Source organism: Marinobacterium alkalitolerans (assembly GCF_017776525.1).
GTDB lineage: Bacteria > Pseudomonadota > Gammaproteobacteria > Pseudomonadales > Balneatricaceae > Marinobacterium > Marinobacterium alkalitolerans.
This window is the reverse complement of sequence record NZ_JACVEW010000003.1, coordinates 1-115,343: the sequence shown is the minus strand read 5'-3', so window position 1 is coordinate 115,343 and position 115,343 is coordinate 1. Positions and strand designations below refer to the sequence as shown.

Here is a 115,343-nt window from a genome sequence, read left to right as displayed (position 1 = left end):
CTGGACCAATGACGGAACTATTCCAACACAGGTGCTGGCGAGCTGGGAGCCTGAAATCGGGCCAGAGCATGAGCAGGCCTACCAACCGCTGCAGCTGGGTGAGGATCTGATTACATGAGCGCCTGGGGCCTATCCGAAGTAGAGCGACGTTTAGCCAACATGGTGAAGATTGGTGTGATCAGCGCCGTTGACCATGACGCCAAGAAAATCCGCGTCGAGGCTGGCGGCATGAACAGCGCCTGGCTACCCTGGCCGGTTGAAATGGGGCGCAACTTCAAGCGTTGGCGCCCACTGCGGCAGGGGCAGCAGGTGGTCATGGTTGCACCGTCTGGCGAGCTGGCACAGGCCACCGTCATCGGTATGCTGTATTCCAGCAGTTTGGATGCGCCCGACACTAATCCAGACTTGGACTTGGTGCTGTTTGAAGATGGTACCCGCTGCCAGTATAACAGTGCAGCACATCAGCTTGACGTTGACCTGGGTACCAGTAGCCTGACCATGAACCGTGGCAGCATCACGCTGGAATCCAACGGCAGCACCATTGAAATGGATGCGGCCGGGATCCGTTTGAATGGTGCAAGGATCGATTTGAATTGATGGCGTTTGACTGGGGCACTGGCCGATACCAGTACATTACGGATGGTGAGCTGCACAGCTGCAGCCACTGGAATGACCTGCCTGACCAGATTCAGGAATTGATCGAGTGGGTGCCAGAGATACCACCAGGCCCACACACACAACAGCAGCATGATGACATTGAGCGCCTTCCTGAAATCTTCATGGAGTTTCTTGCACGATGCCAGCGGTGACTCGGATTGGTGATGCAGATGTGCCGCACTGTTCAGGGATGACCCGCGCCCAAGGATCCAGTGACGTCTTCTGCAATGGTATCGGCATATCCAGACAGGGCGACTTGAACACGGGTCATCTAATGCCAGGCAGTCCTTGTCCTGGCCATAGTGCACCCATCTCATCCGGATCCAGCACTGTCTACGTGAACGGCAAGCAATGCGGTCGTGTAGGTGACCCGACTTGTACCGCCGTTGCGGCTGGATCTCCCGACGTTTTCGCTGGCGGTTAACGGGAAAACTCGCCAGAGGCAGCTACCTGCTGCAGCGTCCATTATCCGGTTATGAACGGAACCAGTGCGACCACCGGAAAACGCCTGATCGGCATCGACCACCTGCGGCAGAGTATCACCGATATTCTGACAACGCCGCTGGGCAGCCGCGTCATGCGCCGCGAGTATGGCAGCCGGTTGTTTCAGTTGATTGATGCACCGATGAATCGCAGCACTTTGCTGCAACTTTACGCAGCCACTGCTGAAGCACTGCGCCGCTGGGAGCCCCGTTTCAGACTCACGCAAGTTCGCGCCGAATCGGCTGAACCTGGCCGTGTAGTGCTAATGATTACCGGGACTTACCTGCCGGACGGCAAGGAAATATCCCTTGATGGCATAGTGGTGACTTGATGGCCGGAGCATTTACCGCAGTTGACCTGTCCAAACTGCCTGCACCTGATGTTGTCGAACAGCTCGACTACGAAGCAATTCTGGCTGCAATGGTTGCAGACTTGCAGGCGCGTGACCCGGCGTTCAGCGCCATGATTGAGTCCGATCCAGCGTACAAGATTCTGGAGATATGCGCCTACCGGGAGCTGATAGTCCGTCAGCGAGTGAATGACGGTGCTCGCGCAGTCATGCTCGCCTACGCCGGCGGCACCGATCTCGACCAGATCGCCGCCAACTACAACGTGGTGCGCCTGCTGCTCGATGCTGGCGACCCTGACGTAGTGCCGCCGGTACCGCCCACCTACGAAGACGACACCAGTCTGCGCCGCCGTGTGCAGCTCAGTTTCGAAGGGTTCAGCACAGCAGGCCCCGAGGGCGCCTACATCTTCCACGCCCTGGGCGCGGATGCCGACGTGCTCGATGCCAGCGTGGCCAGCCCAGCCCCGGGCGAATTAGTCGTGACCGTGTTGAGTCGTACCGGAGATGGCACCGCCGATGCCGCCCTGCTGACTGCCGTGGATAGCACACTCAACGCCGACGATGTGCGCCCGCTGACCGATCAGGTCACCGTGCAGAGCGCCGAGATCGTCAACTATTCCGTCACGGCGAGTCTCACCCTTTACCCCGGCCCCGATAGCGCCGTGGTACTCGCCGCTGCGCAGTCTGCGCTGGATGCCTACATCGAGAGCAACCACCGGCTGGGCCGCGATGTGACCCTCTCCGGCCTGTATGCAGCCCTGCACCGCGAAGGCGTGCAGAACGTGACGCTGAGCGCACCGGGCGCCGATATCGTCATCGCCAGTCATCAGGCTGCCTATTGCACCGGCACTACCGTGACGACCGGGGGCACAGATGAGTGACGTTGTGAGCCTGCTGCCGCCCAATAGCACCGACACTGAGCGCGCCATCGAATTCAGCATGGCACGGATCGGCGAGGTGGAAGTGCCGGTACGGGATCTCTGGAACCCGCAGACCTGCCCCGAGCATGTCCTGCCCTGGTTGGCCTGGGCCTACAGCGTGGACCGCTGGGACAGCCAGTGGACCACCCAGCAGAAGCGCGACATCATCGCCGCCTCGCTATACCTGCACCGCCGCAAGGGCACACCCGCTGCCGTCAAGGAGGTGGTGGAGCTGATTCTGGGCGGTGGCGACGTGGTCGAGCCCTGGCAGGCGTATGACCTGGACGCGCATGAATTCAAGATTGTCACCACCGGCCTGCTCGCCAGCGCTGAAGATTACGACCGACTGATCGAGCTGGTGGACGCTGCCAAGCCAGTCCGCAGCTGGCTGGTCGCGGTGCAGGTCAAGCGCAGCGCTACCCTGTCATTCACGCTGGGCGGCTATACCCACACCGGCACCCTGATGGGCGTAAACCACACGCTGGATCCAACACCAGAGCCCGCGGCGCTGACGTTCGCCGGCATCACCCACACCGGCAAAACCATGACACTCGACCCGGCTGGCGTGTCTATCACGCTGCCTGACGCCGTGCTGCTCAGTGGCAGCGCGTACCACATCGCAACCACAACCACGATTAACCCGAGGGCATAACCATGGCGAATTTTCCCGGCCTGATACTGACCAACGCCGGCCGGCAGCTGCAGGCCAAGGCGCAGATCGGCCAGCAACTGCAGTTCACCCGCGTCGCGCTCGGCTCCGGATATGAGCCGGCCGAGCCAGAAAGCCTGACGGCGCTGGTGGATGAAAAACAGAGCCTGTCGATCCAGTCGTTTGAGGTCATCGGCGACGGTACCAGCAAGATCCGTGCGATCCTCACCAACGAGGGCGTGAGCACAGGTTTTTTCGTCCGCGAGATCGGCGTGTTTGCCCGCGACCCGGACACGTTGGAAGAGCAGCTGTACGCCTACAGCAACAGCGGCACTCAGAGCGACTTCCTGCCGGCCGAGGGCGGCGCCACAGTGGTGGAGCAGATATTCGATCTGGTGACCGTGATCGGCAACGCCGCCAACGTCACCGCCGTGATCGACGACTACATCACCCTGGCGACCAAGGCTGACATTGAGGAGATCCGCCCCTACATCCTGCCGGAAGGCGGTCTGACCGGTCAGTTGCTCCGCAAGGCCACCAACGCAGAGGGCGACACCGAGTGGTTCGACCCGGCCGAGACGCTTAACGTGCATGTCCACTCGATCACTGAAGAGCGTATTGCGGTGGAGGGGCAGCAGGTGTTCAACCTCGCCGAGACCCGCACGCAGGGGCTGGCCGTCTACAAGAACGGCGATCGTCTCCCGCCATCGCAATGGAGCGCACTCAATGCCACTCAGGTGCGTCTAGATCAGGCCTGTGCTGCCGGCGATCAGCTGCAGTTCGTGAACAATGAGGAGGTGGGCGTAAACAGCCTGGCCCGGGTATCGCTGACCGGTCCCGATCTGGTCTACCCCGGCAGCAGCAACACTTACACCATCACCGATTATGACGATTTCAGCACCTACACCGTGGTGACAGACGTGGGCACCGCAAGCATCACAGGCGATACCATTACGCTGGACATTGACGCCGGTGAGGCCGCGGGCAACCTGACATTGACCGTGACCCGCAACAACGGCAATAGCGCATTCAGCATCGCTGTGGGTTCACAGACTATCGCCGCGCCGGAGGTACTCAACCCCGCGAACGGCGCCACTGACGTGGGCGAAACCCCGACGTTGACCACCAGCGCGTTCGCCACCTACCCCAGCGGTGCCGACACCCACGCAAGCACCGACTGGCAAGTGGCGACGGATGCCGCGTTCACTGCTGTGGTTTGGGAATCGCTGGGGGATGTCAGCAATCTGGAAAGCATCGCGGTGCCGCCCGGCACGCTGTCCACCAGCACCACCTATTACGTGCGCGCACGTCATAGCGGTAGCAGCCTGGGGGCATCGGGGTGGTCTAATGCGGTATCGTTCATTACAAAAGACAGATTCTACCCATCCGATGAGGTAGCAACACTTTTGGCATCAGATGGAAATGCATATGATGAGTTCGGCTTTTCCGTCGATATATCAGCTGATGGAGCAGTCGCTGTAGTCGGTGCTCGTTATGATAGTGACATACAAGATAAAGGCGGTTCAGCTTACATATTTACCAGCACCGGTGGTAGTTGGCAGCAGGTTATAAAACTGACCGCTCCAACCGTGAGATATTATGGATTATTTGGAGATAGTGTTTCAATTAGCGATGACGCTACTGTCATCGCAATATCTGAATCCAACGTAGAAAACGGGGTGCATGTATTTCGTTTCGACGGAAGCAGTTATATTCACTCTGCGACCCTACCTGAAAAGGCGTATTCAATTGCTGTATCAGGCGATGGTGCAACTATAGTTATTGGTAATGCGGTTGATAGTACAGAGGCATCTAACGCAGGAATTCTAAAGGTTTATACCTTTGATGGCTCAAACTGGGTATTTGTGCAATCGCTAACCGCACCAGATGCAGCACAGAACGATTATCTAGGCATGGCCGTCGCGATCAATGGCGATGGCAGCACGGTGGTCGGTGGCGCCCCCTCGAAGAACCTGGATAACGGCGCGGCCTATATATTCTCGAATTCCGGTAGTGGCTATACCAGCGCTGCGATCCTCACGTCAGATATGCCTGGTACTACCCGATTTGGTATCGACGTAGCATTGGATGCGTCTGGGGCTGTTTGCGCAATAGGTTCTGACTACGATGGCTCTGTTGTAAGCAACGGAGGTGCAGCATTCATCTACCGCGATAGTGATGGTTATTCTTTAGAGGCGAAAGTATCACCAAGCGATGTCGCCTCAAATGATAATTTCGCGCGAGCTATTTCACTATCGAATGATGGGTCACTTTTACTCTGCGGTGCTCCCTTGAATGATCAACATGGTTCAACCAACGGCATGGCGTACGTTTTTTCGGGACAGAATGGGTCTTGGTCGGAACTGGGGAAAATATATGGTGCTGGGGCAAATATGCAATCCGCGAACTTCGGTCAGTCGGTCTCAATAAGCGGAGATAAAACCAGAGCCATTGTTGGAGCTTTTTACAGCGACAGCTCTGGTACAAACTCAGGATCAGCACACATCTTTGAATGAGGTAACATCGTTATGGAAGAGTATGCCGCCACCGACAAAACGGGCCATGTAATTGAATACCCGATTAGAAAACACCACATTCAAAATCGTGGTCATCGAATCGATATGTATGAACGGGTGCATCCTGCATCCCGGCCAAACCACAATCAACTAACGCATACCATCGCAACGCGCTTACCTGAGCGCGGCGATGACGGCCGCTTGGTACAGTCCTGGGAAGTCAGCGCTAAGCCTCTGACCATGCTGCGCACCGATATGCTCTCCGCACTGGCCGATTACCGCTACCAGGTAGAAACCGGCGGTATCACCCTGCCCGACGGCACCGAGATCAAAACCGAACGTGACGATCAGGCGATGACCAACTCCGCGTACAACTCCCTGAAGAACGGGTTGGTCAGCAGCACGGAATGGAAATCCGGCAACGGTTGGATCACCGTCACCCTGACCGAGCTGGAGCCCGTCGCCACCGCCGTGGCCCGCCACGTTGCAGCCGCATTCGGCGCCGAGCGGGATGTCGCCGAGCAGATCGCACAGGCGGATCAGACCGCTCTGCTCGCGCTGGATCTGCGTGGGGAGTTCAATGCGGCCTACGCCGCCCGCCTGCAGGCGCTCAGCGCCTGATCGGACCCAGTTACCGCCACTCACATCCGCCCTTCGGGGCGGTTTTGGTTTCAGGAAATCACGCCAGAGGCCACCGCCGCCACCCACTGCCACTATTACCCTGACCTGATTTTTGAACGTCTGGCCAGACGAGGAATAGTGGCATGGCAGAAACCTTTTTGCATGGCGTGGAAGTCGCGGAGATTGATGCAGGACCGCGCCCCATCCGTACAGTACGATCGTCCATCATCGGCGTTGTCGGCACAGCTCCTGGCGCTGACGTTGACGCGTTCCCCCTTAACACCCCGGTCCTGATTGCAGGCAGTCGCGCTGAAGCGGCCAAGCTGGATGCAACCGTTGATGGCACCGGTGGCGGCACCCTGAAAGCTGCGCTTGACGGCATCATGGACCAGATAGGCGCTGTGGTTATCGTCGTGCGTGTCGATGAAGGCGCTGACGATACCGAAACCATGGCCAATGTCATCGGCGGCGTGAATAGCACCACTGGTGAATTTGAAGGCGTCCAGGCCCTGCTGGGTGCTGAGTCGGTTGTTGGCTTTGCCCCGCGTATTCTGTGCGCCCCCGGATTTACCCATCAGCGTCCAGAGGATCCGGTCAACGCCGGCACATACCTGGCTAACCCGGTCGTCTCTGAGCTCATCGGTATCGCTGAACGCCTGCGCGCTGTGATCATCGCAGATGGTCCCAACACCGTTGACGCGGATGCTATAGCTTACTCAGGCGACTTTGGTAGCCCGCGCGTGTTCGTGGTCGATCCTTGGGTCAAAGTGCTGGATGCCAATGGCGACATCGTTACCGAGCCGGCGTCTGCCCGTGTAGCGGGCATGCTGGCCAAGACTGACAACGACAAGGGCTTCTGGTGGTCACCGTCCAACCAGAACATCATTGGTATCATCGGTGCCGGGCGTCCGGTTGACTTCAAGTTGGGTGACGCGAACAGCCGCGCCAACCTGCTGAACGAACAGAACGTGGCCACCATCATCCGTCAGGATGGTTATCGACTCTGGGGTAACCGCACCCTGTCCAGTGATCCCAAGTGGGCCTTCCTGTCGGTGCGCCGCACGGCTGACATTATCAATGAGTCGCTGCAGCGTGCACACCTGTGGGCGGTTGACCGCAACATCACCAAAACCTATGTCGAAGACGTGGTGGAAGGCGTCAACGCCTATCTGCGTACCCTGAAAAGTCTGGGTGCGATCTTGGGCGGTGAGTGCTGGGCTGATCCGGATCTGAACACGCCGGCTAACATCACCCAGGGCAAGGTGTACTTCAACTTTGACTTCACGCCGCCGTACCCGGCTGAGCACATCACGTTCCGTTCACACTTGGTGAATGACTACATCGAGGAGGTATTCAGCTAATGGCCGCTCGTGACGTATTGAAGAACATCAACCTGTTTGTCGACGGTCGCGGTTATGCCGGCCAGCTCGATGAGTACAACCCGCCAGATCTGACGCTGACCACTGAAGACTACCGAGCTGGCGGCATGGATGCGCCAGTGGCGCTGGACATGGGCATGGAAGGGCTGGAAACCAGCTTCACCCTGATCGCCTATGACCGCGATGTGCTGGCGCTGTATGGCATGGCCGAGGGCAACAAGGTTCCCCTGACCGCCCGTGGTGCGCTGGAGTCCTATGACGGCACTGTGACCCCAGTGGTGCACAAGATGCGCGGCAAGGTCACCAGTGTGGCACGTGGCACTTGGGCGGCAGGGCAGAAGCCATCCCTGCAGATCACCATGCGCCTGGATTACTACAAGGAAGAACATGGCGGGCAGGTCGTGCATGAGATCGATGTGGAAAACATGATCCGCATCGTCAATGGCGTCGATCGCTTGGCCGAAATCCGCGCGGCTCTCGGCATTTGATTCAACCGGCCGGTAATCGCCGGCCGATCACCACAGGAAACACAGCATGAAGAACCAGGATTACACCGATATTGAACTGAGCAAACCGGTGAACGTGGATGGCGTGGAGGTCACCAAGCTGCGCATGCGTGAGCCGACCGTGCAGGATCAGTTGGACGCCGACGCCATGAAAGGCGGCGCGGCCGAGCAAGAAGTGGCCCTTATCGCCAACCTGTGCGAAGTCGCTCCGGACGCGATCAAGCGTTTGCCGCTGCGTGACTATAAGCAGCTTCAGGTCGCCTTCATGGGTTTTACCGAATAAGAGGCACCGACCTCAGGGCCATGGTGATCGCCTTGGCCTCTCATACCGGCTGGTCACTGGCCGAAATCAGCAGCATGACCACCAGCAAGTTCCTGTGGTGGTGGGACGGGTTACCAAAGCGTGGCTAAACGGCAAAGACTTGATGCAACCATAACCATCGGGGCTGCCCTGCAGTCATCGGTTAAAAACCGCATTGGTTTTCTGCAGGCTGGCCTTCGTGGTGTGGGTAGCGAGATCAAGCAGGTCACCGATCGTCAGCGTGAGCTCTCCAAGCAGCGCAAGGTGCTGGAGAAGGAGGGCAAGGCGGTTGATCACCTGGACCGCGAATACGAAGAGCTGAACCAGACGCTTGAGCGCCTACAGCGCAGCCAGAAGGACTGGCAGCGTGCGGCGGGTGCCGGTAACAAAGTGGGTCAGCGTTTCGGACAGATGACCGGAGAGATCGGCAAGCTGGCGCGCAATACCAGTATTGCCGTTGCGGGCACGGGTGCCGTGATCTTCGGCCTGGCCAGTAGCACCGCTGAACTGGGTGACCAAACCGCCAAAACAGCCGACAAGCTCGGCATCCAGATCGGGGCTTTGCAGGAACTGCGTTATGCCGCCGAGCGTTCCGGCGTATCCAGTAAAACGCTGGATACCGCCATGCAGCGATTCACGCGCCGTATGTCGGACGCCGCCAAAGGGTCAGGCCCAGCGGTGAAAGCGCTGGATGAGCTGGGGCTGTCGGCTGAAGCCTTGGCCAGCATGACGCCGGATGAGGCGCTGGCTGTAACGGCTGATGCCATGAAAGGTGTAGAAAACCAGTCTGATCGTGTGCGTCTGGCGTTTGCCCTGTTCGACTCTGAAGGTGTCGGCATGGTGAACATGCTCAAGGATGGCAGCGCCGGGCTTCAACAGCTGCGAAAAGACGCCCGTGCAACCGGCAACGTGATGAGCGACCAAGCATTCCGAGATGCTGAAGCGTTTCAGGATGCGGCACTTGATGTTCAGTCCGTTATGGCTGGTTTTAAGAACACCATTGGCAGCGCCTTGATGCCAGTGGTGACCGAGATGATGGGTAAGTTCACCACTTGGATGAGAAGTAATCGTGATCTGGTGGTCCAGTTCTCCGAAAAGCTGGCCGCAGGTCTGAGGGATGCGCTCCCTGTGATTGGCCAGACTGTTACACGCCTTACTAGCACAGCCGCTACGATCGGCAGCGTGACCGCAAAGATCGCTGATTTGGTCGGGGGCTTTGATAACTTGGGTATCATCATCGGCACGGTGTTCGCAGGCAAAGCCATTTTCTCTGTGGGCATGTTCGCCAAATCGATCTGGGATTTTGGCGCTGCGCTGGTAGCACTGGCAGGTGGCTTCCCGGCTGTTATTGGCGGCATTAAAGCAATAGGGCTGGCGCTGATGGCCAACCCGATCGGCCTGATCATTGGCGGAATAGCTCTTGTTGCAGGCGTCCTTATTGCTAAATGGGATGTGGTGGGGCCTTGGTTCTCCAAGCTATGGGGGTATGTGACCAACGTATTCAGCACGGCGTGGGAAGGCATCAAGACCCTGCTTAGCTGGACGCCGCTTGGTCTGATCATTAATAACTGGGGCAGCATTACCAGTTTCTTTTCTGGCCTACTAGGCTCAGTCAACAAGGTCGTCAGTACCGCCTGGACAGGTATCAAGGCCCTGTTCAATTGGACCCCGCTTGGCATCATTATCAACAACTGGGGTGGTATCACTGAATGGTTCGGCGGCTTGTGGAACACGGTCACCGGTGTGGTCAGCTCGGCATTCGACCTGTTCAAGCAGTGGTTCAACTGGTCACCAATGGGGCAGCTTATTGGAGGCTGGGGTGGTGTTACTGGTTTTTTCTCAAATCTTTGGCGCTCAACAACCGGCGTGATTGATACTGCCTGGACAGGCATCAAGGGCTTGCTGTCTTGGACTCCGCTGGGCGTCATCGTAAACCATTGGGGTGGCATTACAGCGTGGTTTGGTCGCCTGTTCGATGGGGTGACGGGGGTTATAGGTACTGCCTTTGATTCATTTAAGCAGTGGTTTAACTGGTCACCTATGGGCCAGCTTATTGGAGGATGGGGCGGACTAACTGGTTTCTTCTCAAGCATATTTGCAGGTGCTTCTAACGCGGTCAGCGCAGCATGGGAAGGGATTAAAGGCATACTGTCTTGGACGCCCCTCGGCATGATCGTGAGCAACTGGGGCGGGATTACCGATTGGTTTGGCGGTCTGTGGGACGGCATTGTAGAGAACGCCCGTGCTGCTTTTGACTGGATCGCCGGCAAGCTGGAGTGGGTTGGCAATGCGGCAGCCAAGGTCAAGGGATGGTTCAGCTTTGGTGACGATGACGAGGAGAAACAAGAGGCAGCCACTTCGGTGCGTGCAGAGCGCCCTGTATCAATTGGTGACGCCGCCGCCCTTCGCGATGCGGAAGAGCGTTTTGCAGCCAATACAGTACAGGTAGGAGCCTCTGCACAACACGCACCTCCTGATTATGAAGAACGCATGGCAAAGGCAACGATGGGCCGGTCACGGTCTGAATATATGAGCCAAAGCCAGCCGGTTACCAACAACGTAACTCAGTCGAATACGTTCAACATCTACCAGCAACCCGGCCAAGATGTACGCGCACTGGCTGAAGAGATCGCACGTATCCAAGCCGAGCAGGAGCGTGGTGCTCTGTATGACGCCGCCCCAGCATGAGGTGATCAATGTCTGACATTATGATGCAGCTGGGTGACTACCAGTTCAGCGTGAATACCGCCGCGTATCAAAGCCTTTCGCGGGCAACCGAATACAGCTGGAAGGGCCAGGAGCGGATAGGGCAGTATGAGGCCCTGCAGTATACCGGTCCGGGTAAAGACGGGGTTACCTTGAGCGGCGTGGTGTTTCCATCATACAAAGGCGGCACCGCCCAGCTGGATGATATGAGAGCCGAAGCCGGCAAAGGCCTGCCGCTGATTCTGGTGGATGGCCGAGGCTTCATTCATGGCCGTTGGGTCATTGAAAAGATAGATGAACAGCAGGGCGTGTTTGCCCAGGCTGGCGCACCGCGCAAACAGGAATTCACCCTTCAAATCAGGAAGTATGACGATGGCCCAGACGTATCGGACACGTGACGGTGACACCGCCGATCTGATTGCCTGGAGGCACTACGGTCGTCAGGATGGTCAGGTGGTGGAGATGCTGATTGATGCCAACCCCGGCCTTGCCGATCGGGGCCCTATATTGCCCGAGGGTATCAAAGTGACGCTTCCGGACTTTGCCGAGCCTGAGCAGGTGAAAGGGGTGAGGTTGTGGGACTGAATATCAAACCTGCCTTTCGTCTGGTCGCCAACAGTGAGGACATCACCGCAACGATCATGGAGCGCTTTGTCAGCCTGACTTATACCGATGATGCAGGCGTAAAGTCAGACTCTCTGCAGTTTACCCTGAGCGACCATGACTCGAATAACCGCATCATCCTGCCGGCGGCTGGCGCTGAACTCGAGCTGTGGCTGGGGTATGACAATCAGGCGCAGCGGATGGGCCTGTTTGTGGTGGATGAGATCGAGCTTGCAGGCCCTCCGGATACTGTGACGGTGAAGGCAAAAGCAGCGCCCCAGGCAACCAGCAGCAGCGGATCGGGCAGCACCCGTCTGATGGTCACAACGCAGAAAACACGGTCATGGGATGCTGGCCTTACGCTGGGTGGTATGGTCGAAACCATCGCGCAGGAGCACGGCCTTGCCCCTGCAGTTGCCGTCAGCCTTGCCCCGATCGTGTTGCCCCATGTGGATCAGGTGAACGAATCAGACATCAACCTGCTGACCCGTCTGGCGCGGGACTATGACGCCATTGCCAAACCGGCAGGCGGCAAGCTGGTGCTGGCCAAGCGTGGTGAGTCGAAGACGGTTAGTGGTAAGCCGCTACCCACTATCACCTTGGTGCCCGGGCAGGTCACCAGCTGGCGCGTGACCATCGCCAAGCGTGCAAAGGCAGGGAAGGTGGTGGCAGTATGGCGCGATCTGAACAGCGCATCGGATAAAGAGGTTGCCGTGGGGGATGGTGAGCCAGTGCGCCGCATGCGGCACCAGTTCACTGACCAAGCCAGCGCAGAGAAGGCTGCCCGCAGCGAATACGATGGCGGTCAGCGATCAGAAGGTACATTGTCGATCAGTATGCCAGGGGATCCGTCTATTATCGCAGAAGCGCGGCTGCAGCTGAGTGGATTCCGTTCAGGTGTAAATGGTGAATGGCTAGTTGCGAACGCCACCCACTCGGTCGATAAATCAGGCTATAGGTGCAGCATCAGGGGTGAAACCATCTGATCCATCATCGGGTTCAATCTCTAGGACTCCATCCAGCTCTTCTCGAATAACGTCAACATCGTCTGGCGCCATGATAGTAACCTTTGCCTCTCCGTTCCGGGCTTTCCTGATGATAACTTTGATATCGTGATCGATGATCAGGACTTCCCCTTCGCGGCGCGAGAGTGTCAGTGATGTGATCCGTGGCATGTGCACCTCCATGTGCGTGTGGTTTTGTGCCACCATAGCGCCCGGATCCACCAATGCAAGGAGATAGCATGCGCCTTTCCATGGCAATAGCCCTGCTGCTGACCTCTACTTTCACCATAGCTGAACACCCGTCATCATTCAGTTCTGCCAAGAAGATCCTCGATCGCCAGATATATACAGACGCTGATCGAGTGACGTTCTACTGCGGTTGTGATTACGCCCCGGCACCAAATCCTGATAACCCAAACCGCACCCGGCTAACTCCAAATGCTGATAGTTGTGGCTTGAAACCGCGGAAAAACGCCAACCGGTCGGGCCGGATCGAGTGGGAACATGTAGTTCCTGCTTGGGAGTTTGGTCACCAGCTGCAGTGTTGGCAGGAAGGAGGGCGCAAAGGTTGCCGCAAGGATCCTCAGTTCAAACGGATGGAATCCGACATGCATAACCTGGTACCGGCAGTGGGCGAACTGAACGGCGATCGCAGTAACTTCCGCTTTGGCATGATTCCCGGTGAGCCCAGGGTGTATGGCGCCTGTGATTTTGAAGTGGATTTCAAGCAGAGAGTAGCGGAGCCGCCGGAGCAGGTTCGCGGTGATATCGCTCGCACCTACTTCTATATGGAAGATCAGTACGGTCTACGAATCAGTCGCAAGCAGCGTCAGCTTTTCAAGGCTTGGTCAAACCTAGACCCTGTTGATGGTGCTGAACGAGCACGCTCAAGGAGAGTATCAGAGGTACAAGGTAACGAAAACCCGTTCGTGCAGTGAGTATTCAGCTGTGTTTAAACACTCTGAAACGATACAAAACGACCATGTAAGCTGTTGTTTTCTATAGAGGCAGAATACACCGAAATGACCGTGGCTGAATGGGGCTGTTTTGCTTTTATATCAGTAGGTTGTCTGCGGCTGCATGGTTACATGGGGTGCAAGGGGTCGCAGGTTCAAATCCTGCCGTCCCGACCATTTAAATGAAGCTGTTATATGAATCGCCTTCTGGCGATTTTTTTGTTTCTGGGCTTGGTAACCGTTCTGTTTAGTCGTCATCCCTTCTGGTGTATCGAATCTCCATATATCGTCCAGTTTCCGGGTTGTAGGTATCCAACACCGGCTGTGTGACTGATTTCGGCTCTGACTCCTGGTATCTAGGCTTAAACTTTGCCTTGATTCTTTGCCACGCACCGTCCTGGGGTGGTTGATCAGTGTTGGCCATGTATTCTCCTCCTGTTCTTTTCTCTGTAGCAACAGAGCTGTCATTTGGCGTTTTTCTAGTGACAATCTGCGATGTCTGAAAGGCAGCCTGCCCAATAACGAGCGTGATAATTCCCTTTAATGTGTTGATCTGTTTGAACGACTGGCAGAAGAGAACCTTATCAGGACAGTCCGTCACTCCGCCGGCCAGTACACCTTTACCAGCGGCAGCAAACGCTGGCCTTCAATATCGAACCTTTCATAGTTGGCCACCACCAGATCGGCCAACAGGTCGATGTCGATCAGCGTTACAGGGATGGTAGCCCGTTCGGCTTCATAGCGTGCTTCGCGGGTAAAACCGCCGGTGCTGATAAACAATCCTTGGTCACCTTCACGCAGGGCACCGATAAAGCTGCGGATCGGGTTTGAGCCCATACTGCCACTGCGGTGTTTCACTTCTGCTTTGATGCGTGGCTGCGTCAATCCAAGCCCGTCCGGTGATGCCAACACATCCACGCCACGATCCGGGCCTCTGGCTGATACACGGGCCTGGTAGCCCATCGCTCGCAGCAGGGCGGCGGTGAGTTCTTCCATTTCATCGGGTGCCAGGCTTTGGATCTTGTCCTTGATCAGCTCATGGCCGCGAGACACCACATCTTCACGCAACAGTTCGAGTTCAGCTTCGGCTGCTGGCACATCGTCGGCAGAGGAGGACGGCTCAACCGGCTTTCCGGCCAGGCGGTCCTGTACCTCGCTGATGACCGCACCTGACAGTGAAAATACGGTCAAGACAGATCCCAGGCTGTTGCGGGTCGATTGCGTGAACAGGTCGCGTGAGATGCGCCCAAGCCACTTCACCTTGCGAATGTGCTGGAATTCGCCCACCGGCTCGGACTCATGACGAAACTCATACTGGCCAATCGCTTCGCCCACCAGATACTCACGGTGTTCCTGGCTGTAGGTGATGATCAGGTCGCCGGGCTGAATGTCGTCACGAAACTTGCGGATCATGGCGATGGCATTCGCGGTGCGGCCCGGTTTGGCGTTGCCGAAATGGTGTATGTAGGCGCTTCGAAGCGCGTCCTGGTTGGTGTACTGGTTCAGGTCGCCCAGGTTGCCCCAGCCGATACCGACACACTCGGCATCCTTGAAGTCGTCGAAGTAGCAACCGCCGTTACCGGCACGAATCATCCAACCGTTCATCAGGCTTACTCCATCTTACTCATGCTTGCTTGACATCAGCAGGCTTAATCCCTAATCTTCCCGGTAACACGACCCCGGCCTCTTGGTTGCTTGCAACTTACGCTGGGGTTTTTATTTTCTGGTTACCACCACTCCTTCCAGTCGTCCGTAACTCCCATGCCGCTCAAGTTCAGCTTCTTGGATGAGTGCTGCTCTGGGAACTGTTCCAGATGCTCGGCCAGCCGGTTGTGCCACTCGGTATTAGGGCATATCGACTTCACCAGCATGCGAGTAATGGCAAACAGCAGGAAGGGCTTGAAGTGGGAGTCTTCGTCACTGATAAACGCATCACACCAGGCAATCTCCCCCTGTTTCGGCAACATTGGTTTGGAGGTGATGTTCCGGTTCCACAAACGGCTATGGTGCGCCACCAGATTACGCAGGTAACTCAGGCTAAATAGCCAGCTTTTGAACACTTTCCAATTGCTCACGCCGTACCGGTTGGCGATGGTAGCCTGGTCTTTCACGTTCAGCATGCTGAACAGCTGGGATATGGCACCGAAGTCCAATACCTCTACTGCAACCCATATCGGCAGCTCATCACCGTGATTGGCGTGATAGTGCCGGACAAAATCCTCTTTCGACCGTTTGACCAATCCACGATATTTGTCCGCCCAGGCGTCAAAGCAGGTTTGAACCATACCTTTGCGGAAAGGCCTGTTGGCAAAGCCCGGGTGGAAGTGTGCTTTGGTATTTTCTATATGGGCGAAAGGGCTGCGTTCGCCCAGCAAGTGGGACAGGTCTACCCGCAAGGAGATTTCGATACGTTCCAGCGCATCGGTAAGGTACAAGCGAAGCTGCTTGTCGAACAGGTACAGGTGCACCGCGTCCACGAATTGAGTATCCGGGTGAAACTCGTCCTTTGCTTTGGTGGAGAGTTTTCCGGTTTCGCTATCCTGTACCACTTCGAACGTGCGAAACGGATACCAGTAGGCGCTGAGGCGGTAGTAGCCCACACGCTGAAGGTAATCCAGAGCGGCGGCCTCGTCGGTGACCACCATGCCCCAGGATTTGAGCAGCTCCAATTGCTCGGGAAAGGACTTCCATGGCCTGCTGTAAGGCATCAGATTGATACTCCTGATACGATTAACCCCTCATCTATGAGGTAGACGGTTATGAGCTCAAATTCCTGCGGGGGCAGATTTCTGTTTGAGGCCCGATTGCATACTTGCCCCAACACCATCGCGTCGGAAATCAAACATATTCATTCTGAATGTGTTGATTGTTACTTGATTGTTACCGCTTGAGTGGGCGATTAGGCGTTCGTGCCGCTTGGCATATGGAGCCATTGCATAGGAGCCTCCGTATTCGCCTGTATTGACCAGCACCACATGTTGGTACATGTGGTAGTGAAGTGCCTCCACCATGGAGTCGAAAGTGTTAACGTCGCGGTTTAGGGCAGGTATTAAGAGCGCATTGGACTTGTCACGAAGGTCTGCGCTCAGTGCTATGTCTGTAGAATCAAAACAAATAGCAGCGCTTAGGCAGAACCCTTTTTCATTTGGAAAAGCTGGGTGGGCAAGCTCCAACATTAACTGGTACGGACGCCAAGGCTGGATTCCCAACTTAACCTCCGGGGCTGTCATGTGGTACTTCCCCTGAAAGCGTTGGATCTCGTTGTTATTGCCATTGTGCTTTCGAGGAACAATCCAAACGGCGCAGTTTTTAGGTTTTGTAGAGCCAGGCTGCTTTATGAATCCAAGCCCTGCTACGATGATGGCATGAGTCTTTCTGGATAAGTGAATCAGGATATCCATATCATCTTGGTGAACCGCCAACTCTGGTAGCATGATCAGGTCAATGGTTTGCTCCCGCTCGCCATTTGTTAGCTTATCGATGTGCTGAGCTTCGATATGCTTGGTCACCAGTTTTGCGACACGCGCTATGTGGCGTCGGTGCTTGGTCCGGTATTCGGGATCATCAAGGAATTGACCGTGCTCAGCAAAGTCCTTTTGCCTAGGCATCTTGGCTTGGACCATGGCTACCACTAGATCTTTTTTGGACTTTTCCCAACTGGGTGAAACCAATTCAGGGAGGCCTGGCATATTGGATTGTTTGCAATAAGCGGCTTTAAGTTTAGCGAGCCGTTCATCAACCAGTTTGCTAACACTTTCCACGGAAAGCTCTGTCGGCCAAGAGTAACCTTGATCATTGACGCGGATGCCTGGCCATTTGAGAAGCTTGGAGAGGAGAGTCGTGAGCCAGCCTGAGAACTGAGCAGCCTCACCCGCCAATGCTTCAGGTGTTGTTAGTAAGCCGATCTGTCTTTTGAACTGAGTTGTCTTTAGTCCGCGGTAGCCGGTCTTGGGAGCGAAGTTTGTCCCAAAACCTGTCGGGTCACCTAAGCCTGAAAGCACTGCTCGCAGACACAGAGCGATACGTTGAAGAATGAAGGTGTCGTCTTGCTGGGAGCGTAGGTGGCCAGCAGCCTCTGAAAGAACTTTGTTGAACTCAAGTTTTATTGAAACTTCATAATCGAACACAGCGAAAGAGGGAGTTGCTGATAATTTATCAAACTTTACTTTAGTCTTTGCCAAATCGATGATTTCGTCTGTTTTACTCTTATCAAAAGAGGCACTTTTTCCTAGCAGAGACCGCATTAGCTTTAATGCCATTATTTCATTGCTGAATGGATTATCTGGTCTCGCTACAAGCTTATACAGGGAAATATAAGCAGTAATGTCTTCCAGTTTTTTGGCTGAAGGTCTTATATTTATGTAGAGCTTTTCAATTAATTCTTGGACTTTATCTAAGTCAAGCCAGGAATACTTTAATGCCCGAGCATGGAGTATGAGTGAACGAAGAAGAGTCGCATCCTGAATAGCTATAAGCTCCAGTATCTTGGGAGCATTTTTATGATCATCAAGAAGGCTTGATGCTGCGCGTAGAAGTGGTTTGATATCCTTTATAATCTGACTAGAAATCACTATAGCTGTAGCGATATCCCGGTCAGTAGCATCCTTTTCTAGGCTTATCTTCCTGAATCCATTTGCGAGCTTGAAAATAAGGTCGTGGAACCAGCATCCTGAGCTGTCTTCCAACGTTGTGTCCATTCTTACAAGTAACAGGAAGCGTGCTTGCGCCGCAATAAAGTTGAAGCCTTCTGGTTTAGCCTTTGCTGGCGACGATGAAGCTGCTATCTTCGATAGCATTAGACTGCAGAAGCTCGAAGAATTGATCTATATCGGCATGAGCCGGAACTGCCTGGCGGTCTTTACGGTGAATAACGGTTGCTGCATGCCGATAGATTTCAGCGAGGCAGTAGGTACCAATTGCAGCTTGAATTTGTGCCTGCTTTGACACGGTTGGGCACCAAGGACTAAATGGTAGCTCTCTGAGATAATGAAGTTGCTCTAGTATTGGCTCGAGCAACTTGGTACTTGGGAATAACTCGATCCCTTTCTTTAGGAGTAGCACCAGGGCGGGGTCTCGACTCCAGCATGCTATGAGTCTCCGGGCTAGCCTCTCTTGAAGATAATCCCAATCTCCTGGAATAGGTTTACCATTCTCATCGGTTTTTCGGGATGTAAAGTGTCGCATGCTATTTAAAAGTTTTGAGATTTTGTTCGCAGCAAAACGTTTCAACGTGTCCTCGCGGACATCGAACATATCCTTCTCTATTGCTGCAAGCCGATTGTAGTATCCGTCACCATCGGACTGGTTCTGCTCCTTACTTTTAGACAGAGCAAGCAACGATTCCAGTTGGTCAAGATGAACTTCGGTGTCATCATAAGATATTGGTCCAGAAACACTGCTTTGTATATCTTCCAGGGTCTGGGAAATTCCAACAGACTTTCCTCTGAAAATTTCAACCTTGGTCTTTTCAGGGTTAGCTTCCAGATTGAGTTCATTTAGTAAAGGGGTTGTGATATCGAGTAATGCCTTCTTTATGGTATCTAGGTATGTTTCTGATTTCTTTGGGTTTGCTAACTCATTTTCTACCTTGTTACGATTGGGTCCTACAAGGACAAAGCGCATATCATCGACATAACGGCAATAATCAACCAACCTAATGCCATGGTCTTTACAAATAATATGACCTATTAGTTCCTTCATTCGGTCATCAAAATCCGACATGTAAATATTAGCAAGAAAGCCAGATGCAACTAACCCCTGAGGTAGTCCCAAAGGTGCTTTTGGGCACCTTTCAGAGGAACAAAGCTGTTTAAAATCTTCACTAGAAGAAGCTGACCATTGCCAGTCCTCTAGCGCTGAAATTATATTTTCTTTAGCCGTTTGAGTTTGGTCTTTAGTAGACTCTTGCTGTTGAGAAAAGCACTCTATTTTTTCCGCAAGCAATGGCCGCTTGATACAGTCAAAAAACTTAGAAATATCTAGCTCTAATAGATATACTTCTTCCTCGTCTGACTTCTCATGGATCTCAAACTTGGCAAAGTAATATGGTCTTTCAAGAAATTTTCGATAGTCTGTGAAATATTTACTATAGGTAGTTGTTGCTCCGTAACTGTGTTCAGCCTTGTCGTCTTTATATTTGCAATAAAGCCTATTCCCGTAGCTTACGACCCCTTTTTGATGAACTTCATCGTAGCCAGTAGACGGGTCACCTTGCTTACTTTCGACTTCGTTGGCAAGGCACATCATTACGAGGGTCATGATGGTTTGATCGCGTATACTTATGTGGGCTAGTGGTCTTAATTTGAGAGGGCTATCTTCTGCAGGCCGCTCTTTGTCAGAATCCAGGTGTTGAGGGGTAAGGTCTTTGGGCTGCCAAGTGAGTCTGTACTCGGGTATCTTTAGGGGATCATCATCCGGCCTCGTAAACTCCCAAGGATGAGACTTAGGCGCCGGTACGAGTGCGAGTGGTGTAAAAGTGAACTTATCTTTAACTTCATCAGCCCACTCATTACAGCGATTAGCCAAATCAATGGATGAAGTATCGAGCTCGAAGTGATCAGCATACCAGTTGGTTGTGCGGATATACTCGTGTGCCTTCTTCCAGGCGAGAGCCAAAAGTAAAGGATCAGTCAAGTAATCATCACTTAATACGAGCTTCTCGTACTTTTTATCTAACACAGGCATTGCGTTTTCCTTAACTAACCGCCTTTTTCATTACAGCTTCAGCTAGCTGGCAGCGGGTTTCGCTGGCTTGGTTCAGGCGCTTTTTGAGCTGGTCGCAGAGGGCCATAAGCTCATCGACTTTTTGGAGAATTTTTGTTTGTTCTGCTAGAGGCGGAACATGAACAGGTAGTAACCAGAGCTTTTCTGATTTCAACTTGCAAGTACCGTGGGTGGAGTGATCTACCAAACTTGTCACAGTTGCTTTATGGGCTTTCAAGAACAACAGCAGATATGGTGCTAAATCTCGTGGTGGAATAAGTGCTTTCATATCTTGGTTGATTGTGACTGGTGCTAGTGTCATTGCGACGGGAAAAGAATGAGCGAGTATCATTCCACGGACTACCATTAATAAACTGTGCGGAGGTATGAGTCTAAGGGACGTACTCTCTATTGCAGTATTAGAAATCTGGTCTTGACTGCTTGAGATGTAGTCTGTCTTCATATCCTTGGGAGACACCCACGGAATCTCCCCAGCCCAATAGTCAGCATTTTTCTTACTTGGAGTAGCGCCGCCGAGAATAGTGCCTAAGGTTCCCAGTTCAGCAGTCACCCAGTTTTGGGGCGTATTGGCCGTGGTTGCTTTTATTCCAGATAAGGCTAGGTAAGAAGCCGCTGGTTCATCCCCCGCATTCTGCTCCACCAGTCGTCCCATCACCGCCAGTTGTAGGATGGCCTGCTTGAGCTTGTCGATACTCTGCTCAGTCGTGAACAGGGTGTCGAAGTGAGCGGCGAGGCGGGCCCAATTGTCGGCCAACTCGCTGGCATTTTCGGACTGGGTGAGGGTGCCGAGCAGGGTGTCCACGAGGGTTTCGTGGGCGTCGAGCTGGTCGCTGGTCTGCTGTTCCAGCCGATCGCAGAGCGCCATAAGCTCATCGACTTTTTGGACGATGCGGTGTTGTTCTTCAAGGCACGGAGTAGCAACAGGTATAGAGGCCAGTCGCGCTTGATTAAGTTTAGGGACAGTCATCCCTGTGATATACGGACTTAAGTCGGCAGCAGTTATGTAATACACCAGATACTCATCAGTCACAGCTTCCCTTCGAGGCCTTAAAACATGGGCATGGTTATTCACCCAGGACTTGCCTGAAATCGAAAAGGCTGTTGCTTCGCCTTTGTCCCACTTGGCACCGTCCTCGCCGACTAATACCAGTGGTTCGTCGAACAGGTAGCCGTCAACATAGTCAACGATTCCAGAGGCGCCATAGTAGGGATAAGGGCCTGATTTGCGGGCTGCCTTTGTTATAGGCTTACGTTGACTATCTAGTACTTCAACTATTTCCCCGAGCCTTGTCCATGTCCAAGTTCTTGGTATATCGAAAGGCTGCTCATCTCCTGTCACATCACCTGATACCGTTTTTCGACCTCGTGCTTTGATAGGAGCATGTTCTCGCCGAAGCCATAGAAGGTGTTCCTTGAACAAAGTATCTTCGGGAGATTGCGATACTAGCCGTCCACTCACGGCCAACTCCAGAATCAACTCCCGCAGTTTCTTAATCCCGGTCAGCTCGATCTTGCCGTTGCTACCACGGCCGCTGCTGGACTTCTTGGTGACCGCTCCTGTCCACAGGTCCAGGTGATCGGTTATCAGTTCTTGCGCACTCACGCCGCACCTCCATCGGTATTCTCATCGCGGTTGTGCGCGAGCGCATCGGCGAGGATATCGCGCAGCTGGTGGCGGATCTCCTGAATCTCGGCCTGTTGCTGTTCATACTGCGCCAGCAGTTCGTCTGGGTCGTGGTTGATCTGCTCGCCCTGGTGCGGGTTCTTGATGTCCAGGTTGTAGTTACGGGCTTTGATCTCATCAATGGAGACCTTCCACGCCTGCTCGTTTTCCACCCGGCTGGCGAAACCATCGGACTCATCGCCCCACCAGTCGATCTCGGTCTGGAACTCGGCAAAGCGCATGGGCTTGGTTTTGCTGTAGCTCTTGTAGCCTTCCGGGTAGGGGTGTTCGTAGTACCACACGGTTTCCGTGGGCTTGCCCTTGGTGAAGAACAGCAGGTTGGTCTTGATGCCGGTATAGGGGTTAAACACGCCGTTGGGCAGGCGCACGATGGTGTGAAGGTTGCACTCGTCCAGCAGCTTTTCCTTGAGGCGGGTCTTCATGCCCTCGCCGAACAGGAAGCCATCCGGCAGCACCACAGCGGCACGGCCTCCGTCCTTGAGCAGATGGATGAATAGCGTCATGAACAGGTCGGCGGTTTCCCGGGTGCGGAAGGCGGTCGGGAAGTTGGTTTCGATACCGTCCTCTTCCATACCACCAAACGGCGGGTTGGCCACGATCACATCCACGCGCTCTTTTGGCCCCCAGCTGATCAACGGGCGGCCCAGGGTGTTGTCATGCTTGATCTGGTCCGGCACCTCGATGCCGTGCAAAATCATGTTGGTGGTGGCCAGCAGGTGCGGCAGCGGCTTCTTCTCCACGCCGAGAATGGTGCGCTGAAGCGTCTGCTCGTCCTGCGGGGTGCTGACATAGCGCCGGCGCTTGTGCTCGATGGCGCAGGTGAGGAAGCCGCCGGTGCCGCAGGCCGGGTCCATCACCTTCTCGTCCAGCTTGGGATCCACTCGGTTGACCATGAACTCGGTCACGGCGCGGGGCGTGTAGAACTCACCGGCGTTACCGGCGTTTTGCAGATCTTTGAGGATCTGCTCGTACATATCGCCCAGCGCATGGCGCTCGGCGGATTTGTTGAAGTCGATGCCGTCCTGCAACTTGTTGATCACTTGGCGCATCAGCTGGCCGGACTTCATGTAGTTGTAGGCATCCTCAAACACGTTGCGGATCACTACGCCCCGGTAGTCGTCACCGGCCGGTTGCAGATTTTGCAGGCCGGGGAACAGGGTGGTGTCCACAAAGTCTTTCAGTTCGTCGCCGGTCATGCCCTCCGGGTCAGCGGCCCAGTTGCGCCAGCGCAGGTGCGAGGGAATCGGGGAGCGGTAGTCATCGTTGAACATCTCCCATTCCAGCTCGCGGTCATCAAAGATCTTCAAAAACAGCATCCAGACGAGCTGGCCAATGCGCTGGGCGTCACCGTCTACGCCCACGTCCTTGCGCATGATGTCCTGAATGGATTTGATGGTGGTGTTGATCGACATAAGGTGTCTGTTCCCGGGTGTTCAGAAAAAGAGATAAAGTGTTTGGTTCGGCCTACGAAGTCTGCTGGTAGAGCTCATCTTCCAGCTGCTTCACGGCCTGGGTGTAGCCGGGTTTGCCGCCAAAGGCTTGCAGCAGCTCCATCGGCGCACCGATCTGGCTGAAAGGGGCCAGAGTAAGGACTTTCACATCTTCGATCGGCTCGATACCGGCATCGGTGTATTTGTCCAGCAGGGCGTTCAGCACCTGCTTGCTGGCGCCTTCGTACTTGTTGAAGTAGTTCTGCTTGCGTACCTGCTCGGCCCGTTCCTTGCGGCTCAGCGGTGGCTGATCGTAAACGATATGGCAGATCACATCGAAGGGATCCGGCTCGGCACCCAGCTTCTTGCTCACCTCTTTGATCAGGTCGTCCCAGATCACGCCCTGTTCGGCCAGCTCATCGATGATCACTTGCTTGCGGTCGGCTTCGTTCCAGCGGCGCAGGAAGTCGCTGAGGGTGGCGTATCTTTCTTTTACCTGCTGGCGGGTAAAATCTTTCAGGCTCTCGGTAATGAGCTTGCCGTCCGGCCCCAGATATTGCACACGCTCGGCGATCACGCTGACTTCAACATTGCCGACCACGTACTTGATGCGTTTGGGGGGATCATCGTTGGTATTGTTCCAGTCGCCAGCCGGGGTGTCGTCCGAGGACCACTCCTCTTCAGGGTCAACATCATAGGTGCCGGCTTCATCACCGAGCATGTCATCCGGCTGTTCGTCTTCCGGTGCGTGCTCATCGTCCGGGTTGATCGGGTCGTCACCCCTGGGCGAGTACACCTTGACCGGGTCGCCATCGAAATCCGGGTCGGCGAACAGCTCGGTGGCCTTTTTGAAGTCGATGATGGTAAACCAGTGCTTGTTGTAATCATCGTTGATGCGGGTGCCACGGCCGATGATCTGTTTGAACTCGGTCATGGATTGGATGCGCTGGTCCAGCACGATCAATTTACAGGTCTGGGCATCCACGCCGGTGGTCATCAACTTGCTGGTGGTGGCGATCACCGGGTAACGCTCTTCCGGGTTGATGAAGTTATCCAGCTCGGCCTTGCCTTCCTGCTCGTCGCCGGTGATACGCATGATGTACTTGCGGTTTTCCTGTACCCGCTGCGGGTTCAGGTTGACCAGCGCCTGGCGCATCCGCTCGGCATGGTCGATGTCTTCGCAGAACACGATGGTTTTCTGGTAGGGGGCGGTCTGCGTCATAAACTCGGTGACCTTACGCGCCACCAGCTCGGTGCGCTTCTCCAGCACCAGATTGCGGTCAAAGTCCTTCTGGTTGTAGATGCGGTCCTCGATCAGCTCGCCGTTCTTGTCGGTCTGACCCTTGCTTGGGCGCCAGCCTTGAAGGTCGCGGTCAATATCGACACGCACCACCTTGTACGGGGCGAGGAAGCCGTCTTCGATGCCCTGCTTGAGCGAGTAGGTGTAAACCGGCTCGCCAAAGTAGTCGATATTGGAGACTTCCCTGGTTTCCTTCGGCGTGGCGGTCAGGCCGATATGGGTAGCGGCCGAGAAGTAGTCCAGAATCTGTCGCCAGGCGGAATCCACGGCGGCGCTGCCACGGTGACATTCGTCAATCACGACCAGATCGAAGAAGTCGGGTGAGAACTGCTTGTAGATGTTCTGTTCTTCCTCGCTGCCGGTCACGGCCTGATACAGCGACAGGTAGATCTCATAGGACGGATCGACGGTGCGGTTGCTGACCTTGGTCATCGCCTGGCCGAAGGGCTTGAAGTCGTTGTTCTTGGTCTGATCGACCAGAATGTTGCGGTCGGCCAGAAACAGGATGCGCTTCTTCCTTTTCGACTTCCACAGCCGCCAGATGATCTGGAAGGCGGTAAAGGTTTTACCCGTGCCGGTGGCCATCACCAGCAGGATACGGTTCTGCCCACGCGCAACCGCTTCGACGGTACGGTTGATCGCTACTGTCTGATAGTAACGGGGCGAGCGGCCGCTGCCGTCATCGTAATAGGGCTGTTCAACGGTTTGCCGTGCCGCTGCCTGATCAATGCCTTTGTACCGGCAGTAGAGCGCCCAGAGGGTGTCGGGCGAGGGGAACTCATTCAGGGCAAGGGTGGACTCGGTTTTACCAAACAGGCCGGTGCGGTCGTGAAACAGGAAGCCATCGCCGTTGCTGCTGAACACGAAGGGTGCATCCAGTGCATCACTGTAGGCTAGCGCCTGTTGCATACCATCGCCCAGGCTGTGGTTATTGTCCTTGGCCTCGATGATGGCGATGGGGATGTTCTTCTTGTAGCTGAGCACATAATCGGCGCGGCGGCGCTTGCCGCGGGTGTGAAGGCGACCGCGCACGATGATGCGGCCAGCGGTAAAGGAAACCTCTTCTCTGACCTGGGCCTGTAAGTCCCAGCCTGCCTGCTCCAGTGCGGGGTTGATGAACTTGGTGCAGATGTCCCGTTCCGTGAGCGTCTTCTTGTCCATGTTGAATATCCCGCATCCTGTAGCTGACGGCCTGATCAATAGGCTTTTCACCGAGGCTTAGGGTAGCTCAAAAGACTAGGGTTCTGAAGTCTGGCGCAGGTTTAGGGCGGGGGTGAAACCAAGGGCTCAGTTTTAACCTGCCACAGGTCACACAGCCGAAAACCCCTCACTCCCGGTTCAGTGCTTCCAGCAGTTCAATCTCAAACACCAGATTCGCATTGGGCGGAATCCTGTCCCCGAAGCCGCGTTCGCCGTAGCCCATTTCGGCCGGTACGTGCAGTTTACGCTTGCCGCCCACCTTCATGCCCTTGAGGCCCTCGACCCAGGCAGCGATCACTTTCTTGCGGCTCAGTACGGTCTGAAATGGCTGGCCCTTGTCATAGGACGAGTCAAACTCGGTGCCGTCTTCCAGAAAGCCGCGGTAGTGTGCGGTGATCAGTGCACCGCCTTTTTTCACCTCGGTGCCGGTGCCTTCGACAATGTCTTCGATGATGAGCTGTTCAGATGCAGCCATGATGTGTCCTGTGGTTTGAAAACCACCTGCTGCCTGACCGTCGCCGCTCACTGGACGAGAGAGGCTGGGCAGGCTGCAAGTGGTGGTTTTTCTCAATCAGTCTTCGCGGCTGGTGACTTCCAGCAGGTGGTAACCGAACTGGGTCTGAACCGGGCCCTGGACTTCGTTGATCGGGGCGCTGAAGACGACCTTGTCGAATGCGGGCACCATCTGGCCGGGGCCGAAGCTGCCCAGTTCGCCGCCCTGTTGGCCGGACGGGCACTGGGAGTGCTCTTTGGCCAGTGCGGCAAAGTCGGCGCCTGCTGCGATTTGGTCTTTCAGCGCCTGACATTCGGCTTCAGTGCTGACGAGGATGTGACGTGCGCTTGCGCGTGCCATGGGTGCTCTCCTGAACAGTTGAGTAATGAACTTAAGCATAGTGTGTATTCTCGAAGCGGGAGACAGGCATCAGTGGTGATGACCGCCGACCCCGTGGGCATGACCGTGCGCGATCTCTTCATCTGTCGCCGCACGCACATTCACCACTTCGATATCGTAGGTGAGGGTTTTGCCGGCCAGCGGGTGGTTGGTATCGACCAGCACCATTTTAAGCCCGGGTTTGACGACGGTTACCTGACGTGCGCCCTGATCGGTTTGAACCACGGCCACCATACCGGGCTTCCACTGGCGTACCCCCTTGGGCAGGCCTTGCAGATGTTTGATCGGCACCCGCTGTTGCTGGCCTTCATTACGCTCACCGTACGCCTGATCAGGTGTAAGCGTCAGGTGCAGCGTATCGCCCTCAGCCTTGCCTTCCAGTGCCTGCTCAATCGCTGGAATCATGCTGTCATGGCCGTGCAGGTAGGCGATCGGGTCAGCGCCGTAATTGGTCTCGATCTGGGTGTCATCAGCATCGGTCAGGGTGTAGAAGAACTGCACCACGGTGTTATCGGTAATCTGTGTCAATGCGAGCACCTCGTGTAAACGTTACAAAGGCTGAAGTATCCGGGGATCCCGAGGGCTTGGCAAGGCATCAGGCAGGGATCGTTCCCGATTCTGGCTCAGTTGTCATCCAGATTTTATGATCGGCTACTAGCGTGTTCCCGGTTAAACAACCAATAACGGGAACAGCTTGATGAAACGTTTATCCCTTGAGCCACTTCTGGAGCGGGAGGTGGAAGTTCGTGACGTGACCTTCGGTCGGTACAACGAGATCGGTGCCCGCTGCAAAGTGGTGAATACCACGCTGGGTGACTACTCCTATATTGGCGATGACTCGGATGTGATCAACACCGAGATCGGCCGCTTCTGCTCCATCGCCGCCCATACCCGCCTGAACCCCGGCAACCACCCGGTGGAGAAGGCTGCCATGCACCACTTTACCTACCGCAGTTCGCTCTACGGCTTTGGTGAGGACGATGAGAGCTTCTTTCAGTGGCGCCGCGAGCAGCCGGTGTCGATCGGACACGATGTCTGGATCGGGCATGGCGCAGTGGTACTGGCCGGGGTGGACGTGGGCAACGGTGCCGTGATTGCGGCGGGTGCGGTGGTCTCCAGAGATGTGGCGCCCTATACGATTGTCGGCGGTGTGCCGGCCAGGCCGATTCGCAAGCGGTTCAGTGACGATGTCATTGAAGGGTTCGAGCGGCTGGCCTGGTGGGACTGGTCCCATGAGCGTCTGGCCGAGTGCCTGCCGGACTTCCGCTCATTGAGCGGCGAAGCCTTTCTGGCCAAGTATCTGGACTGACATTGGGCCGTCAAAAAAGCGCAACCGTTTCGCAACCAAACGAACATATCTAGACAACCTCAGTGTCACAAAGCCCCTCTAGGATGGCTCGCATGCGATCACAAGAGGGGCAAATCATGCCAGCCATCCAGATTACCAACCTGCAGAAGTCCTTTGGCGAGGCGCGGGTGCTCAAGTCGATTTCGCTGCATGTGGAAGAGGGAGAGATGGTTGCTCTCATCGGCTCTTCCGGGTCCGGCAAGTCCACGTTGATGCGTCACCTGTCCTGCCTGACCCTGGCCGACAAGGGCAGTGACTCCGAAATTGAAGTCCTCGGTACTCCGGTACAAAGCAAGGGCAAGGCCAGCAAGGATATTCGTCGTACCCGAGCACGGGTGGGCAACGTCTTTCAGCAGTTCAACCTCGTTAACCGTCTCAGTGTGCTCACCAATGTGCTTATCGGTGGGCTGAGCCGTGTGCCGGTCTGGCGCAGCATGCTGGGCTGGTTTACCCGCGAAGAAAAGCAGGAGGCGCTTAAGGCGCTGGAGCTGGTCGGGCTGCGTGAACATGCGCTCAAGCGAGCTTCGGAGCTATCCGGTGGTCAGCAGCAGCGTGTGGCCATTGCACGGGCGCTGATGCAGAAGGCCGAAATTATTCTGGCGGATGAGCCCATCGCCTCCCTTGATCCTGAATCCTCACGGTTGGTGATGGAAACTCTGGAGCGGATCAATCGGGAGTTGGGCATCACTGTTGTGGTCACTCTGCATCAGGTGGATTACGCACAGAAATACTGCCGCCGTGCCATTGCGCTGCAAGGTGGCGAAATCTTTTTCGATGGACCGATTACCGCCCTGGATGGGCAGATGCTCAGCCGTCTTTACGGCACTCAAATGGGCTCGGAGCCTGCGTCCGAACCGGTTGCCGACTCTACCCCCAATCCCGCTTACGAACTCAAACCTGCATAACAACCCAGTTTAGGAGCCACAGATGAAACTCAAGAAGCTGTTTTCGGGCATTACTGCTGGTCTGGCCATGGCCGCAGCCTTAACGGGCACTCAGGTGGCCCAGGCCGACGAAATGAAAGCGCTTAACTTCGGCATTATCTCGACCGAGTCTTCTCAGAACCTGCGTACTGTCTGGGAGCCGTTCCTGGCAGATATGTCCGAAGATCTGGGCATGGAAGTCAAACCGTTCTTTGCAACCGACTATGCGGGCATTATCCAGGCGATGCGCTTTGATAAGGTTGATGTGGCCTGGTACGGAAACAAATCCGCCATGGAAGCGGTGGACCGTGCCGGGGGTGAAATCTTCGCACAGACCGTTGATGTATCCGGTAACCCGGGCTACTGGAGCCTGCTGATCGCGCACAAGGACAACGATGCGATCAACAGCGTAGAGGACATGCTGGCCCAGGCCGACACGCTGGCGTTTGGTAACGGTGATCCCAACTCTACGTCCGGTTTCCTGGTGCCCAGCTACTATGTATTCGCCAAGAACGGTGTTGAGCCCAAGAAGGCGTTCAAGCGCATGACCAATGCCGGCCATGAAGCCAACATCCTGGCTGTGGCCAACGGTCAGGTGGATGTGGCGACCAACAATACCGAAAGCCTGGCGCGTATCCAGGTGACTCATCCGGACAAGTTTGATCAGGTCAAAGTCATCTGGAAATCCCCTCTGATTCCGTCCGACCCGATCGTATGGCGCAAGAACCTGCCGGAAAGCGCCAAGTCCAAAATCTATGACTTCTTCATGAGCTACGGCGCCACTGGCGACGCTGAAGAGCTGGCCGTGCTGGAAGACCTCCAGTGGGCACCGTTCAAGTCGTCCAGTGATGACCAGCTGCTGCCGATCCGTCAGCTGTCCCTGTTCAAGCAGCGTGCTTCCATCGCCAACGATGACGGCCTGTCTGCAGACGAGAAAGACGCCAAGCTGCGCGAAATCGACGACCAGCTGGCGGCTCTGAACCGTCGCATGGACGCGCTGGAAGCGGCGTCCGCCAACTGATTGAACCGCTCAACCGGCGCCCTCAGGGGGGCCGGTTATCCTGCATACTGTTAGTCGAGTTCATCTCATGATCGAGTCGAGTGCTCAAAATCTGCCCCTGGAACGCAAACCGTTCAACTGGATCGCTGCAATCAGTTGGGTGGTGTTGTTCTCCCTGTTGAGCTGGGGCTGGGACGCCGCGGAGATTAATCCGCTGGTACTGATCACCGAAAGCGGCAACATGGCCGAATTTGCGGCCGACTTCTTCCCGCCGGATTTCAGTGATATCGGGTTCTACCTGGAAGAGATGGTGATCACCATCCATATCGCCCTCTGGGGCACCGTTCTTTCAATCATTCTTTCCGTGCCGTTCGGCATTCTCAGTTCCGAGAACCTGATGCCGGTCTGGGTGTATCAACCGGTTCGCCGCCTGATGGATGCCACTCGCGCCATCAACGAGATGGTGTTCGCCATGCTGTTTGTGGTTGCCGTAGGCCTTGGGCCTTTTGCCGGTGTGCTGGCGCTGTTTGTGCACACGACAGGGGTACTTGCCAAGCTCTTTTCGGAAGCGGTGGAAGCGATTGACCCGCGTCCTGTCGAGGGCGTTCGCGCTACCGGCGCCAACATGCTGGAAGAGATTATCTACGGCGTGATTCCCCAGGTATTGCCACTCTGGATTTCCTACTCGCTCTACCGTTTCGAGTCCAATGTCCGTTCCGCCACGGTGGTGGGCATGGTCGGTGCCGGCGGTATCGGGGTGATTCTGTGGGAAAGCATTCGCGGCTTTCAGTTTCAGCAAACCTGCGCGGTGATGGTCGTGATCATTATCAGCGTCACGCTGACCGACTTGCTGTCTCAACGGCTGCGCAAGGCATTCATCTGAGATGAATGCGTTCATTAAAGGACTTGTATAGACAAATGGCCTTGTATCGGAAAATCGCAACCCAGTTGCGTGATGAGATTATCACCCAGTACAGCGCCGGTGACCTCCTGCCTCCTGAAAGCCGGCTGGCCGATCGATTCTCGGTCAATCGGCATACCGTCAGGCGGGCCATTGACGAGCTGGTTCAGGATGGACTGGTGCGTCGCTATCAGGGGCTGGGGTGCAAGATCGTGCAGACGCCGATCGACTATGCACTGCATGATCGTGCGGCTTTCTCACACAACCTCAATCAGATCGGGCTGGGGCTGGAGACAGAAATCCTGCGCTGTGCACTGAGCACTCTGCCGGACACCCTGGCTCAGCAACTGGATGTGGCCCCCGGGACTCGGGTCCACGAACTGAAAACCCGTCGTCTGATCGAGGGCGAGCCGGTGTGTTTGATCCGGCACTACCTGTTCGGGCTTCCCGAAGACGGGCTGGATGCCTTTGATGGCGGCTCCCTGCACCAGTTTCTGAGGGATCAGTGGAGTCTCGACCTGCGCCGTGGCACCACACGCCTGAGAGCCCGGATGCCGACCTTTGAAGAGTGCAGCCAGCTATCGATTACCCGGGGCGTTCCGGTCATGGAAGTCCATACCCGCAACCTCTGCCATCGCACGGGCCAGCTGCGTGAATTTTCCATCGCACGCAGCCGCAGTGATCTTTTTGAATACAGCGTGGAACCCAAACCATGAAGACCACTACAGAACAACGCCAGCACTGGATGTCGGTGCTGGCCAAGGCACCACCGGAGACCCTGCTGGGTCTGTCCGAGGATGCCATCAAGGATATCCATTTCGACATCATTCGCGCGCCGGAAGTAGGGCTGACGCAGGTGCGTGCCCGCATGGGCAACCGAGGAGAACGTTTCAATCTGGGCGATATGACCCTGACGCGCTGTGTGGTGCGTTCATCCCTGAATACGGTGGGGCACAGTTACATTGCCGGCCGCGACAAGACGCATGCATTGCGTGCCGCCCAACTGGATGCGCTGTTGCAGGATCCACAAATGGGGGAGGTCCTGATGGAGCGGGTGGTTCAGCCGATCGAATCCATGCTGGCAGATGCACGTGCCAGCAAGCAGCGTGAGACCGATGCCACTCGGGTCGACTTTTTCACCCTGGTCAGGGGGGAGGACTGACATGACCGATAGCCAACTGCAAAAAGGGTTTGAGCAACCGGTGCGCGATGCCCAGCAGGCATTCAGGCAGATTCTGAAAGTGATGAGTGAGCCGGGCGTGATGCGCACGCTTGATCATGCCGGCGCACTGGCGGAACTCTCGCCGGCGGCGCTGACCACGCTGTTGTCACTGATGGATCAGACGACCTCCCTCTGGCTCAGCCCCTCGCTGAACACGGACCCGATTCGCACCAACCTGAGCTTCCACGCAGGCGCACCCTGTGTGAATGATCCGACCGATGCCGATTTTGTCATGGCACGGGCAGGTGAGCTGTGCTCGCTGGAAGGACTCAAGATCGGTGAACCGGAATATCCGGATCGCAGCTGCACCCTGGTGATTCAGCTCGACCAGCTTGAGGCGGGCGATGATCAACCCGATTTGCTGACCCTGAAACTGAGCGGACCCGGAATACCGGGGCAGCGCATGCTCTCTCTGAGCCATCCGGGCGAAGCGCTACTGGCTTATCTGCTGGAACGGCCCGATCCCTTCCCGCAGGGGCTGGATCTGATTCTGGTGAACGGTACTCGGGTAGCCGCCATTCCCCGCACAACCCACGTGGAGGTGATCTGATGTACGTTGCAGTCAAAGGGGGCGAAAAGGCGATTCGTTCGGCCCATGAACTCCTCGCGCGGCGCCGCCGTGGCCGTCAGGATGTGCCTGAACTTGAGGTTTCGCAGGTCGAGGAGCAGCTTTCGCTGGCGGTGGATCGTGTCATGACCGAGGGGTCGGTATATGACCGGGAACTGGCCGCACTGGCGATCAAGCAGGCGGCCGGAGATCTGGTCGAAGCGATCTTTCTGCTGCGTGCCTATCGCACCACGCTGAACCGTTTTTACAGCAGCGAGCCTATCGATACCGATGCCATGGAGGTGGAACGCCGTATCTCAGCCACCTACAAGGATCTGCCGGGCGGTCAGGTGTTGGGGCCAACATTCGATTACACCCACCGCCTGCTGGATTTTGCACTCCTCGCCGAAGGGGAAGTGGAAGCCTCCAATACGGAAGCCGTGGAGGCGCGTGTTGATGAAGCCATGGCTCGGGTGTCCCAACTGCTCGAGCGTGAAGGACTCATGGTGAACGAAGCGGATTCGGGTGCAGAGCCTGCCGATATTACCCGGGAGCCGCCGACCTATCCCTGTGACCGCAGTGCCCGCATGCAGGCACTGGTGCGAGGGGATGAAGGGTTTTTGCTGGCGCTGGGGTATTCGACTCAGCGCGGCTATGGCCGTAACCACCCCTTTGCCGGCGAGATTCGCATCGGCGAAGTGGGTGTGAGCATCGTCCCGGAAGAGCTGGGCTTCGAAGTCGAAATCGGCGCGATCCAGGTCAGCGAGTGCGAAATGGTGAACGGCTTTACCCGACTGGAAGGGGGCGAGGTCAAGTTTACCCGCGGCTATGGCCTCGGTTTTGGCCAGTGCGAACGCAAGGTGATGGCAATGGCACTGGTTGATCGCGCTCTCCAGGCGGCCGAGTACGACGAAGAGATCAAGTCACCGGCGCAGCAGGAGGAGTTTGTGCTGTCTCACTGCGACAACGTGGAAGCCGCAGGCTTTGTATCCCACCTCAAACTGCCTCATTACGTGGATTTCCAGTCCGAACTTGAACTGATACGGCGCATTCGCACGGCGGACGCTGCGGATAACGAGGAGGATCGCTCATGACCAGCTCCCCAGTCAGAGCGGGCTACAACTTTGCCTATCTGGATGAACAGACCAAGCGCATGATTCGTCGTGCGCTGCTGAAAGCAGTCGCCATTCCGGGCTACCAGGTGCCCTTTGGTGGTCGTGAAATGCCCATGCCGTATGGTTGGGGCACCGGTGGCATGCAGGTGACGGCAGCGGTCATCGGTCATGATGACTGCCTTAAAGTGATCGACCAGGGCGCTGACGACACCACCAACGCGGTGAGTATCCGCTCCTTTTTCCGGGATCTGACCGGCGTGGACACCACTGAGGAAACGGAAGCCGCGACCCTGATCCAAACCCGCCACCGAATTCCGGAAAAGCCGCTGCATGAAGGTCAGATCCTGATCTACCAGGTGCCGATTCCGGAGCCGCTGCGTTTTATCGAACCGAGCGAGGTGGAAACCCGCAAGATGCACGCGCTGGAAGATTACGGCGTTATGCATATCAAGCTCTATGAGGATATCGCCCAGTTTGGCCATATCGCCACGGCCTATGCCTACCCGGTGCAGGTGAACGGGCGCTATGTGATGGATCCTTCGCCGATTCCCAAGTTCGATAACCCCAAAATGGATAACTCGCCCGCATTGCAGCTGTTCGGGGCCGGGCGTGAGAAGCGTATTTATGCGATTCCGCCCTACACAGAGGTGCGCAGCCTGGATTTCGAAGATCATCCGTTTGAGGTGCAGCGCTGGGAAGCCAGTTGTGCCATCTGTGGCTCCGAAAGCAGTTTCCTGGATGAAGTCGTGATGGATGATCAGGGCAACCACGAATTCATCTGTTCCGATACCGATTATTGCCGAACGCGTCTGGCTCAACAGGAGGAACGCGCATGATGACCGAGCCTTTGCTGCAGGTGAAGGAGATCACCAAGCTGTATGCCGCGAATAAAGGTTGTGCCAACGTGAGCTTTGATCTTTATCCCGGTGAGGTGCTGGGGATCGTGGGCGAGTCCGGCTCCGGCAAGTCCACCCTGCTGAGCTGCCTGTCCGCTCGTCTGGCGCCGGATAGCGGCACCATCCAATACCGCAACCGGGCAGGCGAGATGCTCGACCTGTATGGCTTGAGCGAGTCCCGCCAACGCCAATTGCAGCGCACCGAGTGGGGCATTGTGCATCAGCATGCCCGCGATGGACTACGGATGGGGGTCTCCGGTGGCGCCAATATCGGTGAGCGCCTGATGGCCACCGGCGAGCGCCATTACGGCAACCTGCGGGCGACCGCTGAACAGTGGATGTCCGATGTGGAACTGGATACCGATCGGATTGATGACAAGCCCACCACCTATTCCGGCGGGATGCAGCAGCGCCTGCAGATCGCCCGTAATCTGGTGACCCACCCACGGCTGGTGTTTATGGACGAGCCGACCGGCGGCCTGGATGTGTCGGTACAGGCGCGCCTGCTGGACCTGCTGCGTCGACTGGTCACCGAACTGAACCTGGCCGTGGTGATCGTTACCCACGATCTGGCGGTGGCGCGTCTGCTGGCGCAGCGCTTGATTGTCATGCGCCGAGGCGAAGTGGTCGAAACCGGCCTGACTGACCAGGTACTGGATGATCCTCAGCACGCCTACACCCAGCTGCTGGTCTCCTCTGTGCTGACCCCCTGATTCTGGAGCGATACAGATGCAAACCATGATTGAAGTAGAGGGGCTCACCAAGGTGTTCACCCTGCACAACCAGGGTGGTATTACGCTGCCCGTGTTCAGTGGAATCGATTTCAGAGCGCGCCAGGGGGAATGTACCGTCCTGTTTGGTGAAAGCGGCTCCGGTAAAAGCACGCTGCTGCGCTCACTGTATGCCAACTACCTGCCCTCCCGGGGGAGTATTCGTGTACGCCATCGGGGTGAAATGGTCGAGCTGACCGGAGCGCCCAGTCAGACATTGCTGGAGATCCGTCGCGAGACCATCGGCTATGTGAGTCAGTTTCTGCGTGTCATCCCACGTGTCTCAACACTGGATGTGGTGGCACAGCCCTTGCGAGAGCGTGGCGTGGATCAGGTGACGGCGCACCAGCGTGCCGGCGAGCTGCTGGAACGTTTGCATATTCCGCAACGGCTCTGGTCACTGCCGCCCGGCACCTTTTCCGGTGGTGAGCAGCAGCGCGTCAATATTGCACGCGGCTTTATCGTCGACTATCCCATCCTGCTGCTGGATGAACCCACTGCTTCGCTGGACCAGCGTAACGCCAGCATCGTGGTCGAGCTGATCCGTGAGGCCCGACAGAACGGCAGTGCGGTGGTCGGTATCTTCCACGATGCCGAGGTGCGCAACGCGGTTGCGGACCGGATTTTCGAAATTGCACCCGGTGACAAAACTCAAGACAAGGCAGTGTCATGATCCTTACCAATGCTCAAATTGTCCTCAAGGACGAAGTGATTAACGGTTCGCTCCATATCAGTGAAGGTCAGATTCAGGCGCTCGACTCCGGACGTGTAAGCCTGCCGGGCGCGGTGGATTGTCAGGGCGGCTACCTGATGCCCGGAATGGTGGAGCTGCACACCGATAACATGGAGAAGCACTTCACACCGCGCCCGGGCGTGGCCTGGCCGGGCACTCAGGCATTCAAGGTACACGATGCGCAGATGATCAGTGCCGGTATTACCACCGTCTTTGATGCCATTTCGGTGGGTGATGTAGTGGAAGGGAGCGAGCGCCTCAACAACCTGAGCCGCATGGCCGAGGCGCTGAATGACAACCGGGAACGGGGTCTGATCCGTGCCGACCATCTGCTGCACCTGCGCTGCGAAGTGAGTCACAAGGATACGCTGCACAACTTCAGGCACCTGCTGGAGGCGCATCCGCCGCAGCTGGTGTCGATCATGGACCACTCGCCGGGTCAGCGTCAGTTTGCCAACATCGACAAGTATCGTCAGTACTACAAGGGCAAGTACAAACTCTCGGACACTGAACTGGAAGCGTTCATCCAGCGCCAGACCGAAGCCAGCCGTATCTACAGTGCCGACTACCGTCGCGCCATCGCCGATATCTGCCTGGATCATGGCATTCCGCTGGCCAGCCATGACGATGCAACGGTGGCGCATGTGGAAGAGTCGCTGCAGCATGGCATGGTGATTGCCGAGTTCCCCACCACCGAAGAGGCCGCTCGGGAAGCCCACCGCCATGGCATGGCGGTCTTGATGGGGGCGCCCAACGTGGTGCGGGGTGGTTCCCATTCCGGCAACGTGGCGGCTCACGCGCTGGCCAGTGAAGGGCTGCTGGATGTGCTCTCCAGTGACTACTACCCGGCCAGCCTGCTCGATGCCGCGTTCAAGCTGGTGAAGGATGAACGCAACCACTATGACCTGCCTGCAGCCACGCGCCTGGTCAGCCAGCGTCCGGCTGAAGCGGCCGGGCTGGAGGATCGTGGTGAAATCGCCATTGGCAAACGGGCGGATCTGATCTGGTGTGAAGGGCTGGAAGATCACGCCCACATCCTTCACGTCTGGAAAGATGGCAACCGGGTATTCTGAGGCGCACATGGCACACCTGTTTTACCTGATGGGACCTTCAGGCAGTGGCAAGGACTCGCTGATCACCGGGCTGCGTGAGCAGCTTGGCGGTCAGGGGCCGCTGCTGTTCGCTCACCGTTACATTACGCGCTGCTGGCAGTCCGGTGGAGAAAACCATGTGGAGCTGTCCGAGCAGGAGTTCGATCAGCGCCTGAGGTCGGGCCTGTTCATGCTGCACTGGAATGCCAATGGTTGCCGCTACGCGGTGGGGCGCGAGGTGGAACACTGGCTGAACACCGGGCATTCGGTTCTGGTCAATGGATCGCGAGGTCACCTCGATGAAGCACGCACCTGCTTTGGTTCGGCGCTGGTGCCGGTGCTGGTTTCAGTAGAAGAAGAACAACTGCGCTCAAGGCTGATGGCAAGAGGGCGCGAGAGTGCGGAACAGATCGAAGCGCGGCTTGAGCGTAATCGACGGTTTCGCCAGCGGCTGGCAGGCGATGCTGAGGTACTCGACAACAGTGGTGACCTGGAGCAGAGCGTCAGTCAGCTGACTCGACTGGTGCAACGCTACAGTGGTGCCTTACACGACGGAGTGCTGGTGGATGCTTGAATTCCAGCTGACGGGGACGGGGAATGCCGGCGGTGTTCCGCTTTGGGGCTGTGACTGCCCGGCCTGCTCTGTTGCACGGCGCGACCCCTCCAAGCGCAGGCAGAGTGCATCTGCAGTGATTCGTACCAACGAAGGGGTGACGCTGCTCGATGCGGGTATCACCGATCTGGCGGAACACTTTCGTTTTGAAGAGGTGGTGCGGGTGTTACTGACCCATTTTCATATGGATCATGTGCAAGGGCTGTTCCCGCTGCGCTGGGCCGAATCGGAGCGAAAAATTCCGGTTTACCGACCGGATGACCCCGAGGGAGCGGATGACCTCTATAAGCATCCTGGTGTGTTCCAGTTTCTGCCCTCTTGCGAACACTTCCGTGAGTTGGACTTCGGTGCGTTTGCTGTCACCCCTTTGCCACTGATTCACTCTCGAGCGACCCAGGGGTTTCTGATTCGTCAGGGGCATTGGCGGCTGGCATATCTCACGGATACCGTTGGGTTGCCGGAGCAAACGCTGGAGTACCTTCAAGCGAACCCGCTGGATGAACTGGTGCTGGATTGCAGTGAGCCCCCTTGCGATACACCACCCCGGAATCACAACGACTTGAATTCGGCGCTGTCGACCTGGCGTGAAACAGGTGCCAGGCGGCTATGGTTGACCCATATTAGCCACCGTTTGGATACCTGGTTGCAGCAGGGGGCCGCCTTGCCTGAAGGCGTGTTTGTTGCCCGTGACGGATTGAGCCTGAGTCCTGACCATGGCGCTTGATGCTCAGCTCGCAATCCTGCTGTCGGTGGCGATGCATGTGACCTGGAATCTGATTGCTCGGCATCAGCCGGCTCATGCGGTGCCGCTCTGGTGGGTGTTGCTCGCACATCTGGTATTGCTGGCGCCCTGGGGCTTCTGGTCTCTGGCTACCCGGGTCGAGTGGAATGCGGAATTCGTCGCGCTGCTCTGCACCTCTGCGGTAGCCAACAGTGTGTATTTTCTGGGGCTGCGGCAGGCCTACCGACAGGCTCCGGCCGCACTCGTGTATCCCCTGGTCAGAAGTTCGCCCCTGCTGATTGCCATCTGGAGCCTGCTGTTGCTCGATGAGCGCCTTACCGCAGCAGCGTGGGCGGGCATCGCCATCAGTGTGGCGGGCTTACTGGTGATGGCACGAAGTGCCGATGGGGGCAGTGATCGGGGCGCTCTGCCCTGGGCCTTTCTGGCCATGTTCGGCACCAGTATCTACTCCATGAGTGACAAGGCCGCCGTACAGCAGCTGCCGGATATGGGGGCAGTGATCGGCTTTGTGTCAGTAGGCTATCTGCTTTCCTGGGTGACGTTGACGCTGCTTCACAGGCGGGAGCAGGGGCGCTGGTGGCCCAAGGCCCGGATTGGGCTTGGGCCCATGGTCATCGGTGGACTCTGCGTCGGTCTGGCCTACGCACTGGTGGTGTATGCCATGCGCAGCCTGCCATCGGCGGTGGTAGTGGCCTATTCCAATGCCGGCATCGTCATCGCAGCCCTGATCTCTATCTTCTACTTCCATGAACGTACCGCCTGGAAACGCCGGCTGGTGGGTGCGATTATCATTCTGGCGGGCATTCTCTGCCTCAAGCTTTCGTCCTCAGCGTAAGGGCGCATTTACGAGCACTCCAGCGCATTCAGTTGTTCAACAAGCCAAAATTAGACTTGTTGGCCCTCTCTACTAGTCTTAACAAGACGCAAAACGTCCATGCATGAGGGGCTTGAAGGGGCCCGCAGCTGTTTTCTTATCAACGGCAGGGAGGCGGCCGACACGGCAACCGACCTTCTCAAGGGAACATGCGGCGTCGTACCCAGCCTTTCATGTGCACTGACAGCGCGCTGGTCACGCATCTGTGGTCAGCAGGCTAAATGTTGAATAAGCCGATTCAGGCAGACGTATACGCAAACGGAGATTCAAACATGTTCAAGAAGATCGCCGGTATTATTGCTCTCTCAGGCGCGATGAGCGTCACGGCACAGGCAGACACCTGGCATATGCCGACGCCCTACGGGGACGCCAACCTGCCGACCAAAATAGCCTATCAATTTGCAGACGAGATCCGAGACAAGACCGGAGGTCAGATCGACATCACCGTGCACTCAGGCGCGTCACTGATCAAACATCCCGAGATCCCGCGCGCCGTGAGAACGGGTCAGGTACAACTGGGTGAGGTGTTCATCGGGGTGATGGGGAATACGCACCCCGTCTTCAAGCATGACAACATTCCTTTCCTGGCAACCAGCTTTGAAGAGTCACAAAAGCTCTGGGAAGCGGCCAAGCCTGAAATCGAGAAACAGCTCGACAAGGAAGGCATGAAGCTGCTCTACACCGTGCCCTGGCCGGCGCAGAGTTTGTATACCAAGTTCCCGGTTAACACCCTGGCAGACCTTGAAGGCACCAAAATGCGTGCTTACAGCCCCTCCACATCACGTCTGGCAGACTTGATGAATACCTCGCCCACCACCGTGCAGGTGCCGGAAATCCCGCAGGCGTTCAGCACCGGCATCATTGACGCCATGATCACCTCGCCCTCAACAGGCGCAAACGGTCAGGCGTGGGACTACCTGACGCACTACACGGATATTTCCGCCTGGATCCCAAAAAATATCGTAGTGGCCAACAAGCGCGCCTTCCGCCGTCTGGATAAGGACACTCAGGAGGCCATTCTGACGGCAGCCGCCAATGCCGAGCAGAAAGGCTGGGAAGGGGTTCGCGAAACCGCCAGGCAGGATACCGAAACGCTGGCAGCCAACGGTATCGTGGTGAGCGAGCCTTCGGATGAACTCATGGCCGAGCTGGAGAAGATCGGTGCCATCATGGTGAAAGAGTGGGAAGCTGAAGCTCCGGAAGAGATTGGCAAGATTCTCGAACAATACCGTCAGTAAATGCTCAGGCCTCCGGGCGCTGTCCGGAGGCCATTGATGGGACAAGGCTATGTCAGCAGTACGAGAAAAATTCTATCTGACCTCCGGTTACCTGTCCGGTGCCTGCATCATCGCCATTATGTTGTTGATACTGGGGCAGATCGTGGGGCGCTTTTTCGGTTTTATCATTCCTTCGGCAGAGGACTTTGCCGGCTATTCACTGGCCGCTTCCATTTTCTTCGGCCTGGCCTACACCCTCCATGAAGGCGGGCATATCCGGGTCACGCTGGCGATACAGCGCTTGCCTCCACGCTGGCGGCGGCTGCAGGAATTCATCGTATTGGTGTTCGGGCTGGCACTGACAGGCTTCATGGCCTGGTACAGCTGGTTCATGGTGTGGGAGTCCTATGTGTTTGAAGAAGTGACACATGGGTACATCGCCATGCCGTTGTGGGCACCGCAGGTGCCTTTGGGGCTGGGGACCACAGCGTTAATGCTGGCGGTGCTGGATGCACTGGTGTCAGTGATCAAGGGCGACCTGCCGGATTACATCGGCGCCGAAGATGAAATTAACCTGGAGGAAGCTTGATGGAGCCGATGACGCTATCGATTATCCTCGCCATCAGCATGCTGTTGATGCTGGCCGTGGGGGTCTGGGTCTCGCTGGCGCTGGTGGGTGTCGCGGTACTCGGCCTGATGCTTTCGGGTAACGAGCAGATCGGCCTGCTGTTTGGTACCTCCAGCTGGGGTGCCAGTACGGCCTGGTCACTGACCGCCTTGCCGATGTTTATCTGGATGGGGGAGGTGTTGTTCCGAACCCGCCTGTCATCGGATCTGTTCACCGGGCTGGCGCCCTGGCTGGGAGGCCTGCCGGGCAAGCTGCTGCACGTGAACGTACTCAGCTGCGGCATCTTTGCCGCTGTATCGGGCTCATCTGCCGCGACTGCGGCGACCATCGGGCGCATGACCCTGCCTGAACTCAAGGCACAGGGATACAGTGACCGCATGGCAGTGGGCACGCTGGCCGGCTCGGGTACGCTGGGCCTGCTGATCCCGCCTTCGATTATTCTCATCGTCTACGGTGTCGCGGCCGAGGTATCCATCGGGCGCCTGTTTATTGCCGGTGCCTTGCCGGGCCTGATGCTGGTGATTCTGTTCATGGGATACACCATGGTCTGGGCGCTGCTGCACAAGGACGAGGTGCCCTGGCAAAGCAAGGCGCAGGTTTCGCTGGCGGCCAAGCTTGGGGCCCTGAGAAAACTGTTGCCGATCATGGGCCTGATCGGTTTTGTATTGGGCTCCATCTATGCGGGCTTCACAACGCCAACAGAGGCGGCGGCACTGGGTGTGTTCGGTGCGCTGGTGCTGGCAGGTGTGACCGGCTCACTCACGATGGACAGCTTCAAGGAAAGTCTGCTGGGGGCGGTGAAAAGCTCCTGCATGATCGGGCTGATTCTGGTTGGTGCGCACTTCCTCACACTGGCAATGGGATTTCTGGGCATTCCCCGTGCGTTGACCGAATGGATCGGCACCCTCGACTTGTCACCCTTTGAGTTGCTGATTTACCTGACTGTGCTGTTTGTCATGCTGGGCTGCTTTCTGGATGGCATTTCTGTCGTGGTACTGACCGTGGCGGTGGTGTTGCCGATGGTGCAGCAGGCCGGTATCGACCTGCTCTGGTTCGGCATCTACATCGTGCTGGTGGTAGAGATGTCACAGATCACGCCACCGGTCGGCTTCAACCTGTTCGTGATACAGGCCCTCACCGGCAAGAACATTCTTTACGTTGCCAGGGCCGCCTTGCCCTTCTTCCTGATGATTCTGGTCGCTATCGTGCTGATCTACTGGTTCCCGGAGATTGTTACCTATCTGCCAACAACCATGACGCAGCGTTAGTGGCATTCATGAAGTGCGCTGAGGGCGGGTGCGTTAATGCATGCCGCCCTTTTTCTATCTGGCTTGACCGAACTGTTTTCATGGCTGTCAGGGGATCTGAATGCCACTTCAGAGCAGTGACAAAACCAGGTTCAGACTGACGAACGACAGTGCCGTGGTGGCAATCAGAATGCTGGCGCAGGTTTGGCTCAGACCATAGGGGCCGGCAATAATCGGATACACGCTGAACATGGGCATGGATGCCAGCAGGAGCATGGACAGGCGCAGGTCGGGCGACAGGCCCGGAACCAGCATGAGCAGCAAAAACACCAGCAGAGGGTGCAGCATCAGTTTGCCGGCGGTCACCAGAGGTACGGCTGACAGGTGACCTCGGATGGAGGTGCCCACCAGCACCCCGCCAATACTGAACAGGGCAACCGCTGCCGATGCCTGCGCCAACATGTCCAGGGTTCGGTCCGCAACCGGCGGAATTTCAAGCCCGAGTAATGAAACCAGCATGCCGGCTGCAATGGACAGGACCAGCGGGTTAGGCAGCACCCTGCTGAATACGGAGCCGGCATACTGCAGACGCGAGGTCTGTTTTGTCTGGGTGCCGGACTCTATGATGATCAGCGCCAGTGGAATGATGAGCAGGTTCTCCACCATCAAGGACATGGCAAAGGCCTGCGCCGGTGGTTCTCCAAAGACCTGCAGCAAAACCGGGTAGCCAATGAAGGCGCTGTTGGAAACAGCCATGCCCATGCCCTTGACGCCACTGTCTGTGAGGGAGTCACCCAGAGCCTTTCGATGCAGCACGACACCAATCAACAGCGTGAGCAGCGAGGCTGTTGCATAGATCAGCAAATAGCTCGGTACGATCACCTGACCAAACTCCATTCGAGACAGGGTGCCGAAAATCAGTGCCGGCAGGCTGAAATAGAGCACAAACCGGCCCATGCCTGCCGCAGCGGCAGAAGGTACGAGAGAGGTTTTGACAGCCAGATAGCCCAGGCCGATCAGAATGAAAATCGGGGCTGTAATCGATAGAACACTGGGCATGTGGGTTCCTTTGCGGATATTTTCGTTGGATCAGGGTAAGGATCAGTACCTTTCTGCAGGGGGCTGCTTTCAGTCTTGCTCGCGGCATTCGCTAATAGCCGGTGTGCTGATGGCACTCATCATACTGTGTCTATATGGATATTTGCGATCTCGTCTGAGGATGTGATGGCATCGCTTTAATCCATGCAGTCATGGAAAGAAGGCAGAGTGCCCTCATGTTTTTACCTCACCGGTAGGCCATATGGAGGCTTATGCTTCGCCCCATGTCGGGTATGTTTGATGACCAAATCCCCTCCTTTGCACGGCCATTGACCAATGGATTATCAAATCGGGGTGCGGGGGCGGGGCTGCATAACGTAGAATGGCCCGATTGGTAACATGAAAACCATTTTCATGAGCGGGCCTATTGGCAGCGATAGTCCCTTGAGACGTAACGCAAGAGGATGTTGAGCCTGTCGGGAGAAGCATGAGGTTTCCTGTGCTTTCTCACGTGGTCAGGACAACTAAGGTTCGTGGTAGAAGTGCATAAAAAAAACAGCGTGGCTGAAATCAGCATGGAAAACCTATTGAGGATTTTTACTGTTCCAGAAGCGCCGGGATCTACGCTGAACCGTCTGGACAATGACATCTCGGCCAACCTTGCCGGCTTCCTGCAGGAGCATATCGTTGCGGAAGAAGCGGATCTGGGCAAAATCGAGCAGGATTTCAGTGATACCCGAATACCTGAAAAACCCGTATTTGTGTCCGAACACACCGATTTTCTGATCGACAAGGTGGTGGCTCAGTCGGTGCACACCTCTTCGCCAAGCTTTGTTGGCCACATGACGTCGGCGCTGCCGTACTTCATGATCCCGCTCTCCAAGATCATGATCGCCCTGAACCAGAACCTGGTGAAAACCGAGACCTCCAAGGCGTTTACACCGCTGGAGCGTCAGGTGTTGGGCATGTTGCACCGCCTTACCTACGGCGAAAGTGACGACTTCTACGATACCTGGCTGCACCATGGCCGCAAGCGTCTGGGGGCCTTCTGTTCCGGTGGAACGGTGGCCAATATTACGGCGCTGTGGACGGCCCGTAACCGAGCCTTCGGGCCGGACGGAGCGTTTCCGGGGATCAACCACAGCGGCATTTTCGGGGCCATGCGTCATTATGGCTGTGAAGGTGCGGCAGTGCTGGTGTCTGAAAGGGGGCACTACTCCCTGTCCAAGTCAGCTGATGTACTGGGCATTGGACGTGAAAACCTGATCTCCATCGAGACAGACAGCCACAACCGCATTCGGCTGGACGCGCTGGAGCGCAAGATCGAAGAGCTGAAACAGCAGCGGATCCGACCCTTCGCGCTGGTGGGCATTGCCGGTACCACCGAGACCGGCAATATTGACCCGCTGGACAAGCTGGCCGATATCGCTGAAGCGCACGGGATTCACTTCCACGTGGATGCAGCCTGGGGCGGGCCGACCCTGTTTTCGGACCGATACCGGCCGCTGATGAAAGGCATCGAGCGCGCTGACTCGGTTACCATCGATGCCCACAAACAGCTCTACGTACCCATGGGGGTCGGGCTGGTGCTGTTCCGTGATCCCTCCATGCTGGAAAACATCGAGCACCATGCCCAATACATTATTCGCCAGGGCTCGAAGGATCTGGGCAGCACCACGCTGGAAGGGTCTCGCCCGGGGATGGCCATGCTGGTGCATGCCGGCCTCAAGATCATCAGTCGCCGTGGCTATGCCATGCTGATTGAAAACGGCATCGAACTGGCGCGTCGTTTTGCCGACCGTATTGCGGCTCAGGACGACTTTGAGCTGGTATCCGACCCCGAACTCAACATCTTTACCTACCGCTGGGTGCCCGCGGATGTGCAGGCGCGCCTGAAAGAGGCCGATCCGTCCCTGCGGCAGCAGATCAACGATGCGCTCAGCGATATCACGCAAAGCATTCAGAAAGAGCAGCGCGAGCGCGGCAAGGCGTTTGTATCCCGCACCAAGCTGAAACCGGAGTGTTATGGTGAACAGGCGATCACCGTTTTCCGTGTTGTGCTGGCGAATCCGCTGACCACTGATGAAGTGCTGCGCGAGGTGTTGGATGAACAGCGTGAAATTGCTGCTGGCATGGCGCATCAGCCCGAGATGCAGGCCCTGAAAGCCCTGATGGATGCGCTGCCGGCCTGATCCAGTCTTCTGCACAGCCACAGGAGTGACATCTGATGAGTGTACTGAACATTCCCGACACCATGGCCGGCGTTCTGCTCACTGGTCATGGGGGGCTGGAGCAGCTGGAATACCGTGAAGACCTGCCTGTCCCTCGCCCACTGGCAGGGCAGGTACTGATCAAGGTCGGTGCCAGCGCGATCAACAATACCGATATCAACACCCGTATTGGCTGGTATTCAAGGAGTGTCAGCAGCGGGACGGATGCGGCCGGGGGCGCGGGCCTGGAGGCGGCCAGTGTTGAAGACGCCGCCTGGTCCGGCAGTGCGTTTCAGTTTCCCCGCATTCAGGGCCTTGATTGCTGCGGTACCATCGTCGCGGTGGGAGAGGGCGTTGATCCGGGACGTGTTGGTGAGCGTGTACTGGTGCGGCCCATGCATGAGCCCTCTGCGACCTCTGCACCTTTCGAACTCATTACCTTTGGCTCCGACTACGACGGTGCGTTTGCAGAATATGCCGTGGCGCCGGCCCGGGAAGTGTTTCCGGTGCAGAGCTCACTGACCGATGAGCAGCTGGCGTCTTTTCCCTGTGCCTACTCAACGGCTGAAAGCATGCTGGAACGGGCAGACGTGAAGGCCGGTGATCGGGTGCTCGTCACAGGTGCCTCTGGCGGGGTGGGTTCGGCTGCCGTGCAACTGGCAAAACGCCGGGGAGCCGAGGTGGTCGCGGTCTGTTCAGAGAGTAAAGGCGACACCGTGCTGGCCTTGGGCGCTGATACCCTGGTCCCTCGCGGGCAGTCTGTACTGGATGCGCTGGGTGAAAACAGCGTTCAGGTGGTGGTTGATCTGGTAGGCAGGCCTGACTGGCCGGAACTGCTGGATGTGCTGCAGCGGGGAGGGCGTTACGTGGTATCCGGTGCCATTGCCGGCCCCGTGGTGGAGCTTGACCTTCGAACCCTCTATCTGAAGAACCTCACCTTCTACGGCTCGACCTGGCAGCCAAGGTACGTTTTTGAGCAGCTGGTCCAGTATATCGAGCGAGGCGAGGTCAAGCCTCAGGTGGCCAGAGTTTATCCCCTATCGGAGATACGCACGGCACAGCAGGACTTTGTCGGCAAGACGATGCCCGGCAAGCTGGTACTGACTGTTCCACGCCGCTGAATCGCTCTGATTCACCCCTTATACATGATCCCCGTCACATAACCGGTGATGGAAGGCGCCTGCCGTTGGGGCATAATGTGACTGTTTCATTGAATGTGCAGTGATCGCACCCCGCCGGGCAGGAGGCCTGTAATGACACTACTCTCACGCAGGTCTGTCGCCTGTACCCCCAAGCAAGCTGTTCTGACCACTCTTTTGTTGTTGGCTGTGCTGTCCTGGGCATCGTTCTGGGTATACACGCAGTTGGTGATGAATACCACGAAAGAAGCCGTAGAAGGGCAGTTTCAGGAACGGGCAATCTACCGGTTTGATACCACCCTGCAGCAGATCGACGCACAAGCCGAGCGGCTGGAGCGGCAGCTGGGCGCTCTGGAGCAGTCGGTCCCGGTCAGCATGACCCCTGAGGAATGGGCTCGCTATGCTGACCGTCTGGTCGACCGTCTGCAGGTGCCGGGTCTGGTGCGAGCCGGTTTTGTCGACTGGACCGCAGCGAACACCCCCTTCCAAAGTCCCGACCCGAATTTGGAGGCGGCTAGGACCAGACCCGAGATGCCCGAGTGGTGGCAGGCACTGCCGGAGACGTTCTTGCAGCAGGACGGGCAGGCCCCCGGCTGGTGGAGCCCCCTGTACGAGGAGGAGCAAAGTGAAGACACGCTGGTGTCTCTGGTGTGGCGTATCAGGCAGCCCAATGGGGAGTTACGCGGTCTGCTGAGCCTGGATTTACGCCTCAATGACTGGCTGTCGCAGGTTGCTCGGACGGCAGAGGCCGCGCCCGATATGACACTGTGGCTTACGGATCGCCAGCGCCGTCATGTCGTATTGACTCAGGCGCAGGTCGGGGCAGACCCCCTCCAGCCGTTGCTGGATCAGGCCGAGTCCCTGATCCCCATGAGCATTTTTCTGACCGGCTTTGAGCATCTCAAAATGACCGACAATGCCATGGGGACTGATCTGTATTATGCCCCTACACGGACGGGTCTGCGCTTGACCGCGGCACTTCCTGAGATGGCGCGGGCGGCACAAACCCAAGCCTTTAAAGCAGAGAACCGAGGGTACCTGTACGGGCTGGGGCTGGTGATTCTGCTCCTGACGCTGGCAGGGCTGGCCTATATCGTACCGGCACTGCGCAACCTGCGTGCCTTTTATCTGGACAAGCTGACCGGCCTTCCCAACCGTCCTCGACTGATGCAAGACCTGGAGCGTGACAGCTCGGTCACTCTGGTACTGTTGAATCTGGACCGATTCCGCGAGGTGAACAGCCTCTTCGGCGATGGCTGTGGGGATTTGATATTGAAAGAGGTCGCGCTGCGGCTGGAGTCTTTCATGTCCAGCGAGGATTACGCCGCCGGACGGCTGTACCGCGTGGGGGGCGATGAGTTTGCCATCTTGCTGCCGCGTTGCCGTCCGGAGCTGATTGAACAGCAACTGGTGGCGTTGCTGGCAGCTGTCCGCAGCAACCCCGTGCAATGGCAGCACCATGAAATTGCAGTCAGTGCGACGATTGGTGCGGCGGTTCCCTGGTTTGATACCCCCCGGGAGCACAGCCTCTATATTCATGCCCGTGAAGCCTTTCGCGAGGCGCGCGACAAAGGGCTGCACTACCGTGTGTACGACGGCTCAGAACCACTGGAACAGACCTTTGAGCATAATCAGCGCTGGGCCGGCAAGCTGCGCGATGCTCTGGATGAAGAGGGGTTGGTTGCCTGGTTCCAGCCGATTCTGAACAACACTACCGGTCGTGTGGACAAGTATGAATGCCTGGTGCGGATGCTCGATAACAACGGTGAGGTAGTCAGCCCCGGCAACTTTCTGGAAGTCGCCGGCAAGCTGCGTCTGGAAGGGCATATCACCCGGGTGATGGTTGAAACCTGCTTCGCACGCTTTGCCGATTCCCACATGCAGTTTTCAATCAACCTTTCCTATACCGATCTGCAGCAGGAAGAGCTGACCGACTTTATCATCGAACGTCTGGATGCCACCGGCGTGGGGACGCGTGTGATTTTTGAGCTGCTTGAGTCGGCCAACATCGAGAACTATGCGCAGGTCCATGATTTTGTAAATGCAGTGAAGGCGCGTGGCTGTCGCATCGCGATTGATGATTTCGGCACCGGCTATTCCAACTTTGAACATCTGTTGCAGCTGAAAGTGGATTTCATCAAGATCGATGGCAGCCTGATACGGAACCTGGACAAGGACCCCAACGCTCGCCGAGTCGCGCGCGGGATTGTGGGGCTGGCGCGAAGCATGAAAATTGAAACCGTTGCGGAGTATGTGCACTCCAGTGCCATCCAGATGGAAGTGTTGCGGCTGGGGATCAGCTTCTCGCAGGGCGAGTTGATTGGAATGCCGGCCCCTGAACTGCTGACACAGGTGCCCAGGGAGCTGACCCAGATGTCCTACTCCGGTCGCAGCCGCGTGCGCAGGTCGGGTACGCTGGTTGGCAACGAGTACTGAGGTCAGGCGCTCGCGTCGCGGATATTCTCCATCACCACAAAAGTGCTGGTCTGCAGCACGTGGGGCAGCGCGGAGATCTGCTCGCCCAGTACGGCACGGTATTCTTCCATGTTTCGGGTCCGCACCTTCATCAGGTAGTCAAAATTGCCGGCAATCATGTGGCACTCTTCTACCGCTGAAATGTTGCGAACGGCCGTGTTGAACGCATCTAGCGCCTTGCTGCTGGTATCGTTGAGCGTGACCTGTGCAAAGGCGATATGGTTCAGGCCCAGCTTGGTCTGATCCACCAGTGCGGTATAGGCCTTGATGTAGCCCTGTTCCTCCAATCGCTTCATGCGAATCTGGCAAGGTGTTTTAGATAGACCTACTCTTGAAGCAAGCTCAGTGACAGTAATGCGGGCATTGCGCTGAAGTTCAGTAATGATTGCGTGATCGAGCCTGTCCAGATCGGCCATAATGACTACCTTTATGTATCAATTCGTCTTTAGTCCAATGTTAATAAAGGCTATCTGACTTTTGAAGGCGTGGATATAGTCAACTTGACTTCCCCGCTCGCAATATACTGTTAGCTGTTTCCGGTAAGAGGCGGTGGCCGGGTATCGAGGTGATGGCAAGGGCTCGGGCCCGTCTCTGCTGGTTTGAACAGGACACCAAACACCACATGCAGAGCACCCCGGGGGAGCCATGGCCTATTCCTGCTCGTCAACAAAAAAAATCGTACTCGAGCAGCTTGCGAATCTCATTCGAGAACAGCTCGATGAGGCGGAAGCCCAATCCGCAATTTCCTTTTCAACCCAATCCGATTCGACACCCAGTGCTCAGGATCTGGCGGCGATACAGGCACATGTTCTGGAATTGTCACGTCACTGGAGCACTCAGCTGCAAGAACACTTGACCAGGGCCCTGGGGGCTGAAACGGGTCTGCAGCGGGCCGAACAGTACAAAGGCGCCTTCCCGACCGCCTACAAGGAGGCGTTTTCACCTGAGCAGGCGCTCGAGGATATCGAGCAGCTTGAGGCACTGGCGGCGGATTCAGCGATCAGTCTCAGGTTTGATAACCATGAACTGGCCCGCACGGGCGAGTTGCGATTCAAGATTTTCTGTCCGGAAGCCCCGCTGGTGCTCTCGGATGTCATTCCGGTGCTGGAAAACCTGGGCATGCGCGTACTGGGTGAGCACCCCTTCACGCTGGTGTGTGCCGATGGGCGCCGGTTCGGTATCAGTGATTTCCGTGTGGCCTGTCCCGACGTGAGCCCTGACATGCTGCAACGCAGTCAGGATGTGGTGCAGCAGGCGTTTGAACACATCTGGCAGGGCAAGGCCGAAAACGACACCTTCAATCACCTGATCGTGCGGGCGGGACTCAACTGGCGTGAAGTGGCCCTGATGCGCGCCTACGCCCGCTATATCAAGCAGTTGCGTTTTGGCTTCAGCCAGCATTTCATCGCCGACACCCTGTCGCGCCACCTGCAGCTGACGGAGCAACTGCTGGCCTATTTCAAGGCACGCTTCGATCCTCAGCTGTCTGACGAGGCGCGGCCGGCACGGGTCGAGCAGCTGTCCCAAACGATCCTGGCGGAGCTGGACGGCGTTCAGACGCTGGATGATGACCGTATCCTGAGGCGCTTTTTCCTGCTGATGCAGGCTACACTCAGAACCAACTTTTTCCAGCAGGATGAGCAGGGCGGAGAAAAGGAGTACTTCTCCTTCAAACTGGCGCCGGGCAAGGTACCCGATGTACCCAAGCCGCATCCGAAATTTGAAATCTTTGTCTACTCGCCGCGTGTGGAAGGTATTCACCTGCGTGCCGGCCGCATCGCGCGGGGCGGTCTGCGCTGGTCGGATCGTATCGAGGACTATCGAACCGAAGTGCTGGGTCTGGTGAAGGCGCAGCAGGTCAAGAATTCGGTGATCGTGCCCATGGGCGCCAAGGGCGGTTTCATCGTCAAGCAGCCGCAGGAAGGCGGGCGAGAGGCCCATCAGGCAGAGGCCGTTGCCTGCTACAAAACCTTTATTCGCGGCCTGCTGGACCTGACCGACAACCTGGTTGAAGGCGCTGTGCAACCGCCCCGGGGCGTGGTTCGCCATGATGAAGATGACCCCTATCTGGTGGTCGCCGCTGACAAGGGAACGGCAACCTTTTCCGATATTGCCAACGCGGTTGCCGGTGACTACGGCTTCTGGCTGGGTGACGCCTTTGCGTCCGGCGGCAGTGAGGGCTATGACCACAAGAAAATGGGCATTACCGCCCGCGGTGCCTGGGAGTCGGTCAAGCGGCACTTCCGGGAGCAGGGGCTCGATACCCAGACGCAGCCGTTTACGGTGGCCGGTATTGGTGACATGGGCGGGGATGTCTTCGGCAACGGCATGCTGCTGTCTGACCAGATCCAGCTGGTCGCGGCCTTTAACCACCAGCACATTTTCATTGACCCGACGCCGGATGCGGCCCGTGCCTTCAAGGAGCGCGAGCGACTGTTCCGGCTGCCGCGCTCAAGCTGGGCGGACTATGATACTTCTCTGATCAGTGCCGGAGGCGGGGTGTTTTCCCGTTCGGCCAAATGGATCGAGCTGAGCCCGCAGGTGCGTGAACGGCTGGATATCAGTGCCGAGAAGCTGTCGCCCAATGAGTTGATCCAGGCCATTCTCAAAGCGCCGGTGGATCTCATCTGGAATGGCGGCATCGGCACCTATATCAAGGCCGAAGCCGAGTCGCATGCCGATGTAGGCGACAAGTCGAACGATGCGCTGCGTGTGAACGCCTCCGAGCTGCGCTGCAAGGTGATTGGCGAGGGTGGCAACCTGGGTGCGACCCAGAAAGGCCGCATTGAATTTGCCCGCCGGGGAGGCGCGGTGAATACGGACTTCATCGACAATGCCGGTGGCGTTGACTGCTCGGACCATGAGGTCAATATCAAGATTCTTCTGAATGAGCAGGTCCAGTCGGGTGCACTGAGCCTTGAGCGGCGCAATGAACTGCTGCGCGAAATGGAGCCGGTGGTTGCCGAGCTGGTGCTGCTCAACAACTACCGTCAGGCGTTCGCCCTGACTCGGGCCGATGCCGTTGCGGCCGGTTCGCTGGATGATCAGATCCGTTTGATTCGACGCCTGGAAACTGCCGGTTTGCTGGATCCTGCGCTTGAAGGGTTGCCCGACACGGCAGAACTCAAGCGGCGCCGCGGGGCCGGGGAGGGCCTGAGCCGCCCAGAACTGTCGGTACTGGTGTCCTATGCCAAAATCGAGCTCAAACAGGCACTGGTGGGCTCCTGGATTGCGCAGGACGCGCGTTTCACCTCGGCCCTCTATTCGGCCTTTCCCCCGTCCCTGCTGGAACGCTTCCCGCAGGCGGTGGATCAGCACCGACTGCGTCCCGAGATCGTTGCCACTCAGGTCGCCAATGATCTGGTGAACCGCATGGGGATCAGTTTCATTGACAAGATGCGACTGGCGACAGGGGCGGACGCCGCCGATATAGCGGCCGCCTACCTGATCACCTGCGAGACGTTTGATATCGACACCTACTGGACCAGCGTGGAAGCACTGGATGGTCAGGTGCCGACCGGTGTACAGATCAGCCTGATGCAGGACCTGGTCGAACTGGCAACCCGAGGCACACACTGGCTGCTGCATTATCAGCGCCAGGCGCTGGATCCGCAGCGTATCAAGGCGCACTTTCACGACCCGCTGGCCGAAGTGCTGGCCTCACGAGAGGCGCTTCAGGCGGTGATACCTGCTGACCGCTGGCAGGACGAATATGATGCCTACTGTGCAGCGGGGGTGCCGGAGCATCTGGCGCTGTATTGTGCGTCAACCCAGAGTCGCTACTGGCTGATGGATATCATTGAGATCGGACGCCAGCAGCAACAGCCCGTGCATGCGGTGGCACAGGTTTACTTCACCCTGGGTGAAGGGCTGAAGCTGACCTGGCTGGATGGCCAGATTCAGTCACAACGCACCGAGAATCACTGGCAGATGCTGGCCATGACCCGCTTCCGCAATGAGCTGGACGATCATTTGCGCCAGCTGACGTTGAACGTATTCACGCTGGAGGACGAGGCTGCACACACGTCCAGCCCCGAGACACGCGTGGAAGCGTGGCGGTCTACCTGCGCCAAGCCCTTGCAGCACTGGTATCAAACCCTCTCGGACATGCAAGGCAGCAGTGCGCTGGACACCGCTGCCCTTGCCGTGGCGATGGGAGGGCTGAAGACGCTGGCGTCGTTGCAGAACTGAGCCTGACGTCTTGCTTGCCTGGATGCAGCGGATAGCCTGCTGCGCCGACCTTGTTCCCCGGCTTCGGCCGGGGTTTTTTATGTCTGTATAGGGTTAACTGGCTACTTTTTGTTCTTTGAGTATTCTGATCGACTTTTATAGAGGTGAAAATAATACCAACCGTGCTGTCATAGGTATAAAAATAGGAAAAGTGTGTATGGCTTGGTGATTAGAATGGTCACAAATGTTTGTGTGGATGAGGATACCATCATGACCCAACAACAAGATCGCCATACGCATCCATCTCTCGATACCTGTCGTCAGGCTGTCCGTGCCAACTACCTGGCGGACGAGCACCGGGTTATCAACGACCTGATCACAGCCGCTGACTTGTCGTCTGAGGTGCGTGATGCCATCTCTGCCCGCGCAGCCGAGCTGGTCCGCAATGTACGCGGCAACTCCAGGCCCACCATGATGGAAAAGTTCCTGGCACAGTACGGCCTTACAACCAAGGAAGGGGTGGCCCTGATGTGTCTGGCCGAGGCGCTGCTGCGTGTGCCGGATAACGTCACTATCCACGACCTGATCGAAGACAAGATTGCGTCCGGCCAGTGGTCAGAGCACCGTGGCAAGGCCAAGTCCTCCCTGATCAATACCACCACCTGGGGCCTGATGGTGGCGGGCAGGCTGATCAGCCCGTCCGACCAGAAGAGCCTGATGGAAACCCTGCGCAGCCTGGTCAAGCGCATGGGCGACCCCATGGTGCGTACCGTTGCGCACCAGGCGATGAAAGAGATGGGCCGCCAGTTCGTCCTGGGCCGTACCATCGACGAAGCGCAGAAGCGTGCCCAGAAGTATGAATCCAGGGGGTACACCTATTCCTATGACATGCTGGGTGAAGCGGCGCGTACCGATGCGGATGCGCAGCGTTACCAGCGTGACTACTCGCGTGCCATCAGCGCGCTGGCACCCAACTGTGTGCATGACGATATTCGCAACAACCCCGGCATTTCGGTCAAATTGTCGGCGCTGCATGCCCGTTATGAGTACGGCCATCGCGATCGCGTCATGACCGAACTGGCCCCCCGTGCGCTGGAACTGGCCAAGCAGGCCAAGGCCGCCAACATGGGCTTCAATATCGATGCTGAAGAAGCCGATCGTCTGGACCTGTCACTGGATGTGATCGAGATGATTCTGTCCGATCCCGAGCTGGCCGGCTGGGATGGCTTTGGTGTCGTGGTTCAGGCCTTCGGCAAGCGTGCGTCGCAGGTGCTGGACTGGCTTTACGCGCTGGCGGAAAAACTGGACCGCCGCATCATGGTTCGCCTGGTGAAAGGCGCATATTGGGATGCCGAGATCAAGCGTGCTCAGGTCATGGGCCTCAAGGGCTTCCCGGTCTTCACCCGCAAGGCGTGCAGCGATGTCTCCTACCTGGCCTGTGCCAAGCAGCTGCTGGGCATGACCGACCGCATTTATCCACAGTTCGCAACCCACAATGCGCACTCCGTCTCCGCTATCACGGAGCTGGCGCAGGGGCGTGACTGCTTTGAGTTCCAGCGCCTGCATGGTATGGGTGAGTCCCTGCATGAAGCGTTGATGAGCGGCGGCAACACCCGCTGCCGTATTTATGCACCGGTCGGAGCGCATCAGGATCTGCTGGCCTATCTGGTTCGCCGACTGCTGGAGAACGGTGCCAACAGTTCGTTCGTGAACCAGATCGTGGATACCCGTATTACGCCGGAAGAGATCGCACGCGATCCGATCAGTCAGGTACAGGCGCTGGGCGACAACATTTCCAGCAAGGCGATCGTGCGTCCGGAGCACATTTTTGGTGAAAACCGCCTCAACTCCCAGGGTTGGGACATCACCGACCCGGTTGAAGTGGAGCAGATGGAAGCTGCCCGTGGTGCTTTCCGTCAGCATACCTGGACCGGCGGGCCGGTGATCGCCGGCGAGGTGCAGGGCACGGAAGTACTGGAGGTTCGCAACCCGGCAGATCCGACCGATAAGGTGGGTCAGGTGACTCAGGCATCCGTAGCGGATGTTGATCAGGCGATTACGGCTGCCGAGCAGGGCTTTACCGCCTGGTCTGCACTGAGCGCTGAAGAGCGAGCCGAGCGTATTGCACGTGTGGGCGATCTGTATGAAGCCCACACCCACGAACTCTTTGCACTGGCGACCCGTGAAGCGGGCAAAACGCTGCTGGACGGCATTGCCGAAGTCCGTGAAGCGGTCGACTTCGCCCGTTTCTACGCCAATGAAGGCGTGCGCATGGCGAATGAGGGTGAGGCGCGTGGCGTGATCACCTGTATCTCGCCGTGGAACTTCCCGCTGGCGATCTTTACCGGCCAGATTCTGGCAGCACTGGCGGCAGGCAACACCGTACTGGCGAAGCCGGCAGAAACCACATCCCTGATGGCAACCCGTGCCGTCGAGCTGATGCATGAAGCCGGTATTCCCCGGGAAGCCGTACAGCTGCTGCCGGGACAGGGCTCAGTCGTGGGCGCGGCGCTCACGTCTGAGCCGCGCATTGCCGGGGTCTGCTTTACCGGCTCGACTGCCACGGCGCAGCGTATCAACAAGGTAATGGCTGAAAAGCTGGCGCCCGAGGCACCGCTGGTGGCGGAAACCGGTGGCCTGAACGCCATGATCGTGGATTCGACCGCACTGCCGGAGCAGGTCGTGCGTGATGTACTGGCGTCCTCTTTCCAGAGTGCCGGCCAGCGCTGTTCGGCACTGCGTGTTCTCTATGTCCAGAAGGACATTGCGGACCACCTGCTGGAGATGCTGTTTGGCGCCATGGACGAGCTGAGTGTGGGTAACCCCTGGCTGTTGTCCACCGATGTCGGCCCCGTGATCGACAAGAACGCTCAGGCCGGCATTCAGGCGCACTGTGACAAGTTCGAGCGCATGGGACGTGTACTCAAGAAGCTGGACGTGCCGGCAGAGGGGAACTTTGTAGCTCCCACCGTGATCCGCCTGAACGGCATCGAAGAGCTTGATGAAGAGATCTTTGGCCCGGTGCTGCACGTGGCTACCTTTGAGGCCACTGAGCTGGATGCCGTGGTTGACGCGATCAACGCCAAGGGCTTCGGCCTGACTTTCGGTCTGCATACCCGTGTGGATAACCGGGTGGAGCGCATCATCAAGCGGATCAAGGTGGGCAACGCCTACGTGAACCGTAACCAGATCGGTGCGATTGTCGGCTCTCAGCCGTTCGGCGGTGAAGGCCTTTCCGGTACCGGCCCGAAAGCGGGTGGCCCGCACTATGTGCGCCGCTTCAAGAAAGCGGACCCGGTGTCCATGCCGGCAGATGCCGGTGCGGCCGTTGTCACTGCCGAAGCACTGAGTGCGGCCATCGGCGCCCTGCAGTCAGCGCAGATACTGCCGCCGCTGGCACGCATGAGTGCGCTGCAGCCGTTTTTCAAGCAGGCGCCGGCCCCTCTGGATATCGAGCCCGAATTCATGCCCGGCCCGACCGGTGAGCTGAACCGTCTGTCCAACTGTCCACGTGGACTGGTGCTTTGCCTGGGCCCGACTCTGGACAGCGCGATGGAGCAGGCTGCCGTTGCCCTGTCGCAGGGTAACAAGGTGGTAGTGGTGGCGCCAGGTGCCGGACAGGCACTGTCTGCCGCCATGGACGCCGGCCTGCCGATCCAGGCCCTTGACGGCTTGCTGGATCCGGATGCACTGCGTGTGGCCGAAGGCTATGAAGCGGTTGCAACCGGAGCCGATACGGAGCTGCTGCGCCGTTACCGTGTGGCGCTGGCGGCACGTGAAGGTGCGCTGCTGCCGCTGATTACCGAGTATGTGCTGCCTGAGCGCTTCGTAATCGAGCGTCATCTGTGCGTGGATACCACCGCTGCCGGTGGTAATGCCAGCCTGATCGCACAGTCCGAATAACCACCTTTCCCATTGACCGGGCCTGATGTCAGTCCAGAGACCAGGTCCGGTCTCTTTTGCCTGTCCTGTTGATTCGCCGTAGAGTCTTTTGGGTTAAATAGTGACCAAAAAGATGATATGGCTCATACTTGAGTAAAATCTAATCAGACCTTGGCAACGTAATGGTTTATACGTTGTCTCTAGGTACAGCCCCCTGGATCCGATAAATATGTCCGCGGAGACGGACCCCAAGCATCGGTGCAACCATGAAGCTCTTCAAAGATTTTCTGGATGGACGAATCTGTTTCTACTGGTGTGACGAAAGCGGGCGTCAGCTGAGCCCGAGTCTCGCAACTGTTCAGGAATCGGAAGAATGGTGGAAGGGATACATGTTCTCTCTTTACAAGGGACCTGAGCGGCGCGGCTCGATTCATGACCGTCGCTGTAACCATGAAAAACGGCGTCGCATGTCCGAAGGTGAAACCCGTTCCTATGGGCGACGGCTGACGGATTCGCCGGTCAAGGTGGACTGCAACCTGGCTGTCGACAAGATTACGTTACTGTCCAAGATTGCCGTATATGAGGCCAAGCAGCCGGTCCGGCTATAGCAACCGGACCGGCGGTTCCTGATTAGGGTGGTGCTCAGTGTGAGAGTACCCGGGAGAGAAATGCCTGGGTGCGTTCGTTTTGCGGGTTATCAAACACCTGATCAGGCGCGCCCTGTTCCACGATGCGACCTTCATGGATGTAGATGACACGGTCGGCCACTTCACGCGCAAACCCCATCTCGTGTGTGACCACGAGCATGGTCATCCCTTCACGTGCCAGCTCACGCATGACGTCCAGCACCTCACCCACCATTTCCGGGTCGAGCGCTGAGGTTGGCTCATCAAACAGCATCAGGCGCGGTTCCATCGCAAGTGCCCGGGCAATGGCCACGCGCTGCTGCTGACCACCGGACAGCTGGCCGGGAAACTTGTCCGCCTGACTGGCAATGCCGACGCGCTCGAGCAGACGGTCCGCGTGATCGGCCGCTGCCTCCTGGTCGGTACTTTTCACCTTCATGGGCGCCAGCATGATGTTGCGGCGGACATTCAGGTGCGGAAACAGGTTGAACTGCTGAAACACCATACCCACTTCCTTGCGAATGGCGTTCAGCGCCTTCTGGTTGCCGCCGTGAGGTGCCAGCGGTTGCTGGTCTACCACCAGCTGGCCCGAGTTGTACTCTTCCAGTCCATTGATGCAACGGATCAGGGTGGATTTGCCGGACCCGCTGGCACCGATGATGACGACCACCTCGCCGGTTTCCACCTGCAGGTCGATATCCTTGAGTACGTGATGCTCGCCGAAGTACTTGTTCAGTTCGTTGATTTCAACAATGTGTGACATGAAACCGGTCCTCAGGCTGCTGATCCGCGGCGCTCGACCAGGCGCAGCAGGAGTGAGAGTGACAGGGTGATAATCAGGTACAGCACCGCCACGGCGAAGTAGACCTCAAAGGCGGTGAAGGTGTTGGCAATATACACCTGCCCCTGTCGGACCAGTTCGCCCACGCCGATTACGGAAAACAGCGAGGTATCCTTGATGCTGACAATGGCCTGGTTACCCAGTGGCGGGATCATGCGGCGAAACGCCTGAGGCCAGATGATGTACGTGAAAGTCTGAATGCGCGACAGCCCCAGTGACAGGCCTGCCTCGCGCTGTCCCCTGGCAATGGACTGAACGCCGCCGCGGACCACTTCCGAGATGTAGGCACCTGAGTTGAAGGCGATGGCGGCGATGGCGGCCGTCATGGGCTCAATGGGCGAGCCGACCAGGTCCGGCAGACCATAGAAGATGAACAGCACCTGCACCAGAATGGGGGTGCCGCGGAAAATCTCGATATAGGCGGTGGCGGGCCAGCGCAGATACCAGCGACGGTTGAGGCTGAGCAGCCCGAACAGGATGCCCAGCAGAAAGCCGATCAGCAGACCGCCGAACGAAATCATGAGGGTGTAGGGAAGCCCCTTCAACAGGAAGGGAATGGAGTTAATCGCTGCCTGCCAGTCGAATTGAAACTGGAATTCCACTGATGAATGCTCCGTGGTAAACAGAAATCAGCCGGCTACAGGCGTAGCCGGCCATGGGGGACTTATTCGCTGCCCGGCATCTTGCCGAACCATTTTTCGTAAATGGCCTTGTAGGTGCCGTCTTCCTTGATTTCAGCCAAAGCCGCGTTCACTTCATCCACCCAGGGGCTGCCCTGCTTGAGCGCGATACCGTACTGCTGGCCTTCATACAGCGGACCAACCGTTTTGGTACGTCCCTGACCACGGGTGCTGGAGAAATAGCCGACGTTGGGCGCGTCATAGAACACCGCGTCCACGGCGCCGGACATCAGCGCCATATACATGTCGGAGCTGCCCGGATACGGCGTCACGTTGCCATCCTGCTCCAGCGTATCCATCAGGAAGTTGTAGCTGGTGCTGCCAATTTTGGTGCCGATCTTGGCGCCTTCCAGGTCGGAAATTTCATCCACCTGGTCATTGTCGGCACGTACGAGAATACGCAGGCCGGAGTCGTAGTAGGGATCTGAAAAATCGACGATCTTTTCACGCTCTTCGGTGATGGTGATACCGGCCAGTGCCATATCCACATTACCGGTCTGAAGAGCAGGAATGATACCGTTGAAGTCCATGGTGTTGAGGTCATATTCAAACCCGGCGCGCTTGGACACCTCGGCCAGAATATCCATATCAAAACCGATCATCTTGCCGGTTGCCTGATCCATCATTTCGAACGGCACGAAACTCGGGTCAGTCACAACACGCAGGTTTTCAGCCTGCGCAGCGCCTGCAGCCGCGGACAGTGCCAGCCCCATACCGAGGGTTTTGAGCCATTTTGTTTTCATAATCACTCCTTTGCAGTAAGAGCGGCAGCTGGTGGCGCCGCATGAGTCAAATGGACAGGTTCAGGCAGGATCGCTGCCTGTAACTCCATCGCAATACTATGGTTCATCCTTCTGGTAAAAATCAAATATCGCGCCAAAATGGCATGCTGATTGAGCATTTGTGTCTGTTTTACGCCAGATTTCTTCAATTTCGGGCGATATTCCGATGTTCAAACGGGCATGCTAGTCTGTGATGCAGGTCTGCAACGGGCGTTTGCGGCTGACAATACTTCACGGATGGAAGGAAAAAACATGCGATGGATTCTGCTGGGGAGCAGCCTGATGCTGCTGCCGGTTTACTCAATGGCCGAGGTGTACAGCTGTGAGCGGGATGGCCGGCGGCTGTTCCAGTCGACCCCCTGTGAGGTGGGTGATGCACCCACCGGCATCAAGCCCCCCGCTGCTGCCTCACCCGGTCAAAGTGAACGCCAGCGGCGCGAGCAGGCAGAACGTTTCTGGGGCGAACAGGCGCAGCGTCGTCAGGCAGCCCGTGCGCGACAGAACGAACAGGCAGCCGATGCACGCAGGCGTCGCCTGCAGCGCAGGGCGGTTGAACAGGCGGTCGGGCAGGGCAGGCTGCTGCCCGGCATGACACCCTCACAGGTGAAGCGAGCCTGGGGCTTCCCGGATCGACAAAACCAAAAGATCCACGGCGGCCGGCAACGTGAATACTGGTACTACGTTGACCGGAAAACGGGCCATGTTCGGACTGCCGTGTTTCAGGACGAAGCGCTGCTTAGAGCCTCGGACTGAGGCAGGTGACCGGTTTTGACCAGAATGACGGTTTCCTGCTCCACATACGGGCAGTGCTCGCTCAAGTGCGGGCTGCGCAGCCAGGTACCAGTTGGGTAGCGCCCGTGCTCGTCACAAAACTCACCCGACAGCACCAGAATCTCTTCTCCGCCAAAGTGCCGGTGAGGCTGGAACTGTTCACCTGCCGGCCACTTCACCAGTGCCGTGTGCTCCGTTTCAAAGTGGTGCAGTGACATGACCTCCAGGCCACCAATGCCCGGCTGCCAGGGCTGCTCGGCCGTATTGATACGTACCTCTGCACTGTCACTGGGGTTGAAGTGGTTCAGCTTGACGAACAGGGTGCAGCCTTCACGGCTGAAAGGCGCATGTCGACTTCCGGGTGGGTTGCGAATGTAGCTGCCCGCCGGGTAGTCACCGCTCTCATCCGAGAACACGCCCTCCAACACCAGAATCTCCTCACCCAGCGGGTGGGGATGGCTGGAAAATGCGGTACCCGGTGCGTACTCGACAATACTGGTGGTGCGGCCCGACTCCCGGCCTTCGCGCTCCAGCGGCTTGCGCACCACGCCCTTTGCCGGGCTTGGATACCAGTCCATTTCTGCCGTTCTGTGAACGACATGCCGGGTGAAGTCCAGATTCAGGTTTTCCGGCAGAGACCGTGAGTTGGGTGTGTCGGGAACCATTCCTATCCTCGATGATCTGACGTAATATCAAGCACTCTTGGCGAATCGCCATACAGAGTATTCAATTGTACAGGGGCTCAGCGTGACTGAACGGGTCGGCAACAATACAGCCAGAAAAGTGTATCAGGCGCTATGCCTGACGCTCTTGATGGCGCTTGTGCTGACAGCTCAGCTACTGACCTTGAGTCATGCGTCTGGCATGGAGACACCGGTCTCGCCCCAGTACGACATGTTTGTACACTGTGAGGATACATCCGGATCAGATTGCGCGGCACCTGAGCCGGCAGACTGTTGCAGTGAAGCGCTGGACCGCTGTGCACTTGAGTGTACCCAAATGACCGCCTGGGTAACGGTACCCATTACGCCCTTGCCATTGATGCGGGTGCGTGCCATCCCGCCACCGGCAACGCAGTTGTGGTCCGATATCAGGCCGGATCCGCCGTATCAGCCTCCCAGAACCAGCTAATTCGATGCATTGAATAGACCCTTTGTGATTGATGATGCCCTGCACCCTGACAATGCAGGCGAGTGTTTCTGGAGTACCCAATGAAAAGTGTTCTGCGCAAGTCCCTGTTTGCTTCTGTTGTATCCGGCCTGATCTTCGCAGCCGGTTCTTCTCCGCTGCTGGCCGCCGAGGCAACCAGCAGCCAAAGCATCCTGCTGAAGAAGTCCAATACGGAACATCTGAACGTGTACAAGAGCCCGACCTGTGGCTGTTGTGGCGACTGGATTGAACATGCTGAAAAAAACGGCTTTGAAACGCGTGCCTTTCATCCGCAAAACCTGACGCAGATGAAGCTCGATATGGGCATTGAAAACCGTTTTCACTCCTGCCACACGGCCGTGACCGAATCCGGTTACCTGTTTGAAGGCCATGTGCCGGCCAAGCTGGTTAAACGGTTTTTGGCCAACCCGCCTGAGGGAGCTCTGGGGCTGACCGCACCCGGCATGCCGATGGGCAGCCCGGGCATGGAGGTGGGAGATCGTTTTGCCCCCTATCAGGTGCTGCTGATGAAAAAAGATGGTGGCTATGAAGTCTATGCCACCATCGATGAGCAGTCTGAGCAGTACTGATTTGAGAGCAGGCCCCGTACCACCGGGGCCTTTTTCGGGTCAATGTCCTTTCCAGGGCACCAGCTTACGTTCTGCAAAGCGCATCAACAGGTCAAACAGGTAGGCAATGATGCCGATGACAATGATGCCCATGATTACCACATCCGTGACCAGGAACTCCGCCGCGTTCAACACCATGAACCCCAGCCCGGCCTGAGCGGCCACCATCTCTGCCGCAACCAGCGTGGTCCAACCGAAACCGATGCCGATGCGCATACCGGTCAGAATTTCCGGCAAGGCGCTTTTCAGAATGATATGGCGCACCACCTGCCAACGGGATGCGCCCATTGAGTAAGCGGCGTGAATCTGTTCGATGGCCACCGACTTCACCCCGGCACGGGCACTCAGCGCCATGGGTGCGAAAATCGCCATGTAGATCAATACGATTTTCGAGGTTTCGCCAATGCCGAGCCAGATAATCACCAGCGGCAGGTACGCCAAGGGCGGCAGCGGGCGGTAGAACTCGATAATCGGATCAAACAGGCCACGCGCGATACGATTTACACCCATGAAAATCCCGATCGGCACGGCCGTAACCAGTGCCAGAGCAAAGGCCCCGAACACACGCAGCATACTCCAGCCGGTATGTTCAATCAGGGTGGCGTTGGCAAAACCTTCTGTCAGCACTTCCCAGAAGCGAGCAATGACGGCAGTGGGTGAGGGCAGGAACAGGGGTTCGACCCAGCCGGCGGTTGTGGACAGAAACCAGAGTCCGATAAGGCTCAGAGCCGTGACGATGCTGATGGCCAGGCTGCGACCCTGTCCCGGAGCACCAAAGGCATCACCGGGCTTGGCAGGGCCTGCTGCAAATAGCCTGGCTGCGCGCTGCAGCAACGTGGGGGCAGGTCGTACCTCTTGCCGTGATGGAGAGGGGGGCACCTCGGCTGGTTCGGCATCGGTCATCAGTTCAGGGTTATCCAGTGTTTTTTGAGCCAGCATCAGTGCATACCTCCGGATTGCTCGTCACCATGGATGATGCTCAGAACCTTCTCGCGCATCTCGATGAACTCGGGCAGGGACTTCACCTTGCGTGCATCACGGCACTCAAGAAAACGTTCGTTGAAGTCCAGCTTGAACTCGTGCGTAATCCGGCCCGGCCTTGGCGACATGATGATCAGGCGTGATGCCATAAACAGGGCTTCTTCAACGCTGTGGGTGATAAAAAACATCATCTTCCGAGTCTGCTTCCACACGTCCAGCAACAGCTCCTGTAACACCTCGCGTGTCAGTGCATCCAGTGCACCCAGCGGTTCGTCCAATAAGAGCATTTCCGGGTCGTTGGTCAGGGCGCGTGCAATACCGACACGTTGCTGCATGCCCCCGGAAAGCTGATAGACCGGGTGCTGGTGAAAATCTTCCAGTCCAACCAGCTTCAGAAACGAAGCGGCGCGCTCCCGTCGTTCGGATCGTGGAATGCCCTGAAGCTTGAGCCCGAATTCCGTGTTTTCGATCACGTTCAGCCAGGGCAAGAGAGCGTGTTTCTGGAACACCACGCCACGTTCCTTGCCCGGGCCTGCGATCTGGTCATGCAGATCAACGCCACAGGCTACGCGCGGCAGGCCGGAAACCGGATTGTCGCCCAGTGTCAGGTAGCCATCCGAAGGGGATATGAAGCCGGCCATCAGGCTCAGCAAGGTGGTCTTGCCACAGCCTGAGGCACCCAGGGCAACGACGAACTCGCCGGGCTCGATGGCGAAGTTGATATGGGACAGGGCGTGTACCTCTTCACCGTTGTTGAGGCCGGGGTACACCACCGACACATCATGAATCTGCAATCTGCTCATCTTTACATCTCCTGCGGACAGGCGCCGCCCGTTCAGGGCTGGCGCGTGTCCACTGACCGTCTCAGGATTCAACCTTCTCGGCATATGAGGGGTTTACGTAGTCGCTGTAGCGCTCTTTCAGGCCCGGGATCTTGCCCTGTTCCTTGAGAAACTCGGAGGTGAAGCGAAGGGCCTTGGCGGCACCACCTTCCTCGCCACAGCCCAGCCAGGCACAGCTGGTCTGCTCAGCCAGTGTGGGGAACTGATAGAGGTCCAGTACGCCCGGTACCGAAGCAGCTTCGCCACCGGTCATGTCTGCAATTTTCTTCACCATGGGGGAATCCGCGGTCAGGGAGCCTTTCTGTGCGCGGTAGTCGGCGTCAGCCTTGGCGGCAAGGCTGATCAGTGTGGTCACGACTTCGGGGTTCGCCTTGCCATACTCCTTGCTGACAACCATGCCGTCGAAGGTGGCCTTGCCCCAGCGACTGAGCTCACCGGAGCTGATCAGAACCTGACCGTCCTCCTTGATCTGGCTGAGTACCGGGTCCCAGATAAAGGCGGCATCAATATCACCACGGCGCCAGGACGCTGAGATGGCGTTCGGCTGCAGGTTGAGTACTTTCACATCCTTGTCTGACAGGCCAAACTGCTCCAGGGCAAAAAGGGTGTGAAAGTGGGTCGTTGACACGAATGGCACACCCAGGGTCTTGCCTTTCAGGTCCTGTGGCGCCTTGATATCGCTGCCTTCGCGTACCACCAGGGCCTCGGCTTCGTTGATATTTTCCAGAATCCATACCAGCTCAATATCAACGCCGCGACTGATCCCTGCCGCGATGGGGCTGGAGCCGGCGGTGGCAATGTCCACATCACCCGAAGCCATGGCCGTGATAACCTTGGCACCGGAGTCAAAGCGGCGCCACTCAATGTCCATGCCGGTTGCGGCCTCAAGTGCCTTGTCAGCGATCACGGTTTTCCAGGGGTTCATCATGCCCTGATAACCGATAGTCAGGGTGTCGGCCCAGGCCATCTGGGATACGAGCAGGGAAGCACCTGCGCCGATGGCCAGTTTTTTCGCGATGCGTCCGACAAGCTTGGAACGGCTGGTCTTGTTCATGGGAATACTCCGATTTCTAAAGTGGGTGCCGTGTGAGCGGCCAGGTGTTAAAGCCTGTATCCACCTTAGAATCGAGCTTTGTGTACACCATAGAGCCAGATTCAACCTCTCATGGGTCCAGATTCAGCATCTGGTATATGACTTGCATCATTTTGAAGCACAGTCCGTTGAAGCCCGAGTCTTATGCCATGAATGAGCACTATCTCAAGATCGACTTTGAGCCCGGCCGCACGCTGCAGGATCAGATCCGGGAGCGTTTGGTGGCGACGATTCTCAGTGGGCACATGCCGGTTGACGAGCCCATGCCCTCATCACGTCGCTTGGCCCAGCAGTTGGGTGTTTCGCGCAACACGGTAGTGCTGATATACGAGCAGTTGGTGGATGCGGGCTATCTGGTCCCCAAGTGTCGCAGAGGCTATTTCATTGCACCGGCCTTTCACCAGGCGGAAGAGTTGTGCACTGAACTGGTGCCGGACGACTCTTCTGATGCGCCTGACTGGTCCACTCGGTTTCGGCATCGACCCAGTGAAGAGCAGGCGATCGTCAAGCCCAATAACTGGCGCGCGTTTGAATTTCCTTTTATCTACGGGCAGGTGCAGCACGAGTTTTTTCCCATCGAGCAGTGGCGTGACTGCGCGCGCAAATCCATGTCAGGGATGAGTGACCGCGACTGGATCCATGACAGTGTGGACTCGGATGATGCCGTTCTGGTGGAGCAGATACGCACACGCCTCTTGCCCAAGCGAGGCATTTACGCCGAAGCCAACGAAATTCTGGTCACCATCGGTACGCAGAATTCGCTCTATCTGCTGGCTAACCTGTTGCTGGGCCGGAAGACGCGGGTGGCATTGGAAAACCCCGGCTTCCGCGATGCGCGCAATATCTTCAAGACCTTCGGGGCTCAGTTGCACCTGCAGCCGGTCGATGAAGAGGGCATTCTGGTAGATGATCGACTGAATAGTTGTGACTACATCTATGTCACGCCCAGCCATCAGGTCCCCACCGGCGCGGAATTATCCACAGCGCGGCGCCGTGCCCTGATGCAACTGGCGTCTGAACAGGACTGTATCCTGATCGAAGATGATTATGATGCGGATATCAACATGCAACTCAAGCCGGTACCGGCCTTGAAGGCCCATGATCGGGACAAGCGAGTGATCTACATGGGGAGCCTGTCCAAGTCGATTTCGCCCGGGTTGCGGCTGGGGTTCATGGTGGCGGACGAGACCCTGATTGCCGAGGCCCGTGCGCTGCGGCGTCTGATGTATAGGCACCCGCCTGCCAACAACCAGCGGCAGGCAGCCCTCTTTCTGGCACAGGGTCACTATGACACCTACTTGCGTAAAATCCGCGAACTCTATTCCAGCAAGCTGGAGCGGATGCAATCCGCCATCGAGCGTCATCTGCCCGGCATGAATACTGTCCCGGTCAGCTCGGGTGCCTCCTCCATCTGGCTGGAGGCACCTGAAGGGGTAGACACCGAGGCGTTGTCCTGGGCAGCCGCCCGTGAGGGCGTGTTGATCGAGCCCGGTGCGGTGCATTTCCTGAACGCGGAGCCGCCGCGCAATTACTTCCGTCTCGGCTTTTCGGCTATTGCGGCGCACAAGATTGAGCCGGGAATCGAGCGGCTCAGCCGTTCACTGGACCGTTTCCTCTCTGCTTAAAGGTTCGGCTGGACCTACAAACTCCTGTAACTGGATCTATCACCTCGATCCACTCTGCTCCTAACGTGGCCACAAGCGCGGGCAATTCGGCTCGCGCAGGTTGAGTGGACGATGCAGTGACAGATTTACTTCCTCTGGCAGAGATCGAGCACCTTGAATGGGCAACCGTACTGGTTGCCATTGCTGCACTGGTGCGGGGCTATACCGGTTTCGGTTTTGCCGCCATCGCGATTACCGGCCTGAATCTGATCTGGCCGCCTCAACTGAGTGTGCCGGTGATCCTGCTGCTGGACCTGATTGGCTCTCTGGGGCTGCTGGGGGCGGCAAGCAAGGCCTTTTCCAAGCCTTTGGTCGTGCGATTGGGGCTGGGGGCGCTGGCGGGCATTCCGGTGGGGCTACTGGTGCTGACACAGGTACCGGAAAGCTGGCTCAAGCTGTTGATCAGTATATGTGTGCTGGCGATGACTCTGGCACTGATCTGGCGGCCACGACAGGGTAACCGCCCGCTGAGTAACGGTATAACCAGTCTTATAGGAGCTGTATCCGGTGCCTTTACGGCGGCCGCATCGGTGGGCGGGTTACCCGTGGTGTGTTACCTGCTGGGCACAGGGCTGAGTGCCAGGGCTCAGCGAGCCTCCATGGTAGTTTTTCTGGCCGCAACCGATTTGCTGGCGCTGCTGGTGCTGTATCTGCATGGTGTGTTCGATGCCAGTCTGCTGGCGCCTTTCCTGATGCTGCTGTTGCCCACACTGGCCGGTGTTCAACTGGGCCAATGGGGCTTTCACCGCTTCAAACCTGAATCCTTTCATCCCGTTGCCTTGCCGGTACTGACGCTGTTGTCAGTCAGCGGTGTGGGGCTGGGTCTATACCGCATTTTCTGATTGATCTGAACAGGAGACACATGATGTCCAAGACCGCATTCATCACCGGCGCCACCTCCGGTTTCGGGTTGGCCTGTGCGCGCCGACTGGCCGCCGCCAAATGGAATTTGGTGCTCACAGGGCGCCGGGCATCGCGTCTGGCCGAGATCCAGGATGAACTGTCAGTCCACACGCAGGTGCTCACGCTGACGCTGGATGTATGCGACAGCGATGCGATCAAGGCACAGGTTGAGGCTTTACCCACGCCTTTCAGTCGAGTGGACCTGCTGCTGAATAACGCCGGGCTGGCGCTGGGGACAGAGCCGGCTCAGGCTTGTGACTTGAGCGACTGGAAAACCATGATCGATACCAACATCGGAGGTCTGGTAGCGGTCACCCATGCGCTGTTGCCACGGCTGATTGAGCAGGGCAAAGGCAGCAGCATTATCAACCTGGGCTCAATTGCGGGCCATTGGCCCTATCCCGGCGGCAACGTGTATTGCGGCACCAAGGCGTTTGTTGAGCAGTTTTCCTATGCCCTGCGCTGTGACCTGTCCGGTACGGGCGTGCGCGTGACCAATCTGGCACCAGGGCTGTCCGAGAGCGAATTTACGCTGGTCCGCACGGGCGGGAATCAGGATGCCTACAACAACCTGTATCAGGGTGCCGATCCGATTCAGCCGGAAGATGTGGCCGACACCGTGTACTGGCTCGCAACCCTGCCGGCCCACCTCAATGTGAATCAGCTTGAACTGATGCCGGTGTCTCAGGCCTGGTCACCTTTCTCCATTCATCGCGAACACTGAAACAGGAACAACACCATGAACAGTCAAATCAACGAGCTGGATCTGCTGAAAACTCTGGACCGGGATCACGTGTGGCATCACCTGACACCGGGCGCGGCTGCACGCAAGGGGCTGCCGATGTTTGTGCGGGGGGAAGGACTTCGCCTATGGGACAGCGAGGGCAGGGAATATCTGGATGCCTCGGCCGGTGGCGTTTGGGTCACCAACGTGGGATATGGCCGAACGGAGATTGCCGATGCGGTGCGCGAGCAGCTGGCACAGCTCAACTTTTTCGCCGGCTCCATGGGCAATGCGCCTGCGGCTGCCTTTGCTGAAAAACTGTTGGACAAGATGCCGGGCATGAGCCGCGTGTACTACTCGAATTCAGGTTCCGAGGCGAATGAGAAGGCGTTCAAGATGGTGCGCCAGATTGCCCACAAGCACCATGGTGGCCGCAAGAGCAAAATCCTGTATCGCGAGCGTGATTATCATGGCACGACGCTGGCCGCATTGAGCGCGACCGGTCAGGCCGAGCGCCGGGCCCAGTTTGGCCCCTTTGTGCCGGGGTTTGTTGAAGTGCCCCACTGCTGCGAGTATCGCACTCAGTACCCTGAAAGTAATGATTATGGTATCCGGGCGGCTGATGCCATTGAAGAGGTCATCCTTCGCGAAGGCCCGGAAACGGTGGGTGCGATTATTCTGGAGCCGATCACGGCCGGTGGCGGTATCATCACTCCTCCGGAGGGTTACTGGCCCCGCGTCCGCGAGATCTGCGACCGTTACGATATTCTGCTGATCATGGATGAGGTGGTCTGCGGAGTCGGTCGCACGGGCAAATGGTTTGGCTACCAGCATTATCCGGTTCAGCCGGATATCGTCACCATGGCCAAGGGGCTGGCGTCCGGATATGCCGCCATCTCCTGTACTGTGACCACTGAGCGGGTGTTTGATCTGCTGCAGGAAGAGGCGGGTGATACCTTAGGCTATTTCCGTGATATCTCCACTTTTGGTGGCTGCCTCGCAGGCCCGGCCGCTGCCCTGGCCAACATGAAGATTCTCGAAGAGGAAGGGCTGGTCGAGAACTCGCAGCGCATGGGTGAATACCTGCTGGCGGGGCTGCATGCACTCAAAGAGAAGCATCCGGTGATTGGTGATGTACGCGGCAAGGGGCTGTTTGCCGGGCTGGAGCTGGTTCAGGACCGCATGACCAAGACACCTGTCGATGAGTCCGTTGCCATCGCCATTGCTGGTGCATGCAAGCAGATGGGAGTGCTGATTGGGCGCACCAACCGGAGCTTTGAAGGTTTCAACAATATTCTCAACTTCAGCCCGGCTCTGACCGCAACGGCGGAGCAGATCGATCAGATCCTGACCACTTTGGACAAGGCGATCAGCCAGGTATGCGGCTGAACCGGCTTACGTCATCTAGGGCCACTCAGGTGCGAAAACGCTCCACCTGTGTGGCCTGTTCCGCACTCATACCTGCCAATTGAACACTGCATTTTCAGCTAACTCCGATAGCGGATCTTGCCTCACATCAAGATCAATTCCAGTCTTGATACGCCCTTGAGAGAGGCAAAAAAAGAGCGCCTGTCTCACACAACCGGGCGGTTGAAGAGAAGCAGGCGCCAATGCCTCATGTTAGAGCTATGCAGGTCACCACCGGACTAAGTGGTTACCCATCTAGTGTTTAGCAAGTTTGATGCCTGTTTTTGCGCTTCGATAAAAAAATGTTTCCGAGCCCGCCAACAGGCGCGTTTGGTCGGGTTCATGAAGCCTGCTTTTCACAATACCTGAAAACCATCAACGGCCGGGTGCGCCAAAATCTTTCAGCGGCTGCGTGAATTGCACCTCTGTGATGCACGGGCCTCTGTGGAGGCCTCTGCAAAGCCGCACACAGCGGTTCTTTCAAGCTGGCACACTTCCTGCTATAGATAGACTCAACAAAAACAATTCATTGTCTGAAAAGACACCCGACTTGATGCAGACGCCTCCAGTCATCCATCTTGAACAAGATGCGGTGGCGGAGGCGTTTTTTTATGCGCGACACGAGCGCACAAAAAAGCGGGCAACAGCCGACAGGCCGTCACCCGCAAACGGGCAGCATGATAAAACGGTTGGTGCCTAACCGGTGCCGTAGCGTACCGAGGGCAGCCAAAGCACCAGCTCCTCCCACCAGAACACCAGCGCCACGGCGGTCAGCTGAATCAGGATAAAGGGCAGTACCCCTTTGTAGATGTCCACCGTCTTGATTTCGGGCGGTGCAACACCTTTCAGGTAAAACAGCGAGAAGCCGACCGGCGGTGTCAGGAAAGAGGTTTGAAGGGCCAGTGCAAACAGCACCACGAACCAGGTCAGGTCGAAGCCGAGGTTGGCGACGACCGGCCCCACCAGTGGCAGTAGGATCAGACTGATTTCCAGCCAGTCGAGGAAGAAGCCGGCCACGAAAGCGATCAGCAGGATGACCACCACGATCCCTTCCGGTGACAGCGGGATGCCCTGCAGCAGAGAGCCGATAAATTCATCCCCGCCCAGTGAGCGCATCACCACGGCGAAGGTGGTTGCGCCCAGAAAGATGCCGAACACAAAGGCGGTGGTCAGGGTGGTCTTGATGCAAACATCCTTGATCACCTCCGTATTCAGGCGTCCGTTCAGCGCTGCCAGAATGCTGGCGCCCAGGGCACCGACACCGGCGGCTTCCGTCGGGGTGGCGATGCCGAAAAAGATGGAGCCCAGTACCGCAAGGATCAGGCACAGTGTGGGCAAAATGGCGGTTAGGGTTTCCAGAACCAGTTTCAGCGTCACCGGTGGCAGGTCATCCGGCGGGCTGCTCATGGACGGGCGGAGCCAGGAGATGACGACCACGTAGACGATGTACATGACGCCCAGCATGACACCGGGGATCAACGCGCCCATAAACAGGTCGCCCACCGCCAGCGAAAGTTGGTCGGCCATGATGATCAGCATGATGCTGGGCGGGATCAGAATGCCCAGGGTGCCGGCCGAGCAGACGATGCCGCTGGCAAAGGCAGGTGAATACTTCTGCTGCAGCATGACCGGCAGGGACAGCATGGCCAGCAGGACCACCGAGGCACCTACGATGCCGGTTGAGGCCGCCAGCAGAATACCGATGGTAATCACGGCCACACCCAGGCCACCGTGGAAGCGGCCGAACAGGCTGACGAAGTTTTTCATCAAACGTTCGGCAACACCGGAGCGTTCCAGCATCAGCCCCATGAAGATGAACATGGGCAAGGCCACCAGTACCCAGTTGGTCATCTGGGCATAGATGCGCTGAACCATTACACCGAAGATATTCCAGTCGGTGAGGAAGTAGGTATCCACGTCGAAGTACTGGAAGGCAATGATGGAGCCGACGCTGAACACCACGGAGATGCCGGCCAGCAGCCAGGCCACCGGGAGCCCGGTGAAGATGAGCAGAATAAAGCTGCTCAGCATGGCGATAACAATGAGTTCATTGGTTGCAAACACGCGTGCACCTCACTTTGGCGAGTGATTGTTGTTCTGTTCGGGGGTGCCGAGCGGACGGGGCCAGCCACAGGCAAAGGCGAGCGCACGGAATAAACGGGCGGTAGCGGCCAGAAACATCAGGCCGAAGGCCAGCAAAATGACCGACTTGATCAGCCAGCGCAGGGGCAGGCCGCCCGGTGCGGCCGAGACTTCTCCGATGCGCATGGAGTGTTCCACGAAGGGCCAGGCGTAGATCAGAATCAGCGTGCAGAACGGCAGGATAAACAGGGCGATGCCCAGTATTTCGATCCAGGCGCGTGCTTTGGGTGACATTCGCTCGGCCGCCACATCTACTCGCACATGCCCGTCATGGGTGATGCAGTAGGAGAGCGCGAGCATGAAGCCCACCGCATAGAGGTGCCACTGCAGTTCTTCCAGTGCCACGAAGTTGGTGCCGAGTGCATAACGCAGCACCACGTTGCCCACGATCAGCAGGATCAGAATGACCCAGACGAACGAGGAGGTGCGGCCGAACAGCTCGACGATGCGTTCCAGACTGTCGGAGATGCGGGTGCGAGGATAGTCGACGGCCGCCTTGTGGGCGACCGCCTCCTCGACCTGATCCAGATCCAGGTCGTATTCAGACATAGGTGTGTTCCCTTTTGGGGTGAGCAAACGGCTTACTGGTCGTCTTCGACGCCAAAGTCACGCGGCAGGTAGCCGAAGTTTTTCCACGGACGGTGCTCGGCCTGGAACGCCTTCATGGAGCTGTACACCTTGTCGAACATGGGGTCGGCTTCAGAACGGCGGGCCATGACTCGATCAGTGGCTTCCTTGAAGGCCGACAGAATTTCCGGGCTGTACTTGTGCAGCTGAACGCCTTTTTCCTCGAACTTCTTCAGCACCGCGCCCTGCAGCGCTTCGGCCTTGGCCAGAGCCATCGTGTTGGCGGCTTTACAGCTGTTTTCGATCAGCGCCTGGGTTTGACCGTTCAGCGCGTTCCACTTGTCCAGATTCACGTACAGGTACTGGTTGGTGGAAGGCTGGTGCCAGCCGGGCAGGTAGTAATGCTTGGCAACCTGATAGAAGCCGAGCTGCTCGTCCACGATCGGCATGGAGAACTCGGTTGCATCCAGAACGCCGGTTTCCAGCGCCTGATACAGCTCGCCCCCCGGCAGCAGTGTCACGGACATGCCAAACTCGGACATGATCTCACCGCCCACGCCGGCGGCACGGAACTTCAGGCCCTTGAACTTCTCCAGGCTGTCCATCTCTTCACGGAACCAGCCGGCGGCTTCCGGGCTGATGGTACCGCACAGAATCGGGTAGACGTTGTGGGGCTCGAACAGCTCCTTGAGCAGCTCGTTACCGCCGTGGTGGTACATCCAGGCCAGAAACTCCTGTGATTCCAGACCGAAAGGCGTTGCACCAAACAGTGCCGAGGCCGGGATCTGGCCCCACTCGTAGCCCATCCAGGAATAGCCGGCCGGGATGTTGCCGTTGCTCACGTTTTCAAACACGCCCAGTGCCGGAATCAGCTTGCCCGGCTCGAAGGTTCGCAGCTTAACCTGTCCACCGGACATGTCGCTGACCATCTTGGCCACTTCCGGCATGGTGTCCCCCAGTGCGGTCAGCGAGGAGGGAAAGCCCATGGGTACCTGCCAGCGAACCTTGTCGAAGTCGGCCATGGCCAGAGTGGAAGCGGTCAGGGTCAGGCCCAGAGTGGCGGCTTTGAAGAGTTTTTTCATGGTATCTGTCCTTTTATTGTTATCAGAGTGTGTTGCGCGTTTTAAGAGTCAGGTGAAACGGGTTATTGGGCGGTCCAGCCCCCATCGATCGGCAGAGCAGTGCCGTTGATGGCGCGAGCCGCATCCGAGCAGAGGAACAGCGTCATGGCGCCGATTTCGCTCGGGGCGACGAAGTCCGGATAGGGCGTCTTGGCGCTGATCAGGCCCTGCTTGGCGGCCTCGAAGCTGGTGTCGTGCTCCTGTGCATACGCCTTGAACTGCTCGACCAGCAGGGGGGTGTCCACCCAGCCGGGGCAGATGCAGTTGGCGGTAATGCCACGGGCTGCGTTTTCCAGCGCCATGACACGGGTGAAACCCACCAGACCGTGCTTGGCGGCGCAGTAGGCACTCTTGTTGACCGAGGCCACCAGACCGTGCACGGACGAGATGTTGATGATGCGGCCCCAGCCCTGTGCCTGCATGCCCGGCAGGGCCAGGCGGCTGGTGTGGAAGGCGGCACTCAGATTGATGGCGATCACCTTGTCCCACATGGCAGGCGGGAACTGCTCGGCCGGTGCCGTATGCTGAATACCGGCGTTATTGACCAGAATGGTAGGGCTGCCGACCTGTTCGGTGACGGTCTGCATCAACCGGTCGATCTCCTGTGGCTGGCTCAGGTCGGCCTGACAATAGAGCGGGCGGCGGCCATAGGCCTGTTCAAACTCGTCGGCCAGTTGGGCGCCGGTTGCGTCCGGTTCCAGCCCGTGCAGAACCACTTCCAGACCATTGGCTGCCAGTACGCGGGCGACCTCCAGGCCGATACCGCTGGTCGAGCCGGTGACCAGCGCCAGTTTGCGGATATTCATCGTGTCATTCCTGTGTTTTATGGAAGGTGTCAGACCTGCAGTTCGGGCAGGTTGCGGTACAGTGCCAGCGCTTCCGGATTGGCCAGTGCATCCTGGTTTTTCACCGTTTCGCCCAGTACCGTCTTGCGCACCGCCAGCTCAACGATCTTGCCGCTGAGCGTGCGCGGAATATCGGCGACCTGAACGCTCACCGCCGGCACATGGCGGGGGGTGGTATTGGCCCGAATGGTGGTGCGGATCGTCTGACGCAGGTCGTCATCGAGCAGCACACCTTCTCGCAGGCGGACGAACAGCACGACACGGACATCGTCCTGCCAGGGCTGGCCGATACAGAGGCTTTCCAGCACTGCGTCCACCTTCTCTACCTGGCGGTAGATCTCGGCGGTGCCGATGCGGACACCACCGGGGTTGAGGACGGCATCGGAGCGGCCGTGAATGATCACCCCTTCATGGGCGGTGATTTCGCCGTAGTCACCATGTGCCCAGACGTTGTCGAAACTGGCGAAGTAGGCATCGCGATAGCGCTCGCCCTCCGGATCGTTCCAGAAGCCGATCGGCATGCTGGGGAAGGGTTGGGTACAGACCAGCTCGCCCTTGGTTTCGCGCACGGAGTGGCCATCGTCATCGAAGATGTCCACGGCCATGCCGAGCCCCGGGCATTGCAGTTCGCCGCGCCACACGGGCAGGATCGGGCAGCCCAGCGCAAAGCAGGACAGAATGTCGGTCCCGCCCGAGATGGAGGACAGTTGCAGGTCCGCCTTGATGTCGCGGTAAACGTAATCAAAACTTTCGTGCGACAGCGGAGAGCCGGTTGAGAGAACCGCTTTCAGCGGGCTGAGATCATGGCTCTGGCGCGGTTTGATACCGGCTTTCTCCAGTGCAGCCAGGTACTTGGCGCTGGTGCCAAATACAGTGACTTTCTCTCGCTCGGCCATGTCCCAGAGTACATCGGGGCGCGGTGCGAACGGGGAGCCGTCAAACAGCACCAGCGTGCAGCCGGTTGCCAGCCCGGAGACCATCCAGTTCCACATCATCCAGCCACAGGTGGTGTAGTAGAAAAAGCGGTCCTCACAGCCGATATCGGTGTGCAGCATCAGCTCCTTGAGGTGCTGAATCAGGGTGCCGCCGGCACTGTGCACGATACACTTGGGCACACCTGTGGTGCCCGAGGAGTACATGATGTAGAGCGGATGGTCGAATGGCAGGGAGGCAAATTCGATCTCGGTGCTGTCCCGGTGCCAGAACGTCTCCAGCAAGGCGGCGCTGGGCAATCCAGCAAGATCCGGCTGGTCGTTGAGGAAGGGCACAACGACCGTTTGCTCAACGGAGTCGATGGACTCAAGAATGCTGCGGACCTTGGACAGCGAGTCGAGCGACTTGCCGTTGTAGCGATAACCGTCGGTGGTAAACAGCACCCTGGGCTTTACCTGGCCGAAGCGGTCGATCACCCCGTTGATGCCGAAGTCCGGTGAGCAGGAGGTCCAGATGCCCCCCAGCGCGGTGGTCGCCAGCATGGCAATCACGGTTTCCGGGATATTGGGCATGTACCCGGCCACTACATCACCCGGGCCGATACCCTGTGCCTTGAGCGCAGCGCTCAGGTACGCAACACGGGTATACAGCTCGGCAAAACTGATCTCCGTGCGGCGCCCTTCTTCTCCGTTGAAGACAATCGCCGGGCGCTCGTCACGGTAGCGCAGCAGGTTGCGGGCAAAGTTCAGGCGGGCATCAGGGAACCAGCGAGCACCGGGCATGCGATCCGGGTTCAGCAGCACCCGGTCACCCTTGCGCTCGGCTTCGATGCCGGCAAAGTCCCAGAAGTTGCTCCAGAAGGTTTCGCTGTTGGCGTTGCTCCAGTGCCAGAGGTCGGAATAGTGCTGAAACTCCGTGCCGTGCTGGTGGTTCAGCAGCTGCATGAAGCTCCAGAGTTGGGTCGAGCGGACCCGTGCCCCATCGGGCGTCCAGAGAGGTGTATCCATGTGAGTCTCTTTTATTGTTGTTTGAAACGTGGATGTCTTTTCCAGAGCAGGAGCCTTGCCAGTTTTTATAAGGCAATGAAAATTAAAGACTTTTGTGAATTTGGTAGGCGAACTGAAAATAAGAGGTGTTTAAATAATTTGACACACTGTCAATAAAAGTGGACGGTATCTGTCAAATAATAAAGACAAGTGACTGCCTCCATGAGCGTGTATGGATTTGCTTCCGAGCAGGTGCGCGACCGCGTGCTTGCTTCGTTGAACCGTTCCTTTGAAACCTTCTATGAACACAGCGTGGCCGTTGATCGCCACGGCATCATCAACTGGATCAGTGACAACTACAGCCGCTTTCTGGGCTGCACTGAATCCCCGTTGGGCCGCCACATTACCGACCTGATTCCGGGCAGTTACCTGCCGCAAGTGCTGGCAACCGGCAAACCGGTACTGCTGGATCTGCTGCAGATTCGTAACCAGTGGACACTGGTCAGCGTAGTGCCCGTGCATAACGAGCAGGGCGGGATTGAAGGGGCATTCGGCTTCGTGGCCACGGACAGCCCCAGCTCCGGCATGAAGCCACTGCTGGAGCGCTACAACCAGATGCAGCGGGAGGTGCGTGAGGCGATGCGCTACCGGGATGGACGCAGCGCCCGCTACCAGCTGTCACAGATTGCCGGGCGCAGCACGGCGATCAAGGCGGTCAAGCAGCAGATCCGGCAGGCGGCACGGTTCGACATCTCGGTACTGCTCACCGGCGAAACAGGCACCGGCAAGGAGCTCTTTGCCCACTCGCTGCACGACCTGTCTGATCGCGCCGACAAGCCCTTCGTCTCGGTCAATGTGGCCGCCATTCCGGAAACACTGATGGAGTCCGAGTTTTTCGGGGTCGCGGCGGGCGCGTTCACAGGCGCCAAGAAGGAGGGGCGCCCGGGCAAGATCGAGGTGGCGGGGGACGGCACCCTGTTTCTGGACGAAATCGGTGATATGCCGCTGGCGCTGCAGTCAAAGCTGCTGCGCGTGTTGCAGGAACGTGAATTTGAACGGGTCGGCTCCAACCAGGTACAGACGACCCGCGTCCGCATCGTAGCGGCCACCAGCCGGGATCTGGAGCAGATGGTGGCCGAAGGCAGCTTCCGCCCCGACCTCTATTACCGCCTGAATGCCATGCCGATTCGATTGCCCTCACTGCGGGAACGGCTGGACGATATCGAACCCCTGAGCGAGAAAATTCTGGATGACTGCTGCTCTCGTCTGGGTGTTTGTGCCAAGTCTCTGACCGATGGTGCCATTCGTCTGCTGCAGTCCTATCACTGGCCCGGGAACGTGCGTGAGCTCTATAACGTATTGGAGCGCGCCTGTATTCTGAATGAGCAGGCCAGCCAGATTGATGCCGCCCAGCTTGTGGCGATGGTACAGCCGGTGCCGCTGGGTCAGGAGGCGGGGCGAGGCGCTGAAGCGAACAAGGCGCCTGACCCTCAGCCGGACATGACGCTCAAACAGCGGATGAAGCTGGAAGAGATGCGGATTATTCAGGAAACCCTGCAGCTGTGTGACGGCAACCGTACGGAGGCCGCCAACCGGTTGGGGATTTCGCGGGCGGCCTTGTATAACAAGCTGAAGATGGAAGGCTAGCGCAGCCTACTCCTCCACCGTCTCCACTAGTCCCAGGGTAATGGCGATCTGGACCAGCTCGGCGAGGGAGTCGACCTTCATCTTGGCCATCATGTGCGCGCGGTGGCCTTCGACCGTTTTGCGGTTGATGCCGAGCTCATCGGCGGCTTCCTGATTGGACAGACCCTGCACGATCAGCCCCATCACCTGCTTTTCACGGCGGGTCAGGCTGTCGTAGCGGCTCTGCATTCGGGACTGGGCATTTCTGCGCGCCATGCGGATGCGCTCTTTCTCCAGCGCCGTGTGCACATGGTCGATCAGCACCTGATCATCGAACGGCTTTTCGATAAAGGTCAGCGCCCCCTGGGTGAGGGCGGTGACGGCCATGTCGACGTTGCCGTGGGCGGAGATCATGATCAGTGGCAGATCGATGTCCAGTTCAGACAGTTTCTTCTGGGCGTTGATACCGCTCATGCCGGGCATGCGCACATCCATCACGATACAACCGCTGACATCGCTCGACAGGCTGTCGATGAAGTCCAGTGCATTCTCGAAAGTCACCACGTTCAGCCCGACCGACTCCAGCAGCCATTTGAGGGAGTCGCGTACATCGGCGTCATCATCGATGACGAAAACCTGTTGAACGTCTTGATCGGTGCTCATGCGTCTTCAGTTAACTGTGTTTACGGTGAAAGAAAAGCGGCTGCCGGCTTGTGGCAGGTTTTCCGCCCAGAGCTCGCCGCCCAGATTCTCCACCAAAGAGCGACTGATGGCCAGTCCCATGCCCAGCCCCTTGCCCTTGGTGGAGTAGAAGCGCTCGAAAATGTGGGGCAGGTCGGCCCCGGGGATACCGGGGCCTTCGTCTTCCACGGTGATCAGCAGCCGGCCCTCTTGTGCGCGGGCACCGACGCGGACGGTCTTGAGGGCGTGCTCGGCAGCGCTGTCGCAGGCCTCCAGTGCGTTGACCAGCAGGTTGAGCAGAACCTGCTCCAGCTGGATCTGATCGCCGCGCACAACGGGAAGCTTGTCGTCCAGATCACAGAGGATGCGCACGTTATGACGCTCGGCGGTGGACTCGCAGAATTCGCAGATGCCCCGGATCAGACTGGTGATATCCAGCTCGGTGATATTGGGCTCCTGCTTGCGGGTGAAATCCATCATCCGGTGGACAATCTCTCCGGCGCGCAGGGCGGTGTTAATACTGCGGGTGATGGGGACTTCGATATCCTGCCAGCTCAGGGCTTCGGCCCCGGCAAAGCGACGCTCGATGCCACGCAGAAAACTGACCATGGCCAGCAGTGGCTGGTTGAGTTCGTGCGCCAGACTGGAGGCCAGTTCACCCATGGTGATCAGTCGGCTGGCGTGGTCGATCTCGGCCTGATACTGCTTGACCTGTGCCTCGGCGGCCTTTTTCTCGCTCAAATCCCGCGCCACCAGCGAGAGATATTCGATATCGCCGTGAAGGGAACGGTGCACCAGCAGTTCCAGCATCACCGGAATGGGAGCGCCCTCGCGGTTCTGCAGGCTCAGCTCACTGCGCCAGCTGCCCTGTTCCTTGGCGGTGGGCAGGCCATCGGCCAGCAGGGTTTGAAACGCCTTGAGGCCCATGACCGACTGGAGCGACAACCGGGTGTAATCGGTGTGCTCCAGTGTCAGGCAGCGGCGCGCCGCTTCGTTGAGGTGGGTGATCTGCAGGTCCAGATCGGAAAAGATCACCAGGTCCTGCGTACTCTCCAGTACCCGTGCCAGACGCCGGTTTGCCTTGTCGGCCTTGATGCGGTGGGAGGCATCACGCGACACCACCAGGATCTCCTTGATCTCGTTGGTCTCGGGATCCCGGATGGTGCGGCTGGTACTTTCCAGCCAAGTGTAATGGCCGTCCTTGCAGCGAAAACGATAGGTGTGGGTGTACAGCCCTCGATCATAGGTCACGCTGGGGGCACGGTTCTGGAAATCCTTCACGTCATCCGGGTGGTACAGATCGTAGGCGGACATGCCGACGATCTCTTCCACGGTGAAGCCCAACAGGTGGGTCACGGCGGGGGAGGCGTAGATGAAACGCCAGTCTCCCGGCGTATGACGCGAGATCATGTCGGTGGACTGCTCGGCCATTTCGGCCAGCAGCCGATTGCGTTCAGCGTCATCGCTCAGGGCAGAGCGTCCTTGTTCGGGCGTCAGTGGTTTCATGACAGGTCCAGACTCTGTGTGTGTCAGGCAGGATACAACACAGGCCAGTGGCGTGGGGAGGGGCGCTGGCCCCGGCGTCAACGTGCCGGGGCGCTTGGCATCGCTGATCAGCGCAGAAACTCCATGCTGAAGGTTTTGAACTGGGCAACGTCGGAGCGGCGCATCCATTCAAAGCCGACCATCTCGCGGGTGATCAGCGTGACACCCGCCTTTTCCAGGCGGCGTAGGGCGATCTCGGTATCCAGGGGGTTGCGAGCCGAAATGGCATCGGCCACCACGAACACCTCGTAACCCTCTTCGTGCAGGCGCAACGCGGACTGCATGATGCAGGCCTGAGACTCCATGCCGCACAGGATGGCCTGCTTGCGGTCCAGCTGCCGGAAGGCACTGCCAAAGTCTGGGTCATCGATACAGGCGAAATGGGCCTTGCCATACAGCTTATCGGCCCCCACCAGTTCACGCAGGCTCTCTTCGGTGTGGCCCAGCCCCTGCGGATACTGTTCGGAGCCGATGACCGGCACCTCCATCAGTTGGGCCAGCCGGGTCAGCCACTTGCAGTTGTCCACAAGCGTTTCATGCTCGTGCACACCCGGCAGCAGTCTGGCTTGAACATCAACCACAACCAGCACGGATTTGTTCTTGTCCAACAGCATGTTCACTTACTCCTTGCGCTTGTTAGGGATCAGGCCGGGCGGCGGTCGACCATGTTGGTGGCCACGCCTTCGGCGACCACTTTTTCGCCCACGCGACAGATGGTTTCGAGCTTGACGCGGCGGCGTTCTGCGTTGATCTCCACTACGGTGGCGGTGGCCACCACTGTATCACCGATGTGAACCGGCGCCTTGAACTTGAGCTGCTGGTCAACGTAGATGGCACCCGGTCCCGGTAGGCGGGTACCCAGTACGGCCGAGATCAATGCCGCGCTGAACATGCCGTGCACGATGCGCTGTTCAAACATGGTGGTCTTGGCGTATTCGGCGTTGATGTGAACCGGGTTGTCGTCGCCGCTGATGCCCGCAAACAGAACAACATCCGCATCGGTGATGGTTTTGGCGTAGCTCGCCTGCATGCCCACTTCCAGATCTTCCAGGTAGTAGCCGTGTAGTGCCTGCATGGAATCCTGCATGTTTGTACTCCTTGGTGTAAGACTTTGGATTTTCAGGTTAGTGGTATTTATTTAAATAGCCAAGGGTTTTTACTTGGTTTTTAAAATGACCTCTGCTAGCCTCGATTCACACAACGACAACAAGCACTCTCAGGAAGAGGTCGTCATGATGCAGACACAGCCCGCCAACCTGTTTGAAAGAGCGTTCAAGAAACTGGTCCCCTATGGGCTGGAAGCCGTCTCCGGTCGTCGCTCCGTGCCTGACATCATGAGCCTGGATGCCGACCTGCCAGAAGCGGATCTGGAGCGGGTGCGGGAATGGGTCGACAACTGTCTGGATACGCATGCCGGTCAGGTGGAGGCGCGCAACCGGGCAGCCATGCTGGGGCGGATGTATCTGAAGCTGTCCCGTACCGGCAAGGTGCGTTTTCTGGGCATGCTGGCCGAGGAGTACGGCATTGATGATGCCGGTGTGGAAGTGGCCATCAGCGGTTGGCAGCACGCCCGCAACGGTGACCGTGCCCGCACGGCGCATCAGCTGCGCAAGGCACTGGAACCCAGCCATAACAGACTGTTGAAGCAGTTCACCGGGGTGCCGTCCGGGGTGAAGTTTCTGGTCGACATGCGCGAAGAGCTGCTGGAGCTGAAACAGGAGTACGCCACGCTGGAGTCGCTGGAAGCGGATCTGAAGGAGCTGCTGGCCACCTGGTTCGATGTGGGGCTGCTGCAACTGGAGGAGATCAGCTGGAACTCCAGTGCGGCATTGCTGGAGAAGCTGATTGCCTACGAAGCCGTGCATGAGATCAAAAGCTGGAGTGACCTGAAGAACCGACTCGATTCAGACCGTCGCTGTTTTGCGTTCATGCACCCCAATATGCCGGATGAACCGCTGATTTTCGTTGAAGTGGCGCTGGTGAACGGGCTGGCCGGCAGCGTGCAGAAACTGCTGGATGAGCAGGCCCCCACTCAGGACATCGGCAGTGCCGACACCGCCATTTTCTATTCTATCTCCAATGCCCAGCCGGGCCTTGCCGGCATCAGCTTCGGCAACTTCCTGATCAAGGAAGTGGTGAAGAAGCTGAGCAGTGAGTTTCCGCAATTGAAGCAGTTTGCCACCCTCTCGCCGATTCCGGGCTTTGCCAAATGGCTGGAACACTGCGCACCGGCCACTCTGTGTGACCTGCCCGGCGGAGAGCAGTGGCTGAGCCTGCCGGCCCCTCGAGAGGTTGCGGTAATTGAAGCCAGCGACTCGATGGAAATACGGCAGGAGGCGTTGACAAAACTGGCTGCCGCCTACCTCTGCATGGTCAAGAAACGAGGTGCCCGCGCGCTGGACCCGGTGGCGCATTTTCATCTGAGCAACGGGGCACAGGTGGCGCGTTTGAACTGGATGGGCGATGTGTCGCAGAAGGGGCTGCGCCAGTCGGCCGGCATGATGGTGAACTACCTCTACGAACTGCCCAAGATTGAGCAGCGCAGTGAGCAGTACACCTCCGAGGGCGTGGTTGCACAGTCCTCGGCCATCAAAAAGCTTTTGAAGTAAGTCATACACAATAAGAAGGAGAACAGCATGACAAACCGTATTGCAGTGGTAACCGGCGCTACCGGTGGGCTGGGAACGTCCATGTGCCAGGCGCTGGTGGATCAGGGCCGCACCGTGATCGGTACCCACCTGCCCAACGAACAGGCCACCGCCCAGGCGCAGGACTGGCAGCAGACAATGAAGAGTCAGGGCTATGCCGTCGAGTTGTATCCACTGGACGTGGCCGATTATGAAGGCTGTCAGGCATTCGTACAGCAGGTGGAAGCGGATCATGGCCCCATCGATATTCTGGTCAATAACGCCGGTATCACCAGTGATGCACCGCTGAAGCGTATGGAAGCCGGGCAATGGAACCGGGTGATTGAAGTGAACCTGAACTCCATGTTCAACATGAGCCGTCAGGTGTTCGAGGGCATGTGCGAGCGTGGTTTCGGGCGCATCGTGAATATCTCCTCACTCAATGGTGAAAAGGGTCAGTTCGGTCAGTGCAACTATGCCGCCACCAAGGCCGGTATCTATGGCTTCACCAAGTCGATCGCGCTGGAAGGCGCCCGCAAGGGGGTGACGGTGAACGCGGTATCACCGGGGTATATCGATACCAAAATGGTGCGCCAGGTACCGGAGAAAGTGCTGGACAGCATCGTGGCCGGGATTCCGGTGGGGCGTTTGGGACAGCCGGAGGAGATCGCGCGGGCCGTCACCTTCCTGACCGCTGACGAAGCAGGCTTTGTAACCGGCACCAACCTGTCCGTAAACGGCGGCCAGTACATGGACTGAGGGGGCAGGCAGTATGAGCGAGTACAGAGCACCGACCCGCGAAATGGCTTTCACCCTTCGCCATCTGGCCGGGTTTGATGAAATGGTGAAGGCGTGCAACTTTGAAGACGCCTCACCCGATCTGGTGGCCGCCGTATTGGAAGAAGCCGCCAAATTTGCCGGCCAGGCACTGGCACCGCTGAATAGCAGCGGTGACCAGACCGGCGTCCATCTGACTGCAGACCACAGGGTTCACACGCCTGAAGGATTCCGGCAGGCATACCGTCAGTATGTCGAAGGAGGCTGGGCGGGCCTGCAGTTTGACGCCGAACTGGGAGGCCAGGCATTACCCTTTTCACTGGCCATTCCGGTGCAGGAGATGATGCATGCCGCCAACATGGCCTGGGGGCTCTGTCCGCTGCTGTCTCAGGGGGCGGTGGAAGCGCTGAGCGACAATGCGAGCGACTCCCTGAAGCAGCTGCTGCTGCCGAAGATGATCAGCGGTGAGTGGACCGGCACCATGAACCTGACCGAGCCCCAGGCCGGCTCGGACCTGGCCAATATCCGCACTCAGGCACGCCCTGAAGGCGATCACTATCGCATCACCGGGCAGAAGATCTTCATTACCTGGGGCGAGCACGATATGGCGGAGAACATCGTCCATCTGGTGCTGGCTCGGCTGCCCGATGCACCCCCGGGCGTGAAGGGTATTTCGCTGTTTGCGGTCCCCAAGTTCATTCCCGATGCTGAGGGTAACTCGGGCGAGCGCAATGACTGCCATGCGCTGTCACTGGAGCACAAGATGGGTATCCACGCCAGCCCCACCTGCGTCATGAGTTACGGCGAAAACGGCGGTGCGCTTGGCTATCTGGTCGGTGAGGAAAACAGGGGGCTGGCGTGCATGTTCACCATGATGAACAACGCGCGACTGACCGTGGGGCTGCAAGGGGTCGCGGTGTCCGAGCGGGCGCTGCAGATGGCGCGTGACTACGTACACGAGCGCGTGCAGGGGATTGCGCCCGGGGACTCGGCACCTTCTCCCATTGTGCGTCACCCGGATGTGCGGCGCATGGTGATGACCATGAAAGCCCTGACCGAAGCGGCCCGTGGCCTCGCCTACAGCGGCTGCGTAGCAGTGGATTATGCCAGGCATGCACAGCTGGATGACGAGCGTCGGGCCTGTTACCAGCGCCGTGCTGACCTGCTGACACCGCTGGTGAAAGGCTGGTGTACCGAAATCGCTCAGGAGGTGACCTCTCTGGCTGTGCAATGCCACGGCGGCATGGGCTACATCGAGGAGAGCGGGGTTGCACAGCTGTACCGTGATGCACGGATTCTGCCGATCTATGAGGGCACGAACGGGATTCAGGCACTGGACCTGATCGGTCGCAAGACCATCCGCGATGAAGGGCAGGCGGTGCAGGAGCTGATCGCTGAGATGCGTGCCACCGCTCAATCGGCACGAGGCTGCGATGCGCTGGATACGGCACGTGTGGATGCGTTTGAGGCCGCCATCGATCAGCTGGATACCGCCCTTCAGCAGATACTGGGCAGCAGCGCCAATGCCCAGTTTGCCGGTGCAGTTGCATTCAACTATCTGATGCTGAGCGCCACCCTGACCGCCGGCTGGCTGCTGCTCAAGGGCGCGGTGCTGGAAGCCGAGGATTCCTTGGAACCTGAAGGCCATGCACGGTGTGTAATGGCTCACTTTTACATTGATCATATTCTGCCCCGGTGCACCGGCTATCTGGCCTCCATTCGCGCCGGAGAGGACTCGATCATGGCCCTGTCAGACGACGCGCTTTAGGCCTTCATCTCGCAGCAACGGAGACCCCATGTATATCAACGGACAATGGATCAATGGAACGGGCTCTTTCCCGGTCACCAATCCCGCCACGGGAGAGGTGATCGGTGAAGTGCCGGATTGTGGTGCAGACGAGATCGATGCGGCCATAACGGCGGCGAGCGAGGCCTTGAAAAGCTGGCGGCAGACGACCGCCTATGAACGTGCGAGTCTCTTGTATCGTGCCTGGGAGATCATGCTTGAGCGCAAGCAGGCCCTGGCTGAGTTGATGACGCGAGAACAGGGAAAGCCTCTTAAGGCCTCGCTGAACGAAGTGCAGTACGGCGCCGACTTCCTGCTCTGGTTTGCAGAGGAGGCCAAGCGGGTGAACGGCCAGACGATCCCTTCGGCACGCGCCAACCAGCGTTTCATCACGCAGAAAGTGCCTGTCGGCGTGGTCGGGGCCATTACACCCTGGAACTACCCGATCTCCATGATCACCCGCAAGCTGGCGCCGGCGTTGGCCGCCGGCTGTACGCTGGTGCTCAAGCCTGCCGAGCACACGCCCCTGTGTGCCCGCGCAATGGCTGAAGTGTTTGAGGCCGCAGGCTTTCCGCCCGGCGTGATCAATGTGATCAGCTGCTTGGACCCCAAGCCGGTAGGCGATGCCTTCTGCTCCGACCCAAGGGTGAAAAAACTGACCTTTACCGGCTCAACCGCCGTCGGCAAGCAGTTGAATGCGCAGGCGGCAGCTCAGATGAAACGGGTCTCCATGGAGTTGGGAGGCCACGCTCCCGCCATCGTGTTTCCGGATGCCGACCCTGTTCATGCCGCCAAAGGCCTGTCACTGGTGAAGTTCCTGAATACCGGGCAGGCCTGTATCAGCCCGAACCGTATCTTTGTCCATGAAGATCAGGCTGAACCCTTTCTGGCAGAGCTGACAGCACGGGCGATGCGGCTGAAGGCGGGTAAGGGTATGGAGCCAGGCAACAGCATAGGGCCGCTGATCAATGAAGCGGCACTGGGCAAGGTTGACGCTCAGGTACAGGATGCGCTGGCCAGGGGCGCGACCTTGCATGCAGGCGGTGAACGATTGATGGATGCCGACCTGAAGGGCGGGTGTTTCTATGCGCCCACGGTGTTGTCCGGTGTAACACCCGAGATGCGGATCTATCGCGAAGAGACCTTCGGCCCAGTGGCGCCGGTCATCCTCTACAGGGATGAAGACGACCTGCTGGCCATGGCCAACGATACCGAATATGGCCTGGCCGCTTATGTCTACAGCCAGAACCTTGCCACGGCATTCAAGGCGTTTGAAGCGCTGGAGTTTGGCATCGTGGGGGTCAACGATATCAACCCGACCAGTGCGGCCGCGCCCTTTGGTGGCATGAAGCACAGTGGGCTTGGCCGCGAAGGGGCTCAGGAAGGCATTGAAGAGTACCTGGAAACCAAGCTGGGAGGCTTTGCGATTTAAGCGCAGCTTTCGGCACAAACAGAGTGGTCTTGATAATAAGGATAAGAAAATGGAAAACATGTTTGAGCAGGACCTGGACCCGGTTGAAGCCAACAGCCCGGCTTTGACCCCCATCACCTTTGTGCAGCGCGCCGCGCTGGCGCACCCCAAACGCACCGCGGTGATTCACGGGGACATCCGGCGCACCTGGCAGGAAACCTACCAGCGCTGTCTGAAACTGGCATCGGCCTTGCGCAAGCTGGGCGTGAAAAAAGGCGATACCGTTGCGGCTTTACTGCCCAATATCCCTGAAATGCTGGAGCTGCACTTTGCGGTGCCCATGCTGGGGGCGGTTTTGAACGCGCAGAACACCCGCCTGGATGCCAAAACGATGACCTTCATGCTCAACCACGGCAAGGCCAGCGTATTTTTTACCGACCGTGAGTACTGCGAGCGTGCCCGCGAAGCGCTGGCCGGCTGCGACGCCAAGCCCAAAGTGATCGACGTGGATGATCCCCAGTTTGAAGGCGGTGAACTCATTGGTGACATGACCTACGAGGCGCTGCTGCAAACCGGGGATGCATCCTTTGAATGGACGCCCCCGGCGCATGAGCACCAGTCGATCGCGCTGAACTACACCTCGGGTACCACCGGCAACCCCAAGGGGGTGGTGTATCACCATCGGGGGGCTTTCCTGAGTGCGCTCAGTAACGTCGTGGGCTTCGGGCTACCGGACGGTGCCGTGTATCTCTGGACGCTCCCCATGTTTCACTGCAATGGCTGGTGCTACCCCTGGGCGGTCACGGCTGTGGCCGGTACCCATGTGTGCCTGCGCCAGCCACACCCCAGGCCCGTGTTTGAAGCACTTGAACAGCATGGGGTAACCCATTTCTGTGCCGCGCCGATCGTACTGAACATGCTGATCAATGCGCCGGCTGAGCTCAAGCGGCCTTTTGGCCAGCAGGTGACGGCGGCGACAGGCGGGGCTGCACCTCCCGCGGCCACGATCGAGGCGATGGAAGCGATGGGGATCAAGGTGGTCCATCTGTATGGGCTGACCGAAACCTACGGACCCAGCGTGGTGTGCGATTTTCAGGATGAGTGGCACTACCTGCCATCGAAGCAGAAGGCGCAGAAAATGTCGCGTCAGGGCATTCCGTCACTCACCATGTCGGATATGCGCGTGGCCGACCCCGTTACACTGGAGCCGGTCGCCAGAGATGGCCAAAGCATCGGTGAGGTGCTGGTGCGGGGCAACTCGGTCATGAAAGGCTATCTGAACAATCCCGATGAAACCCGCAAGGCCTTTGCCGGTGGCTGGTTTCATACCGGTGATCTGGGAGTCTGGCATCCCGATGGCTACGTGGAGATCAAGGACCGCTCCAAGGACATCATCATTTCGGGAGGCGAGAACATCTCAACGCTGGAGGTGGAGAGTGCCCTCTACAACCATCCTGCAGTACTGGAAGCCGCGGTCGTAGCCGCGCCGGATGAACATTGGGGGGAAGTGCCCTGCGCCTTTATCACGATCAAGCAGGGAGCCGATGCGCTGTCGGAAGAGGATGTGATTGCACACTGTCGTGATCATCTGGCGGGGTTCAAGATTCCCAAACGCATCGTGTTCACGCCAGAGCTGCCCAAAACCTCAACCGGGAAACTGCAAAAGCATGTGCTCAGGGCACAGCTGGCAGGTTAAGCCGCTCCGATCTGCTGGAGGGCATCAGTGTGCCCTCCAGCGTCATGGTTTACATCCGCTCGAAGATCACCGCAATCCCCTGACCGCCGCCGATACACATGGTGACCAGTGCATACTGGCCCTCAATGCGCTGCAGCTCGTAGATCGCCTTGGTGGCAATGTAGGCGCCGGAGCAGCCCACCGGGTGCCCCAGCGCGATGGCGCCGCCGTTGGGGTTGGTTTTGTCCAGATCCAGCTCCAGTCCCTTGGCAACGGCCAGCGCCTGAGCGGCGAAGGCTTCGTTGGATTCGATCACGTCCATTTGGCTCAATGTGAGGCCTGCCTTTTCGAGTGCCAGGCGCGAAGCAGGGATGGGGCCTTCGCCCATGATTTCATTGGAAACCCCGGCCAGCGCGTAGGACACCATGCGGGCAATCGGCTTGTGCCCGTCACGAGCGGCCGCATCGGCGGAGGCCAGCACCAGATACGAGGCGCCATCGTTGATGCCGGAGGCGTTGCCTGCCGTCACGGTACCGTCCTTCTTGAAGGCGGGGCGCATGCCGGCCAGCGTTTCGGCCGTGGTACCCGGTTTCACGTGCTCATCGGTATCCACAATCTGCTCGCCCTTGCGAGACTTGATGCTGATGGGGACGATCTGCTCCCTGAAGCGACCTTCCTCAATGGCGGCGGCGGCGCGGCGATGGGATTCAGCGGCAAAGGCATCCTGCTCTTCACGGGAGATATTCCACTTTTCCGCCAGGTTTTCGGCGGTTATCCCCATGTGACCGGCGCCGAAGGGGTCGTTCAGGGTCGCGACCATCATATCCACCATGCTGGTATCGCCCATGCGGGCACCGCTGCGCATGGCCGTCGACAGGTAACCACCCCGCGACATCACTTCAACACCGCCGCCAATGCCGTACTCGTAGTCACCCAGCATAATGGTCTGCGCCGTGGATACCACTGCCTGCAGGCCCGAGCTGCACAGGCGGTTGACCGCCATGGCGACCGAGTCCATCGGCAGTCCCGCCTGAATGGACGCCACGCGGGCCACGTAGGCAAAGCGGGAATCGGTGGGAATACAGTGACCAGAGGTCACGTAGTTGATCGATGCGGGGTCAACACCGGAGCGCTCGATGGCGGATTTCATCACCTGGCCGGCAAGCTCGGCAGGCTCCAGTTGGCTCAAGCCGCCACCAAAGGCGCCAATCGGGGAACGTGCGGCGCTGAGTACAACAACATCGTTATTCTTTTGCATGTTTGTCTCCATGGTTTAGCAACAGTGCGAGCAGCAGGTGAAGCCTTCTGCTCCAGCATTAGACGCATCGATCGGCTGACATGGGCTGACGCGCAAGAGCACCTGAAAGCGTGTGCAGTCTGATATGCCTCATTCACCCTTATACGCCAAAAACAGGTCCGAGATAAGCGTGTTTGTATGATCCTTGACCGAGTGCAGGCATGGTGCCTTGCCGACTGGCGTTCGGCATCCGCTAATTGAGGTAGATCGGTGTTGAGGGCCGTACAGCCGTCTTTTTGCGGCAAACCGCTTGATAACGGCCCAGTGCTGCTATGATCAAGTAAAGGATGATGACCTGAGAGACTGGGGCGATGCGCCTGGATGCTGATCAAATGCTGGCGGTGTTGAATGCGCTGCCGGACCCTGTGTTTCTGTTGACCGAGTCAGGGCTCTACGCCGGGCTGTTCGGTCACGCAGATCCCAATTACTACCATGATGGCCACGACCTGGTGGGCAGCTCCGTGCCGGAGGTTGTGTCACCCGAAGCGGCCGAGTGGATCATGCAGAATATCCACAAGGCACTGGAGCAGGATGGCCTGATCAAGGTGGAATACCAACTGTCGGCCGATCAGGTCGCCGGGCTGGAAGGTGCCGTTGGCCCGGATGGCATGATCTGGTTTGAAGGCCATGTTCAGCCCTTTCCTCATCGTGTAAACGGTGAACGTGCCGTGGTCTGGATTGCCCGCAATATCACACGCCGCAAGCTGCTGGAAGAGGAGCTGCTGCAGGCCAGTCAAACCGACCCGCTGACACATACTGCCAACCGGCGTCATCTGATGGAGGTGCTGGAGGAGCATTTCGAAGAGTTTCGACGTTACCGGCACCCCATGGCCATGATCATGTTTGATCTTGACCACTTCAAGCAACTCAATGATCGCCATGGGCACCTGACAGGAGATGCGGTCCTGCGCAGCCTTTGCAAGGCCTGCAAATCGCTGTTGCGTGCCAATGACCTCCTGGCCCGTTTTGGCGGGGAAGAGTTCGTGATTGTGTTGCCCAGCACCACAGCGGCTCAGGCCGCATCAACCGCAGAGCGCATGCGGACGCATCTCAGTGAAGCGGTGGCACGTGAACTGGGGGATGAGTTGGCCGTGACGGTCAGTCTCGGTGTGAGTGAACTGCTGCACTCAGACAGCAACTACGAGCAGGTAATGCACCGGGTGGATCAGGCGCTGTATCGGGCCAAGCGGGCCGGTCGCAACCGTGTGGTGGTGCATGACGCCTGAAACGTCAGGCGTCATGGCCGCTGCAGCCTACTGCCCGAAGACCTGTTTCAACAGGTCGGTGGTGCGTGCAACCGGCTGTTCCCTGATTTTCTTCTCTTCCTGAGCCAGGCGCAGAAAGAGCCCGTCCAGTGCCGATTCGGTGACATGCTGTCCCAGGTCCGGGCTCATGCCCTGCAGGAGCGGTACCTGTGATTCAGCCTGACTGACCAGCAGGTTGTAGGCTTGGGTGACACCGGCGCGGTCCATGGCCTGCTCGACCAAGGGGCGAATGCGCGTCGTCAGCTCAGCACGGGTTTTGTCGTCAAAATACTCGGTTGCGGCGCTATCGCCACCGCTGTAGATGCGTTTGGCGTCTTCCAGCGTCATCTGTTCCAGCGTATCCACGAACACGGGTGTTGCAACCCCGATCGCCTGTTCGGCGGCGCTGTTCATGCTGGCTTCAAAGGCATCGACCTGTGAACCCAGACCATAGTCACGCATCAACCCGCCCACGGTATCGAGCATGCCCGGCAGGGGAATGCGCACATCAGCGTGGTTGGCAAAGCCGCCATTGCTGGCCAGACGATCGATGGCACGCTCGCCCCCGACACGCAGTGCCTCTTTCAGGCCCCTGGCCAGCGTGGCACTGTCAACCCCGGCGGGAACGGGTGTGCCACTGCTGTCGGTTCCAGTCTCCTGTTTGAGTATCTTTTCACCCTGCTTGAGCAGGTCATCCCAGCCTGCCTGTGCCGGTTGCAGCAGCAAGAGTGACAGCGCCAGACCGGTGGCGGCATGGCGCAATAGTGGGGTGTTCATGGCAATCTCCTTGTGAGCCTTTGAATGCGTTCAGTATAGCGTCCAAACCCGAACAGCAATGGGTTCAGAGTGCCTTGAGCCAGGTGCGAACAGCCGGCCAGCGATTGACCAGCATGGCAAAGAAAATCAGCGCACAGCCGGAAAACTGCAGCAGTGTCATGGTCTCGCCCAGCCAGAGTGCGGCGAGCAGCGCTGTCCAGACCGGTTCCAGTGTCATGATGATGGAGGTGTGACTGGGCGGCGCCAGACTCTGCCCCTTGGTTTGTACCCAAAAACGCAGACTGGTGGCGATCAGTGCACTGGCAATGAGCCAGCCCCAGATGCTGGCGGGTTGGTTGAACTGCCAGGTTTCCATCAGGGTTGAGAGGATGCCGGTAATCAGTCCGGTGACCAGCAGCTGAACGGCGGTCAGTGGCAGAGTGGGGAGGCGTGCGGCGGCACGGCTGTTGAGGATAAAGGTAAAGGAAAAGAACAGTGCCGCAAGCAGGAAGAGTATTTCGGCCAGACCCAGATGAAATTCACTGTCCAGTGACAGGCAGGCAAGCCCTGCAATGACAAAAGGGATCGACAGGTAGACATAAGGGCCTGAACGGTCACCGAAGAGCAGGCTGATCAGGGGCACCATCACCACTCCCAAACCGGTCAGAAATGCGCCAACGCCCACGTGAGTGGTCATTTCCAGTGCCAGAATCCAGAACGACAGGGCGGTACCAAAAAAGGCGCCAACCAGACAGGCCGATTTCCATTGGGCCGGGGTAAAGGCGCGCATGGCCGACCAGCCGATGACCGCCAGAATCAGCCCGGCGCTGATAAACCGCAGGGCCATGAACAGCAGAGGAGAGAGCCCCTGTACGGCTTCTCGCGAGAAAATCCATCCGGCCGCAGCCAACAGAGTGGTGAGTAACAGCAGCAGGTCGGCTTTGTGGTGTGTAGACAAGATCAGCATCCTTTGCGGTGTCGGGTGACTCAAGCCGTTTGGCAAGGGACGCATCTTAGCAGAAAGTCGAAGTCAGACGCTGTTTTACAGGGGAGGAAACAACAGGGCAGGCGTCAGGCCGTTGTGGGTTCAGACTCTGGCGGACACAGTGCCTTGCTGTCCAGCATCTCCTGAATGCGCTCCAGCCGTTCCGGGCGGCTGAAGTAGTATCCCTGAAAGCGCTTGCAGCCCATTTTGACCAGTGCACTGGCCTGGGCACCCATTTCGACGCCTTCGACTACTACATGCATATGGTGGCTGCGGGCAATATAGATGATGCTCTGGATGGTGTTGGCGGCACGTTCATCTTCAAGCATGCTGTCGACAAAGCTCTTGTCGATCTTGAGCTCATCAATGGGCAGTTTTCGCAGCAGACTCAGCGACGAATACCCGGTGCCAAAGTCGTCCATGGAGAGACGAATCCCTTCCTGCTGCAGTCGTTTAACTGTCTCGACCACCTGATCGAAGTTGTGCATGACCAGTGTTTCGGTCACTTCCAGTACCAGTTCCTCTGGTGGAATCTGCCAGGTGTCCAGCGCTTTCAGTACGTTGCTCACGAAGTCGGGTTGTTCAAACTGAATCACGGAGATATTGATACCCAGGTCCAGTGATATACCGGATGAACGCTTCAGCAGCGCATACTCCTTGAGACTGGTGTCCAGTACGAAACGTCCCAGTGCCAACATCAACCCGCTGTGCTCGGCGACTTCCACAAACTCGGCCGGTGAGACAAACCCCAGCTCTTCGTCATGCCAGCGCACCAGCGCTTCCATGCCTACGATCTGCTCATGCTCATCCAGCTGAGGCTGGTATACCATGAACAGCTCTTCCCGGCTCAATGCCTGGCGCAGGCGCTGCTCGACGGTGATGCGGCGCAGATACGCCATCTCCATTTCGGTCCGATAAATGTTGACCGCGTTCCGGCTCTGCTTCGACTTGTACAGTGCAAGGTGAGCACTGCGCAGCAGCTTGCTGGAAGAGTCGCCATGCTTGGGGTACATGGCCACACCCACACTGGCAGTGACCTGCAGGCGGATATGCCCGACGTCGAAACTCTTTGAGAGCAGTTCCACCAGTGAGCGGCACGCATCTTCCAGACGTGCCGTGTTGGTTGTGCTGGAGGTGATCACGAACTCGTCTCCACCCAACCGGGCAAGACAGTCTTCCGGTTCCAGCAAGGACTGCAGTCGGCGGGTGAACTCCACCAGAGTGGCGTCACCGGCTTCCTGACCGTAACGGTCATTCACCCCCTTGAAGTTGTCGATATTGATCACCACCAGGCTAAAGGGCGTTTGCTCGAGCATCAGCTCGTTCAGGCGGTTCAACAGGCCGGAGCGGTTCAAAATGCCGGTCAGGTCATCGTGTGTGGAGTAGTAAAACAGTTCCTGGTTTCGTTTGCGTGTCGCGTCATCGATGATACGGAACAGATAGAGCAGAATGGCAGCGATCACCAGAAAAATAAGCACGTATTGGATAAATGTGCTGAAGAAATCACTCCAGATCGGCTTCAGCCGGGTTTCGGAAATGACCCAGAGCTGGTAGCGGGGATTGAAAATGGCGGCTGTCATAAAGCGCTCGCCACGGCGCTGAGTCGTGACGGCAATGGCATCATCACTGCGTTTGACTTCGGCCACTGACATGCCCAGATCCTGTTCAAACTCCTCCCGGTTCAGGCGGCGTTGCTCCATGGTGGTCCAGGGGCTGGAATAGATGGTGGGGCTGATCTCGTCACGGGACATGTACTGAATGTAGCCATCCACTTCGCGGAACAGCATAACGCTGTCATAAGGCCCGTCATGCAATTTGCGCCCGAACACGCTGTCGCCTGTGCCCTGTTGCAGCCCCCCAGTCATCACTGCAATAACCTGACCGCTGGCATCCCGCAGGGCCTTGCGGATGGGGATGATCCAGGCGCCCTGCGCTTCAAGGTAGTAGGTACGCCCCAGTACCATCAGGTGGGAGTCCATGGCCTGCATGAAGCTTTCCGCCGTTGGCGGGTGGGTTCGCAGGTTAGGGAGCTTGTTCGGGTCCAGATTGGAGCTGACCCGGACCAGTTGTCCATCGGTACGGGCAAGGCCAAACCCGATCAGATCTTTATTGACTGCCAGTACATGGTCCAGCAAGGGGAGTTTTTTGCTGGTGTTCAGCATTTCGTTTGAATTGAGCAGCTCACGCCCCACCACGTCCAGCACCAGCTCCTGGGTTCTCAGAACGCTGTCGACGGACTGGGCAACCAGCTCAGCGCGGTTCTTGTGGTAGGTTTCATAGCTGTTGTAGATGGTGTGCCAACGGTTATGCAGAATAACGGCTAACAACAGCGCTCCGCCCAGCAAAACCAGCCAGAACAAAGTCCATATGTTGCGCTTGATCAGGGCCATTGCACATTCCCGTTTTCAGTCGTTAGTCATCCGCATTGATGGAATAGACATTGAATCCCGGCGAATGCACACGGACTGAATAGCGATTCGTTCACTCATTATAGTACGTTAGAAGACCGCATTATGGGTCAATCGGCCAAAGGCATTACTGGCACAGTTCAAACAATTGGGCCCGGCTGGAGATGCCGAGCTTTTCATAGGCGCGCTTGCGGTAGGTAATGACGCTGCTGACGGCTACATCCAGCTCGGCTGCGATCGCTTCGTTTTTCCTGCCCCGCAACACAGCTCTGCACACCTGCTGCTCGCGTTCTGACAGAAACGCAAGCGGTCCCTCCATACGCAGGCTTTCGTTCAGCTGGAAGTGTTTGCAGACCAGAATACTGGTCAGGGCACAGACTCTTTGGGTAAAACTTTCATCGTCAAACCGCGTATCAAAGCCCGGATCACGCCGGTACAGGTTGATGTAGTAACTGCCCTCAGAGGTCCCGCGAAGCACGGAGATCTTGTCGGTGAAGCCGGGTTGTTCAAAAAAGGCCTTGCGATAGTGCAGCCCCAGGTTGTCGCTCACCGAATTGAATCGCACCACCTCAACCTGTTCCGGCGCGATGGTTTTGAGGCGCTGAAAATTGGGGTCCTGCAGGTAATGGCGCTCGGTCACATAGGCTTCTGCCAGCCGTTTGCCGGAGGAGGCCTGAGCGTAATCCTTGTAGATCAGGGTGGACACCTTGCGGCCGTCCGGGCAGAAAAACACCATGCACTGCTCTGTACCAAAGGCGGCCTGCAGCCAATCGAGGAATACATCATAAAAACGGGTTGTTCCCAGCGTTTCCAGAACGTGCAAAACCTGTTCAGAGGGCATCCAGTCGGACGGTTCGGGCATGGTGTATCTCCAGCGGGTGGTGCGGCGCTCGACAGCGCGGAGGGGTTCGCTGAGGGAGATAATAGCAGATGAGGTGGCCGGGTTGTTGCGAAGGCTGCCGTCTAATTCAGCCCGTAGACCCGGCCAGTGGGCGGCTCGAGAGCCGCCCGGTTGGAAACAGAGACAGGCTCTGTTACTTGCTGGCGATGCTGTTCAGAATCTTCTTGAACGTGGCCAGTTCGTCATCGCTGAACTGGCTGAACATCTTGTCCTGCTCTTCCTGGGCCAGGCGCCAGAGCGCTTCTGCCTGCTCTACCCCCTTGTCGGTGATGGTGTAGCACTCATTGGCAAACTGAATCAGTCCCTTGCGCTGCAGGATCTCGGCGGCTTCGTTGACCTCGATCTGCGGCATGTTGACCTCTTTCAGCAGATCCTTGAGGCAGAGTTCCGGGGTTTGCTGCAGGACCATCAGCATGCGTGCTTCACTGGTGCGCAGGCCGGTGGAAAGCTGCAGAGGCGCGTAGTCGGCCTGGTAGCTGCGTACGGCCTGAGTCATCAGGTAGTAGAGGTTGTCACTCAGGCGGCCTTCCAGCTTCTGGACCGCTTCCGTTTGCTCCTCTTTCTGAGCCGGGAAGCGAGAGTGGGGCATCACTACCGAGTAGCTGCCCTGATGGTAGACCAGCGGGGCACGTCCGGCATCTTCAAAGGCCACAACCTTGCCGATCAGGATCCAGTGATCACCGCCATCGACGGTTTCATAGGATTCGCACTGAAAGCAGGCAGAGGTATGCGGCAGGATCGGTGCATTACCAAATCCTTCGCTGTACTCCACACCGGCAAACTTGTCGTCACTGGGACGGGCAAAGTGATTGGATACGTCAATCTGGTCTGCGGCCAGGATGTTGACGGCAAAATGCGTTGCCTTCTCGAAAATTTCGCAGCTGCCGGAGCGCTTGTCGATGCTCCACAGAATCAGCGGCGGCTCCAGAGAAACGGAGTTGAAGCTGTTGGCGGTAACACCGGTCTTTTCACCCTCAGGGGTCTGAGCGGTAATAACCGTGATACCGGTGGCAAAGTTGCCCAGAGCGCGGCGAAAGGCTTTGGGATCGAATTCAGTGACTTGATTGCTCATATCATCACCTGGATGTTGGGTTCTTGTGATGGTTGGCAAAACCGTACATGACATGGAGAGGCTACAGGCAAGGAGTTCGCCTGTCGGTTTTGCTGAGAGTCCCGGATAGACAGGGACAGGGCGCACACGCGTGTGCGCCCGGGGACATGCCGTGTCCGAAAGGGATCAGAGCAGGGTGGGATCCGGCTCCAGACCCAGGATTTCACGACCGATGATCTGTGCACAGACATCATAATCGGTGTACGCGTGGGCTGCGGTCATGTTGGACTCGCGCCACAGACGCTGGCCTTCACGATCAGCCAGCCAGTTGGACGCGCCCATTACGGCCCACAGACGGTTAACGGCTTCAACACACATCTTGATGGCGTATGCCTGGTTGGTACGCCAGTGCGCCAGCGTGTAGCGGTCCGGATACTCGTGACGCTCGCCGTACTCCTTGTGTTCGTTCCAGGTCTTTTCGAGGTAAGCGCGCGCGGCACAGACCTGCTGGTAAGACTCGGCGATGCGCAGAATCGGCGGAATGGACTCTTTCACCTGTGCACCGGTGTAGGCGCGTACGCGGTTCTTGGTCATTTCCTTGTAGACTTCGATCATGCGCTCGGCCACACCCAGGCTCATGGCAGCGAAGCCACAGGCGAAGTACGGACGGTACGGCGTGTGGAAGATCTTGCTGTCCGGGTACAGCGGGCGACCGGCGTGACGGCCTTCCATCATATCGGCAGCCGCTTGAATGCGGTGCTCGGGTACGAATACGCCTTCAATGCGGGCGGTTTTGGTGCCGCTGCCCTGCATGCCGGCTGAGTACCAGTCGTCGATGATGGTGAAGTCTTTCTTGGGGATGACGGCGAAGCTGTAGACCTTTTCGCCTGCATCGTTGAAGCGATTGAAGCCGACGATGATCCACTGAGCGTGGTCGACACCGGAGCTCCACTTCATGTCACCCGTGAAGATGATGCCGCCTTCCACTTCTTCATGCTTGCCGAAGGGCGCGATGGAGCTGGAGGCTACGGTATCAGGGTTCTCACCCCAGAACTCATCCTGAGCTTCCTTGGGGAACATGGCCATCTGGTGGTTATGGGTACACAGCAGGCTGTAGGCCCATGCGGTGGAGCAGCAGGCACCGGCCAGCGCGGCGATGCAGTCGGTAAATTCCGGCAGGCTCATTTCCAGACCGCCATAGGCTTTGGGCAGGAAGGCACGGTTCAGGCCGATGCCGTGCAGCATGTCGATGTTTTCCTGCGGCACCATACGCATCTCTTCTGCCTTGCTGGCATTTTCACGAATGGCCGGGAGGATCTCTTTGAGCTTCTCAAGCATCGGATTCTGCATAGTCATCAGGATCGTCTCTCTTCTAATAATTGGTATCCGGTTACTTGTGAGCAGTTGGGTAGACTGAGAGTGCACCAAGTAACACAACGGTAACCCGTTAGGATTTAGCCGATTATGCGGTGCCGAGGCGCTGCAGGAAATGTAATATTCTGGCTTGTTATTGCACTTTTCTGTAAAAGAGGCCCCAATTCCGAGAGCCTCTTTCACTGTAGACAGGCAATATCAGGTAGGTTTGGAGTGGCGTGTCGGGATCAGTGCCAACAGGCAGCCCAGTGCGGTGAGACCGATGATCAATGCCATGGGAAGGGGCGTGCCATCGTGCAGGCGGCTGGTTGCGGAGCTGGCCAAGGCACCCAGACCGAACTGGGTTGCCACCGCCAGCCCTGCTGCGGCGCCGGCCTGCTCCGGATAGCGCGAAAGCAGGCTGGCCATGCAGTTGGCGCCCATGACGCCGGTGACGCTGACATAGCCCAGCAGGGCGGCCACGATCAGACCCAGACCTCCGGTGCCGGTCAGGCCTGCAAACACCAGTACGCCACCGGAAATGGCCGCCAGTGCCGCCGCCGCGACCAGCAGTTTCTGGGTGCCGATCTGTCTAACGTAGCGTGCATTAAGGCTCACCAGCACAATGATGCCACCGATATTCAGGCTGAACAGCCAGGCAAAATGCTGGGGCTCCACACCGAAGTATTCGATGTAGATAAAGGGCGAGCCCGTGATATAGGCGAACATGCCGGCAAAGCAGAGCGACATGCAGAGGATATACCCCAGCGCAACGGGTTGGGCCCCGATGTGCAGGTAGGCCTTGAAGACCGCCAGAATGCTGGCGTTGCGTGAGTCACCGTGGTGTGTTTCGGGAATTTTCCAGGCACTGAGCAGCAGCATGAGTGCGGCAAAGCCGAACAGCACCATGAACAGCGAGCGCCAGCCGGATATCAGAATCAGGTAGCCGCCCAGCAGCGGGGCGATCAGAGTGGCGATCATGGTAACCAGGTGCATCAGCGAGAGTACGCGTGCCGCCTCATTAACGGGAAAGAGGTCGCGAACGATGGCACGGGCGAGCACGGAGGCGGCAGCAGCCCCCAGCGCCTGCAGGAAGCGGGCAGCGATCAGCCAGTCGGCGCTGTCAGCGAGGATACAGCCGATACTGGCGACCAGATAGAGGCTGATCCCCCCCAACAGCAGTCCGCGCCGCCCGAACTTGTCCGACAGCGGGCCGTAAAACAGCATGCCGATAAACAGACCGATCAGAAAGGCGCTGATGGTGAGCTGGATACTGGACTCGGGGGCTGCAAGATCTTCGGCGATCAGAGGCAGGCTGGGCAGGTACATATCGATCGAAAGGGGGCCAAACGCAACGAGCGCGGCCAGCAGCACGATCAAACGATGGGGGTTGGCTACCGATGACATGAGGTCTCCCGAAAACTGTAAATATCACTGGGGGGATTTTAGCACCGCTCGGAATATATTTAATATATTAAATAAAACCCGGGCGCAGGTGCTTGTGTCTTTAGTGTTGGCCAGAAACACGAACGGCCTGCAGAGGCAGGCCGTCGCGGGGAGAAAGGAGCTGAACGTTAAACGCGGCTGGAGCCGGGTTCAAACGTCTTGGTTACGGATGCCTGAGGCCCCGGAACCTTGTCGCCACTGACCGGTGATACCGGGAATACGGCGTTGATCTGACCGGTGCCGGAGCTGCCGAAGTAGGGTGTCAGTACTTCCACTTTCTGGTCGTATTCAGACCAGCCCAGCGCACCCAGCAGCATGGCCGTGTCGTGCATGAAGCCTTCACCGTGACCCTTGACTGCATATTCAGGCAGCATTTCGCAGAAGTCTTCCCATTCGGCATTTTCCCACATGCGCACCACTTCGTGGTCCAGGCGCTCCAGGAACGGAGACCAGGTTCTGGTCGCAAAATCCGGCGCCTGACCGTTCTGGGCGAAGCGGTGTGACAGGGAGCCGGAGGCCAGAATGGCCACGGTGCCGTCATACTTCTCTTCGATCGCCTTGCGCATGGCCCAGCCCAGACGCGCACTGTCGTTCAGGTAGTGAACAGTACACATGGCTGAAACGGAAACCACCTTGAAGTGCTGGTCTTCGTTCATGTAACGCATGGGCACCAGAGTGCCATATTCCGGGTCCAGTGTGGTATCGGCGTGTGCCAGTGTCTCAACGCCCTGAGCGTTACACTCTTCAGCCAGCAATTTGCCCAGCTCCGGGTTGCCGTCCATTTCAAATTCCATGTTGGAAATGAAGTGGGGCAGCTCGTTACTGGTGTAATTGCCCTTGAAGTGGGCACCACAGTTGATGTGGTAGCTGGCGTTCACCAGCCAGTGCGTATCGAATACCACAATGGTATCCACGCCCAGTTCGCGACAGCGGCGGCCAATCTCTTTATGACCATCGATCGCGGCCTGACGGAAGCCCTTCTTGGGGCCGTCCAGCTCCGACAGGTACATGGACGGAACGTGTGTAATTTTTGCAGCTAATGCAAGTTTACCCATGAGGCTTACCTCTTTCTTATGACGACGGGGCCGGGTAGCCCCTGTTTCAAAACTCGTGGGTTCGAGCGGTGCATCTTCAGACGGTGCCGGTGCTCGAACGATGTGCGCTCCAGTGCGCAATCAGTGCCAGTATCGGGGCCAGCAAAATGCAGACAAACAGGGGCACCAGACCCCACTCCAGCAGCAGTGGCACCAGCTGTGCGATGGCGGCGCCGGTCATCAGCTGGATGAATCCCATCAGCCCGGAGGCCGTGGCGGCTGCACCGGAAGAGCAGCTGATGGCGGCCGATTGTGCATTGGGCTGGCTCAGGCCGCGCCCGAAGGTCACCAACGCCATGGGCAGAAACAGCGTTGAAAAGCTCAGGCTGTTCTGCAGAGCCAGAATCACCAGTGCCAGTGCGCCCAGCAACGAGAGCCCATTGCCCAGCAGCACCACCTGATCGACGCTGAAGCGTCCGGCCAGCCGGGTGGAGCAGAAGCTCCCCAGCATGAATGCCAGCGAGACCGCCAGGAACCAGGTGCCGAAGTCGGCCGAGGTGCCACCCAGCTGGTTCACAACCACATAGGGGGCGCTGCCGACAAACAGGTAAAAGGCACTGGCGATACAGGTGGTCGAGAGTGCATAGCCCAAGTATTGTCGTGATCCCAATACTTCAGTATAGCTGCGCAGCACACGACCCAAGTGCAGGTTCTCACTGGTGTCGGTACAGGTTTCGGGCAACAGACGCAGCGCCAGTAGCCAGACCACCCCGCCCATGAGGACCGACAGGTAGAAAATGGCGTTCCAGCCACCCCAGAGGTTTAGATAGCCCCCCAGAGCCGGTGCGATGGACTGGGCGATGGCGATCGCCATCACCACGTAACCCATGCGACCTGCCGCCCCGGCGCGGCCATGTACATCCAGAATGATGGTACGGGCCAGCACCATGGCGGTACTACCGCCCAGTGCCTGCAGGACTCGCCCTGCAACCAGTGCCATGACCCCTTCGGCTGACGCGGCCAGCAGACTGCCGGTCACATGCAGGCCAAGCCCGACCAGCAGTACCGGGCGACGCCCGAAGTAGTCTGCCAGCGGCCCCGAGATCAGCTGACCGAACGCCAGGGTGAGCAGGTAGGCGGTAAAGGTCAGCTGAATGGTGCCGATATCGGCGCCCAGCGCCTGCGCAGCATCAGGCATCGCCGGCACGAATGCATTCAGTGCCAGCGGGCTTGCCATGGCGATGGCAACCAGCAGGGGCAGGGCGGGCGTCGGTCTCATCGTTTAGCTGGGGTCGCGCACGACCAGCAGACGCAGTTCGGTCATGTCTTCGATGGCATAACGCACACCTTCACGACCCAGACCACTGTCTTTCACGCCGCCGTAGGGCATGTGGTCCACACGCCAGGACGGTACGTCACCGATGACAACACCACCCACTTCCAGCTCGTTCCAGGCTTTCTGGATCTTGTAGATGTCGCGGGTGAAGATGCCGGCCTGCAGGCCGAAGTCGGAGTTGTTGACCTCTTCCAGCGCGGCGTCAAAGTCGCTGAATTTGGACAGGATAGCAACCGGACCGAAGGCTTCCTGAGTGCAGACATTCTGAGCCGGGTCCACGTTCTCCAGCAGCGTTGCCTGCAGCATGGCGCCTTCGCGCTCGCCGCCGGCCAGTACGGTCGCGCCGGCTTCCTTGGCTTCCAGCACCCAATTGTGCAGACGGGTCGCTTCCTTTTCGGAAATCATCGGACCGATAAAGGTGTCTTCCTCTTTCGGGTCGCCGTGTACCAGACCGTTGACGGCCGCGGCCAGCTTCTCGCGCACTTCGTCATAGTGGGCTTCATGCACCATGATGCGCTGTACGCTGATGCAGCTCTGGCCGGACTGGTAGTAAGCGCCAAAGACGATGCGAGCAACGGCATCATCGATGTCGGTGCCTTCGTCGACGACACAGGCAGCGTTGCCACCCAGCTCCAGAACCACCGGCTTTTTGCCGGCCTTGGCCTTCAGCTGCCAGCCCACATCCGGAGAGCCGGTGAAGCTCAGCAGCTTCAGACGGTCGTCAGTGGTGAACAGGTCGGCGCCGTCACGGTGACAGGGCAGAATGGAGAACGCGCCCTTGGGCAGGTCGGTTTCCGCCAGCACTTCACCAATGATGATGGCACCGATCGGCGTCAGGCTGGCGGGCTTCAGAATGAAGGGGCAGCCGGCGGCAATGGCAGGTGCAACCTTGTGTGCCGCCAGGTTCAGCGGGAAGTTGAACGGTGAAATGAAGGAGCAGGGACCGATGGGCACGCGCTTCCACATGCCGGTGTAGCCTTCGGCACGGGGGCTGATATCCATCGGCACCACTTCACCGCCGATGCGAGTGGCTTCTTCCGCTGCGATACGGAAGGTGTCGATCAGGCGGGTGACTTCGCCGCGAGCATCCTTGATCGGCTTGCCGGCTTCAATGCACAGCGCAACGGCCAGTTCCTCAGCACGTTCTTCAAAGCGCTTGACGCAGTGGTTCAGGATGGCCTGACGCTTGTGTGCCGGCAGCTTGCGCATCGGCTCGGTAGCCGCATCAGCAGCCGCGATGGCCTGGTCGATGGCCGCCGCGTCTGCCATGGCAACACGGGTTGCGACTTCGCCGCTGAACTTGTCAGTGACTGCCAGATCCTGGTTCGGCGTCTGGGCTTCATTGGCCAGGTAGTAGGGGTAAGATGCTTGCAGCATGAGATCTGTCTCCGCCTGCTTATATGAGTGTTGGGTTATATTTCGATGTTTTTTGTATGGCCTCCGGCGCTGGCCGGAGGCGGGTAGTGCTTAACTCAGTCAATCGGGAACACGACGTTTGCCTGGCCGGTACCGGAGCTCGGGAAGTATTCACCGATCAGTTCGCCCTTGCCGGTGTACTTGTCCCAGCCCAGTGCACCGAACAGCATGGCCGTGTCGTGCATGCCGCCTTCACCGCAGCAGTACTCGGCATATTCCGGCAGCATCTTCAGGAAGGTATCGATTTCACCGTTCTGCCAGAGTTCCAGCACACGCAGGTCAACCTGGCGGTTGAACTCGCGGGAAATGGTGAAGGTACCGTTATTGGCTTCGTACAGGTCGTTTTCCCAGATCTTGTGTGACAGGGAACCGGAGGCCAGCAGCAATACCTTGGCATCGCTTTCCTTCACGGCCTCGGTGATCGCCTCGCCCAGCTTGCGAGAGGACTCCAGGCTGTGCACGGTGCACCAGGCCGCGATGGAGACGATCGGCATGTCACCCGGTTCCATGAAGTGCATGGGCACCAGAGTGCCATATTCGAGGTCCAGTGTTTCGACCTGGTGCGACAGGGTGAACACGCCCTTCTCGGTTGCCTTGGCAGCAATGGCGTCGCCCAGCTCGGGGTTGCCGCGGTAATCATATTCCAGGTTCTGGATAAAGTGCGGGAACTCATGGCTGGTAAAGCAGCCCTTGAAGCGGCTATTGCTGTTGATGTGGTAACCGGCGTTCACCAGCCAGTGGGTGTCCAGAACGATCACGGTATCCGCCCCGGCTTCGCGCGCGCGGCGCATGATCTCGCGCTGACCATCGATGGCCTGCTGGCGGCAGCCCTGCAGCTTGCCCGGCTGTTCGGACAGCAGCATGGTGGGTACGTGAGTAATTTTTGCAGCTAATACGATTTCGCCCATGGTCACACCTTCTTATTTTGACGGGCTGAAGCCTGAGCCTCAGTGGACAACCGATCATGCCCTATGCTAACCCGTACTTTGTTAACATGTTAAGTAATGCTAGTTAACATGTTATCTAATGTCAACGACTCCCCGAAAGAGGAGTCGTTCAACAAACGAAGGGATTATTGACAGGGGTCAGGGTTTGATCTGGCAGAGCTTGTTCAGCAGATTGTCCAGCTGCTCCATGTTCTCGGGCGAGAACTGGCGCGTGATTTCCTGGTAGGTCGCTTCCAGTGTCGGGCTGATGCGCTCGAACATCGACTTGGCTTCTTCGGTCAGGCTGATCAGTACCCGGCGCTGGTCCTCGGGGGAGCGGCGGCGCTGGATGTAGCCCTGCTGCTCGAGGCGGCTGATGATCCCGGTCAGACTGGGGCTGAGAATACAGCACAGCTCGGCCAGCTGTTTCGACTCCAGCTCCTCGTACTCATACAGCGCTCGAATCACGCGCCACTGCTGTTCTGTGAGCGGGATTTCCTGCAATACGGGACGGAAAAAGGCCATGGTGACTTCACGGGCCTTGAGCAGTTTCAGTGGAATGGAGTCTTCGTATTTACGCATGAGTTCATCAGTTTCAGGTCTGTGATCCGGCATCAGTGGATGCCCAGAAGCTGCATCATATAGATCAGCGCCGTAGCTGCAAGCAGCATCATAAACGAATAGGGCAGGTTCGTGCGCAATATTCCCCGCCCGGTGCAGTTGAAACGGGCCTGAAGAATAAAATTGACGCCGCTGAACAGACTGCCGGACATGGAGATTGAGGTGGCCATGATATACGCGATCGCCATCTGGGTCGGTGACGTGGTGACGTCGGCCAGCATGCCGGCAAAAATGGCCACCAGCGCAAACTGGTGAATGCCCAGGTGGGCCAGCAGGGTGATGCTCCACATGACCAGCACCGCCACATGTGGACTGGTGTCGGTAAATGGCAGACTGAACAGGCCCGCGTTCAGACAGGCCTTGACGGCGGCCGCGAGAAAACCGGCGCTCAGGAACAGACTGATTTCGCCGCGGGTATCGGCCAGGCGGTTCAGGATATGGCTGGCGCCCTGCTTCAAGGCCGAGGTGGGGCCGTTACGCAAGCACAACAGCAGCAGCGGCGTCGTCAACGCCATCAGGGAGACGACGGCGACCGTGGACAGCGAGGGCCAGAGCCATGAAACGGTCAGAATGGCGGCGATCAAGGCCATCGGCAGGCTCAGCGTGGCACGGGTGAGCGGATAGCCCTCATAGTGCGCCAGTTCTGTTCCGTGCCTCAGGCGTGCGTCCAGCAGCGTGAAAAACAGGCCGAAAAGCGCCAGCCCCAGCGTAAAGGGATAGATACTGTGCAGAGATGTGCCCGGTACCTGTTCCAGCACCAGTGGTAGGATGCTCAGAAAAGGTGACCAGAGCACGGCCAGGCTGAAGCCGCGGGCAAGAATGATGCTTGAGAGCGCTGAAAGCCGGGCATCACGCTTGAGCTGTTCGCCGACTAGCAGCATGGAGGAAAAGTTCGCCACCGATGAAAGCAGGTGCATTCCCCCGAGGGTAGTGACAAAGCTGCGCATGCCCGGCTGCCCGGAAGCGGTGTGAAGCCGCGTACTCAGGCGAATGAAATTGACGGCTGCCAGCAGCATGGCCAGCTTCAGATGTTCGCTGAGCAGGTCCATGACGCTGAAATGCGCCCCGGCCCACCAGGCCCAGGCAGCAAACAGGGTGCCGGCGCCCAGCAGCAGGTAAATGGGGAGCCGCTGTTTGTGGGTCAGGCGCGAAAATTCCAGTGCGACAAAGCCCCAGGCGGTCAGGCTGGCGGCTGACGTCAGTTCAGCCAGCGCGAAACTGTCCAGCAGTGCCATGACCAGAGTGGCAAAAATCAGCATGCCGGAGAGGTTTTCACGGCTGGTGATAAAGAGGCGGGATGTCAAAACGGCGTCTTTCATGTCGCCATTTTATTAATATGTTAATTAGTAGTCCAGTTGTCCTTTTTGTGTGTCTGGCGGAACTGTTGTGCTGTCACACCGGTATGACGCTTGAAAAAACGGGAGAAGTAGGCCGGGTCACTGAAGCCGAGCTGGTAACAGATGTCACTGCCCGGCAGATCGCTGAATACCAGTAGTCGCTTGGTCTCCTGGATGATGCGATCGTGGATCAGCTTCTTGGGTGAGCGGTTGGACACGCGCTGGCAGATCTGGTGTAACCGGCTTTCAGAGATTCCCAGTGCCTCGGTATAGGCGGGCAGGTGCCAGTGCTCACGGAAATGCTCTTCGATCAGGTCGGAAAAATGACGAAAGATGCGCAGGTCTTCGTTATTGACCGGTGTGCTTTCCGCTTCCTTCGGCGACAGGCGGCTGATCTGGATCAGCAGCAGTCGGACCAGAGTATGCAGCGTCAGCCGCTTGGCAGGTCGTTCGCGGAACCATTCCAGCTTGAGGTTGCGAAAGGTCTGCGTAATCAGGGGCCATTGCAGGCGCTGTTCATCGTCCAGCTCGTCCCGCACGATGCAGAGACCGCGGTTGAACTCCGTATCCATCTCCTGTTGCAGGCCGTCCTTGAGCAGTTGCCAGGCGATTGACTGATGAATGGTCAGTACGTGCCCCTGAGCCTCGGGCTCGGTCAGGAACGAGTGTGGCATGGACGGGGGCGTCAGTACCAGGCAGGGGCCTTCGGCGCGATACACCTGATCATCAATATGAAAACTGACCTTGCCTCGGTCGATGTAGTGAATCTGAAGGTACTGGGCGTGACGGTGAACGGGCATGTCACGGCCATAAAAGGCCGCCAGATTTTCCAGCACATCATAGTGGATCGGCGCATCCAGATAGCGGCGATCATAATCCTGTCCCAGGATGATGTTGGGAATCCATTCGCTGTGTGAGTGTTCGCTCATGAGGCGACTATAACAGAAGGGAGGAGGGGCCGAACCCCCGTGCGTACGGCACGAGGGTGCGGCTGTCACGTCATCAGGGCAGGATCAGTGCTTGCCCAGTGTCGGCACGCGGTGAGTACCGTGCGCGATGCAGACGTTCTTGGTTTCCATGTAGAAGTCGAAGCTCCAGTCGCCACCGTCACGACCGATGCCGGACATCTTGATGCCACCGAACGGAGACGGCAGGTTACGGTTGTTCTCGGAGTTCACCCACAGCATGCCGGCTTCGACGTGCTTGGCCATGCGCATGGCGCGGCCGGTGTTCTCGGTCCAGATGTAACCGGACAGACCGTATTCGGTATCGTTGGCGATGGCGATCGCTTCCTCTTCGGTATCGAAGGTAATAGCGGTCAGTACCGGGCCAAAGATCTCTTCCTGTGCGATGCGCATCTTGTTGTTGGCATCGGTGAACAGGGTCGGCGTCAGGTAGTTGCCGGCCGGGTCGATATTGTTGGTCGCTTCGGTGATGCGCTGACCGCCCACGGCTGTCTTGGCACCATCTTCCTTGGCGATATCGAAGTAGCTCAGTACCTTGTTGTAGTGCTCAACGTGCACCAGCGGGCCAACTTCGGTGTTCGGGTCCAGAGAGTGACCCACGCGCAGGTTCTGTACACGCTGCTCCAGTGCCGCGATGAACTTGTCACGGATACCGCTCTGGATCAGCAGGCGGCTGGAAGAGGTGCAGCGCTGGCCGTTCAGGCTGTAGATCATGAAGACGACAGCATCCAGCGCACGCTCGAAGTCGGCATCGTCGAATACGATCACCGGGTTCTTGCCGCCCAGCTCGAAGTGCATGCGCTTCAGGGTGTCAGCGCCCTGACGCATGACGTGAGAACCGGTGGCAGATTCGCCGACCAGGGCAACCGCCTTGATGGCCGGGTGTTCGGTCATGCGCTTGCCGACGCTTTCACCGAAGCCGTTGACCATGTTCCAGACGCCCTTGGGCAGTACTTCTTCAGCGATTTCCGCCAGGATGTAGGCGCTCAGCGGCGTCAGTTCAGCCGGCTTGTGGACAACCGTACAGCCAGCGGCCAGCGCCGGTGCGATCTTCCAGGTGGACAGCATGAACGGCGTGTTCCACGGCGTGATGATACCGACCGGGCCGATCGCCTTGCGGATGGTGTAGTTGGTGTGCTCATCCTGGTGCAGTGCCAAGCCGTTCTGCGCTTCCGGTGCCTTGTCGGCGAAGAATCGGAAGTTGGCTGCGCCACGCAGGGCGGCCTGCTTCATGAAGCGGATCGGCTGACCACAGTCCATGGACTCGACCAGTGCGATTTCGTCGGCACGCTCAACCAGACGGTCGGCAAACTTGTTCAGCAGGCGCTTGCGCTCGGCACCGGGCATGGACGCCCATTCTTCAAACGCATTCTCGGCGGCTTCACAGGCAGCATCCATGTCAGCCACGGAGCCGGCCATGATCTTGCCGATGCTGCTGTTGTCGGTCGGCGTAACGTTGTCGTATTCGCTGCCGCCGTTGCCCAGCGTGAACTCACCGTTGATGAAGTGGCCGGTGGTGTTGTTCTTGAAGCGCTCCAGGTACTGCTGTGCGCGTTCCAGATTGGTTTGCAGAGTGTCGCTCATTGTATGTCTCCCGTTCGATTGGATCCCGGGGCCGAATGCTTGTCGGCGCCCGGGACGGGGTCAATCTCAGTATTTGTCGCCGTAGAATTTCTGCTCGCTGACCATGCGGGTCTCGAGGGAGCAGACATCTTCAATCGTACAAACGATGGTATCGCCCGGCTGGCAGTCCACGATGCCGTGCGGTGTGCCGGTGCAGATCATGTCGCCCGGGTTGAGGGTCATGATCTTGCTCAGGTATTCAATGATGAACGGCACGTCAAAGATCATGTCCTTGGTGCTGCCATCCTGAGTCAGCTTGCCGTTGACCGTTGTGGTCAGCTTCAGCGCGTTGGCATTCGGAATATCCGCGGTATCCACGATCCAGGGGCCCATCGGCAGCAGGGAGTCGCGGCTTTTCACGCGCAGGTTGGGGCGGTAGTAGTTTTCAAGATAGTCGCGAATGGCGAAATCGTTGCAGACGGTGTAACCGGCCACGTAGTCCAGCGCGTCTTCACGCTTGATGTTCTTGCCGCTTTTGCCGATCACCGCGACCAGCTCACACTCGTAATGCTGGTATTCGATGCCGTCAGGGCGGTAGCTCACCTGCTTGTGGCCGGTGAGCGTGTTGGCGTGCTTGATGAACACCAGTGGCTCTTTGGGCGGCTCGAACGCCAGCTCGGTGGCGTGGTCGGCATAGTTGATGCCCAGCGCGAAGATGGTGCCCGGCTCTTTCACCGGCGGCAGCCAGGTGATCTGGTCCGAGTCCAGCGCCACGTCCAGTGTTTCACCCTCGGACGTGGTGATGCGGTCGTTGGCGTCGATGTCGATGTCCAGCTCGCGGCCGTCAAAAATGATGCGTGCGTGTCTCATGGCTCAGGCACCTCCCAGCGTGTTAGTCAGGGTGCCGACACCCTCGATGCTTGCTTCAACCTTGTCACCCTTGGCGACAGCAACACGGTCACCGGCAAAACCGACCGCGATAATCTCGCCCGGCTGCAGGGTCATGATGCGTGAAATGGTGCTGATCAGCTCAGCTATGCTGCGCTCCATGTTGGCCAGGTCGAACGCGCTTTTCTGTTCGCCGTTCACCTTGATCGCCACGCTCAGGCTGTCCGGTGTGGCGACCTTGTCGGCGGCAACGATCTCGGGGCCGACCGGTGCAGAGGTATCCAGGCACTTGCCCTTGATGTCCGGGCGGTAGTAGCTCTGTTCCGGCAGAGAGTAGTCGGCAACAACGGTGTAGCCGCCCACATAATCCAGTGCGTCTGCGGCGGATACACGGCAGGTTTCCTTGCCGATCACAACGCCCAGGCTAGCGCCCACGACCATTTCGGCAACATCGTTGCCGTCGAAGTCCTTGGCCCATTCAACCTCGGCACCGTCAACACTCCAGGTGTTGCGCGGCTTGTAATAGAGAACCGGCTGAGTGGGTGGCTTTTTGTAAGGGGCTTCGTTGAATGTCCCCTCCAGGGCAGCGAGCTGTGCCTTGTCGTTCAGCGCGACACACACCAGCTTGCTGTTGACCAGAGTGTTTGCAGTCATGATTAACCTTCTCTTGTTATGACCGGTTATCAGTAGCCGGCCTGAGGTTTTTCGTCTTCAACCGGAGCGCCCTGTTTGAAGCGCTGAGCCAGCTTGCGGGTTTCATTGGCCAGAATCATGGTGTCGACGCCGACCCCCACGAAATTGGCACCCTGCTGTACATAGGACTCTGCCAGTGACGGATCCAGACAGAGCAGACCGGCGTATTTGCCGGCATCGCGAATCTTGTTCAGGCCGGTGTTGATCGCTTCGACCACCACCGGGTTGCCGGCATCGCCGATGTAGCCCATGGAGGCAGACAGGTCGGACGGGCCGATGAATACGCCGTCGACGCCGTCCACTTCCAGAATGGCATCCAGGTTTTCCATGGCGCTGGCAGTTTCCACCTGTACGATCAGGCAGATTTCGTCGTTGGCGTTTTTCAGGTAGCCGGGTACCTGGTTCCAGCGCGCCGCACGTGCCAGCGAGGTGCCCAGTCCACGGATACCCTGTGGCGGGTAGCGTACCGCCTGCACCAGTTGAGCCGCCTGCTCGGCGGTTTCCACCATCGGCACCAGCAGCGTCTGCACGCCGATGTCCAGCAGCTGCTTGATCAAGGCGGTATCACCTTCGACGCAGCGCACAATGGGGGCTACGTCGTAAGGGGCCATGGCCTGCAGGTGTGACATGATGGTGCGCAGATCGAAGGGGGCGTGTTCGCCATCGATCAGCAACCAGTCGAAACCGGCAACGGCAGCAATTTCAGCCGCACTGTTGTCCGGCAGACCCAGCCAGAGGCCGTATTGGGTGTTGCCGCTGGCCAGGCCCTGCTTGAAACGGTTTTTTGGCAGTTCCATGTGAATGCTCCCTTCGATTATTCGAAGTTCAGGGTCACGCCACCCAGAGAGCCGAAGTCGGCATGGACGGTGTCACCGGCCTTGACCGGCACCGGACGGGTGAAGGAGCCGGACAGAATCACCTGACCGGGCTCCAGGCCAATACCGTGGGGAGCAAAGCGCTTGCAGACCCAGGTGATGCCCTTGAGCGGGTTGCCCAGTACACCGCCGGCCAGGCCGGTCTCTTCAATCTGGCCGTTCAGGTACAGCATGCAGCCGGCCCAGCGCAGGTCGATATCCATCGGCTTGATCGGACGGCCGCCCATGACGATACCGGCGTTGGCCGCGTTGTCAGAGATGGTGTCGTATACCTTGCGGGTGTAACCGGTTTCCGGGTCGGTACGCAGGCAGCGTGCGGCGATCAGTTCCAGAGACGGAATGACATAGTCGGTGGCTTCGATTACATCGAAGATGGTGACGTTTTCGCCGAACAGCGGCTTCTTCAGAATGAAGGCCAGTTCCACTTCGATGCGCGGGTCCAGAAAATCGGACGCCTTGATGGTGGCGCCATCGTCAAACAGCATGTCATCCAGCAGTACACCGTAATCAGGCTCGTCGATGTTGGAAGACATCTGCATCGCACGTGATGTCAGGCCGATCTTGTAGCCGATCACCTTGCGGCCTTCTGCAACCTTGCGATCCACCCAGGCTTTCTGGATGGCATAGGCATCCTCCATGGTCATGTCGGAATGTTCCAGCGTCAGGGCCGGAATCTGCTTGCGGTTTACTTCGGCTTCGTACAGGCGATCAGCGGCGGCCTTGATCTGCTCTTTATTCAACATGCTCGACAGCACCTTCTTGTTGTCCGTTGAGGTTTGTATCTGTGCGCGTTGGGTGCTTGGTGACGCGCGGGGCGCCGAACCGGCAAGGCACAGGTCATCTTGATTTGCATTTTAGTTAACATCTTAACTAAGTCAATACCCGCGTGAGTCAACTACAGTTATAGCTTGATCACCGGTGTCCAACAGGAAAATGTTGCAACTGCAATCTTGTTGACAACAGTTAATATGTTAATTAGATTCGCGCTGTTTGTCTTTTGACCGAAGTCATTTTCGTGCCTCGGATCAAGGGTCCAGTGAACCGATAAGGGGAGTTTCGAGATGCCTCACTTCATTGTCGAATACTCAGGCAATCTGCACGACCGCCTTGATTTTCAAGCGCTTTTCAAAGACCTGCATGAGTATGTAGTGTCCACGGGCGCGTTTCCGATTGGCGGGGTGCGCAGCCGTGCAATCCGTTGTGACGACTTTCGCGTGGCGGATGGTCGAGACGATTTTGCCTTTCTCAATCTCAACCTCAAGATCGGTCACGGCCGGGATATGGCGTTGAAGAAAGAGGTGGCTGAACAGGTTTTCAAAATCCTCTGTGACTGGATGAAGCCGATCACCGATGACAGCTATGTACAGATTTCGTTTGAAATGACGGAGCTGGACCCGGTGCTCAAGTTCAACAAGAACAATATTCATCCGCTGTTCAAGAAAGACTGAAACCCCGGGGCGCCTGGACGCCGCCCCTCAAGCAACACCTGATAACGACAAGCCGGAAACCGGCATCAACCAAGTAGCAACAGATTGTAGAACCGGGAGATCAACCGTGAAGAAATTCTTCAAATCCCTGGCGGGTGCCGCAGCGCTGGCGCTGGGTATGTCCGTTTCAGCTTCTGCCTCGGCTGAAATCACGCTGATTGTAGGGACCTGGCAACCACCGGGTAATCCGATGAATTCAGTTGTATGGCCGACCTGGGCAGAATGGGTTGAAGAAGCCACGGAAGGGCGCGTTAAAGTCAAGATCGAACAGGATGTGGGCCACCCCAAAACCTATTTTCAGCTGGTGGAAGATGGCGTAATCAACGCTGGCTGGAGCTACCACGGCTATGTGCCGGGCCGTTTTTCACTGCCGGTTGCGGTTGAACTGCCGGGGCTGGGTGTCAGTGCCGAGGCGGCGTCCGTTGCCCTCTGGCGCACCCAGCAGAAATACTTCAACGATGCCAATGAGTTCGTCGGGCTGAAACTGCTGGGGACCTTTACGCACGGCCCGGGCCAGATCCATACCATCGACCCGATCAACAGTTTCGATGACCTCAAGGGCAAGAAAATTCGCATCGGTGGCGGTGTTCAGACCGAGCTGGGCGAGCGCATGGGTATCACGCCGGTCGCGGCACCGGGGTCCAAGGTGTATGAAATGCTGCAGCAGGGCGTAATTGACGGCGTGTTCATGCCGGTCACCGAGCAGAAGTCTCTGCGCCTGCATGAAGTGGCGCCGAACCTGACCGTCTTTCCGGGCGGCATGTACCTGGGCAGTTTCTCCATGTTCATCGATCCATACTTCCTAGAAGACCTGGACCCGAAAGACGCTGAAGCGATCCTGAGCGTTTCCGGTGAAAAACTGTCTGCTCTGGCCGGTCGCGCCTGGGATCAGGCAGACGTGGATGGCTTTGAAGCCGCCCGTGCCGCCGGTGTAAGCGTAAAAGAACTGGGCCCGAATGACCCGATGACGCTTGAATTCCAAAACATGATCAAGGGCATGGATCAGGCCTGGATCGACAGTGTAGCTGACCGTGGTGTCGATGCTGCTGCCGCTCTGGAAGAGCTGCGCGCCATCGCACGCGAGTATGAAGCGCAGAAGCAGGAGTAATCCATGTCATTTGCTGCCTGGATCAAGGAGCACTATGACGAAAAGGGGCCTGTCGCCTGGCTGGCCCTTTTTCTGGAAGGTGTATCCGCACTGGTATTGTTCGGCCTGATGGCGTTGACCTGTGTCGACGTGGTTGGCCGTTACCTGTTCAACAGCCCGCTGCACGGCGGCACCGAGCT

General features: G+C 57.9%; 105 protein-coding genes (1 of these 105 running past the window's edge). 56 read left to right on the top strand and 49 right to left on the bottom strand.

What is annotated here, in order from left to right:
* The 15 genes from H9C73_RS02800 to H9C73_RS02730 all read left to right on the top strand — a co-directional run.
* Positions 1-118: the 3' portion of a hypothetical protein gene (locus H9C73_RS02800; protein ID WP_209286263.1), read on the top strand. Its footprint begins 434 nt before the window's first position; the window shows 118 of its 552 coding nt (coding positions 435-552); its start codon lies off the left edge, out of view; its stop codon occupies positions 116-118.
* Entirely contained in the window at positions 115-597 is a 483-nt protein-coding gene (locus tag H9C73_RS02795; protein WP_209286262.1) for a phage baseplate assembly protein V, read from the top strand. The genes H9C73_RS02800 and H9C73_RS02795 overlap by 4 nt, the downstream gene beginning before the upstream one ends.
* Entirely contained in the window at positions 597-809 is a 213-nt protein-coding gene (locus tag H9C73_RS02790; RefSeq protein ID WP_209286261.1) for a hypothetical protein, read from the top strand. Before H9C73_RS02795 ends, H9C73_RS02790 begins: the two co-directional genes overlap by 1 nt.
* A 323-nt stretch (positions 810-1,132) precedes the next feature.
* Positions 1,133-1,471, top strand: a complete 339-nt coding sequence (locus tag H9C73_RS02785) for a GPW/gp25 family protein (protein WP_209286260.1) — start codon at positions 1,133-1,135, stop codon at positions 1,469-1,471.
* Positions 1,471-2,370: a baseplate assembly protein gene (locus H9C73_RS02780; RefSeq protein WP_209286259.1), complete on the top strand. Its 900-nt coding sequence runs from the start codon at positions 1,471-1,473 to the stop codon at positions 2,368-2,370. The genes H9C73_RS02785 and H9C73_RS02780 overlap by 1 nt, the downstream gene beginning before the upstream one ends.
* Complete coding sequence (locus H9C73_RS02775; RefSeq protein ID WP_209286258.1) at positions 2,363-3,061, top strand: phage tail protein I; 699 nt, start codon at positions 2,363-2,365, stop codon at positions 3,059-3,061. The genes H9C73_RS02780 and H9C73_RS02775 overlap by 8 nt, the downstream gene beginning before the upstream one ends.
* Before the next feature lie 2 nt (positions 3,062-3,063).
* Positions 3,064-5,574, top strand: a complete 2,511-nt coding sequence (locus H9C73_RS02770) for a phage tail-collar fiber domain-containing protein (RefSeq protein WP_209286257.1) — start codon at positions 3,064-3,066, stop codon at positions 5,572-5,574.
* 201 nt (positions 5,575-5,775) lie between these two features.
* A complete protein-coding gene (locus H9C73_RS02765) occupies positions 5,776-6,195 on the top strand; it encodes a DUF4376 domain-containing protein (protein WP_209286256.1) in 420 nt (139 codons plus the stop codon).
* Positions 6,196-6,338: 143 nt separating this feature from the next.
* Positions 6,339-7,556 carry a phage tail sheath C-terminal domain-containing protein gene (locus H9C73_RS02760; RefSeq protein ID WP_209286255.1) on the top strand — a complete coding sequence of 406 codons (1,218 nt, stop codon included), beginning with the start codon at positions 6,339-6,341 and terminating at the stop codon, positions 7,554-7,556.
* Complete coding sequence (locus H9C73_RS02755) at positions 7,556-8,062, top strand: phage major tail tube protein (RefSeq protein ID WP_209286254.1); 507 nt, start codon at positions 7,556-7,558, stop codon at positions 8,060-8,062. Before H9C73_RS02760 ends, H9C73_RS02755 begins: the two co-directional genes overlap by 1 nt.
* 46 nt (positions 8,063-8,108) lie before the next feature.
* Positions 8,109-8,363: a phage tail assembly protein gene (locus H9C73_RS02750; protein ID WP_209286253.1), complete on the top strand. Its 255-nt coding sequence runs from the start codon at positions 8,109-8,111 to the stop codon at positions 8,361-8,363.
* Between the two features lie 120 nt (positions 8,364-8,483).
* Entirely contained in the window at positions 8,484-11,069 is a 2,586-nt protein-coding gene (locus tag H9C73_RS02745) for a phage tail tape measure protein (protein ID WP_209286252.1), read from the top strand.
* Between the two features lie 8 nt (positions 11,070-11,077).
* Positions 11,078-11,485: a phage tail protein gene (locus H9C73_RS02740; RefSeq protein WP_209286251.1), complete on the top strand. Its 408-nt coding sequence runs from the start codon at positions 11,078-11,080 to the stop codon at positions 11,483-11,485.
* Positions 11,460-11,672: a tail protein X gene (locus H9C73_RS02735; RefSeq protein ID WP_209286250.1), complete on the top strand. Its 213-nt coding sequence runs from the start codon at positions 11,460-11,462 to the stop codon at positions 11,670-11,672. The genes H9C73_RS02740 and H9C73_RS02735 overlap by 26 nt, the downstream gene beginning before the upstream one ends.
* On the top strand, positions 11,663-12,676 hold the full coding sequence (locus H9C73_RS02730) for a phage late control D family protein (RefSeq protein WP_209286249.1): 1,014 nt from the start codon (positions 11,663-11,665) through the stop codon (positions 12,674-12,676). The genes H9C73_RS02735 and H9C73_RS02730 overlap by 10 nt, the downstream gene beginning before the upstream one ends.
* Here H9C73_RS02730 and H9C73_RS16415 read toward each other — a convergent pair.
* Entirely contained in the window at positions 12,638-12,865 is a 228-nt protein-coding gene (locus H9C73_RS16415; RefSeq protein WP_209286248.1) for a carbon storage regulator, read from the bottom strand. The two genes, H9C73_RS02730 and H9C73_RS16415, sit on opposite strands and share 39 nt — an antisense overlap.
* A gap of 68 nt (positions 12,866-12,933) precedes the next feature.
* Between H9C73_RS16415 and H9C73_RS02720 the strand changes: the two genes are divergently transcribed.
* Positions 12,934-13,632: an endonuclease gene (locus H9C73_RS02720; protein ID WP_209286247.1), complete on the top strand. Its 699-nt coding sequence runs from the start codon at positions 12,934-12,936 to the stop codon at positions 13,630-13,632.
* A gap of 615 nt (positions 13,633-14,247) precedes the next feature.
* Here the strand turns inward: H9C73_RS02720 and H9C73_RS02715 are convergent.
* The 10 genes from H9C73_RS02715 to H9C73_RS02670 form a co-directional block, all read right to left on the bottom strand.
* Entirely contained in the window at positions 14,248-15,255 is a 1,008-nt protein-coding gene (locus H9C73_RS02715) for a restriction endonuclease (RefSeq protein WP_236014046.1), read from the bottom strand.
* A 122-nt stretch (positions 15,256-15,377) separates the two neighbouring features.
* A complete protein-coding gene (locus H9C73_RS02710) occupies positions 15,378-16,358 on the bottom strand; it encodes an Abi family protein (protein ID WP_209286246.1) in 981 nt (326 codons plus the stop codon).
* A gap of 57 nt (positions 16,359-16,415) precedes the next feature.
* Positions 16,416-18,446: a hypothetical protein gene (locus H9C73_RS02705; RefSeq protein WP_209286245.1), complete on the bottom strand. Its 2,031-nt coding sequence runs from the start codon at positions 18,444-18,446 to the stop codon at positions 16,416-16,418.
* Positions 18,403-20,334: an RNA-directed DNA polymerase gene (locus H9C73_RS02700; RefSeq protein WP_209286244.1), complete on the bottom strand. Its 1,932-nt coding sequence runs from the start codon at positions 20,332-20,334 to the stop codon at positions 18,403-18,405. Before H9C73_RS02700 ends, H9C73_RS02705 begins: the two co-directional genes overlap by 44 nt.
* A 10-nt stretch (positions 20,335-20,344) precedes the next feature.
* Positions 20,345-21,976, bottom strand: coding sequence for a restriction endonuclease subunit S (locus tag H9C73_RS02695; RefSeq protein ID WP_209286243.1), 1,632 nt, complete (start codon positions 21,974-21,976; stop codon positions 20,345-20,347).
* Entirely contained in the window at positions 21,973-23,469 is a 1,497-nt protein-coding gene (locus tag H9C73_RS02690) for a type I restriction-modification system subunit M (protein WP_209286242.1), read from the bottom strand. Before H9C73_RS02690 ends, H9C73_RS02695 begins: the two co-directional genes overlap by 4 nt.
* A 52-nt stretch (positions 23,470-23,521) precedes the next feature.
* Entirely contained in the window at positions 23,522-25,948 is a 2,427-nt protein-coding gene (gene hsdR / locus H9C73_RS02685; RefSeq protein WP_209286241.1) for an EcoAI/FtnUII family type I restriction enzme subunit R, read from the bottom strand.
* Positions 25,949-26,114: 166 nt separating this feature from the next.
* Positions 26,115-26,462, bottom strand: a complete 348-nt coding sequence (locus H9C73_RS02680) for an FKBP-type peptidyl-prolyl cis-trans isomerase (RefSeq protein WP_209286240.1) — start codon at positions 26,460-26,462, stop codon at positions 26,115-26,117.
* Positions 26,463-26,558: 96 nt separating this feature from the next.
* Positions 26,559-26,840 carry a peptidylprolyl isomerase gene (locus tag H9C73_RS02675; protein ID WP_209286239.1) on the bottom strand — a complete coding sequence of 94 codons (282 nt, stop codon included), beginning with the start codon at positions 26,838-26,840 and terminating at the stop codon, positions 26,559-26,561.
* Between the two features lie 69 nt (positions 26,841-26,909).
* Complete coding sequence (locus tag H9C73_RS02670) at positions 26,910-27,407, bottom strand: FKBP-type peptidyl-prolyl cis-trans isomerase (RefSeq protein ID WP_209286238.1); 498 nt, start codon at positions 27,405-27,407, stop codon at positions 26,910-26,912.
* A 169-nt stretch (positions 27,408-27,576) separates the two neighbouring features.
* Here H9C73_RS02670 and H9C73_RS02665 point away from each other — a divergent pair, with 169 nt between their 5' ends.
* From H9C73_RS02665 to H9C73_RS02580, 18 genes are all read left to right on the top strand, one after another.
* Entirely contained in the window at positions 27,577-28,188 is a 612-nt protein-coding gene (locus H9C73_RS02665; protein ID WP_209286237.1) for a DapH/DapD/GlmU-related protein, read from the top strand.
* A 92-nt stretch (positions 28,189-28,280) separates the two neighbouring features.
* Complete coding sequence (gene phnC, locus H9C73_RS02660) at positions 28,281-29,132, top strand: phosphonate ABC transporter ATP-binding protein (protein ID WP_236014045.1); 852 nt, start codon at positions 28,281-28,283, stop codon at positions 29,130-29,132.
* Positions 29,133-29,154: 22 nt separating this feature from the next.
* A complete protein-coding gene (gene phnD, locus H9C73_RS02655; RefSeq protein ID WP_209286236.1) occupies positions 29,155-30,171 on the top strand; it encodes a phosphonate ABC transporter substrate-binding protein in 1,017 nt (338 codons plus the stop codon).
* Between the two features lie 67 nt (positions 30,172-30,238).
* Positions 30,239-31,033: a phosphonate ABC transporter, permease protein PhnE gene (gene phnE, locus H9C73_RS02650; RefSeq protein WP_209286235.1), complete on the top strand. Its 795-nt coding sequence runs from the start codon at positions 30,239-30,241 to the stop codon at positions 31,031-31,033.
* 35 nt (positions 31,034-31,068) lie between these two features.
* Positions 31,069-31,767: a phosphonate metabolism transcriptional regulator PhnF gene (gene phnF / locus H9C73_RS02645; RefSeq protein ID WP_209286234.1), complete on the top strand. Its 699-nt coding sequence runs from the start codon at positions 31,069-31,071 to the stop codon at positions 31,765-31,767.
* Positions 31,764-32,213 carry a phosphonate C-P lyase system protein PhnG gene (gene phnG, locus H9C73_RS02640; RefSeq protein WP_209286233.1) on the top strand — a complete coding sequence of 150 codons (450 nt, stop codon included), beginning with the start codon at positions 31,764-31,766 and terminating at the stop codon, positions 32,211-32,213. Before phnF ends, phnG begins: the two co-directional genes overlap by 4 nt.
* A 1-nt stretch (position 32,214) precedes the next feature.
* Positions 32,215-32,823: a phosphonate C-P lyase system protein PhnH gene (phnH, locus tag H9C73_RS02635; RefSeq protein WP_209286232.1), complete on the top strand. Its 609-nt coding sequence runs from the start codon at positions 32,215-32,217 to the stop codon at positions 32,821-32,823.
* Positions 32,823-33,914 (top strand): carbon-phosphorus lyase complex subunit PhnI, encoded by a 1,092-nt coding sequence (locus tag H9C73_RS02630; protein ID WP_209286231.1) that lies wholly within the window; start codon positions 32,823-32,825, stop codon positions 33,912-33,914. The genes phnH and H9C73_RS02630 overlap by 1 nt, the downstream gene beginning before the upstream one ends.
* On the top strand, positions 33,911-34,771 hold the full coding sequence (locus H9C73_RS02625; protein WP_209286230.1) for an alpha-D-ribose 1-methylphosphonate 5-phosphate C-P-lyase PhnJ: 861 nt from the start codon (positions 33,911-33,913) through the stop codon (positions 34,769-34,771). The genes H9C73_RS02630 and H9C73_RS02625 overlap by 4 nt, the downstream gene beginning before the upstream one ends.
* Entirely contained in the window at positions 34,768-35,544 is a 777-nt protein-coding gene (gene phnK / locus H9C73_RS02620) for a phosphonate C-P lyase system protein PhnK (RefSeq protein WP_236014044.1), read from the top strand. Before H9C73_RS02625 ends, phnK begins: the two co-directional genes overlap by 4 nt.
* A gap of 16 nt (positions 35,545-35,560) precedes the next feature.
* Entirely contained in the window at positions 35,561-36,274 is a 714-nt protein-coding gene (phnL, locus tag H9C73_RS02615; RefSeq protein ID WP_209286229.1) for a phosphonate C-P lyase system protein PhnL, read from the top strand.
* Positions 36,271-37,407 carry an alpha-D-ribose 1-methylphosphonate 5-triphosphate diphosphatase gene (gene phnM, locus H9C73_RS02610; RefSeq protein ID WP_209286228.1) on the top strand — a complete coding sequence of 379 codons (1,137 nt, stop codon included), beginning with the start codon at positions 36,271-36,273 and terminating at the stop codon, positions 37,405-37,407. The genes phnL and phnM overlap by 4 nt, the downstream gene beginning before the upstream one ends.
* 7 nt (positions 37,408-37,414) lie before the next feature.
* Positions 37,415-37,999, top strand: coding sequence for a ribose 1,5-bisphosphokinase (gene phnN, locus H9C73_RS02605; protein WP_209286227.1), 585 nt, complete (start codon positions 37,415-37,417; stop codon positions 37,997-37,999).
* Positions 37,992-38,762: a phosphonate metabolism protein PhnP gene (phnP, locus tag H9C73_RS02600; protein ID WP_209286226.1), complete on the top strand. Its 771-nt coding sequence runs from the start codon at positions 37,992-37,994 to the stop codon at positions 38,760-38,762. The genes phnN and phnP overlap by 8 nt, the downstream gene beginning before the upstream one ends.
* The gene (locus tag H9C73_RS02595; protein ID WP_209286225.1) at positions 38,752-39,615 is read left to right on the top strand and encodes an EamA family transporter; all 864 of its coding nucleotides are present in this window, start codon (positions 38,752-38,754) and stop codon (positions 39,613-39,615) included. Before phnP ends, H9C73_RS02595 begins: the two co-directional genes overlap by 11 nt.
* A gap of 311 nt (positions 39,616-39,926) precedes the next feature.
* Entirely contained in the window at positions 39,927-40,892 is a 966-nt protein-coding gene (locus H9C73_RS02590) for a TRAP transporter substrate-binding protein (RefSeq protein WP_209286224.1), read from the top strand.
* Positions 40,893-40,941: 49 nt separating this feature from the next.
* Positions 40,942-41,460, top strand: a complete 519-nt coding sequence (locus H9C73_RS02585; RefSeq protein ID WP_209286223.1) for a TRAP transporter small permease — start codon at positions 40,942-40,944, stop codon at positions 41,458-41,460.
* Positions 41,460-42,767, top strand: coding sequence for a TRAP transporter large permease (locus tag H9C73_RS02580; RefSeq protein WP_209286222.1), 1,308 nt, complete (start codon positions 41,460-41,462; stop codon positions 42,765-42,767). The genes H9C73_RS02585 and H9C73_RS02580 overlap by 1 nt, the downstream gene beginning before the upstream one ends.
* 108 nt (positions 42,768-42,875) lie before the next feature.
* Here the strand turns inward: H9C73_RS02580 and H9C73_RS02575 are convergent, their stop codons facing one another.
* Positions 42,876-43,805 (bottom strand): AEC family transporter, encoded by a 930-nt coding sequence (locus tag H9C73_RS02575; protein WP_209286221.1) that lies wholly within the window; start codon positions 43,803-43,805, stop codon positions 42,876-42,878.
* A gap of 512 nt (positions 43,806-44,317) precedes the next feature.
* Between H9C73_RS02575 and panP the strand changes: the two genes are divergently transcribed.
* The 3 genes from panP to H9C73_RS02560 all read left to right on the top strand — a co-directional run bounded on the left by panP (position 44,318) and on the right by H9C73_RS02560 (position 49,569).
* Positions 44,318-45,976 (top strand): pyridoxal-dependent aspartate 1-decarboxylase PanP, encoded by a 1,659-nt coding sequence (gene panP, locus H9C73_RS02570; protein ID WP_328797924.1) that lies wholly within the window; start codon positions 44,318-44,320, stop codon positions 45,974-45,976.
* Between the two features lie 35 nt (positions 45,977-46,011).
* A complete protein-coding gene (locus H9C73_RS02565; RefSeq protein WP_209286219.1) occupies positions 46,012-47,115 on the top strand; it encodes an alcohol dehydrogenase family protein in 1,104 nt (367 codons plus the stop codon).
* Between the two features lie 132 nt (positions 47,116-47,247).
* Positions 47,248-49,569: an EAL domain-containing protein gene (locus H9C73_RS02560; protein WP_209286218.1), complete on the top strand. Its 2,322-nt coding sequence runs from the start codon at positions 47,248-47,250 to the stop codon at positions 49,567-49,569.
* A gap of 2 nt (positions 49,570-49,571) precedes the next feature.
* Here the strand turns inward: H9C73_RS02560 and H9C73_RS02555 are convergent, their stop codons facing one another.
* Positions 49,572-50,024, bottom strand: a complete 453-nt coding sequence (locus tag H9C73_RS02555) for an Lrp/AsnC family transcriptional regulator (RefSeq protein WP_209286217.1) — start codon at positions 50,022-50,024, stop codon at positions 49,572-49,574.
* A gap of 229 nt (positions 50,025-50,253) precedes the next feature.
* On the opposite strand from H9C73_RS02555, the gene H9C73_RS02550 reads away from it, so the two are divergent.
* The 3 genes from H9C73_RS02550 (at position 50,254) to H9C73_RS02540 (ending at position 58,268) form a co-directional block, all read left to right on the top strand.
* Positions 50,254-53,799 carry an NAD-glutamate dehydrogenase gene (locus tag H9C73_RS02550; protein WP_209286216.1) on the top strand — a complete coding sequence of 1,182 codons (3,546 nt, stop codon included), beginning with the start codon at positions 50,254-50,256 and terminating at the stop codon, positions 53,797-53,799.
* A gap of 249 nt (positions 53,800-54,048) precedes the next feature.
* On the top strand, positions 54,049-57,681 hold the full coding sequence (putA, locus tag H9C73_RS02545) for a bifunctional proline dehydrogenase/L-glutamate gamma-semialdehyde dehydrogenase PutA (RefSeq protein WP_209286215.1): 3,633 nt from the start codon (positions 54,049-54,051) through the stop codon (positions 57,679-57,681).
* Between the two features lie 245 nt (positions 57,682-57,926).
* On the top strand, positions 57,927-58,268 hold the full coding sequence (locus H9C73_RS02540) for a hypothetical protein (protein WP_209286214.1): 342 nt from the start codon (positions 57,927-57,929) through the stop codon (positions 58,266-58,268).
* A 34-nt stretch (positions 58,269-58,302) separates the two neighbouring features.
* Here H9C73_RS02540 and H9C73_RS02535 read toward each other — a convergent pair whose 3' ends face one another.
* The 3 genes from H9C73_RS02535 to H9C73_RS02525 form a co-directional block, all read right to left on the bottom strand.
* Positions 58,303-59,049, bottom strand: coding sequence for an amino acid ABC transporter ATP-binding protein (locus H9C73_RS02535; RefSeq protein ID WP_236014043.1), 747 nt, complete (start codon positions 59,047-59,049; stop codon positions 58,303-58,305).
* 11 nt (positions 59,050-59,060) lie between these two features.
* The gene (locus H9C73_RS02530; RefSeq protein WP_209286213.1) at positions 59,061-59,729 is read right to left on the bottom strand and encodes an amino acid ABC transporter permease; all 669 of its coding nucleotides are present in this window, start codon (positions 59,727-59,729) and stop codon (positions 59,061-59,063) included.
* Positions 59,730-59,791: 62 nt separating this feature from the next.
* Complete coding sequence (locus H9C73_RS02525) at positions 59,792-60,550, bottom strand: transporter substrate-binding domain-containing protein (RefSeq protein ID WP_209286212.1); 759 nt, start codon at positions 60,548-60,550, stop codon at positions 59,792-59,794.
* A gap of 291 nt (positions 60,551-60,841) precedes the next feature.
* Here H9C73_RS02525 and H9C73_RS02520 point away from each other — a divergent pair, with 291 nt between their 5' ends.
* The gene (locus H9C73_RS02520; protein WP_209286211.1) at positions 60,842-61,342 is read left to right on the top strand and encodes a hypothetical protein; all 501 of its coding nucleotides are present in this window, start codon (positions 60,842-60,844) and stop codon (positions 61,340-61,342) included.
* On the opposite strand, the gene H9C73_RS02515 is transcribed toward H9C73_RS02520, so the two are convergent.
* Positions 61,309-62,025: a cupin domain-containing protein gene (locus H9C73_RS02515; protein ID WP_209286210.1), complete on the bottom strand. Its 717-nt coding sequence runs from the start codon at positions 62,023-62,025 to the stop codon at positions 61,309-61,311. The genes H9C73_RS02520 and H9C73_RS02515 overlap by 34 nt on opposite strands.
* An 82-nt stretch (positions 62,026-62,107) precedes the next feature.
* Here H9C73_RS02515 and H9C73_RS02510 point away from each other — a divergent pair, with 82 nt between their 5' ends.
* A complete protein-coding gene (locus tag H9C73_RS02510) occupies positions 62,108-62,491 on the top strand; it encodes a hypothetical protein (protein WP_209286209.1) in 384 nt (127 codons plus the stop codon).
* Positions 62,492-62,571: 80 nt separating this feature from the next.
* A complete protein-coding gene (locus H9C73_RS02505) occupies positions 62,572-63,099 on the top strand; it encodes a DUF411 domain-containing protein (RefSeq protein ID WP_209286208.1) in 528 nt (175 codons plus the stop codon).
* A 39-nt stretch (positions 63,100-63,138) separates the two neighbouring features.
* Here H9C73_RS02505 and H9C73_RS02500 read toward each other — a convergent pair whose 3' ends face one another.
* The 3 genes from H9C73_RS02500 to tauA all read right to left on the bottom strand — a co-directional run bounded on the left by H9C73_RS02500 (position 63,139) and on the right by tauA (position 66,015).
* Positions 63,139-64,077 (bottom strand): ABC transporter permease subunit, encoded by a 939-nt coding sequence (locus tag H9C73_RS02500; protein ID WP_209286207.1) that lies wholly within the window; start codon positions 64,075-64,077, stop codon positions 63,139-63,141.
* Positions 64,077-64,922 (bottom strand): taurine ABC transporter ATP-binding protein, encoded by an 846-nt coding sequence (locus H9C73_RS02495; RefSeq protein ID WP_236014042.1) that lies wholly within the window; start codon positions 64,920-64,922, stop codon positions 64,077-64,079. The genes H9C73_RS02500 and H9C73_RS02495 overlap by 1 nt, the downstream gene beginning before the upstream one ends.
* Positions 64,923-64,983: 61 nt before the next feature.
* Positions 64,984-66,015 carry a taurine ABC transporter substrate-binding protein gene (gene tauA / locus H9C73_RS02490; RefSeq protein ID WP_209286206.1) on the bottom strand — a complete coding sequence of 344 codons (1,032 nt, stop codon included), beginning with the start codon at positions 66,013-66,015 and terminating at the stop codon, positions 64,984-64,986.
* A gap of 188 nt (positions 66,016-66,203) precedes the next feature.
* On the opposite strand from tauA, the gene pdxR reads away from it, so the two are divergent.
* The 4 genes from pdxR to H9C73_RS02470 all read left to right on the top strand — a co-directional run bounded on the left by pdxR (position 66,204) and on the right by H9C73_RS02470 (position 70,734).
* Positions 66,204-67,679 (top strand): MocR-like pyridoxine biosynthesis transcription factor PdxR, encoded by a 1,476-nt coding sequence (gene pdxR, locus H9C73_RS02485; protein ID WP_209286205.1) that lies wholly within the window; start codon positions 66,204-66,206, stop codon positions 67,677-67,679.
* Positions 67,680-67,795: 116 nt separating this feature from the next.
* Positions 67,796-68,560, top strand: a complete 765-nt coding sequence (locus H9C73_RS02480; protein WP_328797923.1) for a sulfite exporter TauE/SafE family protein — start codon at positions 67,796-67,798, stop codon at positions 68,558-68,560.
* Between the two features lie 23 nt (positions 68,561-68,583).
* Positions 68,584-69,345: an SDR family NAD(P)-dependent oxidoreductase gene (locus H9C73_RS02475; RefSeq protein WP_209286204.1), complete on the top strand. Its 762-nt coding sequence runs from the start codon at positions 68,584-68,586 to the stop codon at positions 69,343-69,345.
* 15 nt (positions 69,346-69,360) lie between these two features.
* Entirely contained in the window at positions 69,361-70,734 is a 1,374-nt protein-coding gene (locus tag H9C73_RS02470; RefSeq protein ID WP_209286203.1) for an aminotransferase family protein, read from the top strand.
* Positions 70,735-71,448: 714 nt separating this feature from the next.
* On the opposite strand, the gene H9C73_RS02465 is transcribed toward H9C73_RS02470, so the two are convergent.
* The 5 genes from H9C73_RS02465 to H9C73_RS02445 form a co-directional block, all read right to left on the bottom strand.
* Complete coding sequence (locus tag H9C73_RS02465; RefSeq protein WP_328797922.1) at positions 71,449-72,816, bottom strand: TRAP transporter large permease; 1,368 nt, start codon at positions 72,814-72,816, stop codon at positions 71,449-71,451.
* A gap of 9 nt (positions 72,817-72,825) precedes the next feature.
* The gene (locus H9C73_RS02460) at positions 72,826-73,443 is read right to left on the bottom strand and encodes a TRAP transporter small permease subunit (protein WP_209286202.1); all 618 of its coding nucleotides are present in this window, start codon (positions 73,441-73,443) and stop codon (positions 72,826-72,828) included.
* 32 nt (positions 73,444-73,475) lie between these two features.
* A complete protein-coding gene (locus H9C73_RS02455; RefSeq protein ID WP_209286201.1) occupies positions 73,476-74,543 on the bottom strand; it encodes a TRAP transporter substrate-binding protein in 1,068 nt (355 codons plus the stop codon).
* Positions 74,544-74,605: 62 nt separating this feature from the next.
* The gene (locus H9C73_RS02450; RefSeq protein WP_209286200.1) at positions 74,606-75,388 is read right to left on the bottom strand and encodes a 3-hydroxybutyrate dehydrogenase; all 783 of its coding nucleotides are present in this window, start codon (positions 75,386-75,388) and stop codon (positions 74,606-74,608) included.
* Positions 75,389-75,417: 29 nt separating this feature from the next.
* Positions 75,418-77,367 (bottom strand): acetoacetate--CoA ligase, encoded by a 1,950-nt coding sequence (locus tag H9C73_RS02445; protein WP_209286199.1) that lies wholly within the window; start codon positions 77,365-77,367, stop codon positions 75,418-75,420.
* Positions 77,368-77,568: 201 nt separating this feature from the next.
* Between H9C73_RS02445 and H9C73_RS02440 the strand changes: the two genes are divergently transcribed.
* Positions 77,569-78,993, top strand: a complete 1,425-nt coding sequence (locus H9C73_RS02440) for a sigma-54 interaction domain-containing protein (protein ID WP_209286198.1) — start codon at positions 77,569-77,571, stop codon at positions 78,991-78,993.
* Between the two features lie 6 nt (positions 78,994-78,999).
* On the opposite strand, the gene H9C73_RS02435 is transcribed toward H9C73_RS02440, so the two are convergent.
* The 4 genes from H9C73_RS02435 to H9C73_RS02420 form a co-directional block, all read right to left on the bottom strand.
* Positions 79,000-79,635, bottom strand: a complete 636-nt coding sequence (locus H9C73_RS02435) for a response regulator transcription factor (RefSeq protein WP_209286197.1) — start codon at positions 79,633-79,635, stop codon at positions 79,000-79,002.
* Between the two features lie 6 nt (positions 79,636-79,641).
* Positions 79,642-81,159, bottom strand: coding sequence for a PAS domain-containing sensor histidine kinase (locus H9C73_RS02430; RefSeq protein WP_209286196.1), 1,518 nt, complete (start codon positions 81,157-81,159; stop codon positions 79,642-79,644).
* A 107-nt stretch (positions 81,160-81,266) separates the two neighbouring features.
* Complete coding sequence (locus H9C73_RS02425; RefSeq protein WP_209286195.1) at positions 81,267-81,812, bottom strand: hydrolase; 546 nt, start codon at positions 81,810-81,812, stop codon at positions 81,267-81,269.
* Between the two features lie 29 nt (positions 81,813-81,841).
* Positions 81,842-82,273 (bottom strand): MaoC family dehydratase, encoded by a 432-nt coding sequence (locus H9C73_RS02420; protein WP_209286366.1) that lies wholly within the window; start codon positions 82,271-82,273, stop codon positions 81,842-81,844.
* A 97-nt stretch (positions 82,274-82,370) separates the two neighbouring features.
* On the opposite strand from H9C73_RS02420, the gene H9C73_RS02415 reads away from it, so the two are divergent.
* Genes H9C73_RS02415 through H9C73_RS02395 form a run of 5 tightly spaced genes read left to right on the top strand, consistent with a single transcriptional unit; the run spans position 82,371 to position 89,495 of the window.
* A complete protein-coding gene (locus H9C73_RS02415) occupies positions 82,371-83,807 on the top strand; it encodes a malonyl-CoA decarboxylase (protein WP_236014041.1) in 1,437 nt (478 codons plus the stop codon).
* Positions 83,808-83,834: 27 nt separating this feature from the next.
* Entirely contained in the window at positions 83,835-84,584 is a 750-nt protein-coding gene (gene phbB / locus H9C73_RS02410) for an acetoacetyl-CoA reductase (protein ID WP_209286194.1), read from the top strand.
* Positions 84,585-84,597: 13 nt separating this feature from the next.
* Positions 84,598-86,370: an acyl-CoA dehydrogenase gene (locus tag H9C73_RS02405; protein ID WP_209286193.1), complete on the top strand. Its 1,773-nt coding sequence runs from the start codon at positions 84,598-84,600 to the stop codon at positions 86,368-86,370.
* Between the two features lie 28 nt (positions 86,371-86,398).
* Positions 86,399-87,820 carry an NAD-dependent succinate-semialdehyde dehydrogenase gene (locus H9C73_RS02400; RefSeq protein WP_209286192.1) on the top strand — a complete coding sequence of 474 codons (1,422 nt, stop codon included), beginning with the start codon at positions 86,399-86,401 and terminating at the stop codon, positions 87,818-87,820.
* Positions 87,821-87,869: 49 nt separating this feature from the next.
* Complete coding sequence (locus tag H9C73_RS02395) at positions 87,870-89,495, top strand: long-chain-fatty-acid--CoA ligase (protein WP_209286191.1); 1,626 nt, start codon at positions 87,870-87,872, stop codon at positions 89,493-89,495.
* 49 nt (positions 89,496-89,544) lie between these two features.
* Here H9C73_RS02395 and H9C73_RS02390 read toward each other — a convergent pair whose 3' ends face one another.
* The gene (locus H9C73_RS02390; protein ID WP_209286190.1) at positions 89,545-90,732 is read right to left on the bottom strand and encodes an acetyl-CoA C-acyltransferase family protein; all 1,188 of its coding nucleotides are present in this window, start codon (positions 90,730-90,732) and stop codon (positions 89,545-89,547) included.
* A 350-nt stretch (positions 90,733-91,082) separates the two neighbouring features.
* Here H9C73_RS02390 and H9C73_RS02385 point away from each other — a divergent pair, with 350 nt between their 5' ends.
* Positions 91,083-91,997, top strand: coding sequence for a sensor domain-containing diguanylate cyclase (locus H9C73_RS02385; RefSeq protein ID WP_209286189.1), 915 nt, complete (start codon positions 91,083-91,085; stop codon positions 91,995-91,997).
* A 27-nt stretch (positions 91,998-92,024) separates the two neighbouring features.
* On the opposite strand, the gene H9C73_RS02380 is transcribed toward H9C73_RS02385, so the two are convergent.
* From H9C73_RS02380 to hpaH, 19 genes are all read right to left on the bottom strand, one after another.
* Positions 92,025-92,792, bottom strand: a complete 768-nt coding sequence (locus H9C73_RS02380; RefSeq protein ID WP_209286188.1) for a DUF4197 domain-containing protein — start codon at positions 92,790-92,792, stop codon at positions 92,025-92,027.
* Between the two features lie 64 nt (positions 92,793-92,856).
* Positions 92,857-93,738 (bottom strand): DMT family transporter, encoded by an 882-nt coding sequence (locus H9C73_RS02375; RefSeq protein WP_236014040.1) that lies wholly within the window; start codon positions 93,736-93,738, stop codon positions 92,857-92,859.
* Positions 93,739-93,842: 104 nt separating this feature from the next.
* Positions 93,843-96,146, bottom strand: coding sequence for a putative bifunctional diguanylate cyclase/phosphodiesterase (locus tag H9C73_RS02370; protein ID WP_209286186.1), 2,304 nt, complete (start codon positions 96,144-96,146; stop codon positions 93,843-93,845).
* A 145-nt stretch (positions 96,147-96,291) separates the two neighbouring features.
* Positions 96,292-97,026 (bottom strand): helix-turn-helix transcriptional regulator, encoded by a 735-nt coding sequence (locus H9C73_RS02365; RefSeq protein ID WP_209286185.1) that lies wholly within the window; start codon positions 97,024-97,026, stop codon positions 96,292-96,294.
* 172 nt (positions 97,027-97,198) lie between these two features.
* Positions 97,199-98,137, bottom strand: coding sequence for a p-hydroxyphenylacetate 3-hydroxylase reductase component (locus H9C73_RS02360; protein WP_209286184.1), 939 nt, complete (start codon positions 98,135-98,137; stop codon positions 97,199-97,201).
* 165 nt (positions 98,138-98,302) lie between these two features.
* Positions 98,303-99,472, bottom strand: a complete 1,170-nt coding sequence (locus tag H9C73_RS02355) for a p-hydroxyphenylacetate 3-hydroxylase oxygenase component (RefSeq protein WP_209286183.1) — start codon at positions 99,470-99,472, stop codon at positions 98,303-98,305.
* Between the two features lie 216 nt (positions 99,473-99,688).
* Positions 99,689-100,876 carry a Bcr/CflA family multidrug efflux MFS transporter gene (locus H9C73_RS02350; protein WP_209286182.1) on the bottom strand — a complete coding sequence of 396 codons (1,188 nt, stop codon included), beginning with the start codon at positions 100,874-100,876 and terminating at the stop codon, positions 99,689-99,691.
* Between the two features lie 167 nt (positions 100,877-101,043).
* Positions 101,044-101,970: a 3,4-dihydroxyphenylacetate 2,3-dioxygenase gene (gene hpaD, locus H9C73_RS02345; protein WP_209286181.1), complete on the bottom strand. Its 927-nt coding sequence runs from the start codon at positions 101,968-101,970 to the stop codon at positions 101,044-101,046.
* A 76-nt stretch (positions 101,971-102,046) separates the two neighbouring features.
* Positions 102,047-103,228, bottom strand: coding sequence for a multidrug effflux MFS transporter (locus H9C73_RS02340; RefSeq protein ID WP_209286180.1), 1,182 nt, complete (start codon positions 103,226-103,228; stop codon positions 102,047-102,049).
* A gap of 3 nt (positions 103,229-103,231) precedes the next feature.
* Positions 103,232-104,662, bottom strand: coding sequence for an aldehyde dehydrogenase family protein (locus H9C73_RS02335; protein ID WP_209286179.1), 1,431 nt, complete (start codon positions 104,660-104,662; stop codon positions 103,232-103,234).
* A gap of 95 nt (positions 104,663-104,757) precedes the next feature.
* Positions 104,758-105,609, bottom strand: a complete 852-nt coding sequence (gene hpaD / locus H9C73_RS02330) for a 3,4-dihydroxyphenylacetate 2,3-dioxygenase (protein ID WP_209286178.1) — start codon at positions 105,607-105,609, stop codon at positions 104,758-104,760.
* Positions 105,610-105,786: 177 nt separating this feature from the next.
* The gene (gene hpaR, locus H9C73_RS02325; protein WP_209286177.1) at positions 105,787-106,209 is read right to left on the bottom strand and encodes a homoprotocatechuate degradation operon regulator HpaR; all 423 of its coding nucleotides are present in this window, start codon (positions 106,207-106,209) and stop codon (positions 105,787-105,789) included.
* Positions 106,210-106,241: 32 nt separating this feature from the next.
* Positions 106,242-107,567: a hypothetical protein gene (locus H9C73_RS02320; protein WP_209286176.1), complete on the bottom strand. Its 1,326-nt coding sequence runs from the start codon at positions 107,565-107,567 to the stop codon at positions 106,242-106,244.
* Between the two features lie 20 nt (positions 107,568-107,587).
* Complete coding sequence (gene hpaA / locus H9C73_RS02315; RefSeq protein WP_209286175.1) at positions 107,588-108,514, bottom strand: 4-hydroxyphenylacetate catabolism regulatory protein HpaA; 927 nt, start codon at positions 108,512-108,514, stop codon at positions 107,588-107,590.
* Between the two features lie 84 nt (positions 108,515-108,598).
* The gene (hpaE, locus tag H9C73_RS02310; RefSeq protein ID WP_209286174.1) at positions 108,599-110,134 is read right to left on the bottom strand and encodes a 5-carboxymethyl-2-hydroxymuconate semialdehyde dehydrogenase; all 1,536 of its coding nucleotides are present in this window, start codon (positions 110,132-110,134) and stop codon (positions 108,599-108,601) included.
* A gap of 66 nt (positions 110,135-110,200) precedes the next feature.
* The gene (locus H9C73_RS02305) at positions 110,201-110,983 is read right to left on the bottom strand and encodes a fumarylacetoacetate hydrolase family protein (RefSeq protein ID WP_209286173.1); all 783 of its coding nucleotides are present in this window, start codon (positions 110,981-110,983) and stop codon (positions 110,201-110,203) included.
* Between the two features lie 3 nt (positions 110,984-110,986).
* A complete protein-coding gene (locus H9C73_RS02300; protein ID WP_209286172.1) occupies positions 110,987-111,655 on the bottom strand; it encodes a fumarylacetoacetate hydrolase family protein in 669 nt (222 codons plus the stop codon).
* A gap of 29 nt (positions 111,656-111,684) precedes the next feature.
* A complete protein-coding gene (hpaI, locus tag H9C73_RS02295) occupies positions 111,685-112,491 on the bottom strand; it encodes a 4-hydroxy-2-oxoheptanedioate aldolase (RefSeq protein WP_209286171.1) in 807 nt (268 codons plus the stop codon).
* Between the two features lie 17 nt (positions 112,492-112,508).
* Positions 112,509-113,312: a 2-oxo-hept-4-ene-1,7-dioate hydratase gene (gene hpaH / locus H9C73_RS02290; RefSeq protein ID WP_209286170.1), complete on the bottom strand. Its 804-nt coding sequence runs from the start codon at positions 113,310-113,312 to the stop codon at positions 112,509-112,511.
* A 318-nt stretch (positions 113,313-113,630) separates the two neighbouring features.
* On the opposite strand from hpaH, the gene H9C73_RS02285 reads away from it, so the two are divergent.
* The gene (locus H9C73_RS02285; RefSeq protein WP_209286169.1) at positions 113,631-114,017 is read left to right on the top strand and encodes a 5-carboxymethyl-2-hydroxymuconate Delta-isomerase; all 387 of its coding nucleotides are present in this window, start codon (positions 113,631-113,633) and stop codon (positions 114,015-114,017) included.
* A gap of 157 nt (positions 114,018-114,174) precedes the next feature.
* On the top strand, positions 114,175-115,164 hold the full coding sequence (locus tag H9C73_RS02280; RefSeq protein WP_209286364.1) for a TRAP transporter substrate-binding protein: 990 nt from the start codon (positions 114,175-114,177) through the stop codon (positions 115,162-115,164).
* Positions 115,165-115,343 lie beyond the last annotated feature (179 nt).

What these genes read in the sequence shown, in the direction of transcription:
- H9C73_RS02795 (WP_209286262.1), top strand. Translation starts at nt 115, where the DNA reads ATGAGCGCCTGGGGCCTATCCGAAGTAGAGCGACGTTTAGCCAACATG.
- H9C73_RS02790 (WP_209286261.1), top strand. Translation starts at nt 597, where the DNA reads ATGGCGTTTGACTGGGGCACTGGCCGATACCAGTACATTACGGATGGT.
- H9C73_RS02785 (WP_209286260.1), top strand. Translation starts at nt 1,133, where the DNA reads ATGAACGGAACCAGTGCGACCACCGGAAAACGCCTGATCGGCATCGAC.
- H9C73_RS02780 (WP_209286259.1), top strand. Translation starts at nt 1,471, where the DNA reads ATGGCCGGAGCATTTACCGCAGTTGACCTGTCCAAACTGCCTGCACCT.
- H9C73_RS02775 (WP_209286258.1), top strand. Translation starts at nt 2,363, where the DNA reads ATGAGTGACGTTGTGAGCCTGCTGCCGCCCAATAGCACCGACACTGAG.
- H9C73_RS02770 (WP_209286257.1), top strand. Translation starts at nt 3,064, where the DNA reads ATGGCGAATTTTCCCGGCCTGATACTGACCAACGCCGGCCGGCAGCTG.
- H9C73_RS02760 (WP_209286255.1), top strand. Translation starts at nt 6,339, where the DNA reads ATGGCAGAAACCTTTTTGCATGGCGTGGAAGTCGCGGAGATTGATGCA.
- H9C73_RS02755 (WP_209286254.1), top strand. Translation starts at nt 7,556, where the DNA reads ATGGCCGCTCGTGACGTATTGAAGAACATCAACCTGTTTGTCGACGGT.
- H9C73_RS02750 (WP_209286253.1), top strand. Translation starts at nt 8,109, where the DNA reads ATGAAGAACCAGGATTACACCGATATTGAACTGAGCAAACCGGTGAAC.
- H9C73_RS02740 (WP_209286251.1), top strand. Translation starts at nt 11,078, where the DNA reads ATGTCTGACATTATGATGCAGCTGGGTGACTACCAGTTCAGCGTGAAT.
- H9C73_RS02735 (WP_209286250.1), top strand. Translation starts at nt 11,460, where the DNA reads ATGGCCCAGACGTATCGGACACGTGACGGTGACACCGCCGATCTGATT.
- H9C73_RS16415 (WP_209286248.1), bottom strand. Translation starts at nt 12,865, where the DNA reads ATGCCACGGATCACATCACTGACACTCTCGCGCCGCGAAGGGGAAGTC.
- H9C73_RS02720 (WP_209286247.1), top strand. Translation starts at nt 12,934, where the DNA reads ATGCGCCTTTCCATGGCAATAGCCCTGCTGCTGACCTCTACTTTCACC.
- H9C73_RS02715 (WP_236014046.1), bottom strand. Translation starts at nt 15,255, where the DNA reads ATGAACGGTTGGATGATTCGTGCCGGTAACGGCGGTTGCTACTTCGAC.
- H9C73_RS02710 (WP_209286246.1), bottom strand. Translation starts at nt 16,358, where the DNA reads ATGCCTTACAGCAGGCCATGGAAGTCCTTTCCCGAGCAATTGGAGCTG.
- H9C73_RS02705 (WP_209286245.1), bottom strand. Translation starts at nt 18,446, where the DNA reads ATGCTATCGAAGATAGCAGCTTCATCGTCGCCAGCAAAGGCTAAACCA.
- H9C73_RS02700 (WP_209286244.1), bottom strand. Translation starts at nt 20,334, where the DNA reads ATGCCTGTGTTAGATAAAAAGTACGAGAAGCTCGTATTAAGTGATGAT.
- H9C73_RS02690 (WP_209286242.1), bottom strand. Translation starts at nt 23,469, where the DNA reads ATGTCGATCAACACCACCATCAAATCCATTCAGGACATCATGCGCAAG.
- hsdR (WP_209286241.1), bottom strand. Translation starts at nt 25,948, where the DNA reads ATGGACAAGAAGACGCTCACGGAACGGGACATCTGCACCAAGTTCATC.
- H9C73_RS02680 (WP_209286240.1), bottom strand. Translation starts at nt 26,462, where the DNA reads ATGGCTGCATCTGAACAGCTCATCATCGAAGACATTGTCGAAGGCACC.
- H9C73_RS02675 (WP_209286239.1), bottom strand. Translation starts at nt 26,840, where the DNA reads ATGGCACGCGCAAGCGCACGTCACATCCTCGTCAGCACTGAAGCCGAA.
- H9C73_RS02665 (WP_209286237.1), top strand. Translation starts at nt 27,577, where the DNA reads ATGAAACGTTTATCCCTTGAGCCACTTCTGGAGCGGGAGGTGGAAGTT.
- phnC (WP_236014045.1), top strand. Translation starts at nt 28,281, where the DNA reads ATGCGATCACAAGAGGGGCAAATCATGCCAGCCATCCAGATTACCAAC.
- phnD (WP_209286236.1), top strand. Translation starts at nt 29,155, where the DNA reads ATGAAACTCAAGAAGCTGTTTTCGGGCATTACTGCTGGTCTGGCCATG.
- phnE (WP_209286235.1), top strand. Translation starts at nt 30,239, where the DNA reads ATGATCGAGTCGAGTGCTCAAAATCTGCCCCTGGAACGCAAACCGTTC.
- phnF (WP_209286234.1), top strand. Translation starts at nt 31,069, where the DNA reads ATGGCCTTGTATCGGAAAATCGCAACCCAGTTGCGTGATGAGATTATC.
- phnG (WP_209286233.1), top strand. Translation starts at nt 31,764, where the DNA reads ATGAAGACCACTACAGAACAACGCCAGCACTGGATGTCGGTGCTGGCC.
- phnH (WP_209286232.1), top strand. Translation starts at nt 32,215, where the DNA reads ATGACCGATAGCCAACTGCAAAAAGGGTTTGAGCAACCGGTGCGCGAT.
- H9C73_RS02630 (WP_209286231.1), top strand. Translation starts at nt 32,823, where the DNA reads ATGTACGTTGCAGTCAAAGGGGGCGAAAAGGCGATTCGTTCGGCCCAT.
- H9C73_RS02625 (WP_209286230.1), top strand. Translation starts at nt 33,911, where the DNA reads ATGACCAGCTCCCCAGTCAGAGCGGGCTACAACTTTGCCTATCTGGAT.
- phnK (WP_236014044.1), top strand. Translation starts at nt 34,768, where the DNA reads ATGATGACCGAGCCTTTGCTGCAGGTGAAGGAGATCACCAAGCTGTAT.
- phnL (WP_209286229.1), top strand. Translation starts at nt 35,561, where the DNA reads ATGCAAACCATGATTGAAGTAGAGGGGCTCACCAAGGTGTTCACCCTG.
- phnM (WP_209286228.1), top strand. Translation starts at nt 36,271, where the DNA reads ATGATCCTTACCAATGCTCAAATTGTCCTCAAGGACGAAGTGATTAAC.
- phnN (WP_209286227.1), top strand. Translation starts at nt 37,415, where the DNA reads ATGGCACACCTGTTTTACCTGATGGGACCTTCAGGCAGTGGCAAGGAC.
- phnP (WP_209286226.1), top strand. Translation starts at nt 37,992, where the DNA reads ATGCTTGAATTCCAGCTGACGGGGACGGGGAATGCCGGCGGTGTTCCG.
- H9C73_RS02595 (WP_209286225.1), top strand. Translation starts at nt 38,752, where the DNA reads ATGGCGCTTGATGCTCAGCTCGCAATCCTGCTGTCGGTGGCGATGCAT.
- H9C73_RS02590 (WP_209286224.1), top strand. Translation starts at nt 39,927, where the DNA reads ATGTTCAAGAAGATCGCCGGTATTATTGCTCTCTCAGGCGCGATGAGC.
- H9C73_RS02585 (WP_209286223.1), top strand. Translation starts at nt 40,942, where the DNA reads ATGTCAGCAGTACGAGAAAAATTCTATCTGACCTCCGGTTACCTGTCC.
- H9C73_RS02580 (WP_209286222.1), top strand. Translation starts at nt 41,460, where the DNA reads ATGGAGCCGATGACGCTATCGATTATCCTCGCCATCAGCATGCTGTTG.
- H9C73_RS02575 (WP_209286221.1), bottom strand. Translation starts at nt 43,805, where the DNA reads ATGCCCAGTGTTCTATCGATTACAGCCCCGATTTTCATTCTGATCGGC.
- H9C73_RS02565 (WP_209286219.1), top strand. Translation starts at nt 46,012, where the DNA reads ATGAGTGTACTGAACATTCCCGACACCATGGCCGGCGTTCTGCTCACT.
- H9C73_RS02560 (WP_209286218.1), top strand. Translation starts at nt 47,248, where the DNA reads ATGACACTACTCTCACGCAGGTCTGTCGCCTGTACCCCCAAGCAAGCT.
- H9C73_RS02555 (WP_209286217.1), bottom strand. Translation starts at nt 50,024, where the DNA reads ATGGCCGATCTGGACAGGCTCGATCACGCAATCATTACTGAACTTCAG.
- H9C73_RS02550 (WP_209286216.1), top strand. Translation starts at nt 50,254, where the DNA reads ATGGCCTATTCCTGCTCGTCAACAAAAAAAATCGTACTCGAGCAGCTT.
- putA (WP_209286215.1), top strand. Translation starts at nt 54,049, where the DNA reads ATGACCCAACAACAAGATCGCCATACGCATCCATCTCTCGATACCTGT.
- H9C73_RS02540 (WP_209286214.1), top strand. Translation starts at nt 57,927, where the DNA reads ATGAAGCTCTTCAAAGATTTTCTGGATGGACGAATCTGTTTCTACTGG.
- H9C73_RS02535 (WP_236014043.1), bottom strand. Translation starts at nt 59,049, where the DNA reads ATGTCACACATTGTTGAAATCAACGAACTGAACAAGTACTTCGGCGAG.
- H9C73_RS02525 (WP_209286212.1), bottom strand. Translation starts at nt 60,550, where the DNA reads ATGAAAACAAAATGGCTCAAAACCCTCGGTATGGGGCTGGCACTGTCC.
- H9C73_RS02520 (WP_209286211.1), top strand. Translation starts at nt 60,842, where the DNA reads ATGCGATGGATTCTGCTGGGGAGCAGCCTGATGCTGCTGCCGGTTTAC.
- H9C73_RS02515 (WP_209286210.1), bottom strand. Translation starts at nt 62,025, where the DNA reads ATGGTTCCCGACACACCCAACTCACGGTCTCTGCCGGAAAACCTGAAT.
- H9C73_RS02505 (WP_209286208.1), top strand. Translation starts at nt 62,572, where the DNA reads ATGAAAAGTGTTCTGCGCAAGTCCCTGTTTGCTTCTGTTGTATCCGGC.
- H9C73_RS02500 (WP_209286207.1), bottom strand. Translation starts at nt 64,077, where the DNA reads ATGCTGGCTCAAAAAACACTGGATAACCCTGAACTGATGACCGATGCC.
- H9C73_RS02495 (WP_236014042.1), bottom strand. Translation starts at nt 64,922, where the DNA reads ATGAGCAGATTGCAGATTCATGATGTGTCGGTGGTGTACCCCGGCCTC.
- tauA (WP_209286206.1), bottom strand. Translation starts at nt 66,015, where the DNA reads ATGAACAAGACCAGCCGTTCCAAGCTTGTCGGACGCATCGCGAAAAAA.
- pdxR (WP_209286205.1), top strand. Translation starts at nt 66,204, where the DNA reads ATGAATGAGCACTATCTCAAGATCGACTTTGAGCCCGGCCGCACGCTG.
- H9C73_RS02475 (WP_209286204.1), top strand. Translation starts at nt 68,584, where the DNA reads ATGTCCAAGACCGCATTCATCACCGGCGCCACCTCCGGTTTCGGGTTG.
- H9C73_RS02470 (WP_209286203.1), top strand. Translation starts at nt 69,361, where the DNA reads ATGAACAGTCAAATCAACGAGCTGGATCTGCTGAAAACTCTGGACCGG.
- H9C73_RS02460 (WP_209286202.1), bottom strand. Translation starts at nt 73,443, where the DNA reads ATGTCTGAATACGACCTGGATCTGGATCAGGTCGAGGAGGCGGTCGCC.
- H9C73_RS02455 (WP_209286201.1), bottom strand. Translation starts at nt 74,543, where the DNA reads ATGAAAAAACTCTTCAAAGCCGCCACTCTGGGCCTGACCCTGACCGCT.
- H9C73_RS02450 (WP_209286200.1), bottom strand. Translation starts at nt 75,388, where the DNA reads ATGAATATCCGCAAACTGGCGCTGGTCACCGGCTCGACCAGCGGTATC.
- H9C73_RS02445 (WP_209286199.1), bottom strand. Translation starts at nt 77,367, where the DNA reads ATGGATACACCTCTCTGGACGCCCGATGGGGCACGGGTCCGCTCGACC.
- H9C73_RS02440 (WP_209286198.1), top strand. Translation starts at nt 77,569, where the DNA reads ATGAGCGTGTATGGATTTGCTTCCGAGCAGGTGCGCGACCGCGTGCTT.
- H9C73_RS02435 (WP_209286197.1), bottom strand. Translation starts at nt 79,635, where the DNA reads ATGAGCACCGATCAAGACGTTCAACAGGTTTTCGTCATCGATGATGAC.
- H9C73_RS02430 (WP_209286196.1), bottom strand. Translation starts at nt 81,159, where the DNA reads ATGAAACCACTGACGCCCGAACAAGGACGCTCTGCCCTGAGCGATGAC.
- H9C73_RS02425 (WP_209286195.1), bottom strand. Translation starts at nt 81,812, where the DNA reads ATGCTGTTGGACAAGAACAAATCCGTGCTGGTTGTGGTTGATGTTCAA.
- H9C73_RS02420 (WP_209286366.1), bottom strand. Translation starts at nt 82,273, where the DNA reads ATGCAGGCACTACACGGCTACTACCTGGAAGATCTGGAAGTGGGCATG.
- H9C73_RS02415 (WP_236014041.1), top strand. Translation starts at nt 82,371, where the DNA reads ATGACCTCTGCTAGCCTCGATTCACACAACGACAACAAGCACTCTCAG.
- phbB (WP_209286194.1), top strand. Translation starts at nt 83,835, where the DNA reads ATGACAAACCGTATTGCAGTGGTAACCGGCGCTACCGGTGGGCTGGGA.
- H9C73_RS02405 (WP_209286193.1), top strand. Translation starts at nt 84,598, where the DNA reads ATGAGCGAGTACAGAGCACCGACCCGCGAAATGGCTTTCACCCTTCGC.
- H9C73_RS02400 (WP_209286192.1), top strand. Translation starts at nt 86,399, where the DNA reads ATGTATATCAACGGACAATGGATCAATGGAACGGGCTCTTTCCCGGTC.
- H9C73_RS02395 (WP_209286191.1), top strand. Translation starts at nt 87,870, where the DNA reads ATGGAAAACATGTTTGAGCAGGACCTGGACCCGGTTGAAGCCAACAGC.
- H9C73_RS02390 (WP_209286190.1), bottom strand. Translation starts at nt 90,732, where the DNA reads ATGCAAAAGAATAACGATGTTGTTGTACTCAGCGCCGCACGTTCCCCG.
- H9C73_RS02385 (WP_209286189.1), top strand. Translation starts at nt 91,083, where the DNA reads ATGCGCCTGGATGCTGATCAAATGCTGGCGGTGTTGAATGCGCTGCCG.
- H9C73_RS02380 (WP_209286188.1), bottom strand. Translation starts at nt 92,792, where the DNA reads ATGAACACCCCACTATTGCGCCATGCCGCCACCGGTCTGGCGCTGTCA.
- H9C73_RS02375 (WP_236014040.1), bottom strand. Translation starts at nt 93,738, where the DNA reads ATGCTGATCTTGTCTACACACCACAAAGCCGACCTGCTGCTGTTACTC.
- H9C73_RS02370 (WP_209286186.1), bottom strand. Translation starts at nt 96,146, where the DNA reads ATGGCCCTGATCAAGCGCAACATATGGACTTTGTTCTGGCTGGTTTTG.
- H9C73_RS02365 (WP_209286185.1), bottom strand. Translation starts at nt 97,026, where the DNA reads ATGCCCGAACCGTCCGACTGGATGCCCTCTGAACAGGTTTTGCACGTT.
- H9C73_RS02360 (WP_209286184.1), bottom strand. Translation starts at nt 98,137, where the DNA reads ATGAGCAATCAAGTCACTGAATTCGATCCCAAAGCCTTTCGCCGCGCT.
- H9C73_RS02355 (WP_209286183.1), bottom strand. Translation starts at nt 99,472, where the DNA reads ATGACTATGCAGAATCCGATGCTTGAGAAGCTCAAAGAGATCCTCCCG.
- H9C73_RS02350 (WP_209286182.1), bottom strand. Translation starts at nt 100,876, where the DNA reads ATGTCATCGGTAGCCAACCCCCATCGTTTGATCGTGCTGCTGGCCGCG.
- hpaD (WP_209286181.1), bottom strand. Translation starts at nt 101,970, where the DNA reads ATGGGTAAACTTGCATTAGCTGCAAAAATTACACACGTTCCGTCCATG.
- H9C73_RS02340 (WP_209286180.1), bottom strand. Translation starts at nt 103,228, where the DNA reads ATGAGACCGACGCCCGCCCTGCCCCTGCTGGTTGCCATCGCCATGGCA.
- H9C73_RS02335 (WP_209286179.1), bottom strand. Translation starts at nt 104,662, where the DNA reads ATGCTGCAAGCATCTTACCCCTACTACCTGGCCAATGAAGCCCAGACG.
- hpaD (WP_209286178.1), bottom strand. Translation starts at nt 105,609, where the DNA reads ATGGGCGAAATCGTATTAGCTGCAAAAATTACTCACGTACCCACCATG.
- hpaR (WP_209286177.1), bottom strand. Translation starts at nt 106,209, where the DNA reads ATGCGTAAATACGAAGACTCCATTCCACTGAAACTGCTCAAGGCCCGT.
- H9C73_RS02320 (WP_209286176.1), bottom strand. Translation starts at nt 107,567, where the DNA reads ATGAAAGACGCCGTTTTGACATCCCGCCTCTTTATCACCAGCCGTGAA.
- hpaA (WP_209286175.1), bottom strand. Translation starts at nt 108,514, where the DNA reads ATGAGCGAACACTCACACAGCGAATGGATTCCCAACATCATCCTGGGA.
- hpaE (WP_209286174.1), bottom strand. Translation starts at nt 110,134, where the DNA reads ATGAGCGACACTCTGCAAACCAATCTGGAACGCGCACAGCAGTACCTG.
- H9C73_RS02305 (WP_209286173.1), bottom strand. Translation starts at nt 110,983, where the DNA reads ATGAGACACGCACGCATCATTTTTGACGGCCGCGAGCTGGACATCGAC.
- H9C73_RS02300 (WP_209286172.1), bottom strand. Translation starts at nt 111,655, where the DNA reads ATGACTGCAAACACTCTGGTCAACAGCAAGCTGGTGTGTGTCGCGCTG.
- hpaI (WP_209286171.1), bottom strand. Translation starts at nt 112,491, where the DNA reads ATGGAACTGCCAAAAAACCGTTTCAAGCAGGGCCTGGCCAGCGGCAAC.
- hpaH (WP_209286170.1), bottom strand. Translation starts at nt 113,312, where the DNA reads ATGTTGAATAAAGAGCAGATCAAGGCCGCCGCTGATCGCCTGTACGAA.
- H9C73_RS02285 (WP_209286169.1), top strand. Translation starts at nt 113,631, where the DNA reads ATGCCTCACTTCATTGTCGAATACTCAGGCAATCTGCACGACCGCCTT.
- H9C73_RS02280 (WP_209286364.1), top strand. Translation starts at nt 114,175, where the DNA reads ATGTCCGTTTCAGCTTCTGCCTCGGCTGAAATCACGCTGATTGTAGGG.